The organism is Levilactobacillus huananensis, from assembly GCF_003946145.1.
In the GTDB taxonomy this organism is placed as follows: Bacteria; Bacillota; Bacilli; order Lactobacillales; family Lactobacillaceae; genus Levilactobacillus; species Levilactobacillus huananensis.
Map to the genome: position 1 here is coordinate 1 of NZ_RHOC01000003.1, position 115,343 is coordinate 115,343.

Below are 115,343 nucleotides of genomic sequence, written 5' to 3' on the forward strand. Positions count from 1 at the left end.
ATTGAGTACTATATTTGGTCATAAGAAAAGCCCCACAATCGTTAGATTTATCTGTCTAACAATTGTAGGGCACTTCATTGGCACACCTCTTTTTTGGTCTATCGCTATTTACATTTGAAAATGGTCTTAACACTTGTAAATTACGGGTGAACGCGTACGTCGTTTATTTCAAATCAAGCCGAATGGGTGACCAAAAATTCTCAGAAAAGAGTTATTAAGAACATGCGTCAGAACAGATATGAGTCATAAAACTAGTTGGTCAAGCCAGTTCATGAGGCCAGTCAAAGTGGATCCTAGCATGAGAAGGGCAAGGATGGAGACGCCTAAGGGGTTAAAGCGTCTCCCTAGAAAGTGAAGCCATGGCTGCCAGAGCAACAAAAAAGGAGTCCACAAGAGGGCTCCAAACGAATTAGTTCGTGTATTTATAAGGCAATTGGTGATGGAAGCTCGCAAAGCCATCGAAAATGCCATCGATCGAATTGGCGTTAATGAACAGATCCAAATTCTCTTTCGGGGCAAAGCCGGCGTCACAACATTTGACCATCATCGCCACGAGTTCATCGTAATAGTGGTTGATGTTAAAGAGAGCAATCGGTTTTTGGTGGACGTTGATTTGGCTCCAGGAGAGCATGGTGGTGAACTCTTCAAAGGTGCCAAAGCCCCCGGGCAAGACGATAAATGCGTCGGACTGCCGAAGCATTTCATCTTTGCGTTCGTCCATCGTAGCGGTTTCTAGCAGGGTGGTAATATGCGTTTCGGCCAACCCCATTTCACTCAAAAAAGTTGGAATAATGCCAATAACTTCGCCACCAGCATCCATGGTGGATTTGGCAATGGCACCCATTAAGCCTTCTTTACCGCCACCATAGACCACGGGATGGTCATGGCTGGCTAAGTATTGTCCTAGGGCATTGGTCTGTTCCAGGAAGGCTGGGTCATAGCCGTGATTTGATCCACAAAAAACACAAATATTTTTAATTTTTGGCATAATCTGATCCCCTCATCTATTGGTAGTCGCCATCATTATAAAACAATCGTGTGGCTACTTCAGGGTTGTGCACCGCGATTGTTAATCAACCCAATTTAGGGTCTGTTTAGTCGATAGTACGCCAATCAAGTTGGGGTGACAAGAGATAATTTAGTTCTGGGGCGTGCGACTGGCGTGACGGACTTCAGGCAAGAGGGGCTGTGTAATCAGGCGTTGGTGACTAACCTTAGCCTTGTAAGCCGAGGGGGTAATTGCCAGGTATTTCTTGAAGAGGCGGAAGAGAGAAGAGTTATTTTTGTACCCAATGATGTCGCAGATCTCGGCGGCACTACAGCTCGTTCGAATCATCAGGTTCTGTGCGGCGGCTAGACGGCGACGATCGATGAGCTCCTTGAAACTTTTACCGGTCATTTCACGGATCTTGTCACCGAGATAGTTGGTATTGTAGCCAAAACGGGTGGCAAGCTCACTGAGTGACACGGTCTGGTATTCTGCACTGATGGCTCTTAGGATTGGGAGAAATTCATCGTTGGCGGGGTTGGTATAACTGACACTACGGCGGCGAATTGTCCCTGGTAGCTCCAACATGAGGGCCGCAAAAATGAGCCTCAGGAGTTCGTTACGGTTGGCCGTGTCCTCGAGCCCCTTGATAGCGAGGCTCTCCAAGAGTTTGGTGGCGACTTCGTTCTTACTGAGATCGAAGAGAATGAAGTTGTTATGGGGCGAGTCACGTTTGGCAGCATTGTATAGGAATTGAGAGACGGTGTCCGCGGAGTTCTTCAAGTAACCGGCGGATTCGGCGAAGTCATCGGTATCTCGGAGGAGAATGTTAATAATGATATCCTTCTGGCCAGCGTAGTCGATACGCTGGACGACATCTCGGTCCATGACTAGAAGCTGATGCTGACGGAGTTTAATAGGTTCGTCGTTGATGTACTGGACACAGGAACCGGAATACATGTAGTTAAATTCAATGAAATCATGCGTGTGGGCGGGGGTGTAGGAGAAGCGATTGTTCTTGGTAATCGCAATATTGGACTCTTGAAAAAACTCGAATTGTGGCATTCTAGGAATTGGGTGATGAATGAAATCTAAGTTATCGTAATTGAAATTTTGCCCGGTTTTCTTTTGGTAACGTTCCACACGATTTAGGCGAAAGAGAAGCTGACTTAAGACACGTGATGCCATAGCATAATCTCCTTTAGGTAAACCAATTTATTAAATTATACAATTTTTACCTGTGATTTTGCAATCAAGGAGCTGGGCTAAAGATATTGTTGCCAGCTATTTAAGCGCTTACAATGAAGTCATAAACAAAGGGAGGTTTATCAATATGAATAATGGTGAAGTTCAAAAATCCGAATTCAGTAAATATAGACCACTTGCAATTGCAGCTGGGATCGGATCTATTTTAGGTTCAGGAATTATTGTTGGTTTGTCAGCCACGATTACCGTTTGGCAAACTGGATTGAATCTGACCAATGCTCAGGTCGGGTTTATCTCTGGGGCGTTAACGTTTGCAATTGCCTTTGGTTCACTATTAGCCGGGCAGATAACGAAGGCCTTCGGATTGATTCGATCATTTAATTCACTTAACTTGTTCTATGCTTTAGGGGCATTGATTTGTGTGGCCGCCACGGGTTTTCCAATGTTACTTATTGGGGTTATCGTGACCGGGTTCGCTTCTGGGGCCGACTTACCAATTAGTTTAACCGTTATTTCGCATGATTCGCCAAATGAAAAGACGTCAAATGAATTAGTGTCATCGACGCAAATCTTCTGGCAAATTGGGGTCTTTAGTTCCTATGTTGGGGCTTTCGTGGTTTCACGAATGGCCGGTGCTACCGGTGCACGCCTTGTCTTTTCATTATTAGCAGCATTTGCTCTCATTACTTGGGCATGGCGGACCTTCTCTAGCAAATTCAAAACGTTCCACAAACAAGGGGAACAACGACGGATCGAACATGAAAAAGAAGCCAACGTTACTGAAAAAGTTTCCATCAAGTCGGTCTTTGCTGGATCGAATCGTGGCAAGTATATGGGCTTATTCTTTGGAATCTTCATCTTCTACATTTGCTGGAATTTATTAGCGAACACCTTTGGGCAATTCCAAACATTTACGTTGGTTCAAGCCCATGCTAGTCAGAGTTTTGCCACTGGTGCCGGGGTTATCTTAAACTTTATTTCCTTATTTTCTACCATGGCTTTCGCTTCCGTTTCAGGGGGCAAGTACCGGAACAAGTTCTTTATCGTTGGGGCCATTGTTCAATTCGCCGCAATGCTTGGGTTAGCTCTGAGTAGTCATGCCTTATGGCCAATTGTTATCGCGATTGGGTTGTACAACATTGGGAACAGTATTGCCGGTGAAGCAATGTACAAGGTTTGGACGCAAGAATCCTTCCCAGTCGAAGTTCGTGCTGGTGTTCAAGGGTTTATCAATGGGTTCTCACGGATGTTATGTGGGCTGTTTGCCATTGTGACGCCAGCCTTAGTGGTTCCTAGCATGATCAAGTACACCATGTTTGGGTTCGCCGGAATTATCTTAATCAGTTTCATTTCTGGGTTAACCATGATGCGTCTCCAGAGAAAGCACAATATTCACGACTTCTAAAATGGGCCGTCTAGAAAGAGAGTGATAAAATGGCTTTTACATTTCAAGTTAATGATGAAGTTAAATTTAAACACGACGAGGCTTTGTTAGCTAAGTCGCAAGGGTTCAAGCCAACCCTCAAGCACCACGTCGTTACGCCGACGGCTCTCGTCGCGTTGGACCACCAGCCTAAATTATTAGGTGGATATGGCGTGAAGAAGGTTGCAGATGTTTCGGATCTGGTTAATCAGCCATTGAAACGTGACGGCCGAATTATCCTCGACTTTGGTGAACACTGTGTCGGCAAGTTCAGTATTAACGCTACCGCCACGGGATCACCCATGGACGCGCCACTATTTTGTCGAATTCGGTTTGCCGAAATGCCAGTGGAATTGAGCTATAACAGCGCCGATTATGATGGTTGGCTTAGTAAGTCTTGGATTCAAGAGGAAACCATCCACTTGGACCAGTTACCAGCCACGATCGATTTACCACGGCGTTACAGTTTTCGTTACGTTGAAATCACCGTTCTCGATACCTCACCAAAGTGGCAAGTCATCTTCGACCAGCCGCAAGTCATCACGCAGTCCTCAGTGGATGCGCGTCAGGTGACGGTTCCTGAACTGGCCGATCCGATGTTAAAGCGGATCTACCAGGTTGGTTTAAAGACTCTAGAAGACTGTATGCAAGAAGTCTTCGAAGATGGTCCTAAGCGGGATCGTCGATTGTGGATTGGCGATTTGCGGTTACAGGCCCTAGCGGACTATGCCACATTCGGCAATACCGATATTATCAAGCGCTGTCTGTATCTGTTCGGGGCCATGCCAGCCGAGGATGGCCGCGTGGTGGCTAACGTCTTCACACAGCCTAAGGATGTGCCAGATGACACGTTCCTCTTTGATTACAGTCTGTTCTTCATTTCAATTCTCAGTGATTATGAGAATTATGATGAGGACGATCAGTTATTAACGGATCTGTACCCCGTGGCGAAGAAGCAAATGGACGTTGCCTTAGCCAAAGTTGACGATCAAGGACAACTCCAATTGTCCGATGACTATCCAGTCTTCGTCGACTGGTCCAATGATTTCGACAAGACGACTGCTGGGCAGGCTGTGATGATCTATGCTTTACGGCAATTCATCCAGTTGGCTCATCAAGCTCAAGATGACCAGATTGACCGTTATCAAGCAGCGTTAGATCAGTTACTTAACTTCGCTCAGACCCAGTTGTTTGACGCCAACCAAGGCCTCTTTGTTTCGGGACCTCAGCGTGAGGTTAACATTGCCAGTCAAGCCTGGATGGTCTTGGCCCACGTCATGGATGATGCCACGAATAAAGCCATTATGCAAAAGACGGTGACTCAGCTCTTCCCAGTCACGGGGATTGCGACGCCATACATGTATCATCACATCACGGAAGCTCTGTTCGAAGCTGGTTTAACCGATGAGGCCATTGCCCTTATGAAGCATTACTGGGGTGGCATGATCACGTTGGGGGCCGACACCTACTGGGAAGCCTATGATCCTAACCAGCAAGATTACTCACCGTATGGCAGTCCACTGCTCAACAGTTACTGTCATGCTTGGAGTTGTACGCCGGTCTACTTGATTCAGAAGTATCTTATTAAGGGAGGCCTGAAGCATGCCAAACGAGAAAGTGACGCTCAGTAAAGATAGTAAGCTTCTGATTTTTATCGCGGGGATTGCGTCGTACCTGGATGCTGCCTTACTGGTCAGCCTCGGGGTAGCCCTACCCATCTGGGCCAAGTATCTGGGTCTAAACAGTTGGACGATCGGCTTTTTGAGTACGATGCTGACGGTAGCGGTGGCCATTGGATCCTTCGCCGGTGGGTGGTTATCCGATAAATTCGGTCGAGTCACGGTCTTCAACGTTGACATTTTCTTCGTCTTCGTGGGATCAGCAATCGTCGCGTTGGCTGGCAACTTACCCTTATTAGTTGTCGGTGTCTTCATCGCGGGATTGGCCTCCGGGGCCGACCTGCCAACGTCATTGGCCGTGGTTTCTGAACGGATGAACAAACAAACGTACGGGCGGGCTATTTCTGCCACACAAATCTTTTGGACGGTCGGCATTCTCCTATCTCAGTTTATCGGATTTATTACCGCAAATTCGGGGATGGGGAGCATTATGGCCCTGTTCGGTTGGATTGCCTTAGTGGCGCTGTTAAATTGGTCCGTGCGAGTCTTTTCCGGTAAGTTCAAGAATATTGAAGCTAACCTGGCTTCGTCTGTTCAGTCGGATGAGGGCGATGACACACCGGAAAAGAAGATCAAATTAGGGACCTTTTTGAAGACGAGTGGGGCACTGGTTCCATTCATCCTACTCACGGTGTTCTATCTGTTTTGGAACCTGCCAGCCAACACCTGGGGGTCATTCGTGAACTACTTCTTGGTGACGGTCGATGGCCGGAGCCAGATGTTCTCCACGGGGGCTGCACTGGTGGCTAACCTGTTCTGCTTATTGATCAATGTGATTTATCTAAAAATTTCTGACTCGAAATACCGTTATCCTGCGATGTACTTGGGAATTGCAGTGGCTCTGGTATCCTTTGTGGTCGCCGGTCTCTTCAGTAGCCAGTGGCAAGTCTTCACGGTGGTTTACATCTTCTACTCCGGAAGTACGGTGCTCTGTGGGGAAGCCCTCTATAAGATTTGGAGTCAAACCCTGTATCCCGTCAACATGCGGGCGACGATGACCGGATTTTCGTATGGTCTCGTGCGGGTAGTCACGGCGATCTTTGCCTTGGCAACCCCAACTCTAATGGGTGTTTCCGCTAGTCTGTTGTTATGGATTATGGTGGGCTGTACGGTGGTCTTTGGGGTCAGTGCAATTACCGTTGTGCGGTACATCAAGCGCCACAACATCACGGATACGACGCTGGAAGCCAATCAGAAACAAGTTACGGAATAAGCTATTCGAAGAAGAGAGGTTGTGCCGCTGGCATGACCTCTTTTTTGTTAAATTCGGATAAAAAAACAGGCGGTCACTGAAGTCAACTGCTGAGTTGGCTTCGATGACTGCCTGTTTACGGAGCTTTTCGCTAAGCGTTAGTTACGAGGATCCTCTGGATCATTGGGTTCACCAATGTTGTAGTCGCTGTCGTTCATAGCTTCTACATTACCTAACAGATAACCGTTCCCCACTTGGGAGAAGAAGTCATGGTTAGCGGTAGAGGTGGAAATCCCATTCATGACGATTGGGTTCACATCTTCGGCCGTGTCAGGAAAGAGGGGATCTTGGCCCAAGTTCATCAGGGCCTTGTTGGCATTATAGCGAATGAAGGTGAGGACTTGTTCCGTCCAACCGACTTGATCGTACATCAGATGGGTGTATTTTTCCTCGTTGGCGTACAGCTTGTAAAGGAAGTCGTACATCCAATCCTTCATTTGTTGTTGCTCGTTGTCGGTGAGTTCTTTCATGCCCAGCTGGAACTTATAACCGATGTAAGTTCCGTGAACGGATTCGTCCCGCAGGATCAGCTTGATGATTTCCGCCACATTAGGCAACTTGTTGTGACCTAAGTAGTAGAGTGGGGTAAAGAACCCAGAGTAGAACAAGAATGTTTCCAGAAAGACACTGGAGATCTTCTTTTTCAGGGGATGCTCGTCGTCATGGTACAGGTCATAGATTCGCTTGGTCTTGTTCTGTAGGAACTCTTCGGAATCACTCCACTGGAAGATTTCGTCGATTTCGTCTGGTGTGTTCAACGTGGAGAAAATCGTGGAGTAACTCTTAGCGTGAACGGATTCCATGAATTGAATATTGTTTAAGACGGCGGTCTCGTGAGGTGTCCGGACGTCTCTTCTCAGGGCGGCCATCCCATCTTGGGACTGCAGGGTATCTAACAGTGTCAGCCCCCCGAAAACGTGACCTACGACCCATTGATGGTCGGTATCTAGTGTCCGCCAGTCATCTAAGTCATTGGAGACCGGAATCCGGGTGTCTAACCAAAATTGTTCCGTGAGTTTTTCCCAGGTTGCCTTGTCGATTTCGTCAGAAACCGCGTTCCAGTTAATTGCGTTATAGTTTTCAATTCTTGCCATTATGTGACCACTCCTTTTCCGTGTGTCAGAGTCGGTATCTGTGGCCATCTTACCATAGATCCGCAGTCAAAAAGTCCCCATTTTAGAGGACTTTAAGTTTAAGCCTAGATAACACAGCTTTCACATTGGTTAGCCCCGACTTCACTATTGTCATCGGTGAAGGTCCGCACGTAGTAGATCGACTTGATCCCCTTACGGTGGGCATAGTTCCGTAAGATACTCAGATCCCGGGTGGTCATCTTGTCCGTCCGCCCATTTTTCCATTCGTAGAGGCCTTCAGGTAGGGTGGAGCGCATGAAGAGGGTTAAACTCATCCCTTGGTCCACGTGTTTTTGGGCCGCGGCGTAAACGTCGATGACTCGGCGCATGTCGGTGTCATAAGCTGACTTGTAGTAAGGCATGGTGTCGTTGCTGAGGTATGGTGCTGGATAATAGATTTTCCCAATCTTCTTTTCTTGGCGTTCTTCAATCCGGTTGATAATAGGATGGAGACTAGCAGTGGTGTCGTTGATGTAGGAAATGGATCCGTTAGGCGCAACCGCCATCCGGTTTTGATGGTAGAGGCCGTCTTGCATGACGGCGGTCTTCAGTTCGGCCCAGTCTTCAGGTGAAGGCAACCAAACGTCGGCGAAGAGGTCCTGGACCTTGGCCGATGATGGCCGCCAGTCCTTTTCGGTGTAACGATCGAAGTAAGTCCCATCGGCGTAAGTGCTCTTGTCGAAATTGTGGAACGTTTCGTGACGTTCCTTAGCGATTTCGTTTGATGCCTTCAACGTCCAGTAGTTTAGTAGCATAAAGTACACACTGGTAAAGGCAATACTGTCCTTGGATCCGTACATCATTTGGTTCTTGGCAAAGTAGCTGTGCAGCCCCATGGCACCTAATCCGATGGTGTGGCCGAGTCGGTTCCCTTTTTGAATGGAAGGAACGACGTCGATGTCGGAATGGTCGGTCACGAAGGTAAGGGCCCGGACCATGGTTTCGACGGAATGGCCGAAGTCGGGAGAGGTCATCAGGTTGACAATATTGGTGGAGCCGAGGTTACAAGAAATATCGGTTCCCAGCACGTCATAGTCTTGCTTGTTGTTGACGCGTGAAGGCGTCTGAACCTGCATGATTTCGGAACAGAGGTTACTCATAACGATCCGGCCGTCAATGGGACTTTCCCGGTTGGCCGTGTCAATGTTAACAATATAAGGGTAGCCGGACTCCTGTTGGAGCTTGCCAATTTCGGTTTCTAGCTCGCGGGCCTTTAGTTTCTTCTTACGGATATCAGGGTTAGCTACCATATTGTCGTATTCAGTGGTGATGTCGACGTAGGCAAATGGCTTGCCGTAGATTCGTTCGACATCGTAAGGACTGAAGAGATACATGTCGGCATCCTGTTCACAGAGTTCATAGAACTTATCGGGAACGGTGATCCCGAGTGAAAGAGTCTTCAGACGAATCTTTTCGTCGGCATTTTCCTTTTTAGCACTCAGGAAGGCCACGATGTCTGGATGGAAAACACTTAGGTAAACCACACCGGCACCTTGACGTTGGCCTAATTGATTGGAGTAAGAGAAGCTGTCTTCGAGTAACTTCATGACGGGAACAACGCCGGAAGCGGCGCCGTCGATGTGCTTGATCGGATCGCCCGCGCCCCGCAAGTTGGATAGGCTAATCCCAACGCCACCACCGATACGTGAAAGTTGGAGAGCAGAGTTAATCGTCCGACCAATCGTGTTCATGTCATCGGTCGATTGGATTAAGAAACAAGAGACGAGCTCGCCACGACGAGACCGGCCGGCGCTTAGGAAGCTTGGCGTAGCGGGTTGGTAACGTTGGTGGATAATTTCATCGGCTAAGTCGTGAGCTAACTGTTGGTCACCCGCGGCAAAGTCCAGTGCGTTCATGGCCACACGGTCAATGAAGTTTTCTAGATAGTAGTCGTTGTCATCGGTCTTCAAGGCATATTGTGCGTAAAACTTGTAAGCGGCCATGAAGGACTTGAAATGAAAGTCTTGGTTTTTGAGGTAAGTGTAGAGGTCTTCGACAAATTCGAAGGGGTACTGGTTAATAACCTTGGCTTCGATGTAGTTATTGTCGATTAAGAAGTCGAACCGGTCACGCAGAGAATCAAAGTGCTTAGTGTTGGGGCCGACATTTTCTTTTAGGAAGGCATGGAGGGCTTCCTGATCCTTATTAAGCGGGATCTGTCCGTCGACGGGGATGTTAATTTCATTGTTTAAATCATAGTAAGTCACGTTGCCTAAATCTTTTAAGCTCATCCTGATCATCTCTTCCTTCGTTGTAAAATTGGAACATCTAAAACCAAATAAAAATGGCGCCACCGTGAACAAACACGACGTCGCCGAGACGGGTTTGTGTCTAACTTAAATTAGCCCGCAATCTTCGTCAATTGGTCTGGCCGGAAGCCATAAAAGGCTGGTACGCCAGGTGCTTCCACTACTGGGACTGCTTGGAAACCGTGGTCCTTCAGGTAGGAAACGTATTCTGGATTCTGAGAGATGTTGTGTTCCTCAAATTCCACGTTGTGTTCGCTGAGGAAACGCTTTGTCATCTTGCATTGCATGCAGTCGTTCTTGGAGTAAACTGTTACTTTCATTGTTGCCACATCCCTTAAATTTAAATATCAATGAGTTAAGTGTACACCAGAAATTGAAAAATTCAATCAAAAAAAGCACCATATTTAGTAGTTGGATCATACAATAACCACTAAATATGGTGCTCTTGGACTTATTTTTTATTTTTCTTGGTTTCCACCAAACATGTAAGGTAAAATAGGCACTGAAGGTGGTGGAGAGTTTTGACTAATCATTATTATACACAAAATCCAGACGTTTTACACGAAGAACATCACTGGCCCTACACGTTGCTAGGCAACGAATTGTTGTTTACCACCGACAACGGTGTCTTTTCAAAGAACCGGGTGGACTATGGTTCACGCGTGCTCTTAGAAGCTTTCAATGCCGAGAAGACACCAGCTGGTGCGTGGTTGGACCTAGGGACGGGTTACGGTCCGATCGGTTTAGCCTTGGCAAAAAAGTGGCCAGATCGTGAAATTACGATGGTTGACGTTAATGAGCTGGCCTTACAATTGGCTCGGCAGAATGCCACGGCTAATCAGATTAAAAATGTGACGATTAAGACGTCAGATATTTATAGTGACATCACGGAACAATACGCGGCAATCGTAACAAATCCCCCGGTACGTGCTGGCAAGGACGTTGTAACGGCGATGTTAACTCAGGCTAAGGATCATCTCTTACCCGGGGGCACGTTGACTGTTGTCCTACAGAAGAAGCAAGGGGCACCGTCCGCTGAGAAAAATATGGCGGCGACGTTTGGCAATTGTGACATCATTAAAAAAGATAAAGGGTATTACATCTTAGAAAGTACGTTGCGCTAATCGATTGCTGTCGAAAGGAGGGATTGGATGCGCGAAACGTCCTATTCACCTCATCAGCGCTTATATATGGAAGAAGCCTTGTTTGAAGCAGACCAGGCGGGGTTGATTGGCGAGGTACCGATCGGGGCTGTGATTGTTCATGACGGCCAGATTGTCGGTCGGGGACATAACCTACGAGAACATGGCAATGATGCCACGCTACACGCCGAGGTGCGTGCGATCGAGGAAGCTTGTGCGACACTCAAGAGTTGGCGACTCAACGATTGCCAACTCTACGTGACGATTGAACCGTGTCTGATGTGTAGCGGGGCAATCGTCAATGCCCGGATTCCGGAAGTCTTCTACGGGGCTCGTGATCCCAAGGCCGGCGCCGTCGATAGTCTTTACCAAACACTCACCGATGATCGGTTAAATCATGTCGTTACAGTTCACGAAGGCCTACTGGCTAAGGCGGCCGGAGAACGTATGGTGACGTTCTTTAGAGCAGCTCGTAAACGTCAGAAGGCGGCCAAGAAGGCGCGACGTGCCGGTCAGACGGCACAAACTTAACAAGTGGCTAGACAGGGTCAACGGTTCATGGTACACTGAGTATTGCCGTAAAGGCCTTGGAGCAAGGGTGACCTTACGAACTGTGTCAGGTCCGGAAGGAAGCAGCACTAAGTTTGCGCCGCTTTGTGCTTCAAGTTTATGAGCTAATTCCAACTCCTAGTCGATGACTGGGAGTTTTTTCGTGGACAAAAATTATGTTCAAGAGGACCGTTATCGGTGGGATCGACGGCGATCAGAGATTAATTTACCCTAAATCTAGGCCAACATCCCGTGACAGCGAGCGGGTAAAAAGGCTATAATTATGAACAGCGAATTTAACGGATTTTCCTGAAGAAAGGGACGGATTGCATGGCTTATCAAGCACTTTATCGGGTCTGGCGCCCGCAACGGTTCGACGACATGATTGGGCAAGAGGTCATTACCCGCACGCTTAAGAATGCCATCACAACCAACCAAATTAGCCACGCTTATCTCTTTGCGGGACCCCGGGGAACCGGGAAGACCTCGGCGGCGAAAATTTTTGCCAAGGCCATCAACTGCCATCATCAAGTGGACGGCGAGCCCTGCAACGCGTGTGAGACCTGTAAGGCTATCACGGACGGCACATTGAATGACGTGATCGAGATCGATGCGGCCTCTAACAATGGGGTTGAAGAGATTCGGGATATCCGTGATAAGGTGAAGTATGCGCCAACGGTGGCCGACTATAAGGTCTACATCATTGATGAAGTTCATATGCTATCTACTGGGGCCTTTAACGCGTTACTGAAAACCCTGGAGGAACCACCGGCCAATGTCATCTTCATCCTGGCCACGACGGAACCTCACAAGATTCCAGCAACGATTATCTCACGGACGCAACGATTTGATTTCAAACGCATCGCGGCCAATGATAGTTACCAACGGATGATTTATATTTTAAAGCAAAAGGACGTTTCCTATGACGACCAGGCGATCAAGGTGATTGCCAAGGCCGCCGAGGGGGGGATGCGGGATGCACTGAGCATTCTGGATCAAGCGTTATCCTTCGGGGATAATGAGATTACCCTGGACAATGCTTTACTGGTGACCGGAAGCGTGACACATGAGCTGCTGGCGACCTATGTCCAGCAAGTTATTGCTGGTGACACCAAAGCCGGCCTGGCGAGCTTACAATCGGTCCTAGAGGCCGGGAAAGATGCCGAGCGGTTTACCGAAGATATTATCGGCTATACACGGGATCTCCTGTTGTACCAGCAAGCGCCTAAGATGGTCGAAGAGGCCGAGATGGGGAGTGTCAGCGAAGCCTTTCAGCAATTAGCTGCGGCGACGTCGGCGCAGACCATGTATGCCATGATTAATGAATTAAATTCAATTCAACAGCAGATGCGATTTACGACGCATCCAGACGTTTATCTCGAAATTTTGACGATTAAACTAGCTGAGATCGGTAACCAGCAGGGACAGATCCCGCCAGCCGCGCAGCCAGTCGCCGCGCCGGAAAACGCTGATCAATCCGGTGTGGCCGACCTACAACGCGAGGTTCAGCAGTTGCGTTCGGCGGTTAAACATCTAGAGGAAGCTAATGCGGGTCAACCTGCCAAGGCCTCTTCGGGGACACCACGGGTGAAGGCTGCTGTCAAACAGGAGGTTAACCTGGCGAAGATTAACCCCGTGCTGGGGACCGCGACTCGGGAGAAGCTCAATCAGCTCCAAGAGGTTTGGCCAGATATTTTGAATAGCTTGAACGTGGCACAACGTGCGGTTATGAAAGCCTCACAGCCGGTTGCGGCGGCGGACTCAGGGGTTATCGTGGCCTTCGATTTCTCCTTCTTCTTCCAGCGGGCAACTCTGGATCGGGAGCTCACGGATGCCTTGGAGAATGGGCTAGATCGCATGATTGGAACGGCGTTACCCGTCGTTTTTGTGCCCAAGGATCAATGGCCACGAATTCGTAAGAGCTATCTAGCAGCGCACAAGGCTCAGCTCCAGGCAAACTCACCCGAAGATCAACAGCCAGAACAGCCCGCTGAGAATCCAGTGGTGACGAAGGCTGAAGAACTCTTCGGTAAATCAATTGTGGATATTAAGCAAGATTAAATCTCGAAAGGATGATTAAGATGCGGAACATGGGTAATATGGGAAACATGATGAAGCAGATGCGGCAAATGCAAAAGAAGATGGCGGAGGACCAAGCGAATTTGAATGCCCAATCCTTCACTGGAACGTCACCTGACGATTTGGTACAGGCAACTTTTACAGGTGACCGAAAGATGACTGACTTGACGATTAAGCCGGAAGCCATCGATCCCGATGATCCTGATATGCTAGCTGACCTGGTTTTGGCTGCCGTTAATGAGGCCATTGCTAAGGTTGATGAAAGCACCCAACAAACGATGGGTAAATACACCCAAGGGCTAAACATTCCCGGGATGTAATCCAGAAAGGACGTTGTGACTATGCAGTACCCAGAACCCATTGCGCAGTTGATCGACAGTTACATGAAGCTTCCCGGAATTGGCCAGAAGTCGGCAACCCGGTTAGCCTTTTTCACGATTGATATGGCAGAGGACGATGTCACGGCGTTTTCAAAGGCGCTTGTTGCGGCTAAACGCGACCTTCACTTTTGCTCGATCTGTGGCAATATCACTGAGAGTGATCCTTGTGTCATCTGTACAGATAAGACGCGAGACCAAAGCCATGTGTTGGTGGTCGAACAGGCCAAGGACATCATGGTGATGGAAAAAATGAAGGAATATCATGGCTTATACCACGTTCTTCAAGGTGTTATGTCACCCATCGAAGGCAAGGGACCAGAAGATCTGAACATTGCCAGTCTGATTAATCGTTTACAAAAGAATCCTTCTATTAAAGAAGTTATTATTGCCACTAACGCCACCCCCGAGGGGGAAGCAACAGCGATGTACCTGTCTCGACTGATTAAACCAGCTGGGATTAAGGTGACGCGTCTTGCCCACGGCTTGTCGGTGGGGAGTGACATCGAATATGCTGACGAAATGACCCTGTTTAAGGCTGTTGAGGGCCGGACAGAGATGTAGGAGGTCTTGCAGATGTTTGGAAGAAAGAAACGCCAGTTACCCCGATTAAAAGCCGCGTATGATGATCAGTTGTTAGTGACCATCGACGACGCCAAGGATCGGTGGGATCATGCGAAACAGACGGAAGAGGCCATTGCCGATGCAGATAACGAGATGACAGCGAACACCGCACTCGCTCGGCAGACCTACCTGTTCTTGTACCGCGAAGCCCGTCGACGTCAGGTTAAAGGTAAACAAATTTCTGCCGCAGTCTTTCGAGATTAGGGGCAGCAGAAGAGACGGGCAGGCGGCTGAATGCAGCATAATGGCCCGTTTTTTTGTGGTCTAGCCACTAGTGTTTGATTTGATCGGTCACCCTGAGAAGGTATCGTTGCAAATAGACATCAATTCTGAATTCAAGTACAATGTAACTATCAATAAAAAATGGGGTCGAGCATCTTGTCAGGAACTTTTATCAGCTTTGAAGGCCCGGATGGTGCTGGGAAAACCAGTGCCTTACGAGCCATTACCGCCCAGATTATGGACGGATTGGGTGACCAATTGGTGATCACCAGAGAACCAGGTGGCAATCCAATTTCCGAAAGTATTCGATCCATTATTTTAGACCGAGCGAATACCGCTATGGATTATCGCACCGAGGCCCTGCTGTATGCGGCAGCACGGCGCCAACACTTAGCTCAGACGATTCTACCGGCACTTGAAGCCGACCAGCTGGTGCTCTGTGACCGTTACGTGGATAGTTCTATTGCATACCAAGGGGCAGGACGTCAGATTGGCGAAGACGCCGTGGCAGAAATGAATCAGTTTGCCACGGATGGGTTACTTCCCGATCTGACAATCTACTTTGACGTGCCGGCTGAGGTCGGTCTGCGGCGAATTCAAGCCCACCGACGAGCCGATCAGGTTGACCGGCTCGATGTCGAGAAGACGGCTTTTCACGATCGTGTGCGTGCAGCCTATCTTAGACTCCAAGCAGCCGATCCCGACCGCATTAAACGCATCGACGCCACTCAGGAACCCGCTAAGGTGGTTGACCAGGCGTTGACCTTGATTAAGCAAACTGCACCGCGCTACTTCTAACCGGTGGTTAAGGGAGGATTTATCACTATGAAATTACTGATTGCTATTGTTCAAGATAAGGACGCAAACCGTTTAAGCAATGAATTTATCGATCACGATATCCGGGCTACCCGACTCTCCACCACCGGTGGTTTTCTGAAGTCCGGTAATACTACCTTCATGATTGGGGTGGAAGATGACCGGGTCGATTCGGTTTTGGCGATGATCAAAGCCGCCAGTCACACGCGTCAACAATTCATGACGCCACCGGTTAATCTCGATGCTCAGCTCGACAGTACGTCGTCTTACCCCGTTGAAGTTCAGGTCGGCGGAGCCACGGTTTTCGTCATGCCAGTTGACCAATTCCATCAATTTTAGGAGGGCTGCATGACCGAAGATAGTCTAGTGGCGCGGGTTCAGCGCCTGCAACCACAGCTTTTAACGCATTTTATGACATTGATTCGGGAGAACCGACTGGCACATGCCTACCTCTTCAATGGAGTCGATGGCACGGGCAGACAGGCCTTGGCTCGATTGATTGCCATGCGTTTCTTTTGCCAGAACGTGACGCCAGAAGGCTTGCCATGTGAGACTTGTTCCGAATGCCGTCGCATCATGGCTGGGGACCATCCTGACGTTGTGACGGTGGTGCCGGATGGTCAGCGTATCAAGGTGGATCAGGTTCGTTATCTCAAGTCCGAATTCAGTAAGAGTGCGGTTGAGGGTAATCAGAAGATCTTCATCGTCGATCAGGTTGACCGTATGACGACGGGGGCTGCTAACAGCCTCTTAAAATTCATTGAAGAACCCGTGGGTAATACGGTGGCCTTGCTCCTGACGGCCAATAAAAATCTGATTTTGCCAACGATTCTGTCGCGGACCCAGATTGTTGATCTGTTGCGGGTTGCGCCGACAGCGCTGACCGATGAGCTGGCTAAGGTGGGAGTCGTTCCCAGCCAGCGCTACCTCTTGTCAACGTTGACTGAGAGCGTGGCTACCGCCCAGGAACTCATCGAAAATGACTGGCTTAAGACGGCCCAACAGAGTGTGGGACAGTGGCTTCAGGCCTGTGCCACAGGGGATGAACGGGCCTTTGTGCGAGTTCAGACCGAACTGGTACCCTTGGTCAGCAACCGCGACCAACAAGGCCTCGTACTCGACATGGTGGTTCAAGCCTGGCATGATGTGTTGCGGCAGCAGACACAAGTCGTGGCGGACTCAGAGTTAGCCTTTCCACAGGTTGCCAAAGTAACCCATGAGTTGGCACGACGCTTGTCAGTTGACCAACTTGTGGCAATTCTCACCTTAACGTTGGCCACACGTGGTCAGCTGGCTGGTAACCTTAATTTTCAAGGTATTCTTGAGGCATTAACGTTAAAAATATTGGGGCAAATTCCCCGATAAATTTGTCAGAATTGGAGGGGTCGCAACTTGGAAAAACAAGAAATTTACGATCAATTTAAGAGCTTAGAAGATCAGTTGCAGGAGATGCTCGTCCAATTCACCGACCTGCAAACGGAGATGACCAAGGTCTTCGAACAGAACGCGGAATTAGGGATTGAAAATCAGCATCTCCGTGACCTGGTTCGTGAATTACAGCGGACGTTACCACAGGATCCCGAAACCCAGCAGGGATTATCGAAATCGCGTCAGATTCTTGAAAAATTGTATGAGGAAGGCTTTCACGTCTGCCGGGAGTTCTACGGAACTCGCCGGAAGCAGGATGAGGAATGTGCCTTTTGTCTAGAAGTTATTTATCGTGACCAGTAGGAGGTTCGCACCGTATGGAACGTCAACGAAGTTTTAAGACCGCACCTAGCGGCCGTTTGTACCTGGTGCCAACGCCAATTGGAAATCTGGACGACATGACCTTTCGCGCCGTCAAGACGTTGAAAGACGTTGATCTCATTGCGGCCGAGGACACGCGTAATACTCAGAAACTCTTAAATCATTTTGAAATTACGACCAAACAAATTAGTTTCCATGAGCACAACACGCAGGAACGGATTCCGCAGCTGGTTGCCAAACTCCAAGCAGGAATGCAGATCGCGCAAGTCAGTGATGCGGGGATGCCGTCAATCTCGGATCCCGGTCATGAACTGGTGAACGCCTGTATTGAGGCACATATTCCGGTTGCACCGCTTCCCGGTGCTAATGCTGGATTGACGGCATTGATTGCGTCTGGCTTAGCGCCACAGCCCTTTTATTTCTATGGCTTTTTGGATCGAAAGCCTAAGGATCAACGCGCTGAGATCGCTGGATTGGCGCAACGCGAGGAAACACTGATCTTTTATGAAGCCCCCCATCGCCTGAAGAAAACCTTACAAAATTTGGCGGATGGTATGGGTGCCGATAGACCAGCCGTTTTGTGTCGCGAGCTGACGAAACGTTATGAAGAATTTTTGCGAGGAACGCTACAGGAACTGGCCGACTGGGCTGCCACGGATACCGTTCGTGGGGAATTTGTCGTGCTAGTGGGTGGTAATCCTGCGCCAACAGTGACGGCAACGGCTGCTGTTGATCTGAGTGAACCCGTAGAAGTCCAAGTCGACCGGTTAATTGCTGCCGGTGACAAGCCCAACGCCGCCATCAAGGAAGTTGCGAACCTCCGTGGCTTAAAGAAACAAGAGGTCTACCGGACCTACCATCATTTAGATAAGGAGTGACCTGCGTGGCCGCACAACAATTTAGCGAAGAACACCGTGTCGTCTACTATGAAGGAGATGACACGGGTCACCTGACCGTGGCCATGTTAATTAACCTCTTTGTCCTGGTATCCGAGGATCAGAGTGATGCCTTGGGTTGGACGAGTGACCGGGTTCACGGACTCGGTGTGGGGTGGGTCGTGACCCAGTACCACATTCAGATTGACCGCTTACCAGAGGTCAATGAGACCGTGACCGTGAAAACCAGAGCGACGGCTTACAACCGTTACTTTGCTTATCGTGAATATTGGTTGGTTGATCAAGAGGGTCACCAAATTGCTTATGGCGAGGGTATCTGGGTCACCATGAGCTATGCTACTCGGAAGATTGCCACGATCCCAACGGAACTTATGGTTCCTTACGAGAGTGAATTGGTTAGCCGGATTCCACGGTTACCGCGGCCTAGTCGCCTAGACCACAGTCTGTCTGCCCAATTGAAACCTTACACGGTCCGTTACTTTGATATCGATGGGAATGGGCACGTCAACAACGCCCACTACTTCGATTGGATGCTGGATACTTTACCAGCAGATTGGTTACGTCAACACCAGGCGACTGATATTCGAATTCGTTTTGAAAATGAAGTCCAATATGGCCATCAAGTCCTGAGTACGGTCGTGACGCCTAACGATCACGCCACAGCCCATGAGGTCAAAGTTGGTGAGACGGTGGCAGTTCAAGCCACCATCGACTGGCAAGACCGATAAAGGGGTAACGATCAAGCGGCGAAGGTGCCCTCAGCGGATCTTTGTGGTAGTATAGTTAACTGATATGAACAGTCATTTAGAAACCGTAACTGGGTAGCCAAGATGAAGCGGTGGCCGTTAACCAGCCGCCGTTTTTGCCGTCTCATTCCATGAGTGCGGGTACCGGCATAACCAAACACATCAAAGGGGACCCTAAATAAACATGAAGATTTTAGCAATTGATACGTCTAACCGACCACTGAGTGTGGCCGTGTTGGATGACGCGAACGTGCTGGCTGCCATCACGGTGACCGTTCACCAGAAGCACGCCGAGTATTTATTACCAGAAATTGAACGGCTCCTCGCTATGGCCGAACTGAAGCCAACCGATCTTGACCGGGTCGTCGTGGCTGCTGGTCCAGGTTCCTACACGGGAATTCGAATCGCCGTGACGACAGCAAAGACGCTCGCCGCAACATGCAACATCGAATTAGTGGCCGTATCCAGTCTGGCAACCTTGGCGGCTAATGTGCCAGTTGAGGGTGCTTTGGTGGCACCTTTATTCGATGCACGGAATCAAAATGTTTTTGCTGGACTGTACCGAATCAAGGGTGGCGTACCTGTTCCTGAGATCGCGGATGCGCACACGAACGTCACGACTTATTTAGAAGCCATTAATGAGTATGGAGAGCCTGTCTGGTTCTTAGGTGATGCAAGTCACTTCACGGAGCTAATTGACACGACCATTTCGGCCGCAACGCCGAACGTGAATGCTTGGATGAATTTACCGCAGGCAGCCACGATTGGTCTGTTGGGACGTCACGAGACGCCCGTAAAAGACGTAGATCAATTCGTACCAAACTATCTACGATTGACGCAAGCCGAAGCCGAATGGCGTGCTAAGAACCCAGAAGAGGATACCGGATCATATGTTGAAAAAATTTAAAAGTTGGTATAAAAATATATTTGGAAGTCGGCGAGAACTCGTCCGTGAGGAAGCCATGGATGTGAAGAATCATCGCGTGGAAATTCGTGATGAAACGTATTTCGTGGCCAAGGCTTTATTCACTGACATCCCCGAGATGATTGAAATCGAGCGTGCCGTCTATTCTGGACAAGCGCCTTGGGATTCGACGGCCTTCGCCAATGAATTACGTCGTGAAAAGGATCGGCTTTACCTCGTAATTCGAAAGAACGATCGGTTGCTGGCCTTTATCGGCAGTACATTTTACGAGCATGAGCAGGATGCCCATATCACAAACATTGCTGTGCTGCCTGAATTTCAGGCCCATGGTCTGGGGCGGTTTCTCCTGAGCGTCATGATTAAGAAGGCAAAGAAATTGAACTACCGGACGGTGAGTCTGGAAGTTCGGATATCCAATAAAGGTGCCCAACGTTTGTATCGGGATCTGAATTTTGAGCAGACTGGTATTAAGCGTGGTTACTACTTTGGCGATCACGAAGACGCTGCAGATATGGTGTTATATTTACCAAAGGCTGAAGAAGAGTCACGTGAGGCGTAACGGGATGGCGCACAGCCACCCGTTTTTTATGGTTTCGGGCATGAAGAGGGAGTGAGTCCAACGGAAAAGCGAACTTTAATTTTAGCGTTTGAATCGAGTTGTGACGAGACGAGTGTGGCCGTCATTGAGGACGGTCACAAGATTCTGTCGAACGTCGTCGCAACCCAAATTAAGAGTCATCAACGGTTTGGTGGCGTAGTTCCTGAAGTGGCGAGTCGACACCACATTGAAGAAATCACAATTTGTATCAAAGATGCCTTGCAGGAGGCCCAGGTCGGCTATGATGATCTGGATGCCGTGGCCGTGACCTATGGCCCCGGCCTGGTTGGCGCATTATTGATCGGAGTTACAGCAGCTAAGACAGTGGCATTTGCTCACAGTCTGCCTCTGATTCCCGTGAACCACATGGCCGGACACATCTATGCTGCGCGTTACGTGGAACCCATTGAATTTCCTGCGATGGCTTTATTGGTCTCCGGTGGTCATACGGAATTGGTTTACATGCCAGCCGAGAATCAATTCGAGATCATCGGTGAAACACGGGATGATGCTGCCGGCGAAGCTTACGACAAGGTTGGCCGCGTCATGGGCGTGAACTACCCAGCCGGGAAGACCGTTGATCAGTGGGCTCATGAGGGACATGACACGTTTAAATTCCCACGGGCGATGGAAAAGGATGACAACTTCGACTTTAGCTTTAGTGGGTTGAAGAGTGCCTTCATCAATACAACTCACCACGCTGATCAGATCGGCGAGACCTTGAGCAAGCAGGATCTATCCGCTAGTTTTCAGCAGGCGGTAGTGGACGTATTGGCCGAAAAGACGCAACATGCCCTGGCCGACTATCCCGTGAAGCAACTGATCTTGGCCGGTGGTGTGGCTGCCAACCAAGGTCTTCGCGAACGATTAGAACAGGATTTGGCGCACAACCCAACGACACATCTAGTTAAGGCTCCCCTGAAGTTATGTGGGGACAATGCGGCGATGATTGGTGCTTTTGCCTACGTGGCCTACCAACATGGTGTCTTTGCCGATGCAACGTTGAATGCCGATCCTAGTCTTGAATTTGACTGGGCGGCCGATTCTGCTAAATAAATCAATTTAATCGAGGAGGACGTCTCTTGAATCGAGCCGAATTGTTTGCCTGCTGTCTGTTTTGACAGAGAAGGTCACAACGCACGCCGACTTGGAGACGGCCTTTTTTTGTGTACTGTAGGGGAGTTTAGGCGCAGAACCAATGTGCTGTGGAACGCAATGTGGCCTTACCGGGCTTGACGGTTACTCGAATAACTTTAGGATAACCGAAAAGGACGCGACAGCGGCTCACCGAATAGTGAGATCGTTGTCGCGTCCTTTTGGGTTTTGCGGTTAGTCGGCGAATTCTTCCAATTCCAGACTTTTTTCGGTCCAGGAATCTTCAGTCTCGCTGAGTTGCGTGGTAATAGTGGTGAGCTGAGCTTGAAGATCGCCCAATTTACCGGCATCATTGAAGTTTTCTTCTTGGCTCATCTCGGTTTCAATGGCCGTCTTTTGTTGTTCGAGTTCGGCCATTTGGTCTTCCAGCGCAGTAACCTGCCGACTTAACTTTCGTTTGGCCTTGGCCTGGTCCTTTTGCGCTTGGTAGTCTACCTGGGTCTGCTTGGGGGCCGTTACGGTTGGATGGGCGGCCTCAGCCTCTTGAGCTTCCTTAGCGGCATAGGCGTCTTGCTCGGCCTTCTTGGCCACGTAATAGTCATAGTTCCCGAGGTAGCGTGTTGTACCTTCAGGACTCAATTCCACGACTTGAGTGGCAACTTGATTGATGAAGTACCGATCATGAGAAACGAACAGGATGGTGCCGTCGAACTCATTTAAGGCGGTTTCTAAGACCTCACGACTGTCGATGTCCAAATGGTTGGTGGGCTCATCTAGCATTAGAAAGTTATCGTGACGTAGGGCGAGCTTGGTTAATAGTAATCGAGCTCGCTCACCACCACTCAGACTATGGACGCTCTTGTCGACATCGGTCCCGGTGAAGAGAAAGCTGCCCAGGATCGAGCGAATATCACCCTCGGGGGTCGTGGGATGGTCATCCCATAATTCGTGGAGAACGGACTTCTTGTCGTGTAAGGTGGCTTGGTCTTGGTCGTAGTACCCGGTATCCACACCAGTACCAAAGATAATTTGGCCTTGAATAGCGGGGATGCGACCCAGAATTGTTTTAAGCAGAGTGGACTTTCCAATTCCGTTAGGGCCGACGATAGCGACTGACTGGTGTTTCTTGATATCTAAAGTAATGGGGGCAGCCAGAATATGATCGTCATAGCCCACGGCACCATTAACAACGTCAAGGACGACATTACCGCTTTGACGACGAGGATTAAAGCTGAAGCGTGCGGCCTTCTCGTCTCCCTCGGGTCGGTCAAGTTTATCCATCTTTTCCAATTGTTTTCTCCGAGCCTGAGCCCGCTTGGTGGTCGAAGCACGAACAATATTTTTATTCACAAAGTCCTCGAGCTTACTGATCTCGGCCTGCTGCTTGTCGTATTCCTTCCAGGATAGCCGAAGGCGTTCAGCTTTAGCCGCGATGTAGTGGGAATAGTTACCAGGATAGTGATCAAGTCCGCCATGAGCCATATCATAGACGTCATTGACCACGTGATCGAGGAAGTAGCGATCATGGGAAACAACCAAAATGGCGCCAGGATAGCCTTGTAGATAGCCTTCTAACCAAGTTAAGGTTTCAACATCCAAATGGTTAGTGGGTTCGTCTAAGATGAGCAAGTCAGGACGTTCTAGCAATAGCTTGGCAAGAGCTAATTGTGTTCGTTGTCCGCCAGATAGTTCATTGATGGGTTTGTCATAGTAGTCTTCATCGAATTCGAAACCGTGAAGAACGCCGCGAATTTCGGCTTGATAGCCGTAACCGTTCTGATCGCTGAAGTCTTGTTGAAGTTGATCGTAGCTACTGGAGACTTGGGCGAATTGCTCCTGATCGGCAGTAACCGTGGGATCACTCATCTGGGATTCGAGCTCGTGCATGCGTTTTTCCATGGCAATTAGCTTGGCAAAGACACTGAGCATCTCATTCCACACCGTCTTCGTGGATGCTAGTCCGGCATTTTGAGCCTGGTAACCCATGGTTAGGCCCCGTTTCGTGGTAATTTGCCCCACGTCTGGTGTTGTTTCGCCGGCAATCATTTTCAATAGGGTGGATTTCCCCGCACCGTTACGGCCAACTAAGGCCACACGACCGTGTTCGGGAACGTCCATGCTCACGTTTTCGAAGAGCACACTAGCCCCGAAGCGCCGGGTGACTTGTTGAACTTGTAAGAGTATCACGGTGAACCAACCTCCTTTTTCATTTCACTGAGTTAATACCCACTATTTTAGCATATTCTGGGGTCAGACCGAAATCAGGCCTAACTTGTGAATACTTTTTGCAAATTCTTTCACAAGAAGAGTGGTTATGCTATAATTTGTAAGAAAGTTATTTTCACAATCCAGACAAATAGGCCGTAAAATACTAGTGCTTGTGAACACTGGTAAGAGATTTTGATTAGGAGGTTTCAAGCTTTGACTGAACATAAGATTCCCCGGGCGACAGCAAAACGCTTGCCCATTTATTACCGTTATTTGAACATCTTACTGGATGCGGATAAGACCCGGGTCTCATCGACTGAATTATCAGATGCCGTAAAAGTAGATTCAGCCACTATTCGCCGGGACTTTTCGTACTTTGGTGCACTCGGTAAACGAGGGTACGGGTATGACGTTGAAAGTTTAATTAAATTCTTTAAGAAAATTCTGAACCAAGATCGGCTAACTAGTGTGGCCTTAATTGGGGTAGGTAACTTGGGTCACGCGCTGTTAAACTTCAACTTCCATCAAGATGGTAACGTTCGGATTAGTGCCGCCTTTGATGTGAAGGACTCGATGGCCAACACCGTTCAGAGTGGGGTGCCCATCTATCCTATGACGGATCTGCGAAAGCAGTTGGAAGAACAACAGATTGAAGTCGCAATCTTAACGGTGCCTGCCGACGTTGCCCAACAAGTGACTGACGAAACGGTCGCCGGGGGTGTGAAGGGAATTCTAAACTTTACGCCGTTGCGAATTACGGTGCCTAAGGGTGTCCGGGTTCAAAACGTTGATTTAACCAACGAATTACAGACGTTGATCTACTTCTTGGAACACTACAATAATTTAGGTTAGATGACCGGAGCGTCTGGGAGAAATTCCCGGCGCTTTTTTTGTTATATGGGTGACTAAAAATGAAACATGTGCCGTAAGTCAGTTGTCTGTAGGCCCCGGGTGTGTCCTAGGAAAATTCGTCTACCAAATTCCTTGATTTTTAAAACGAAAAACCATATATTAGATATTGTGATTAGCACTTATGTTAGTCAAGTGCTAACAGTGCTAAAAAGTAAGTTCATTGGAGGGATTTAAGTGTTAAAACCATTAGGAGACCGTGTCATTTTAGATCAACCAGAAGAAGAAGAAACGACGGTTGGCGGCATCGTGCTCGCAAGTAACGCCCAAGAGAAGCCCCAAACGGCGAACGTTGTTGCTGTTAGCGATGGCCGGGTATTAGACAATGGCGATAAGGTGGCCCCAACTGTTAAGGTTGGCGACCGAGTATTGTTTGATAAGTACGCTGGTACGGAAGTTAAGTACCAAGGCAACACTTACCTTGTTTTACACGAAAAGGACTTAGTCGCTGTTATTGACTAGAACTTTCCCACTGATACCAAATCGACAATAAAAACTAATATGAGGTGAATTGGAATAATGGCTAAAGAATTGAAATTTTCTGAAGATGCACGTAGCAAGATGCTTGCTGGTGTAGATAAGTTAGCTGATACTGTTAAGACCACCTTGGGACCTAAGGGACGTAACGTTGTTTTGGAACAAAGTTACGGTAACCCAACTATCACCAATGATGGGGTCACGATTGCCAAGGCAATTGAACTCGAAGATCACTTTGAAAACATGGGTGCCAAGTTAGTTTCCGAAGTTGCTTCCAAGACCAATGACATCGCTGGTGATGGGACGACGACCGCAACGGTTCTGACGCAAGCCATCGTTAACGAAGGGATGAAGAACGTCACTGCCGGTGCTAATCCTGTCGGTATTCGTCGTGGGATCGAAAAGGCAACGAATGCGGCTGTGGAAGCCTTGCACAAGATGTCAATCGATGTTAAGACGAAGGAAGACATTGCCCAAATCGCATCAATTTCATCAGCTAGCCAAGAAACGGGTAAGTTGATCGCTGATGCAATGGAAAAGGTTGGTAATGACGGGGTTATTACGATTGAAGAATCTCGTGGGGTTGATACCAGTTTGGACGTTGTCGAAGGGATGCAATTCGACCGTGGGTACATGTCTCAATACATGGTTACCGACAACGACAAGATGGAAGCCAACTTGGACAATCCTTATATCTTAATTACGGATAAGAAGATTGCCAACATTCAAGATATCTTACCATTATTACAATCCGTCGTTGAACAAAGTCGTTCCCTGTTAATCATTGCTGATGATATTACGGGTGAAGCTTTGCCAACGTTGGTCTTGAACAAGATGCGTGGGACCTTTAACGTCGTTGCTGTCAAGGCTCCTGGCTTTGGTGACCGTCGTAAGGCGCAATTGCAAGACTTAGCTATCCTCACGGGTGGGACGGTCATTACTGACGACTTGGGTCTCAACTTGAAGGACACCACGATTGACCAATTAGGTCAAGCTCAAAAGGTTAACGTCACCAAGGACAACACGACTGTTGTTGAAGGTGCTGGTGCCAAGGATCAAATCGCTGAACGAGTGGCTGAAATCAAGGGCCAAATCGCTGACACAACCTCTGACTTCGACCGTGACAAGCTGAAGGAACGTTTGGCTAAGTTAGCCGGCGGTGTTGCTGTGGTTCGGGTCGGTGCTGCTACCGAAACTGAATTGAAGGAACGCAAGTACCGGATTGAAGATGCCTTAAATGCAACGCGTGCCGCTGTTGAAGAAGGCTTCGTTGCTGGTGGTGGGACTGCCTTAATTAACGTCATTGGTGACGTGGCTAAGGTTGAAGCCGAAGGTGACGAATTGACCGGGGTTAACATTGTCCGTCGTGCTTTGGAAGAACCCGTTCGTCAAATCGCTGAAAACGCCGGTGTTGAAGGCTCAGTTGTTGTTGAACACTTGAAGGGTGAAAAGCCTGGTATTGGGTACAACGCTGCTGACAACAAGTATGAAGACATGGTTAAGGCCGGGATCACTGACCCAACCAAGGTTACCCGTTCTGCTCTGCAGAATGCGGCTTCCGTTTCCGCATTATTGCTGACGACCGAAGCTGTCGTCGCTGAAAAGCCTAGCGATAACCCAGCCCCAGCTGCACCAGCAGCCGGTCCTGGAATGGGCGGTATGATGTAAAAAAGTAAGTCGCTAGTTTGCTAGCGATGAATTTAAAGAAGCCAACCGATTAAGTTCGGTTGGCTTCTTTGAGTTTAGTATAGAATAAATCATTCGCAAGGTGATGAATAAGCAATCGACTTTGTAAACGGTTTAATAATCATCAGACATAACAATTGACGAGAAATAGGGTGTACGAGTTGATCTCAGTTTATCAAGTGACACGGCAATGTAACCGATACCAAGAACACCTCCGAACACCAGCAACAGAATCAGCTAAAAATCAAGGCTTTATTTCCCTAAGTGGATGCTGGATAATGGGGAAGTTCGGCGGTCATTATTTTGCAGTTGCTAACTACGGTAATTGTGGTAATGTTTAGACAGTTGTAGTAGAATTACGTCTGCACTTGAACTTCAATAAATCAAGCAACGTTAAACGGGTTTTGGCCCGTTTTCATTATTTATGGAGATAAGGAGTAACTAGTCATGTGGCATTATTTAAAGCGGGTTTTAATTGGAAAACCTCTAAAAACCATGGACGAGGGCGGTCAAGCGTTGACCAAGTTTAAGGCATTAGCCTTACTGTCATCCGACGCCCTATCCTCTGTGGCATATGGTACTGAGCAAATCACCACAGTTCTTATCACCTTATCTGCCGCGGCCATGATGTATCAATTATATGTTGCGGCATTGGTCTTAGTTCTGTTATTTGCGATTACGCTTTCTTACCAGCAAATTATTCATGCTTATCCTTCCGGTGGTGGGGCCTATGTGGTTGCCAGCACTAATTGGGGTGAAGGCGCGGGGTTAGTCGCGGGTGGATCATTACTGGTCGATTACATGCTAACAGTGGCCGTTTCTACGACCTCTGGAACTGAAGCGATTACGTCGGCTATTCCTGTTTTGTCGAAGTATTCCGTATTGGTCTCGGTATTAATCGTTGTTGGGATTATGTTAATGAACCTTCGGGGAATGCGTGAATCGGCGGCGTTCTTAACGTTACCGGTGTACTTCTTCATTGCAATGATTTTCATCATGATTGGTGTCGGCTTCTACAACATCGTCAGTGGAAACATTACCTACCACGCTGCAGCACCGGTAGGGGGAAGCGTTTCTGGGATGACGTTGCTTCTGTTCTTCCGGGCATTCTCCTCTGGGTCATCATCACTGACCGGGGTTGAAGCCATCAGTAACGCGGTTCCAAACTTTAAGAAACCCAAGAGTCACAATGCGGCCGCTACGTTGGCCATTATGGCAACTATCTTGGCGATCTTCTTCGGTGGGATTACTTTCCTGAGTTACTACATGGGTATCCGGCCACAGGCCAGCCAAACGGTTCTGTCTCAAATCGGGACCAACGTTTTCGGTCATGGCGTCATTTATTATCTTTTCCAATTATCGACGGCCTTAATTTTAGCTGTCGCCGCCAATACCGGGTTCTCAGCATTTCCAATCTTGGCCTATAACTTGGCTAAAGATAAGTTTCTCCCACACGCCTACTTGGACCGAGGAGACCGGTTGGGGTATTCCAACGGGATTATCTCATTGGCGCTGGGTGCCGTTGCTCTGATTTTCATCTTCCATGGGCAAACGACACTATTGATTCCACTGTATGCAATTGGGGTATTCGTGCCATTTACGTTATCTCAATCAGGGATGATTATTCATTGGTTCAGAACTCGTGAAGGCTTCTGGCAAGGGAAGGCACTCATCAATTTGATCGGGGCTTTAATTTCCGTGGTTTTAGTGACATTCCTCTTGATCACGCGTTTCGGCAATATTTGGCCATACCTGATCATCATGCCATTGATTCTACGGTTGTTCTACCGTATACACGAGCACTATGGTAAGGTTGCCAAGCAATTACGGGTGGCTGCCAAAGCTAAGGCTGAGATTCACGAGTATGATGGAGCAACAGTAATTGTCTTGGTCAGCAACATCACCCGGGTGACGACTGGTGCCATTAATTACGCCCGGTCTATCGGGGATTACGTCATTGCGATGCACGTTTCCTTTGATGAAAATCCGCAGAAGGAACACAAGACCGCTCAGGAATTTAAGGAAGAATTCCCTGACATTCGGTTTGTGGATATTCACTCCTCCTATCGGTCAATCGCGACACCAACGTTGCGGTTCTGTGATGTGATTGCCAAGCGGGCGGCCGAACGAAACTTCACGACCACCGTGTTGGTGCCACAATTTGTGCCACGGCATCCTTGGCAAAACGTGTTGCATAACCAGACGGCCTTGCGGCTGCGGGCAACCCTGAATTCACGTGAAAATATTATTGTATCAACTTATAACTATCACTTAAAAGAGTAGTTGCGGTGCCGAGGAGCTTCCTCGGTGGTGCCAATACTCGGCGGTGGGCCTTCTGTTAGGAGGGCTCACCGCTTTTTGAATTCGGTTCTAAGGAATTTGTTTAGCAGGTTGAGGGCTATTAATCATGACGACTGAACCGCTTTTTCACAAGGTTAATGAGTGGAATCGCCGGGTGATCGCTTCGAGATGACGTGGCGTTAAGGATCCCGAGGACACCAAGATTGATTGGAAGAATGAGGCTAAATATGGCACAAATGATTATTAAATTTATGAAACTGATTTCATAAGTTTGTGAATATTAGCACCGCTTAAATCTTCCATAAGGTTCGTTAGCGATCCTAAAAGGCGGTTGTGTTTGATTTGTGAGATTTGTATAATTAGCAAAAGAACCGATAGAAAAGAAAGAGGACACTTTATGAAATTTGAGATTATTGTTAGCTTATTCGCTACCATGATTATCTCCGCAGTCCTAACGCCGTTTGTACGCCGCCTTGCGTTTCAAATTGGTGCGGTGGATAAGCCAAATCAGCGACGCGTCAACAAGGTGCCCATGCCCACGTTGGGTGGCTTGGCAATTTTCATTGCCTTCACCTTCTCGACCATGTTTCTACTTCGCGATCAGATGCCAACTCAGCAACTTTGGGGGTTGTTCGGTGGGGAATGTATTATTGTTGCCGGCGGGATGATCGATGACGTCTTTGAATTGCGGCCGCGGCAAAAGGTGATGTTTCAAACCTTAGCGGCCTTGGAAGTTTACTTCGTTGCTGGTGTGCGGATGCGTTACCTGACGCTACCCTTCGTCGGGGTTTGGCATTTTGGATGGTTAGCCTTACCAATTACGTTGATCTGGATTATTGCGATTATCAACGCCATTAACCTAATCGATGGTCTCGACGGGTTGGCGACGGGAGTTTCTATCATTGCATTAACCACGACGGGGATCACGGGACTTTTCTTCCTCAACGTGGCTAACACTTGGGTGGCTATCATGATTTTCGCCTTAGTCGCAGCTATGGTTGGTTTTTTGCCTTACAACTTCTTCCCAGCACGAATTTATCTGGGAGACACTGGAGCCCAGTTCATCGGGTTCATGATCGCTTGTTTCTCCCTATATGGGTTGAAGAACGTCACCTTCATCTCAGTAATTATTCCAGTGATTATTCTGGGAGTTCCGATTACCGATACGGTTTATGCTATGATTCGCCGGATCTTGAACAAGCAGCCGATCTCACACGCCGATAAACATCATTTACATCACCGGTTGATGCAGTTAGGCTTGACCCACCGACAAACGGTGTTGGTCATCTACGGAATTGCCCTAATTTTTTCCTTTATTTCCTTACTTTATCCGCTGTCCACGATCTGGGGGTCGATCTTACTGACCATTGCCATCCTAATCGGGTTGGAGCTCTTCGTGGAGGCTATCGGGTTGGTTGGGTCTGATCGACAGCCGTTGTTACACTGGATCAATCATATTGTTAAAAAGCTCACGTCAAAGAATTCCGATTAAGGATTCTGACGGTAGACGAAAGGGACTCGAATCGTTCAGATTCGAGTCCCTTTTTTGATGAATGAAACGGCTAGCGATTGCTGGCATGAATTTCAATGGGAACCTCGTGATAGGCCACGGGGCCTTCCTTAACAGTGAATTGGTTACTGAGCAGATCGGTAATGGCATCACGTGTTGTGTCTACGGCCTCGAGGTCAATGGCAATGGTGACGGCCACGGCATCAGTATAGGCCGTGTCTAGTACACTAATGGCCTTCTCAGTCAGGTAGTGAGCCAAACGATCATAGAGTGGATAAGATACGGTGAGAGTGAGCTCACGTTGCCTGACAAGTTTAACTACCCCAGTGGCTTCGATGCCCGTGGAGGTGGCATTACTGTAAGCTCGGATGAGACCGCCAGCTCCGAGCTTGATACCACCAAAGTAACGGGTGACGACCGTGATGGCGTTGTGGAGGTCGTTTCGTTTGAGAACGGTTAGAATGGGCACGCCCGCGGTTCCAGAGGGCTCACCATTGTCGCTTTCCCGTTGAATCTCGTCGTGTTCTCCCAAGACATAGGCCCAGCAGTGATGGGTTGCCTTGGGTTCTCGAGCGATAACACTGGCAATAAAGGCTTGGGCTTCATCTTCAGTGGTTACGCGGCTAACGTCGGCGATGAAACGAGACTTTTTGATTTCTAGTTCGTGTTGGCCAACTTCTTTGATGGTGAGATAATCAGTTTCCATAAAATAACCATCCTTTACAAATTTTACGCTGTCGATTACGGAGTTATCCCTGAACGCGTGAGGAGGGATGACAAATGACAGATTATTCAGAATTGTTTGGTCGACGCTCACCGGTAACCTTGCCGGGAGCACCAGATGTGATGACTAGCCCTGCAATTGCGGCGGTGGGGCAGCGTTGGCAGTGTCAACGCTGTGGTCAGTTGGTTGCGGCAACCGATCGTTTGCCGAACGGGGATTGGTATTGTCGCACTTGCCTTCAACTGGGTCGACTGACCTCTCGAGATCGATTATACACTATTCCGGAACCGAACTGCTTTGCGCGTTTGATGGCTGGCGGCTTGACCTGGAACGGCCAGCTTAGTTCTATTCAAAGGCAGGCAGCTAGAGCCGTCCAAAAACATGCTTTAGCCGGCGAACGACAGCTCTTGTGGGCTGTGACGGGGGCAGGCAAGACTGAGATTGTTTATCCGGCCTTGGCCGAGGCGTTGGCTCGAGGGTGGCGGGTCGCGTGGGTTTCGCCTCGCGTCGATGTTTGTTTGGAGCTTGCGCCGCGTTTACGTCGTGATTTTGCCGGAGTCGACCAGTGCGTGCTTTACGGTGGTCAACCGGTCCCATATCGGTATTGTCAGCTGACGATCTGTACCACGCATCAATTGTTACGATTCAATCGCGCCTTCGACTGGATTATCGTTGATGAGGTCGATGCCTTTCCATTGGCCACCAGTCCGATGCTACAGGTAGCCATTGACCGCGCACAGAAGACACAGGGCAGTTGTCTGTATCTGACGGCGACACCGGGAGAACGCCTGCAACGGGAGATTAAGCGAGGAAAATTGGCGGTCACATACTTGCCGTTGCGTTATCATGGCTATTTGCTACCACCGATTCAACTCAAAATCAGTTGGCGTTGGCGACAACAATTGCAGCGGGGGCGGCTCCCAGCTGGACTTCAGCGGCAATTCCATCTTTGGTGGACTGCTCGGCGGCCATTTTTGATTTTTGTGCCCCATGTGGCCGATCTGCCAGTGATTATGACGGTTCTCATGAAGATGGGCCTGAGTGATGGTGCTACGGTTCATGCCGCCGATCCCAAGCGACAAGAAAAGGTTCAGGGTTTTCGGGATGGGGAGTACCGTTTTCTTTTAACGACGACAATTTTGGAGCGAGGCGTCACGTTTCCTAGGGTGGCAGTGGCAATATTGGGTGCGGACGATCCAGTATTTTCGACAGCAGCCTTGGTCCAGATTGCCGGGCGAGTTGGTCGACTGGCCAGTGATCCTGGCGGCCAGGTTTTGGCGTACTGCCATAGCAACGCGCGTCATGTTCATCGGGCACGCGCCATGATTGCTCGCCTGAATCGTCAGGGGCGGCGTCGCGGAGGACGACCATGTTAACTTGTGTGTGGTGTGGCCGGTCATTTAACTTGACCGTGACGGTGACTATGATTTGGCAATGGCGGCCATTGCCACAACCGGCACTGTGCGCCGTATGTTGTGCTCGGTTGACACCGATTAATTCCCAACATTGTCCGCAGTGTGGCCGACAACAGGCGTCTAATACTTGCTGTCGAGATTGTCTACGCTGGCATGACAGCCTTCGTAATCGCGCTTTGTATTGTTATGATGAAGGGATGAAAGCTTATATGCAACAGTATAAGTTTCAGGGGGACTATCGGTTACGGTTGGGGTTGCAAGCATCACTGAGGACGGCGTTGGACCGGGAAGACTATGATATTTTGGTTCCCATTCCAATTGATGCGCAAACTTGGCAGACACGTGGCTTCAATCAGGTGACGGGATGGTTGACAGGGCAACCGTTTCAGCAGGTTCTGACCGTCACGGCAACCCACAAGGATCGTCCACAGTCGGCTAAGACACGGCAGGAACGCCTTCTAACGCCACAACCCTTTGAACTGGTTTCTGGGGCCAGTGAAATAGTAAGTAATCAGCGCGTGTTACTAATAGACGATGTGTATACGACGGGTCGAACGCTACGCCATGCAGCTCGGCAAATTTATTTGGGTGGCGCGAAAGCGGTTACTAGCCTGACTTTAGCGCGTTAGACGTCGATAAAAATGACAAGATTAATTGTTTATGAGAAGGCTTTCTATTATAATAAATGTAAGCAAAGCATATTAGAAGAGTGGTCCTTCTAGTGCTGAGCAAGCCAAGCAATCTCTTGGCTGAAGGGAGAGAAGTTTTATGCTCACATTTAATATTCGTGGTGAAAACATCGAAGTTACTGACGCAATACGGGATTACGTTGAAAAGCGTATCAGCAAGTTGGAGAAATATTTCGACAACAAAGTTGAGGCAATTGCGCATGTCAACCTGAAGGTCTACCAGAACAAGACAGCGAAGGTTGAAGTAACAATCCCACTCCCATACTTGACATTACGGGCGGAGGAAACCTCTCCGGACTTATATGCAAGTGTTGACCTGGTTACTGACAAGCTGGAACGTCAAATTCGCAAGTACAAGACCAAAGTTAACCGTAAGTCTCGAGAAAAAGGCTACAAGCATCTTGATTTCGCTTCAGAGGCTGCGGAAGAACCAGCTGAAAGTAACGAACTCGAGGTTGTCCGGACTAAACGCGTTTCGTTAAAGCCAATGGATAATGAAGAAGCTGTTCTGCAAATGGACATGTTAGGCCACGACTTCTTTATCTACGAGGATGCTGAAACCAATGGGATCAGCATTGTCTATCGCCGCAACGACGGCCGTTATGGTCTGATTGAAGCCGACGACCAATAATGTTGACTAACTAACGAAGTACCGCCTAGGCGGTGCTTTTTTAGTCTCAGCACGCAAAGAATCCGCTTTCATCATTCGGTAGATGGGTAGAAAAGTTTCATCTTGCCCGGGTTAGTGTTAAAATGTAGGTTGATTTATTACCAAGAAATAGGTAACTTTAAATAGACTTATAAAAGTACTGAAGGGAATTCTCACATGCCAAATATTTTGAAACGATGGGTCGAAAGTGATCGACGGACTTTACGACGCCTAAGTAAATTAGCGGATGAAGTTGGCGCTTACGCTGACGATTACGCAAAGCTGTCAGATGAAGATCTGAAAGCTAAAACGCCAGAATTTAAACAGCGCTATCAAGACGGCGAAACCTTGGATGATTTATTGCCAGAGGCCTTCGCTGCCATTCGTGAAGGTGCGAAGCGGGTCCTCGGCCTCTATCCATTCCACGTCCAAATCATGGGGGGGATTGTCCTTCACGAAGGTAACATTGCTGAAATGAAGACCGGTGAAGGGAAAACCTTGACCGCAACGATGCCAGTTTACCTGAATGCCTTAGCCGGCAAAGGGGTTCACGTTGTGACGGTTAATGAATACCTGTCTGCACGTGATGCCACTGAAATGGGAGAACTGTACAACTGGATGGGCTTGACGGTTGGACTGAACTCTGCCGAAAAGTCTTCTGAGGAGAAGCGTGAGGCGTACCTGGCTGACATTACGTATTCCACCAACGGGGAAATCGGGTTCGATTACCTGCGGGATAACATGGTCGTCTACAAAGAAGATATGGTTCAACGTCCGTTGAACTTCGCCATTGTCGACGAAGTGGACTCCATTTTAATCGATGAGGCCCGGACGCCACTGATCATTTCTGGTCAATCCGAAGGTACGAGTGCCTTGTATCAACGTGTTGATCGGTTTGCCAAGACCCTGCATGAAGAAGACGACTTTAAGATTGATTTGGAATCTAAGACGGTTGCCTTGACCGATACAGGAATTGAAAAGGCTGAAAAATACTTCAACCTGAAGAACCTTTACGACACCGACAACACGGCTTTGACGCACCACATGGACCAAGCCTTACGGGCTAACTACATCATGTTGCGTGATAAAGATTACGTGGTTCAAGATGGGGAAGTCCTCATCGTTGACTCGTTTACTGGACGAGTTATGGATGGTCGGCGTTACTCCGATGGCTTGCACCAAGCGATTGAAGCCAAGGAAGGCGTTGAGATTCAAGAAGAAACCAAGACGATGGCCAACATCACCTACCAAAACTTATTCCGGATGTACAAGAAACTTTCTGGAATGACGGGTACGGCGAAGACCGAAGCCGAAGAATTCCGGGAAATTTACAATATGGAAGTTGTTTCCGTGCCAACCAACAAACCGGTTGTCCGGGTTGACCAACCTGACCTGTTGTACCCAACCCTGGAATCTAAGTTCGATGCTGTTGTGACAGAAATCAAGACGTTACACGCCAAGGGGCAACCGATGTTAATCGGGACCGTTGCCGTTGAAACGTCCGAATACCTGTCCGAACGGCTCGATCAAGAGCAGATTCCACACGTGGTCTTGAACGCTAAGAATCATGCGAAGGAAGCCGATATCATTCAGAATGCCGGTCAACGTGGTGCCGTTACCATCGCCACCAACATGGCTGGACGGGGGACCGATATTAAATTGGGACCCGGCGTGGTTGAAATCGGTGGGTTAGCTGTTATCGGGACTGAACGTCATGAGTCTCGGCGGATTGATAACCAACTTCGTGGACGTTCCGGTCGTCAAGGGGATCCTGGTATGACACAGTTCTACCTGTCTCTGGAAGATGACTTGATGCGTCGATTCGGTTCTGACCGGGTTAAGGGCTTCTTGGAGCGGATGAACGTTGAAGGTGAAGACGCCGTTATTCGGAGTCGTATGATCACTAAGCAGGTTGAATCTGCTCAGAAACGAGTTGAAGGGAATAACTATGACTCGCGGAAGAATGTGCTGCAATACGATGACGTTATGCGTCAACAACGTGACGTGATCTATGGTGAACGTAACGAAGTCATCAATCAAAGCGACTCACTGAAGTGGGTTCTGATGCCAATGATCAAGCGGACCGTTGACCGGGTGGTTAATTTACACACGCAAGGCGACAAGTCTGACTGGGATTTGGATACGTTGCTTGATTTCGGAATCTCAGCCATGGTTTCGCCCGAAAAGATCAGCCTCGCTGACCTGAAGGACAAGTCAGCCGATGAGATTAAGGCTTACTTCATGGGCTTAGCTGAAGCCGTTTACGCTGAAAAGCAAAAACAACTCTATGATCCGGCTCAAATGCTGGAATTCGAAAAGGTTGTGCTGCTACGGGTTGTTGATTCCCACTGGACCGACCACATTGATGCAATGGATCAATTACGGCAATCAATCGGGTTACGGGGTTACGGTCAATTGAACCCACTGGTTGAATACCAACAAGATGGTTTCCGGATGTTTGAAGAAATGATTTCAGATATCGATTATGATGCCACCCGGTTGTTCATGAAGTCAGAAATTAGACAAAACATTACCCGATAATTGGGAATTGGCGAGGCGGGAAGAAATTCCGGCCTCGCTTTTTTTGAAAAAGAGTGTGTGCATGGGGAAAGTCTGCGATGTTTAGCGGAGTCGACCGCCTGTGAGCGCACGTTTTAACAAGGGCAATGTCACCAACAAAATTTATTTAACAAAGGAGCCAAACAAAAATGGAATTAAGCGATGCAAAACGGAACATTGCGGCCATGCAGGAACAACTCGACGGCTTTAGGGGGTCACTTTGACTTTGATGCCCTCAACGAGAGCATCAGCGTTAACGAAGCGCAAATGGCCCAACCTGGGTTTTGGGATGACGCGAACGCTGCACAGAAACTGATTGACGAAACCAATGAAATGAAGGGAAAGGTCAGTGAGTTCGAAGCGTTGCGCGACCAGATTGCCGATCTGGAAGTAGCGGTTGAGTTGCTTCAAGAGGAGCCGGATGCCGACATGCAGGCGGAGTTTGAACAAAACTATGCCAAGGCTGAGGATGCCTTACGTCAATATCGGTTGAATCTGTTATTGAATCAACGCTATGACCGGAATAATGCTATCCTTGAAATTCACCCGGGTGCCGGGGGAACGGAATCACAAGACTGGGGATCCATGTTGATGCGAATGTACACTCGCTGGGCAGAGCAGCACCATTTTCAGGTGACCATCTTGGATTATCAAGCCGGGGATGTTGCGGGACTCGGAAGTGCCACACTCCTGATCGCTGGGCGGAATGCCTATGGCTACTTGCGCTCTGAGAAGGGCGTTCACCGGTTGGTTCGGATTTCGCCATTTGATTCAGCTGGTCGGCGACACACATCGTTTGCGTCAGTCGATGTCTTGCCAGAACTGGATGATACGGTTGATGTTGAGATTAATCCGGCAGACTTGAAGGTTGATGTTTATCGGGCTTCCGGCGCCGGAGGCCAACACGTCAATAAGACCTCTTCAGCGGTACGGATTACCCACCTGCCAACAGGGATTGTGACGCAGAGCCAGGCTCAACGATCACAATTGCAAAACCGGCAAACGGCCTTGGCAATGTTACGGGCTAAGCTGTATGAGCGGGAAGAAGAGAAGAAGGCCCAGGAAAAAGCTGCTATCGAAGGTGAGCAATTGGATATTGGTTGGGGCTCACAGATTCGTTCTTACGTCTTCCACCCGTATACCATGGTGAAAGATCATCGGACCAATTACGAAACGGGAAATGGTCAGGCCGTCATGGATGGCGATCTCGATCCGTTCATCGATGCCTATTTACAATGGCAGTTGAGCCAGAAGAATCCACAATAATTATATTTATGAGCGGGAACATGATGGTGGTCGGTTGCGTCTTGCCGGTTGCCAGATATGGGGTTGGACACAAACGCGAGTCGTTAAGATTGGTTCTCACCTAAGCCAGACAGAGGGGACTGATTAAGGAAAACGACGCGCCTAGACCCATATGCGGTGATTTCACGGCCTAAATAGTGGGATCGTGAGAACGAGTCACTGATGATACCAGACAAGTCAGCGGCGCATGTTTCACAGCCTCAAAAAAGCAAAATTAGGGTAGCCATCACTCAGTGGATAAGCAGTGATGGTTATTTTTTTGAATTGTTAGAACGCTGTGTTTTCGTAATGGAAGCAAAACAGTAGTTAATGGATGTCACAGAGGGCTATCTTAGCAGGGAGAAGTTAGGGATGGTACCAGGCATTTGGGTGCATCCTGTCATAACTGATAATTATTCTAAACGAAGAACCTTTGGGCGGGTAACACGAATGTCGTGTTGCCTGTTTTTGTTTCATGCTATACTGGTGACAGTTATTTTTTCAGGAAAGGTGTCGATGACATGCGAACGTTGATAGCATGTGGCAGTTATCTTTTACAGCCATTAGTTTGGCTGGCAGTCTTGCGGTTATGGCTGGTGAGTCGTGCACGCATCAAGCAGGAACGCAAGGATTTTGGGAGTGCTGTCTATAGTGATCACTTTGAGTTACGCCATATGCTCACACAAGGGCTTTTGTTGGGGGCAGGTCTTTCGCTGGTCAATATTCTGGTTGGATTCAGTCTACCGGTCGTTTGGATTTTGGTTTATGAGGCGTTGGCGTTGGTCACGCTGGTCGTATTGCCAACGACGATTCTCCCTCTGACCTTGATTGTGGTAGCCACGGCTGTCACAGTTTGGAGTGGATCATACATAACAGATTCATTCAGTCTGGATTCAGTCGGGCTGACTTGGCAAGGTGTCGGGACTCAGAATTATCTCTGGCTAGGTGTTCTGTTCTTTCTATTGATGGGCCATTGGGTTGCCCATTACGGTGGACGTTTTGTGAGCCCACGAATCTATGCGAAACAACGAGGAAAACGCATTGCTGGTTATCCTTGGCGGGAATTCTTGATTTTACCTATGGTGACCTTGGTTCCTGGTGACTGGTTCACCAGCCAATGGGCTTTCTGGCCAGTGATTCATTTACACGGTCAGAGCTTTGCCATTTTGGTTCTGCCACTAGTCTTGGGACTACGGTTTACGGTGTTCCGTCAGGCACCACGCGCTGTCTATCAACGGTTGGCGAAGAAATTGGTCTGGTTAGGTGTCGCGGCGGCTATTTTTCTTGGAGCCAGTTTCTTATGGCCGACAATGACGCCGATTCTATTAATTTTACTGTTGGTTGGTTATGCACTCGTTCTATGGCAAGCTAAACATTATGATGAGCATCAACAATTCTGGTATTCTCAGGTTGATGATGGGGTGCGTGTCCTGGCAATTCGGCCGGGAACGCCTGCGGTCAAGCTAGACCTTGTAGCGGGAGACATTATCCTAGAATGTAACCATCGTCCGATTAACAGTGAAACGAGTTTTTATGAAGCCTTATTGGCTAACTCCGCCTATTGTCACCTGCGGGTGCGTGATATGAACGGCGAACTCAAAATGACCGAAACGGCCATTTATTCAGGTGCGCCCCATGAAATTGGTATTGTACTCTTTCGAGATCTGGAGGGATAACCCATGAGCAGAGTCCTAGTCGTAGATGATGAACCAGCGATTGTTACCTTACTACAATACAACCTTGAACAGGCGGGGTATCAAGTGGTGACCGCAATTGACGGTGAACAGGCCTTGAATTTGGCCCTTCACGAACGGTTCGACGTGATCCTCTTGGATCTGATGTTACCCAAGCTAGATGGGGTTGAAGTGACGAAAAAGTTACGTCAGGAAAAGGTTAGCACGCCGATTATTATGATTACTGCGAAGACCAGTGAATTTGATACGGTCTTTGGCCTGGAGCTAGGAGCGGACGATTATATCACGAAGCCCTTCAGTCCCCGCGAGGTTATTGCTCGAATGAAGGCTGTGATGCGACGGTATCATGATGACAATGATCAGCCACAGAGGGGATCCCGGCCGACCGGGAACCTCTTACAGGTGGGTGATCTCACAATCGACCAGGATAAGTTCCAAGTTAAACGAGACGATCGTTTGATTGATTTGACCCCAAAGGAATTCGAATTGTTACTGTTCTTTGCGAAACGACCTGGCAAGGTCTGGAGTCGTGAACAGTTGCTGGAAGGCGTCTGGGGATTTGATTATAGTGGGCAAACACGAATGGTGGATATTCATGTCTCCCATCTACGGGAAAAGATTGAACGCGATCCCAAACATCCGACACTCCTGCGAACGGTTCGTGGGTTTGGGTATACGTTTGAGGCGCAACCATGAGACGGTTTATTAGTGTGTGGGTGATTTGCGGTCTAGCCAACAGTGTTTTGGTGGCGTTGGTCCAACCTGCTAGTCTGACTGGCGCGTGGATTGTGGCCTGGTTGGTCGGAATCCTTGAAGCCATTGGCGTCACCATTGGTCTTCACTGGGCAGACCAGCGTATTGGAATCCTTACCAAGAAAGTGGAGGGAATTCGTCACGAGGAGGAACCGGCCCACGTGCTCCTCTCGCCTCATGACCCCTTTCAGCAATTGGCCTTGCAGATTAATTATCTTCAGACGCATCAACGTAAGATTCAACGACAAATGGCGGGGCAGAACCAAGAATTCGCTACGCTATTGGATTATCTGCCAATCGGGGTCATGGTGATTGACCGTTACCGTAAAGTGGAATTAGCCAATCCTGCGATGGAACAGTTTTTACAGCACAAGATTTCACCACGGCGGCATCCATTCGCCCAAGATGTTCAGCAGTTTGAGCTAGCCAGTCTGATCAATTCTGCCTTGACGGAACGTCAGACGCAGCAGCGTGTGCTGAAGGTTAACGACCGCATGGTTGATGCTCGGGCTATCTATACGGCAACCTCCCAGGACTATTTTCAAGTTCTGGTGTTGCTTTACGATGTGACTGAAGTCTACGCTGTGGAACAGATGCAAATGGATTTTGTCTCCAATGCCTCACACGAATTGAAGACGCCGGTGACCGCGATCTCCGGCTTTGCGAAGACACTCTTAGCTGGTGCCCAGAACGATCCCGAGAAACGCTCGGAGTTTCTGCATATCATCGATCAACAGAGTGAACGCTTGGTAGAGCTAATCAATGATGTCTTGACGATTTCCCATCTCGAATCGGGGAATGCAGTCGAGGTCAGCATGGTGCCGGTGGGCCAACAGATTGCCACGCAGGTTACGTTGCTCGATCCCTTGGCTCAGGTCAATCAAGTGACACTCGTTAATCAGGTTAATCCAGACTTTATGGCGGTGACCGATCAACGCAAGTTCGATCAAATTTTAAAAAATATCATGAGTAATGCCATTAAATACAATCGTCCGGGCGGAACTGTCACACTGACCCTAGCGGAAACCGCACAGAATTGGACGCTGACGATTGCGGATACGGGTATTGGTATTGGCCCTCAGGATCAGCTCAGGGTTTTTGAACGCTTCTACCGGGCCGACGTTTCACATTCCAATCAGTTGGTCAGTGGGAGTGGCCTAGGCTTGGCAATTGTCCGTGAGCTGGTTCAATCGCTCAATGGTAAAATCAATCTGCAAAGTCAATTAGGTGTGGGCACCACGGTGATCCTGACATTTCCAGTGACGACGGATCCAGTGGTAGATACCCCAAACACAGATAAAGACTAAATGAGACCTGACCGCCAGTCAGGCCTTTTTTGATCGCCTTAATGGACCACCGGGCGGGCTGATTTGACCCACAATTTTTCAACATCGGGTTACATTTACACAACCTTTACAATACGGCTACGGGACATTTACATTGGTTCGGTATACTGACTTTTGTAAGGTCGAGCCGTGACGTTCGGCTAGTAGGAGGTTAGTGAAATGTCGAAAAAACGCTGGTGGCAAGCCATCGGAGCCGTTATCATTGTGGCTTTAGGGATCTTTGCCTACCAAACGCGACAGGTCAGTCATGCCGGTGAATCCATCACCGCAGTCGGGTCAACGGCACTGCAACCCTTGGTGGAAGCGGCTGGAGAACAATATACGGGCGAACACTTAGGGACGTTTATCAACGTCCAAGGTGGAGGAACCGGGACCGGTCTCAGCCAGATTCAAGAGGGAGCTGTTCAGATTGGAAATTCCGACCTCTTTGCCGGCGAACAGAAGGGGATCAAATCAGCCGCTTTGATCGATCACCGAGTCGCCGTTGTGGGCATTACGCCCATCATTAACCCTAAAATTGGACTAAAAAATTTAACCACCCAACAACTCATTCAGGTTTTTACCGGCCAGGTAACCAATTGGCGGGAACTCGGTGGGGCCAACGTGCCAGTAGTGTTGATTAATCGGGCGCAGGGGAGTGGAACGCGGGCAACCTTCGAACAGTTTGGGTTGACTAACCATCGTTCTAAGACCGCTCAGGAACAGGATTCTTCGGGGATGGTTCGCCAGATCGTGGCGACAACCCCGGGGGCTATTAGCTACGTGGCTTTTTCTTATGTGAATTCAACTGTCCGATCCCTCAGTCTAAATGGTGTCCGGCCAACTGAGGATAATGTGAAAACCAATCGTTGGCGTATCTGGTCTTACGAACACCTCTATACCAAGGGGCAACCGCGCGGTTTAACTCAGCGGTTCATTCAGTACGTCCAGTCACCAGCGATTCAAAAGACGTTGGTGCGCCAATTGGGTTACCTGTCACCGGATCAAATGAAGGTTGAACGGGACGTCCACGGCAACGTCACACGACTGGAAGGTGGCAAGTCATGAAAACAACCCAACAATTAGAGAAACAACTCAAGCGACATTCGAAGGCGGCCAAACTAGAAATTTGGGGCAAGGTTGTGAGTTTCTCGGCGTTACTCCTGATCGTCGCAGTGGTTGTGGGGATTATCGGTTTCGTTGCATCCAAGGGGATTGCGACCTTTACCAGTAATCACGTCAATCTTTGGGATTTCTTGACGGACAAAAAATGGAATCCAGGCATCACAGATGCGAATGGAAAACCCGAAGTTGGGGCGCTACCAATGATTGTCGGGTCATTTCTGATCACGATTCTTTCGGCAATTGTGGCCACGCCGTTTGCGATTGGAACGGCGGTCTTCATGAACGAGATTTCACCTAATAAGGGGGCTAAGATTCTCCAACCCGTGACAGAATTATTAGTCGGGATCCCCTCCGTGGTTTACGGGTTCATTGGCCTCTCAGTGGTCGTACCAGCCACCCGAGCAATCTTTAGTGGGAGTGGGTTTGGGATTCTCTCCGGAACCTGTGTACTCTTCGTAATGATTCTGCCAACCGTGACCTCGATGAGTGTAGATGCCTTGCGATCGGTTCCACGGTACTATCGGGAGGCCTCATTGGCTCTCGGGGCGACGCAGTGGCAGACCATCTACAAGGTGGTTCTGCGGGCTGCCACACCGGGCCTGATGACTGCCGTTGTCTTTGGGATGGCGCGGGCTTTCGGTGAAGCACTTGCCGTCCAAATGGTCATTGGGAATGCTGCACTCATGCCAGGGAGCTTAGTCGATCCGGCGGCAACACTGACTTCTGTGTTAACCACGGGAATCGGAAACACCGTCATGGGCTCACTCCAAAACAATGCCCTGTGGTCACTGGCTCTAGTATTGTTGCTGATGTCATTGGTCTTTAATCTCATCATTCGTTTGATTGGCCGAAAGGGGCGTCTTCAATAGTGAATTCAAAAACACAAAATAAAATTGCCATTGGGACGTTGTATGGCGTTGCCGGGTTGGTTGTCTTGATTCTCCTAGCGTTGCTCGGCTATATTCTGGTTAGTGGGCTTCCTCAGTTGAGCTGGCACTTTCTGACAGCTCCCGCCAAGGCGTTTCTCAAGGGTGGTGGCGTTGGTGTTCAACTTTATAATTCCTTCTATCTATTGATTTTGGCGATGCTAATTTCCTTTCCCATTGCCTTGGGAGCGGCAATCTACCTCTACGAATACGCCCGTGATAATTGGGTTACAACCACGATTCGAACAGCCATCGAGATTCTCAGTTCATTGCCCTCGGTAGTGGTCGGTCTGTTCGGCTTTCTGTTCTTTGTGGTGAAGCTCCGCCTGGGATTTTCCATTCTCTCGGGAGCTTTTGCGCTGACCTTCTTCAACTTGCCGCTTCTGACCAGAAGTATCGAGGATTCTTTGCGAACCATCGACCTCTCCCAGCGTGAGGGGGGACTGGCACTTGGCCTATCTCGTTGGGAGACTATCACGCGGGTGATCTTACCCGCAGCGGTACCGAGTATTCTTACCGGGGTTATCCTGAGTGCAGGACGAGTCTTCGGGGAAGCAGCGGCCTTGATTTATACCGCAGGTCAGAGTGCCCCCGCCCTCGACTTTACGGATTGGAATCCGTTTAACATCTCTAGTCCATTGAATCCGATGCGGCCGGCCGAAACGTTGGCTGTTCACATCTGGAAGATTAATTCTGAAGGGATCATGCCAGATGCGAAGGCAATCTCATCCGGGTCGTCGGCAGTCTTGGTTCTTGCCATCTTGCTCTTTAACTTTGCTGCTCGCTACCTGGGGAAGCGGCTTTACAAGCGACTCACGTCAGCCTAAAGGAGGGGTGTCATGTTTGTCAGTAACGATGTTTCAACAACAGGGACTATGCAGAAACGGCACATCGTGCAACCACGAGACGCCCAACACCCAATTGTCCTGTCAACCGAGGAACTCCACGTGTTTTATGGAAAAAAAGAGGCCATTTATGAAGGCGATCTCCAGTTTGCCCGTAACCAAATTACGGCGCTCATTGGGCCCTCTGGTTCGGGTAAATCCACCTATCTCCGATCATTGAACCGGATGAATGATCGGATTGCCACGGTAACGGGACGCATCATGTATCGGGGCGTCGATATCAATCAATCCGATATTGATGTTTATGAGATGCGGCGACGTGTGGGGATGGTCTTCCAACGCCCTAATCCGTTTGCTAAGTCAATCTATGACAATATTGCCTTTGCCCTGCGGTTGCGGGGAACGACCGATCAGCATGAGTTGGATGAGATTGTCGAAACATCACTTAAGCAGGCTGCGCTGTGGAATCAGGTCAAAGATGATCTCAACAAGAGTGCACTAGCCCTGTCGGGGGGGCAGGCACAACGGTTGTGTATTGCCAGAGCGATCGCGGTTAAACCAGATATCCTGTTGCTGGATGAACCAGCGAGTGCCTTGGACCCGGTATCCACGAGCCAACTCGAGGATACCTTGTTGGAATTAAAAAAGCAGTACACAATTATTATTGTGACGCATAACATGCAACAGGCTGGTCGGATCAGTGAATATACGGCATTTTTCAATCAGGGACGGGTGTTGGAGTATGACACCACGAGCCATATCTTCACAAATCCACAGGTTCAAATTACCAGCGACTATGTTTCGGGGAACTTCGGCTAAGAGGAGGAGACAACACCATGAGTGAGGAAATTTTAACAACACAAGATTTACATCTGTATTACGGGGAAAAGGAAGCACTAAAGGGGATTAACCTGAACTTCACAGACAAGGGCATTACGGCATTGATTGGTCCGTCCGGTTGTGGGAAATCCACCTACCTAAGGACCTTGAATCGTATGAATGACTTGATTCCCAATGTGACGATTACGGGAACGATCAAATTTAAGGGACAGAATCTCTACGCACCTAGTGCTGACACGGTTCAGATTCGTAAGGAAATCGGAATGGTCTTTCAACAACCTAACCCCTTCCCATTCTCAATTTACGACAACGTGATCTACGGTTTACGGATTGCCGGTGAGAAGGACAAGGAGAAGCTAGATGCCGTGGTTGAGAAGTCGCTGCGGCAGGCAGCCGTGTGGGATGAGGTTAAAGACCATTTGCATGAGAGTGCGCTGGCACTCTCCGGGGGGCAACAACAGCGGGTCTGTATTGCCCGGGTCTTGGCTGTTTCTCCAGAGATTATTCTGTTAGATGAACCGACTAGTGCGTTGGATCCCGTGTCTAGTAGCCAAATTGAAGCAACTCTCTTGAATTTACGGCACGATTATACGATTATTATAGTAACCCACAACCTTCAGCAGGCCTCGCGGATCGCGGACCGGACAGCGTTTTTCATGAATGGTGAGTTGATTGAAGTGGACCAGACAAAGAATATCTTTATGAATCCCGCACAAAAGCAGACGGAAGACTATATTAGCGGTCGATTCGGGTAGGAGGCCAGTAATGCGTAGATTATTTGATGATGAGTTAGCCGAATTAGATGCTGACTTTACAGAAATGGGAATGTTGGTGAGTGAGGTTATCCAGCAGTCGGTGGATGCGTTCATGAATCGTGACGCCGTTGCCGCGCAGAAGCTCATTGACCAGGATCACCAGATTAACGAACGTGAAATTGCATTGGAACAAAAAACCTTTGAAATGATTGCGTTATACCAGCCAGTGACAACCGATCTTCGTGAGATTGTGACGATTCTAAAGGCCGTCTCCGAATTGGAACGAGCTGGGGACCACGCCAGAAACGTGGCGCACTCTGCCATTAAGTTCGGGACAAAACAGAAGATTCCCGTGTTGGAACAGTTAATTGCCGAGATGGGTCGCCTGACGACACAGATGATGAAGGATGTTCTCACGGCATATGTGAACAAGGATGAGCATGAGGCCCGTGAGTTGGCGGATATTGATCGCAAGCTGGATCGGCTGAATCATCAGGTACGTGCGGATAGTTACGAACAAATGCGACAGGACCCTTCATTTGAGACTGGCGCGTCGATTTACCTCAACGTTTCACAAGATCTCAGCCGTATTGGGGATTATGTGACGAACGTCTGTGAATGGATTATCTATCTTAAGTCTGGCCAGATTATCGAATTGAATTCGGCCAGTTCCGGCACTGAGGGGTAAAAAACCTTAATCTAAATTGAAGATTCGCCCAGACGGCCACTGATAACTTGATTTCAGTGGCCGCTTTCGTTATTCTTGGCCTAATAGCTTGACGCGTGCTGACTCCGTGTGGCCGGGTCGCACTTAAAAATCCAAAAGGAGTGATCTTAAATGACAGAAAAGAAGCGTTTTGAACGATCCCGGACCAACCGCCTTGTTGGTGGGGTTCTGGGTGGTATTGCGGAATATTTCGGTTGGAATGCGAATCTCTTACGGATCATTTATGTATTGGTTTCGATAGCCATTCCATTTGGTCACGTCATTTTAGGTCTCTTGGTATACGTGATCTTGATGACTTTTATGCCCCAAGCACCCATCCAGTCTGGTGGGGGTAATCTCAGTGATCTTTTCCGCGGCGCAACACAACCGAAACCTAACGATGGCCGCAAAGTGATTCATGACGTGACCGAACATGATGTTTCCGATTCACATAAGGATGGTGAGTAGTGTGCGGTTTTGGCCTCGAATTTTTGTTAACGCTCTCATCTTTCTTGCGCTAGCCGGGTTCTTTCAGAGCTCGCTGGCCGGACACTATCAGAATGCCTTTTACGTTTCTGGCGTCGCAGTAGCGTTGATTGCGAGCTTCGTGTTGGCCTTGCTCAATGCAATTGTGAAGCCGATTCTGTTCGTTCTGTCGCTACCAGTGACCATCTTGACACTGGGATTGTTTGGGTTCGTCTTGAACGCAATTATGCTGGAATTAACCTCGTGGGTGATGGGGAGTGGGTTCACCTTTTCATCGTTTGGCGTCACGTTGATTGTGGCTATTGTGATGGCTCTCTTTAATGCTATCATCAGCGATCATTTCGCCCGGAATTAAGTTGACCTCTCCGAACGAATTTGGTGGGAGTCACCCCGTGAAAGTGCTAAAATTAGAGTAGTTTACTATGCAATGAGGAGGAACTCCTATGCCTGAAAGTGTCACAGTGGCCGACCTGGTGAAGGTTACCCGTCTGGAGGTTTATTCCGGTGAAGAAGACTTGGACCGTGAAATCACAACGAGTGATATCTCTCGGCCCGGGTTGGAATTAACCGGATACTTTAATTATTATCCTGCTAAACGAATTCAATTATTGGGAATTACTGAAACGTCCTTCGCGAAGGGCATGTCGCATGAGAAGCTGTTAGATGTCATGCAGAAGATGTGTCAACCGGAGACGCCGGCTTTTGTGGTGTCGACACAACTGGATCCTCCTGAGGAGCTCAAGCAAGCCACAAAGGAAGCTCACATCCCCTTACTGGAGACAAAGCTAACGACGTCGCGGATCTTGAGTAACATGACCAATTTTCTGGATGGCAAATTAGCCGAACGGCAGTCAGTTCATGGGGTCCTCGTCGATATCTATGGTGTTGGGGTCATGATTACTGGTGATTCTGGTGTTGGTAAGAGTGAAACGGCGTTGGAATTAGTCAAACGTGGTCACCGGCTGATTGCCGATGATCGAGTGGAAGTCTACCAACAAGATGAACAGACGTTGGTCGGGACGGCGCCGGCTATCCTGAGTCACCTGCTCGAAATTCGGGGGATTGGGATCATCGATGTCATGAACCTATTCGGGGCTGGTGCCGTGCGTTCCGAAACGGACATCGATCTCATTGTTCACTTGGAATTGTGGCATGATGACAATCATTTCGACCGGTTAGGGAATAACACGGAATCGCAACGTTTCTTCGATGTTGAGGTGCCAAAGATTACCATCCCTGTTAAGACTGGACGTAACTTAGCCATCATTATTGAAGCCGCGGCCATGAACTTCCGGGCCCGTTCCATGGGATATGATGCCACGCAGGTCTTTGATGATAATCTGAATCGTTTAATCAAACAGAACTCGGATAAAAACAACAAATAAGGGAGATGGGCGATATCTTTTCACCAATTATGGCGGCGCTTAATCCTATCGCCATGCGTCTAGGGCCGATCTCCGTTCACTGGTATGGGGTGATTATCGCCACTGGGGTGGTTATTGCTGTCATGCTGGCTGTCCGTGAGGGGCAACGTCGAGGGATCAAGCCCGACGATATCTACGACATGATTCTGTGGGCCTTGCCAGCGGCGCTGATTGCCGCACGGACCTATTATGTGGTTTTTGAATGGCCCTATTATGCCAAGCATCCTGGTGAAATCATTGCCATTTGGGATGGTGGCATTGCCATTTACGGATCGCTCATTGGGGCAGGTTTGGTCGTCTTTTTCTTCTGTCGGTCACGTTTTATTCCAGTGTGGTTGATGTTAGATATCGCGGCACCAACCGTGATTCTGGGCCAAGCCATTGGCCGGTGGGGGAACTTCATGAACCAGGAAGCCTTTGGCCGAATTACCAGCCTTGCCTTTCTACAGGGGTTACACTTGCCAAATTGGATCATTAATCAAATGTTGATTAATGGGGCCTACCGACAGCCGACCTTCCTGTATGAGTCGACGTGGGATCTATTGGGGTTCATCGTGCTCATGAGTCTGCGGCACGTTCCGGGACTTTTCAAGCAAGGTGAAGTCTTCTTGGGATACGTGATGTGGTATTCATTGGGTCGGTTCTTTATCGAAGGGATGCGGACGGATAGTCTATGGTTGTTCCACGTTCTTCGAATTTCTCAAGCGTTATCTGTCGTACTTTTCGTAGGGGCACTGATTATCTGGATTTATCGTCGTCATCAGTCCACGCCTCTCGATTACTTGGCGGGCAACCCATTTCAAGAAAAAGCAAAACTTACTAAATAAGGAGAATCCATTACTATGTCAGAGAAAATTGCAGTACTCGGTGCCGGTTCCTGGGGATCAATTCTAGCGAGCGTCCTCGATGAAAATGGTAACGACGTGCGTTTATGGTCCTACAATCCCAAGCAAGTTGAGGAGTTAAATACCGAGCATACGAATTCGCATTATATTAAAGACTTCAAGTTTTCTCCATCGTTAGTCGCTTATTCTGATCTGGAAAGTGCGTTGAAGGATGTACAAACTATTCTCTTCGTCGTCCCAACCAAGGCGATTCGTTCGGTTGCAGGTGAAGTTGCGGCGATCTTAAAGAAGACCGGGATCCAACCACAGTTGATTCACGCTAGCAAAGGTATTGAACAAAATACTTATAAGCGATTATCACAGGTCTTAGCTGAAGAGATTCCAGCTGAGAACCGGCAGGCCATCACGGTGTTGTCTGGTCCGAGTCATGCCGAGGATGTTGCCCGTCATGATCTAACCTTGATTACCGCAGCCAGTGCCAATTTGGACGCCGCAAAACATGTTCAGAAACTCTTCATGACGCCGTACTTCCGGGTTTACACCAATCCTGACGTGATTGGTGTTGAGATTGGGGCGGCATTAAAGAATATTATTGCGTTGGGTGCTGGAGCCTTACATGGGTTGGGCTACGGTGACAATGCTAAAGCAGCGCTGATGACCCGAGGCTTGGCTGAAATTTCTCGGTTGGGTACGTCATTTGGCGCCGATCCAATGACCTTTATTGGGTTATCTGGGGTTGGGGACATCATTGTAACCGCAACGAGTTCCAATTCACGGAACTGGCGAGCCGGTGATGAACTTGGCCGTGGTGAGGCACTTGATGATGTTGTGAGCCACATGGGCATGGTGATCGAAGGGGTTGCCACGACCAAGGCCGCATATGAGTTATCAAAGGAACGTGGCGTTTCAATGCCAATTACGGAAGCCATTTACCAAGTCTTATACGAAGGTAAAGACATCAAGCAGGCCATTTCAGAGTTGATGCAACGTGAAGGCCGTTCCGAATTTTAAATTTTTTGTAGGGAACCAGGGAGGATATTTTAAAGATGAGAAAAGTTAGAAAAGCAGTCATTCCAGCAGCGGGTTTGGGTACTCGCTTCTTACCAGCAACAAAGGCCTTGGCCAAGGAAATGTTACCCATTGTGGACAAGCCAACGATTCAATTCATCGTTGAAGAAGCCCGTAAATCGGGAATCGAAGATATCGTGATCGTTGATGGCAAGTCAAAACGTTCCATCGAAGACCATTTTGACTCTAACCCAGAATTGGAAGCCAACCTTGCTGCTAAGCACAAGGATGAGATGTTACGCCAGGTTCAAGAAACCACAGGCATGAATCTTTACTTCATTCGGCAACCTTATCCTCGTGGGTTAGGGGACGCTGTGTTGACTGCCAAGGCCTTTATCGGTGATGAACCCTTTGTGGTTATGCTAGGTGACGATATGACGTCTAGCGAAGTGCCTTTGACCAAGCAACTGATCGATCGCTACGAAGAGACGGGAGCCTCAACGTTAGCTGTGATGCGCGTTCCTCACGAAGAGACCGCTAAGTATGGGGTCATCAATCCTTCCGAAGAAACGGAACCAGGTTTGTATAATGTCACGAACTTTGTGGAGAAGCCCGAACCAGCCGATGCACCTAGTGACTTGGCCATCATCGGTCGGTACCTCTTCACCCCAGAAATTTTCGAAGCCTTGGAGAACACGCCAGTTGGTTTGGGGAATGAACTTCAATTGACTGATGCAATCGACAACCTTAACAAGAATCAGCGCGTGTTCGCTCACGAATACAAGGGCAAACGCTATGATGTCGGTAATAAGTTTGGTTGGATTCAGACCAACATTGAATACGGTTTGAAGCATCCCGAAACCAAGGATCCATTGCGTCAATACATTAAAGACCTCGGCCAGAAGTTGGCCAAGGAAGATGAGAAACCTTCCAAGTCGAAATAGGTGACAAACTTCCTTTTTACTAGTAAAGTATCCTAAAGGCTAAGAGCAGAAAGGAGCGTTAACTTTGAAGAACTATGATGTAATTGTGATTGGAGCGGGTCCCGGCGGTATGACCGGTGCGTTATATGCCTCCCGTGCTAACCTCTCGGTATTGATGTTAGACCGCGGAATTTATGGTGGCCAAATGAACAATACCGCCGCTATTGAGAATTATCCGGGGTTCAAGTCGGTTCTCGGACCAGACTTATCCAAGGATATGTATGAGGGTTCCACCCAATTTGGTGCCGAATTTGCATACGGTAGCGTGGAAGACATTGAAGACCATGGTGATTACAAGATCGTCAAGACTGACGATGGTGATTACAAAGCAGGCGCCGTAATTATTGCGACCGGATCTGAATATAAGAAGCTGGGAGTTCCCGGCGAAGATAAATTTGGTGGGCGTGGTGTTTCATATTGCGCGGTCTGCGATGGTGCGTTCTTTAAGAACCGTGAAGTCGTGGTGATCGGTGGCGGTGATTCAGCCATCGAAGAAGGCCTATACCTCGCGGGGTTAGCCTCCAAGGTTACCATTATTCACCGGCGTGACCAACTGCGGGCCCAAAAGATTTTACAGGACAGAGCGTTCGCTAACGACAAAATCGAATTTGTCTGGAACACAAATGTTACTGAAATCTTGGGTGACGATATGAAGGTTACTGGTGTCGCAACTAAGAACAACCTAACCGGTGAAACTGGTGAGATTGCGGCTAGTGGGGTCTTCATTTACGTGGGGACTTTACCAATGACTTCTTCCTTCACCACCATGGGAATTACCGATGATGCTGGCTGGATTAAGACCGACAACGACATGGCAACCGCCGTACCTGGTGTGTTTGCGATTGGCGACGTTCGGCAAAAGACCCTTCGACAGATTACGACTGCCGTTGGAGATGGTGGGATTGCCGGCCAAGAAGCTTTCAGTTATCTGGAAACTTTGAAGGACAAAACGGCTTCCGCCCAATAAAGGTTAAAGTTAGCGGAAACAACCCTTGAGGTCGTTTCCGCTTTTTTGCGAAATTAAAATTAAAAGGAGTGTCGCAAACATGGGGATGAATCAATTTTTACAGAGTCTGAGTGATTTGGAAACGATTGACCGGGCACCGGGGTACTTTAAATTTGAACAACATTCGGTGGCGGCCCATTCATTTAAGGTGGCCGAGGTTGCACAGTTTCTGGGAGACGTCGAGGAAAATGCCGGGAACCAGGTTAACTGGCGGCTGCTCTACGAAAAGTCATTGAATCACGACTATACGGAGCGCTTCATCGGGGATATTAAGACTCCCGTGAAGTATGCGACTCCCGAATTACGCCAGATGCTGGCCGATGTTGAGGATTCCCTGACCGCTAACTTCATTGAAAATGAAATTCCAAAACAATTCCAGGCAGCCTATACGCGGCGGTTGGGTGAAGGTAAGGACGCAACATTAGAGGGGCAGATCCTCTCCGTTGCCGATAAGGTGGACCTGTTGTACGAATCATTCGGTGAAATTCAAAAGGGAAATCCTGAACCCGTCTTCACTGAGATCTACCGGGAGAGCCTGAGTACGGTCTTGAAATTCAAACAGCTGGCCTGTGTGCAGTACTTCTTGGCTGAAGTCCTGCCAGAAATGCTGGCAGCGGACTTCAGTGATCGGCAGAAACTAGCAACGTTAACCAATGAGTTATTGAAGCAGGAGGACTAACATGGCATTAGCAACAGTGTGGAATCAACGATTGAGTGGGGGAGTTACAGCCCGAGAGTTAACACATGACGATGATGATTTAATTTACGCCTTTCAGGCGGCCCATCCGACTTACTTTGGTCACTTCCAAGATCATCCGGTCACCCGGCAAGAGGCCATTCAAGATGTCACGGATATGCCACTTAATGCCGTGCCGGAGCAGAAAGCCTATCTGGGTCTGTTTCAAGATGGTGAATTGAAGGTATTGGTGGATCTCATCGTAGATTACCCGCTACCTAGCTTGGCTTGGTTGGGGATGTGGATGATAGCTAAGGACGTCAGCACTGACCAGTCGGCGGAATGGTACCGGAGTCTGACGGCCACACTTCAGGAAGCAGGAGCGGTACAACTGCAGCTCAGTGTCTTCATGGGCGATCGCGTCATGAAACCATTCTGGGAGGATCTGGGCCTGACGGCCGTTCAGACCACGACGGTCATTAAAGGTGACCGGAACGCTAATGTCACGATTTATCAGGATAAGTTTTAGCAGCGAAGCGGGCTACTGGCGAAAGTATGTTCGGTATGGTAGAATATTTGAGCGTGATGGGAAGCGGATCGTTTCCCATCTTTTCTGATGAAAAAATAATTTGGTAGGGAGGTTATGCCATGATCGATCGGCAAACGGATCGTAAGTTTGACCTGGTGTCTAAATATCAGCCAACGGGGGACCAACCCGAGGCGATAGCCCAGCTGACAAAGGGCATTCAGGAACACGAGAAAGCACAGATTCTGTTAGGGGCCACGGGGACTGGGAAGACGTTTACGATTTCAAACGTTATCCAACAAGTGAACAAGCCGACTCTGGTGCTTTCCCACAATAAGACGTTGGCGGGACAATTATACGGTGAATTTAAGCAATTCTTCCCGAACAACGCGGTGGAGTACTTTGTTAGTTACTATGATTATTATCAACCGGAAGCCTATGTGCCCTCGAGCGATACTTATATCGAAAAAGATTCATCGATTAATGATGAAATCGACAAGCTCCGACATTCCGCGACAAGTTCTTTGCTGGAACGAAACGATGTGATCGTGGTGGCCTCCGTCTCCTCAATCTTCGGGTTAGGGGATCCAACCGAATATAAGAATCATGTGGTTTCACTACGGGTGGGGCAAGAGATTGAACGAGATGCCCTGCTACGCAAGCTCGTTAATATTCAATTTGAACGAAATGACTACGATTTTCAGCGAGGTCGGTTCCGGGTTCACGGTGACGTGGTCGAAATCTTCCCAGCATCACGGGATGACCGGGCCTTGCGGGTTGAATTTTTCGGAGATGAGATTGACCGAATTCGTGAAGTGGATTCGCTGACGGGCGAAATTGTTGGCGACCGCGAACACGTAGCAATCTTTCCAGCGACACACTTTATGACCAACGATGATGTTATGACGAAGGCCACGGCAGGCATCGAAGGTGAACTCAAGGACCGCGTTGATGAATTGGAAGGAGCTGGCAAGTTGCTGGAGGCCCAACGCCTTAAGCAACGGACCACTTACGATTTAGAAATGATGCGTGAAATGGGTTACACCAGCGGGATTGAAAACTACTCACGTTGGATGGATGGGCGTAAGCCCGGAGAACCCCCATACACATTGTTAGACTTCTTCCCGAAGGACTTCTTGATGGTGGTCGACGAATCTCACGTCACTATGCCACAAGTTCGGGGAATGTATAATGGTGACCGTGCACGGAAGCAACAATTGGTGGACTATGGTTTCCGGTTGCCAAGTGCCCTGGATAACCGACCGCTCAAGTTAAATGAAGTTGAACAACATATTAATCAAGTCATTTACATGTCAGCGACGCCTGGTCCCTATGAACACGAGCAAACCGATCACGTGGTTCAGCAGATTATCCGGCCAACCGGTCTATTAGATCCGACAATCGAGGTTCGACCAATTATGGGGCAAATGGATGACCTGGTTGGTGAGATTAACGCGCGGGTTGACGCTAATGAACGGACGTTTGTCACCACGTTAACCAAGAAGATGTCGGAAGATTTGACCGATTATCTGAAGGATTTGGGAATCAAGGTGGCATACTTGCACTCCGACATTAAGACGTTGGAGCGGACCGAAATCATGCGTGATCTGCGACTGGGTAAATACGATGTCCTGGTCGGGATCAACCTGTTACGAGAAGGAATCGATATTCCAGAAGTCTCGTTGGTTGCGATTCTTGATGCCGATAAAGAGGGGTTCCTGCGTAACGAACGGTCATTGATTCAGACGATCGGTCGGGCTGCTCGAAACTCTCATGGGGCTGTGATCATGTATGCGGATTCCGTGACGGATTCGATGCAGGCTGCCATGGATGAAACGGCGCGTCGTCGTGAAGTTCAGATTGCCTACAACAAGAAGCATGGCATCACACCAACCACGATTATCAAACCAATTCGTGATCTGATTGCGGTCACGAAGACCAATGATCATGAAGGCGAAAAGGATGACTTCGTGGCGAGTGACTTTGAAGACATGTCCAAGGAAGATCAGGAGAAGTTGATCTCGCGTCTTGAAGATGAGATGCGGGCGGCAGCCAAGAAACTTGATTTTGAACAGGCGGCTTCCTTGCGGGATACTGTGATGGATATGAAGACCGAGATCGGGGACTAGTGAGGAGAATGTTATTTGGCAAACGATAAAATTATCATCCATGGGGCACGTGCCCATAACTTAAAGGATGTCGATGTGACAATCCCTAAGAATAAGTTGGTGGTTATCAGTGGTCTTTCTGGTTCAGGGAAGAGTTCTCTGGCCTTTGACACGCTGTATGCCGAAGGCCAACGTCGGTACGTGGAAAGTCTGTCTTCCTATGCCCGTCAATTCTTAGGCCAGATGGATAAACCAGATGTCGATTCCATCGATGGGTTGAGTCCGGCTATTTCTATTGACCAAAAGACGACGTCTAAGAACCCCCGGTCAACGGTGGGAACAGTCACGGAAATTAATGATTACTTGCGTCTCTTGTGGGCACGAGTCGGGACGCCCATCTGTCCGAATGATGGGACCAAGATCACCAGTCAAAGTGTGGAACAGATGGTTGATCAAGTCTTGGCGTTGCCCGAACGAACTAAACTCCAAGTGTTGTCACCGATTGTGCGGGCCAAAAAGGGCCAGCACAAGAAGATCTTTGAAAAAATTCGACGTGAAGGATTCGTCCGCGTCAGAGTCGACGGTGATATCTTAGATATCGACGATGTTCCAGAATTAAACAAGAACCAGAGTCATGACATTGCGATCGTTATCGACCGGATTGTCGTCAAATCAGGGATTCGTTCTCGACTTTTCGATTCTTTTGAAGCAGCATTACGGTTAAGTGGCGGTTATGCCATTGCTGACGTGATTGGCGGGGAGGCATTGGTCTTCTCCGAACACTACGCCTGCCCAGTCTGTGGGTTTACGGTGGGTGAGCTGGAACCACGGCTCTTCTCCTTTAACGCGCCATTCGGGGCTTGTCCCGATTGTGACGGTCTTGGGGTTAAGCTAGAGGTCGATCTGGACCTCGTCGTTCCTGACAAGTCAAAGACACTTCGTGAGGGCGCCTTAGCACCCTGGAACCCAATCAGTTCGCAATACTACCCGGCTCTGCTGGAACAGGCCTGTGCGGCATTTAACGTCGACTTAGACACGCCATTTGAGAATCTGACACAGGACGAACAGGACCTGGTTTTATATGGGTCTCACGACAAGACCTTCCATTTCCATTATGAAAATGATTTTGGTGGCGTCCGTGATGTGGATGTGGCCTTCGAAGGGGTTGTACCAAACGTTGATCGTCGCTATAAAGAAACTAATAGCGAATTTACCCGCGATGTGATGCGGAAGTACATGGCCGAATTGACCTGTCAAACCTGTCACGGTTACCGGCTAAACCGCAAGGCACTCAGTGTTCAGATCAATCATCAACACATTGGTGCGGTATCTGACTTACCTGTTGATAAGGAACTGAGTTTCTTTAAGGATCTTAGCTTTGGCGAACAGGACCAGGTTATTGCGCAACCAATCTTAAAGGAAATTCGCGACCGGTTAACGTTCTTACGTAACGTAGGCCTGGATTACCTGACACTGAGTCGTTCTGCACGGACCCTGTCCGGTGGGGAAGCGCAACGGATTCGTTTGGCCACACAGATTGGGTCGAATCTCTCTGGGGTACTCTATATTTTAGATGAACCATCAATTGGGTTGCATCAACGGGATAATGATCGCTTGATCGCGTCGCTGAAACAGATGCGTGATCTGGGAAATACCCTGATTGTTGTTGAGCATGACGAGGATACCATGCGGGCTGCGGACTACATTGTAGACGTGGGTCCTGGTGCCGGGGAGAACGGAGGCCGCATCATGGCTGCCGGAACCCCGAAGCAGGTCATGCGTACACGGAAGTCTCTGACCGGGCAGTATCTGGCCGGGAAACGTTATATTCCAGTTCCTTTGAAGCGTCGTCCGGGGAATGGCAAGATGATTCAAGTCACGGGAGCTGCCGAAAACAACCTCAAGAACATCACGGTCGACTTCCCATTGGGAGAGTTTGTCGTGGTGACCGGGGTTTCCGGTTCCGGTAAGTCAACGCTGGTCAATACCATCTTGAAGCGGGCATTGGCACAAAAGTTAAATCGTAATTCGGAGAAACCGGGGAAGTACAAGTCTATCTCTGGTATTCAAAACATCGAACGACTGGTTGATATCGACCAAAGTCCAATTGGACGGACGCCACGGAGTAACCCGGCGACCTACACGGGTGTCTTTGACGACGTGCGTACTCTGTTCGCGCAAACCAATGACGCCAAGTTGCGGGGTTATCAAAAGGGGCGGTTCAGTTTTAACACCAAGGGAGGCCGTTGTGAGGCTTGTCATGGTGATGGGATTTTGAAGATTGAAATGAACTTTTTACCTGACGTCTACGTGCCTTGTGAGGTTTGCCATGGAACGCGGTACAATTCTGAAACCTTGGAAGTTGAATACAAGGGGAAGAATATCGCTGACGTGCTCGACATGACGGTTAGTGAGGCCTTGAAGTTCTTTGAAGCCATTCCTAAGATTACCCGAAAGTTGCAGACCATTCAGGATGTTGGCTTAGGGTACGTCAAGCTTGGACAACCCGCAACGACACTCTCCGGTGGGGAAGCACAACGGATGAAGTTGGCCGCCGAGCTGCATAAGCAACAGAACGGGAAGAACTTCTATATCCTAGATGAACCAACGACTGGGTTGCATACCGACGATATTAAGCGTTTGTTGGCGGTACTGCACCGACTGGTAGACAAGGGCAATACGGTCTTGGTTATCGAGCATAACTTGGATGTCATCAAGACGGCGGATCATCTGATTGACCTTGGTCCAGAGGGTGGAGAAGCCGGCGGTAACGTGGTCGCTACTGGGACTCCCGAGGAACTTGCTGAAGTGAAGTCGAGTTACACGGGTCAGTATCTGAAGCCGGTTCTGGAACGGGATACAGCCCGCACAGAAGCCGACGAGAAAACCCCGTCATCGAAACGTTAACAAATTGTCATTAGCAACGGCCGGCCTGGTCTTTCACGGGTTGGCCGTTTTTTTAGAACCAGCGTACCTTGTGAGAATCCCGGAAAACCAGTACAATAGGTAAAAACCGGTCGCCACTTGACCGGAACTGTGAGGAGATGCAGTCAATGTTTAATATGAATCGGACGCGCTGGGGGTTTGACTGGGGAGAGTTCATTCTGGGTATTTTATTCCTAGTGGCCGCTTTTGGCCTGTTACGGTCGCCTAAGATTGGTTTAACGGGATTAGCCATTATTTTTGCTTTTATGGCCTTGTTGAGTGGATTGACTACGATTGCGGGTTACCGTAAGTTGCATGAAGTGACCGGGATGCGTGCCAACTTTGCGTTAGTTCTCGGTGTCTTGGATATTCTGATTGCGGTCGTGTTCTTCTTTGACATGAACAGTGCCATTGTGACCTTGGGTTATCTGTTTGCTCTTTGGTTTATTCTGGACTCAATCGAACGTCTGATCGTGGCGAGTCACCTGCGTTCCTTCGGTGGGGGCTTCTTCTGGTTCTCCATCATCTTGGACGTCTTGAGCTTAGTTGTGGGGATTCTTCTGTTCGTGCACCCAGTGGTCGCGGCCTTATCTATCAACGTGTTGGTAGCTTCGTTCTTTGCAGTCTTTGGGGTTAACGCGATCTGGATTGCTTTTGCACGTAGTCGTCAGTAAGTTTACTTAATCATTAAAGTAAGGTCTCTGGAATTCTCTGGAGGCCTTTTTCAATGGCAACAGGGGCACAAAAGACCGATATTTCGGGCGATTATGGAATAAATTAGGAAAGACACGCCCGGTGTGTTATACTGCTTAAAGACGTTTTTTCAGGAAGCTGGAGGAGAACCATGACAGATGAGATTCATTTCGTCATTATTACGGGAATGAGTGGTGCCGGAAAGACCGTGGCCATGCAGAGTTTTGAAGACTTAGGCTATTTCTGTGTCGATAATCTGCCACCCACATTGTTGCCAAAATTTTGGGACCTGATCCGTGAATCTGGTAAGATCTCTAAAGTCGCGCTGGTCATTGACCTCCGCTCACGAGCTTTCTATGACGAGATCGTGCGGATGTTAAATGACGTCGCGGTTCACGGCAGTATGAACGCCCAGGTTCTCTTCTTGGACGCTTCCGATGAGGAATTGGTCTCCCGATACAAGGAAACCAGACGCTCCCATCCACTGGCCCGCAATGGCCGCGTGATGGAGGGTATTCAGCGAGAACGGACCTTGCTCGCGTCCATTCGTCAGGCAGCTCAGCTAGTGATCGACACTACGAATCTGAGTCCTCGAAAATTACGTGAAGAAATTTTCCATAACTATGAAACGGAATCAGCCCAAGTTTTCCACATCGAAGTGATGTCGTTTGGGTTTAAGTATGGGTTACCCATCGACGCTGATATCGTGATGGACGTCCGATTCCTGCCAAATCCTTACTATGTTCCAGAACTAAGACCCCAGACCGGGTTGGACCAACCTGTCTACGATTACGTCATGAGTCAACCGCAGACGGAGGAGTTCTATGGCCAATTTTTGAAGTTACTCACGACGATTGTGCCCGGCTATAAAAAAGAAGGCAAGGCTAATCTGACCATCGCGATCGGTTGTACGGGCGGTCAACACCGTTCTGTCGCCTTAGCGACGCGAATTGGGCAGGCACTAGGGAGTACTTATCCCGTGCATGTCACCCATCGTGACATTAACAGGCGAAAGGAGTCCACCAACCGCTCATGAGAGATCCGTTACGTACCCGCCGCCCCAAGATCGTGGTGATCGGCGGTGGGACGGGATTACCGGTTATTTTAAGAAACCTACGAGATCAAGACGTCGATATCACGGCCGTGGTTACGGTCGCCGATGACGGGGGATCTTCAGGTATTATTCGCCACTATGTCAACGTGGTGCCGCCTGGAGATATTCGAAATGTTATGGTTGCTTTAGCCGAAGTTCCCACCATTTATAAAGATTTATTTCAGTACCGGTTTGAAACAACAGACGACTTTTTTGCGGGCCATGCCATTGGTAACCTCATCATTGCCGCCTTATCCGAAATGCGGGGCGGTATTTTTGATGCCGTTCAAGAACTCTCGCAGTTAATGCGGGTCAATGGTCACGTCTATCCGGCATCTAACGAGACCTTAGAGCTTCATGCGCAGTTTGCCGATGGGTCCACCCTGAGTGGGGAATCCGAGATTACGGCCGCCCACAAGCTGATTAAGCGGGTCTGGGTCGAGACCAGTGATCATCATGAGCAACCAACGGCAGTGCAACCCGTGATTGATGCGATTATGAATGCTGATCAGATCGTCTTGGGACCTGGGAGCCTATTTACCAGTATTCTGCCGAACCTGATGATTGATAGCGTCGGGCAGGCCGTTCGTGAGAGTCCAGCTGAGGTTGTCTATATTTGCAACATCATGACCCAGAAGGGTGAAACGCAGAACTTCACCGATGCTGACCATGTCCGTGTTTTGAATCAACATTTACACACGAATTTCATCGATACCGTTCTGGTTAATACTCGGAAGGTACCGGATAAATACATTGATTATCAGCGCTGGGACGAAATGTCTCAGCCGGTTCGTCATGACTTCCAAGGCCTGCGTGATCAAGGCTGCCGGGTGATTTCGACGGACTTTCTTGAACTAAGGGATAACGGGGCGTTTCATAATGGGCAGGAGGTCGTACACGAACTCCTAAACCTGATTGGCCAACCGCGTTACCGGATGAAACGGAGGCCATAACACATGTCGTATGCCAGCGAAGTAAAAAAAGAACTGACGACGCTCGAAGTACACCGGGAGAATGCCAAGGCGGAATTAGTCGCTTTGATCCGGATGAATGGGGCGCTGGGGTTGGCAAACCACCATTTTGTCTTGAACGTTCAAACTGAAAATCCCGCCATTGCGCGACGGATGTACCAGCTTTTGAAGCAGTTCTATGATTTGGAAAGTGAACTGTTAGTTCGACGTAAGATGAAGCTTAAGAAGAATAATCTGTACATCGTGCGGGTTAAGACTGGTGTGACGGAAGTTCTGTCAGACCTAGGGATCTTTGATGGGATGCAGCTCTTAGAGTCTGTTCCCGATGATATTCTGAGTTCCGATATGTCGGTGCGTTCGTACCTGCGAGGGGCCTTTTTGGCCGGTGGATCTGTGAACAACCCAGAAACCAGTCGCTATCATTTGGAGATCTACTCACTATATGAGGAACATAACCAGATGATTGCCGAGATGATGAATCGCTATGATTTGAACGCTCGGACTATTGTTCGGCGTAGTGGGTATATCACGTATCTGAAGAGTGCTGAGGAAATTGCCGATTTTCTGTCCCTGATCGGGGCCACGACGTCGATGCTAAAGTTCGAAGATATTCGAATCATGCGTGACATGCGAAACTCCGTGAACCGATTGGTCAACTGCGAGAATGCTAACTTAGACAAGGTGGCCAATGCGTCGACTCGGCAGATTGATAACATTCAATTCATAGACGCCACGGTTGGCTTGAGTCAGCTGCCGGTTAAGCTACGTGAAGTAGCCGAAACACGGTTGGCACATCAAGAGGTCAGTCTGAAGGAATTAGGAGATCTGGTTCCTGGCGGTCCTATCTCCAAGTCGGGGATCAATCACCGTTTACGTAAAATTAATGATTATGCTAAACAATTACGTGGAGAGGCTTCTGCGTAGTTGAATGAAAAAGGCGCCGTAATCTCCATTTAGAGGTTACGGCGCCTTTTGTCGATCAAAAAAACACACCATGGCAAGCCATGATGTGATCTTCAGTGAATTACTTTTTTTGTTCGCTACTGTTGGTCATGATGTGGTCAATTAAGCCATAATCGACAGCTTCTTGAGCACTCAGGTAGTTATCTCGTTCAGTGTCTTGGTTCAGACGTTCAACGGGTTGACCAGAATTATCAGCCAAGATTTGGTTGATTAATTGCCGAGTCTTCAAGATCTCACGAGCGGCAATCTCAATTTCAGTTTGTTGTCCTTGAGCACCACCGGATGGTTGGTGAATCATCACTTGGGCATGTGGTAAGGCGAAACGTTTACCCTTAGTCCCAGATGAAGCCAAGACACTGGCCATGGAAGCCGCCATACCTAACGTGATAGTTTGCACGTCGGATTGGATAAAGTTCATGGTATCGTAGATTGCCAAGCCGGAAGAAACAACCCCACCTGGTGAGTTGATGTAAAGCGAAATGTCCTTAGTGGAGTCTTGGGCGTCCAAGAAGAGCAATTGCGCAATGATGGCGTTTGCCATGTCATCTTCGATTGGGCCGGACAACATGATGATCCGGTCTTTTAAAAGTCGTGAATAGATATCATATGCCCGTTCGCCACGGGATGATTGTTCAATAACTGTTGGTACTAAATTCATGACAAGATAGCCTCCCTTATTAACGTTTGAATGGCTAGCGTTTCGCTAACATATTGTTAGTGTACCGCTATGGTCAAAACAGGTCAAACGATTAGACTCTGTTAATTCCCACAACCATTTGACTAGAACTATCATACCAGAGTTTGACCAAACGTCACGTATTATGTCACGGTATTTATGTTGGGGGAAGTACGAGCGACGACCATCGACTGACCGGTTACGCAGTAAACATGACCGGTTACGGTGAACCTATTTTATTTCCACGCATGGTATGGTTTACTAGGATTAACGAAAGGGGGTGTGCACTTGAAGATTCGTGTTGTGATTGATGATCGACTGAAAGAACCAGAAATTACCATTCGAACACCCGAAGACGTGGATGTTGACCAACTTGTGGCATCCATTCAAGGGGTTGAAGCCACCGCGGCTCGTATGACCTTCAGTCAGCGTGGCGAGAACTATCAGGTCACCTTGCATGACGTGCTCTTCTTTGAAGCTGCGGATCACCAAGTCATGGTTCACACGGCAACCGAGGTTTTCTCAACGCGTCAACGATTATATGAGCTGGAGGAGAACTTACCTGCCAGTTTCCAACGGGTCTCCAAGTCTGCCATCCTAAACTGTGCTCAGATCTTCTCACTTACGAAGTCCGTCACGGGTAATCTCGTTAAATTTCAAAAATCACACAAGCAGCTCTATGTCTCACGGCGCTTTTACAAGAGGCTCAAGGAAACATTGGAGCGAAAGGGGTAAGTAAGATGCATAGAAATTGGTTTTGGGGAACGTTCTTTGTCTTGGCTGCGGGGATCCTTATCGCAAGTCAACTCGGCGTCCTAAGCTATCATATTGGATTTTGGACATTGTTGGTCGCCATGTTCCTAGTGGCAACGTTCGTTGGTAGTTTGATTCAAGTTAGTGTAACCGGGATGATCTTCTCACTAGCCTTTCTGGCGATTATCTTCGCAAAGCCATTGGGGATTGTGACCTTGGCTCCCTGGACGATTCTAGGCGCGGCGCTGTTGTTGTCGATTGGGTTATCAATGATTATCAAACCTCGATGGCGGTGGCATCGTAACGTGACCTTTTGGGAAGGTCATCATGATCATGGCTGGGATAAGAACTTCCACCATAGCTATGACGACATTAAAACGGTCAATGAGTCTGAAACGATCGTTGACGTGAACATGAGTAGTAGTATTCGCTACCTGCAGTCAACGGATTTTAAGCAAGCAATGATTAAGGTTTCCATGGGAAATGCAAAAGTTTATTTTGATAACGTGGTCTTGGACGAAGACGGTGCAATCATTGTCGTTGATGGATCCTTAGGTGGGATTGAATTGTATCTGCCACGGACCTGGAATGTGACATCAAATGTCAATACCAGCCTAGGTGTCGTCACAGAGAAGGGCATTCAGGAGTCTGTTGAAGAAGGTCCACAGGTGACAATCCAAGGAGATATTTCACTGGGAAACTTAACTATTAGCTACATTTAGACCCGGGAGAACACGAGCGATCGTGTTCTTTTTTTGCAAAAGAAAAAGTCCTAGGCAACTGCCTAGGACCAACCATTGGTGATGTTTATGCGCCCGGAGGGAATCGAACCCCCATTTCAAGAACCGGAATCTTACGTGCGATCCATTACACTACGGGCGCAAATAATGCGAAACAATACCTTAACTACTATAACTGATTATGGATAAAAATACAAGGCGCGATCGGGTTTTATTCGGAAGAAACATGCTATAATAACGGCACTAACTTTTTTGTGGAGGTTCATAGGATGACGCGAGAGAAGACTTTTCGCCTGGTGGTTGATGCCTTATTGATGGCGATCGTGTTACTTCAAAACATTGTACCGTTTTTGGGCTATGTGCCCTTAGGCCCTTTTAGTATGACCTTAATCGGGTTGACCGTGATTGTTGCCGGGATGGCCTTAGACGTTCGAGATGGGGCTCTGATTGGGGGCTTCTGGGGATTGATTACCTTTGTGCGGGCCTTTGCTTGGCCTTCCAGTCCCGTGGCACCCTTGATTTTTACGAACCCACTGATTTCAATTGTGCCCCGACTCTTGATGGGCGTGGCTGCCGGTCTAGTCTTTCGTTGGGCTCGGCAACGTTGGTCCATGCGTGGCGCCATGCGGTTAGCGGCGGCTACCGGTGCGGTGATTAATAGCGGTTTGGTGTTGGGTTTGGTGTATGTTTTTTACCAAACTCCAGCCGTAGCGACAGCCTTTGGGGCCCATGGTAGCCAGACACTGGGATATGTTCTTCTGATCTCAGTTGCCACAAACGCGGTACCGGAGCTGATTTTAGATGTGCTTGTTGCGCCGCTTTTGGCAGAACCTTTGCGTCGACGGTGGGATCGCGTAGCCGTGTCGAAATAGGGCACAAAAAGGTCCTAGGCAACTGCCTAGGACCAACCATTGGTGATGTTTATGCGCCCGGAGGGAATCGAACCCCCATTTCAAGAACCGGAATCTTACGTGCGATCCATTACACTACGGGCGCATTACGCTTGCTCTTCTGAGCACCTAACTACTATACCCGAAGCTGAATATAAATTCAAGGGGCCAGCGGGATTTTTCTGAAAAGCCCATCAAATGCTATGGACAATCACGGGGAGACCTGGCTTGCATTGTCCATTGTGAGGGCTTATACTATCAAAGGTAGGTTGGCAATTAGTTGACCTCAATTTTTTTGACCAGGGTGGGTCTTGATTAGCCCTAGCTGGTCGATCATCGTCCCACTAGGAGGTAAGCAGGATGCGTGAAGACTGGCAGTGGGTCAATGCAATTGTACCCAAGATGGTTACCAAGCTGACCAGCCGTTTCCGTGTCCTCCAGGCCATTGCGAGTCTGCAACCCGTTGGGCGGCGAACGTTGGCCACTAGCTTGGATTATTCCGAACGCGCTGTGCGAACGACCACGGACGCCTTAGCAGAACTAGGTTTTATTCAAATGTCGACGAAGGGGATGCAGATGACCCGGGCTGGCCAACAGCTCTTGCATGGTTTGGGACCTGTTATGGAAGAACTCTTGGGACGTCAGCAACAGGAGGCGGCCTTAGCGAAGAAGTTAGGGATTGCTCACTGTACGATTGTGGCCGGTGATAGCACCGCACCAACCGGATCATTGATGGGTCTTGCCCGGGCGGCACGACAGGTTTTAGCGGATCAGCTGCCACTAGGTGGGAGCACCATCGCAGTGATGGGTGGTCATACATTGGCGACTGTTGCCTCGGTGCTGACCCCATCACTGGCAGTGAACCGACATCTGTTGTTTGTTCCTGCTCGTGGGGGTGTTGGCGAGTCACCGGCTATTCAGGCCAACGCCGTTAGTGCCCAAATGGCGCAGCGAACGAATAGTGATTTTCGATCATTGTTTATTCCCGAGCAACTCAACACGGCCACCTACAAACCATTGTTTGCGGAACCGGCCATCCATGAGGTCTTGGAACTCATCGCGCATAGTAACGTGGTGATTCACGGGATTGGACAGGCATTAGTCATGGCGAAGCGGCGAAACATAGCCCCGCACGTGATTGATGATTTGACTGCGGCCCATGCGGTTGGGGAAGCCTTCGGGTACTTCTTCGATGCTGAAGGGCACGTGGTTAGTAAGTTTCCACGGATTGGCGTGGAGATTGAAGATTTAGCCGCTAAACAGCTCGTTATTGCCGTTGCGGGTGGTGCCGAAAAGGGCGCTGCAATCGCGGCATATATGCATTTAGCGCCAGCTTCGACTTGGCTCATTACCGACGAAGGAGCTGCTGACTTTGTTTTAAAAAAGTGATACACTTAACATGTACTGCTTTTTAAAAAATTATTCTTTATTTGCTTCCTGAAGGAGGAAATCACAGTATGACTGTAAAGATTGGTATTAATGGTTTCGGACGTATCGGCCGTTTGGCTTTCAAGCGGATTCACGAACTCCACTCAAGTGACATCGAAGTAGTTGCTATCAACGATTTAACAACACCTTCAATGTTAGCTTACTTGTTGAAGTATGATTCAACTCATGGTCGTTTCCCTGGCGAAGTTTCAGCTACGGACAATGGTATCGTGGTTGATGGCAAGGAATACCCTGTATACGCTGAACCTAAGGCACAAAACATTCCTTGGGTTAAGAACGATGGTGTTGACTTCGTTCTTGAATGTACCGGTTTCTACACTTCCGAAGAAAAATCACAAGCTCATATCGATGCTGGTGTTAAGCGGGTCTTAGTATCTGCTCCAGCCGGTGCCGTTACGACCGTTGTTCCAGGTGTTAACTTGGACGTCCTGAGCAAGGATGACGTGATCGTTTCTGCTGGTTCTTGCACGACCAACTGCTTGGCCCCAATGGCATACTTCTTGAACAAAGAATTTGGCATTAAGGCCGGTACTATGACGACTATCCACGCCTTCACTTCAACTCAAATGATCTTGGATGGACCTCGTGGTAAGAAGATGCGGAACAACCGTACCGCAAGTATCAACACGATTCCTCACTCAACTGGTGCCGCTAAGGCTATCGGTTTGGTAATCCCTGACTTAAAGGGTAAGTTACAAGGCCATGCACAACGTGTTGGTGTTGTTGACGGTTCCTTAACTGAATTGGTTACTGTTCTGGACAAGAACGTTACGGCTGATGAAGTTAACGAAGCTATCAAGAAGCACACTGAAGGTAACGATGCCTTTGGTTACAACGGTGACGAAATCGTTTCAACTGATATCATCGATGACGACCATGGTTCCGTATTTGACCCAACTCAAACGGAAGTTACGACTGCCGGTGACACCCAATTAGTTAAGACTGTTGCTTGGTACGACAACGAATGGGGCTTCACTTGTAACATGGTTCGGACGTTATTGCACTTCGCTACCCTTTAATAGAGAGTTAGCGGCGTAACGCCAATAAAATTGATTAACAAAGACGCGGCGGAGGAGGGAATTCTCCGACGCGTTTTTCATTGACACAAAGGACAGAAGTTCTTTGAAATTCCCGTGGATTTACGGTATATTGTGACCGTAATCTGATAAATTATTCGAGCATTCAAGGAGGTTTTTCTAAATTGGCTAAATTAACAGTTTCTGATTTAGACGTTAAGGGCAAAAAAGTTCTGATGCGTGTGGACTTCAACGTCCCAATTAAAGACGGTGTGATTGGTAACGACAACCGGATCGTGGCAGCATTGCCAACGATCAAGTACGTTATCGACAATGGTGGTAAGGCAATTCTGTTGTCTCACTTAGGCCGGGTTAAGAAGGAAGAAGACAAGCCAGGTCTGTCCATGCGCCCAGTTGCAGAACGACTTTCTAACTTGTTGAACAAGCCGGTTACCTTTGTTCCAACGACTGAAGGCAAGCAGCTTGAAGATGCTATTGATGGCTTAAGCGACGGTGATGTTTTGGTTATGGAAAACACCCGTTACGAAGACGTTAAAGATGGCGAATACGTTAAGCGTGAATCCGGTAACGACCCTGAATTGGGCAAGTACTGGGCTTCATTGGGTGACGTCTTCGTTAATGATGCGTTCGGTACGGCTCACCGTTCCCACGCTTCCAACGTTGGGATCGCTTCTAACATGGCGCAAACCGCTGCTGGTTTCTTAATGGAAAAGGAAATCACCTTCATCGGTGGTGCCGTGGACAACCCTGAACACCCATTCGTTGCTATCTTGGGTGGTGCTAAGGTTTCCGACAAGATCGGTGTTATCGATAACTTATTAGCTAAGGCTGACAAGATCCTTATCGGTGGTGGGATGACCTACACCTTCTACGCTGCCAAGGGTATGAAGATCGGAAATTCTTTAGTTGAATCTGACAAGATTGACCTCGCCAAGGAAATCTTGGACAAGGCCGGTGACAAGCTGGTATTGCCTGTTGACTCAATTGTTGCTGAAAAGTTCGACAATGATGTTGCTCACAAGACGGTTGAAGGCGATATTCCTGACGGCTACATGGCCTTGGATATCGGACCTAAGTCCGTTGCTGAATTCGAAGATGTTCTGAAAGACGCTAAGACTGTCGTTTGGAACGGACCAATGGGTGTCTTCGAAATGAGTAATTATGCAGAAGGAACGTTGGAAATTGGTAAGTTCTTAGGTACCTTGAAGGATGCTAAGACGATCGTTGGTGGTGGGGACTCCACTGCTGCCGTTCAACAACTCGGTGTTGCTGACCAACTTTCCCACATTTCAACTGGTGGTGGGGCTTCCCTCGAATACCTCGAAGGTAAGACTTTACCAGGAATCGCTGCAATTTCTGATAAATAACTTTATAAAGAGCTGTGGTGCCTGTCATCGCGGCTCTTTGTTCTGAGCACGATTACCGTTGGAGCGTCTTCGCTGGCTTATCTGCCCCCAATTCGGTAAGATGATGATTGTAGTCAATTTATTTTTAGAGAGGGTGGAGTAGGTTGCGAATACCACTCATTGCAGGAAACTGGAAAATGAATAAGACGGTGGCGGAGGCTCAAAGTTTCATTACTGCCATCCAAGGTAAACTACCGGCAGCCGATACTGTGGAAACGGCTATCGCTGCCCCAGCATTATTTTTACAAACCATGTTGGATGCTAATCGGGAAGATGTCCTCCGTATTGCGGCTGAAAGCTGTTATTACGAGGATGAAGGGGCTTATACGGGCGAAACCAGTCCCAAGGCACTTCACGCGATGGGGATTCCCTATACGATCGTGGGTCATTCCGAACGACGTCGGTACTTTAACGAAACGGATGATGTGATTAATCGCAAGGTTCAGGCCGTCTTTCGCAACGGTATGACCCCGATTATCTGTTGTGATGAAACGATGGGTCGTCGTGAATCTGGTGAAAAAATTCACTGGGTCGTCAACCAAGTTTCGGCTGCGTTGAAAGGTGTCAGTGCTGAAGATGCTGCAAAGATTGTCGTCGCCTATGAACCAAGTTGGGCGATTGGCAGTGGCACCACAGCCTCATCTGATCAAGCTGAAGAAGGTTGTTATTTAATCCGGCAGACGTTAGCTGACATCTATTCAGACGATTTGGCCAACGGCGTCCGGGTGCTCTATGGTGGGAGTGTCAAACCAGATAACATTGCTGGTTTAATGAAAAATGCGAACGTCGATGGGGTACTGGCCGGGGGTTCTAGCCTCGATGAACAGTCCTTTGTCGAATTAGCAAACTACCAAAATATGTAAATAGGTAAAATTGTGATTGAAAGTTCAAAGTTAAACTTATAAAATAAAGCATGGGATGGTTGTCTTGTTCCCGTGAAGCCAAACTTTCATAAGGAGAGAATACAAAAAATGTCTATTATTTCTGATATTTACGCACGCGAAGTCCTAGATTCTCGTGGTAACCCAACTGTTGAAGTTGAACTCTACACCGAAGCCGGTGCAATGGGCCGGGGGATCGTTCCTTCTGGTGCCTCTACTGGTGAACACGAAGCCGTTGAACTTCGTGATGGCGACAAGAGTCGTTTCATGGGTAAGGGTGTTACTAAGGCCGTTGACAACGTTAACAACTTAATTGCCAAGGAAATCATTGGCTACGATGTTACCGACCAACGTGCCATTGACCAAGCTATGATCGACTTGGATGGTACGCCAAACAAGGGTAAGTTAGGCGCCAACGCCATTTTAGGTGTTTCCTTAGCTGCTGCTCGTGCTGCTGCTGATGAATTGGGCCAACCATTGTACAACTACCTTGGTGGGTTTAATGGTCACGTATTGCCAACGCCAATGATGAACGTTATCAACGGTGGGAAGCATGCCAACAACAAGGTTGATTTCCAAGAATTCATGATTATGCCTGTTGGTGCTAAGTCCGTTAAGGAAGCCGTTCGGATGGGTTCAGAAACGTTCCACAACCTGAAGGCTTTGCTCAACGAAAAGGGCTACTCAACTGCCGTTGGTGACGAAGGTGGTTTCGCTCCTGACTTGAAGAACAATGAAGAACCATTCGAAATCTTAGTTGACGCTATCAAGCGTGCCGGTTACGTTCCTGGTAAGGACGTTTCTATCGCCTTTGACTGTGCCGCTTCCGAATTCTACAATGCTGACACCAAGAAGTACGAACTTAAGGGTGACGGCAAGGATTACACGGCTGACGAATTCGTTGGTTTGTTGGAAGAAATCGTTGACAAGTACCCAATCGTTTCCATCGAAGATCCTTTGGACGAAAACGAATGGGCTGACTGGCAGATGGCCACTGAACGCCTTGGCAAGAAGGTCCAAATCGTTGGTGACGACTTATTCGTTACGAACACGGACTACCTGGCAAAGGGGATCAAGATGGGTGTTGCCAACTCTATCTTAATCAAGCTGAACCAAATCGGAACTTTGACTGAAACTGTTGAAGCCGTTGAAATGGCTAAGCAAGCTGGTTACACGGCCGTTATCTCTCACCGTTCTGGTGAAACTGAAGACACGACGATTGCTGACTTGGTTGTGGCCTTAAACGCTGGTCAAATCAAGACTGGTTCAATGAGTCGTGGCGAACGGATCGCTAAGTACAACCAATTAATGCGGATCGAAGACCAATTAGGTAAGACTTCCGAATACAAGGGGATTCACTCCTTCTACAACTTGGATGAAGATGCCCGTTTGGCCATCATCAACAAGTAATTCAAATTAAGTTTTCAAAATCGGTTGACCTTTAGGGGTTGGCCGATTTTTTTGATCTCTTGTTAAATTTTTCCAATTGTTTTCCGGAGTTAACTTTAACGAAGGGGGAATTGGATGATTAATTTACGGGTACAGCTGGCTCTGGGAGTCGTGGTGATGGGGAGCCTTGTCGGTAGTGTTGTGACGGGGCATGCTGCGGATGGAGAGACAGTTACAGTGAAAGTTCGGCACATGGTTGATGCAACCGATGATGATGGTAACTTTACGGATTGGATCTATCAGCAAGAATCACAGACCGGAAAGATTGGTGAAGCGTTACATCCAAGTGCTAAGTTGTCGACGTTCATGCAGTATTCACCACGTTCTTTTGGAAAGGATTCAGAGGTCGACTGGCACTATCGTAGCAGCGTACCGGCTCATGTATTAGTAACTTATAGTTCTGATGGACGGACAGTTGGTCAATATAAGTCGACACCTAAATTAACAAAAGGTGGTCGGGTGAAGTTGGTCGCGCCGGCCGGCTATACATTGATGCCTGGTAAAGCAGTGTTACAGATGGCGACAAAGAAAGATGATAGGTGGATAGTTCCAGTTGTGGCAATTGGAGGTGTAGCTGGGGGCAATGAGTCAGTCGTTGATGAGAAGCCCGAGAAGCCCGAGAAGCCCGAGAAGCCCGAGAAGCCCGAGAAGCCCGAGAAGCCCGAGAAGCCCGAGAAGCCCGAGAAGCCCGAGAAGCCCGAGAAGCCCGAGAAGCCCACGATTGAACAACCACCGGTCTTAGTACCACCAGTAAATCCAGGTTTACCACCAATGACCAATGTTCAGAAACCACAACCAATTCCTGAAGAAGTTCCAGATAAGAAACCAATACCGCCAGTTCATCCACTACCAGACTGGGCTGAATCAATCGGGCATGAGGTAGCACCGGTTACTGCTGTGGATGCAGACCGTCCGGAAAGTGAGGAGGGAGAGTCAGACCAACCAGAAAGAACGAGTCATAAGGAACGTCAATCTAAGCCGGCTAACAGGCGCTCTCATCAGTTCCACTCAGTTAAGGAGCAACTCCCCCAAACTAGTGAGAAACGTGGTCTATGGGGCTGGTGGGGGCTTATCATGACGGCTATTCTGGGTAGCCTGGTTGGACTTCACCGGCTTTTTCATTAAATTCTCAAAAACTGTGATAAACTAATTAGTAGACAAAAATCACAGTGGAGGGATTGGCTAATGAAGCAGAAGCGACAGACACCGCATGACCTAACACGGTTGAATGCTATTTTATTTGGCGCCCTGGTGGGACTTCTTGCTGGTGCGGTAGTCAGCATTTTTCGCTTAATCATTGAACACATGTTAACTGGTGTTCAGGTAATTTATGGTTGGCTTGGCCAACATCTCCTGTGGCTCATTCCATGGGCATTATTAATGGTATCGATAGCCGTTCTTATTGGTCATTGGATCAAGACGACACCCATGATTAAGGGATCAGGGATTCCTCAAGTTGAGGGACAATTGGCCGGCGAATTAGATTACGCCTGGTGGCCGGTCCTTTGGAAGAAGTTTGTTGGGGGAATTTTAGGGATCGGTTCAGGACTCTTCCTCGGACGTGAAGGACCTTCGATTCAGTTAGGAGGAACAGTCGCTCAAGGACTGGCAGACCGGTTGAGTTTTACTGGGACTCGGCGGCGGTTAATTATTGCCGGTGGTGCTGCCGCAGGGCTTTCTGCCGCCTTTAATGCGCCGATTGCGGCAACACTGTTCATTTTGGAAGAGGTGTACCATAATTTTTCAACACTGGTGTGGCTGACGTCACTAACCAGTGCCGTCATGGCCAACTTTGTTTCAAACGAAGTCTTTGGTCTCACACCCGTGTTACATATTCTGTATGAACAAGCCTTACCACTGAAATACTATGGTTTGTTATTACTCTTAGGCGTACTGCTTGGCGTCTTGGGATTTGGTTACCAGTGGATTACTTTGCATGCCAGCGCGTGGTACGCCAAGCTGACCTGGTTACCGGACCACCTAAATGGTATTATTCCCTTCTTATTGGTGATTCCTATTGGTCTTCTTTGGCCAATTACGCTAGGTGGCGGTAATCAGATGATCGTGACCTTTGCTAAGCAAACGCCACTGATTTGGCCATTGATTGGATTCTTCGTTCTACGGTTCGTTTTTTCCATTATTAGCTATAATTCCGGGCTTCCCGGTGGGATCTTCTTACCGATTCTCACGTTGGGGGCGTTGCTCGGTGCCATTGGTGCCCAGGAATTTGTACATCTCGGCTGGTTACCACCGATGTTTGTGGCGAACTTTATTATTTACGCTATGGCAGGTTACTTCGCTGGAATTTCCAAGGCACCCTTTACGGCGATTCTCTTAATTACCGAGATGGTGGGGACCTTGCATCACTTGATGCCATTGGCTGTGGTGGCCATTGTCGCTTACATTACGGTGGATGTCTTGGGCGGTGCTCCAATCTATGAGGCCATGCTACAGCAGCTCGTTACGCCAGCTAAACCCAACGCTGAGGGCATTACCGATCGCGTTGAATATTCGATTGGCGAGAATTCTGGCTTTGTGGATAAACAGGTCCGGGATCTCTCCTGGCCAACTGGGTCACTGTTAGTTGCCGTACGTCGTGGGGAACGGGAAGTCATTCCCCATGGAGACACGCTTTTGCGGGCAGGGGATACCCTAATTGTTTTGACCTACCATCGTAATCGGGCCTATGTCCGGCAACGATTAGGTAGATTGAATGATTTGCCCGATTGATCGTGAGATTAGGCCGGAGACTGGTAAAAACCCGGCGACTATGATAAATTAGACAGAGTATAGTTAGACCTATTAGACCTATTCGATAGGTAGGAGGCAAATTTGTGTATAATTTTTTAATGACCTGTATCTTAATTGTCAGTGTGTTGATCATCATCGCTGTTATGATGCAACCCGCTAAGACCAATGATGCGTTATCCGCATTATCTGGTGGTGCCGATGATTTATTTGCCAAGCAAAAGCCCCGTGGTTTTGAAGCATTTATGCAAAAAGTAACGGTAATTTTGGGAGCCATCTTCTTCGGATTGGCATTGGCTTTAGTATATCTATCTTCACACTAGAAGAGATTAAGCCTCCTGTTTGTTCGTTACAGGGGGCTTTTTTACAGACTATCTCAACATCGTGGAAAGTGGTGGTTTGACATGATTCGAAAACCAGTCCCACTCTTCTTTGAAGGGGGACCACAAGCAGTGATTCTGCTCCACGCCTATTCGGGTAGTTCTAACGATATGCGCCTATTGGCGCGTTATCTTCAAGGCCAGAACTACACGGTTCTGGCACCGATCTTTACCGGTCATGCGACGGGGGATCCCGCAGATATCTTACGCGAGGGCTCCCCACAACGATGGTGGCAAGATACACAGGACGCGATCGCCTTTTTGCGACAGCGAGGTTATCAGCGTATCGCGATCTTTGGGTTATCGCTTGGCGGATTGTTTGCGACTCGAGCTTTACGTGAGGACCCCACATTGGTGGGGGGCGGGACGTTTGCTTCTCCAGTGATCTTTCGGGGAACGACTCACGTACCGGCCGCATTTGTTCGAATGGCACAGACAGTCTATCGGCGAGAGAACCTCACTGATGAGGAGCTCAAGGCCAAGATGGCTTGGATTCAAGATCATCTTCCGGCACAACTCATGGCAATCCAAGCGTTTGCAGATACGACCGCAACGCATTTAAACCGGATTAAGCAGCCCATCTTCATCGCCCAAGGAACGGCTGATGAGATGATTGACCCTCGATCGGGCCAATGGTTGGCGGCAGCTTTTCCGGCCACTCAGATTGATTTTCACGAATATGTGGGTGCGAGTCACGTGCTAACCGTGAATAGCGCACACCATGCTTTGGAAACAGACTTACAGACTTTTTTACACACAATCTTTTAAAATAACGAGGAATCGATAGTGCAAGATAATTTAAAGAATGATTTAACCGCGTTCTTCCGGGCACACTCGGACGAGAACTACACAGTAGAAGATATTTCTGACGCACTCCATTACCATGGATCGGCGGCTTTTAAGCTGATCGTACAGGAGCTGGCACAGTTAGAACGAGACGGCTTGGTTCAGGTTACTGAACACGGCCATTTTCAACTTGATCCAAGCCAACGGACGTTGACTGGAATTTTCCATGGGAACGACAAGGGATTTGGTTTCGTCGCTTATGACGAGGACAAGATTGAACCAGATGCCTACATCGCGCCTAACAATACGTTACGCGCTTTAAACGGTGATACCGTCAAGATTGAAATCGTTCGTGCTGGTGACCCTCGTACGGGCAAAGGTCCCGAAGGTAAGGTTACAGAAATCGTGGAACACCACTACGAACAAGTCGTGGGTGAGTTCATGCAGACCGATGACGATGCTGGCTATTTGGGCCAAGTGCGTCTAACCGACAAGAAGATCATGAAGTACAAGTTCTACGTGACTAACGTGGGCTTGAACCCCACACCAGGCGAAGTGGTTACCGCTGAAATTACGGAATTTCCGAATGAAGCGCACCCAGATGCCATGGTTGGGATTGCTAAGCAAGTGATCGGGAGTGTTGACGATCCTGGGATTGATATCCTACAGATTGTCTACCAACACAACATTCCATCAGAATTCCCAGAAGAGGTTATGCAGGCCGCCGATGAGATTCCGGACCACGTCTTACCCGAAGAATTAAAGGGCCGTGAAGACGTCACTAAGCAAAATCTAGTGACGATCGATGGGGAATCCTCTAAAGACTTGGATGACGCTGTGACGGTGTGGAAGTTACCCAATGGAAACTACCATTTGGGAGTCCACATTGCCGACGTTTCCCATTATGTTCAGGAAGATTCGATCATTGACAAGGAAGCCTACAAGCGTGGCACCAGTGTCTACTTGACCGATCGAGTTATTCCAATGTTGCCACGGCGCTTGTCCAACGGGATCTGTTCTCTTAACGAGGGCGAATTGCGGCTGTGCATGAGCTGTGACATGGAAATTGACCAAGAAGGTCATGTGGTTAAGCACCGGATTCACCCGTCATTCATGCGTTCTAAGGCACGGATGACGTATACGGCTGTTAACCAGATCTTGGAAGCTCACGATCCCGTTACCATGAAGCGTTACGATGAACTTGTGCCAATGTTTGAAGACATGGGTGAACTTCATCGTATCTTGGTTAAGCAACGGAAGCGTCGCGGAGCCATTGATTTTGATGACCGCGAAGCAGAAATCATCGTGGATGATCAGGGGCACGCCATTGACGTGAAGTTACGGACACGGGGGATGGCTGAACGGATGATTGAATCCTTCATGCTAGCTGCTAATGAAACGGTTGCGGAACATTACTATCGTGCTAAGGCACCCTTCCTATATCGGGTTCACGAAACGCCAGATGGCGATCGTGTCAAAAGTTTCTTCGAATTCTTAACGGCCTTTGGAATTAACGTTAAGGGTGATCCTAACCACTTGCGTCCTAAGATGTTGCAAGGTGTCTTAAAGCAAGTTGCCGGACAACCTGAAGAAACCATGGTTTCTGTGATGATGTTACGTAGCTTGAAACAAGCCCGGTATGCTGATCAGTCATTGGGTCACTTTGGTTTGGGTGCGGAGTTCTACACCCACTTCACGTCTCCAATTCGTCGGTACCCAGATACCATGGTTCACCGGATGATTCATTATTACGAAGACCATGGGATTAATGATGCCAGCAAAGAAAAATTTGCACCAATTTTGGAAGAAATTGGGGTTCACACTTCTGAAGCCGAACGTCGGGCAATTGATGCCGAACGTGACACTAACGACATGAAGATGGCTGAATACATGGCCGATCATGTTGGAGAAGAGTTCGACGCCGTTGTGGCTTCAGTCTTGAAGTTTGGGATGTTTGTTGAGTTACCAAACACCATCGAAGGGCTGATTCACATCAGTCGAATGAAGGATGACTATTATGAATACGTCGAAAAGTACATGGCCTTAGTCGGCCGGAACACGCGGCGGACATACCGAATCGGCCAAGAGATTCGCGTTAAGTTAATCCATGTCGACAAAGAACAAAGTGAAATTGATTTTGAATTACTCAATCCGGAAGCTGCACCGGTCAGTGATCTGTTACCACACCGTGAACACCGTTCACGTGGTGGCAACTACCATGGCCGTTCCAACAACCGTGGGGGTAATAACCACAGTAATAACCAAAACGGCGGTAACCGCAATGGTAACCACCGGAATGGGAATCAACGATCAACTAATCAGCGAGGCAACAACGGAAGCCACCGCCAAAGCAACGGTGGCCAACACCGCAACAACTCGCAAGGTGGTCGGCACTAAACGAGGTGACAAGACTTGGCTAAAACAAAATCCAAGAAAACACCAGATAATCTTTTGGCGCAAAATCGTAAAGCCCGGCATGACTATCGCGTCACGGAAACGGTGGAGGCTGGCCTGGTTTTAACTGGGACCGAAATCAAATCGGTACGTGAGCGACGGATTAATTTGCAAGATGGATTCGCCCAGATTCGAAATGGGGAAGCTTGGTTAATGAACATTCACATTAGTGAATACGTTCAGGGTAACCGGTTCAACCATGATCCGCTGCGTAACCGGAAGTTGCTTCTGCATAAGAAACAGATTCATCGGTTGGGATTAGCCACGCAGAACAAAGGGGTCACGTTGATCCCGTTGAAGGTGTATCTCAAGCATGGATTTGCGAAGGTTCTCCTCGGTGTTGCCGAAGGAAAACGGGAATTTGACAAGCGTGAGACCATCAAGCGACGGGAACAAGACCGCCAGATTGCACGGGTGATGAAACGCTATTAGACAAGAGGCGTGTTCGATCGACTGATCGAACACGTTTTTTGATCGTTTTTGAGTTGCAAACTGCTAGTAGATTCGGTACACTAGTAAACAATTCAGCTAAAAAAACTGAATGCAAGGAGATGATCGACGATGATGGCATCGTTATTTGTACGGAAGAGTGCTGGCTGTTAGCGACACTTTTCTGTATCACCTTTCAGAGAAGTGTCTGGTTTAAATCTGAAAGGAACTTTATTCATGGAAACAAAAATAACTGCATACAACTATAGTGATATCACCCAGAAGGTCAACACGCTCGTCAGTACCTATCTCTCAGTCAATGATAGCCACATGCGGCGAGTCATTCGAGACAGTACGATTGCCGAGATTCAGGCCATTTTGCCAGCCGACAATCCGATTACAGAGATGTTCGTAGAACGACTGAAGCCGGATCGACTGACACGAAAGGCTGCGGCGGCGTTGTTGCCAACCTTAGAACCATTGGTTGAACCTTTCCCAGACCTGACACCGAAGCAATTGAGTAAGTTGTTCCGTAAGGTTAAGAAGCTGAAACAGCCTGAATGGGCGTCTGTTAACCGACATCAGCTCACGTATCTGGGCTGGAATGATGGGGGAAACCAGAAAAAGTATCTGGTGGCTCCCTATCAAGACAAGCTGATCGGTATTCAGGGTGATATGGGACCCAAGACCGTTAAGAATTTATGTGCTATTTGCCATACGATCGGGAATGTCTCGCTCTTTGTCTCCACGACGAAGTCCGGGTTGGAAACCTATACGCGTAACGGTAATTATATCTGCCGAGATAGTGATCAGTGTAATCGACAATTGACTGATCCACAGGCCTTAGCAGCGTTCATCGAAACCGTTCGTTCAAAACGGTAAAACTAAATAAACGTAAATAAAAAAGCTATTTCTCGGTCTTTGAGAAACAGCTTTTTTTGTTCTGTCGAATTTGTCGAAATTATGAGTTGAAATTGATGAATACTATTCGAAAATGAAATTTTAAATTTATATTCCAGGGAGGCCTGATACATCGAAGCGAAAGGCAACGTGACTTTGTGAAATCTAGATCTAATGGACCAAATATCGAAACAAGTGGAACGCTTTTTGCCGACCATTCTCTGGAAGAGTGGCCAAAGGTAAACGGACGATGGTATTATCATTTTCAAGATATGAAGATTGAAACTTCACATGATATAAAAAAGAAAGCTGAGGAAACAACATGAAAAAAATGCACGCGACTCTTTTATTCACCAGTCTTATTCTTGAAATTATCCAGCCTATTGCGGGATTAGTGGATCCGCAATCGCAAGTTGCCGTGAATGCTCAGGCGGTAACTAATCAGTCCAAAAAGATGGGTTCTGAGACCATGAGGACAGATATTGTTGCCGAAGGAGACTACGGTATTCACTGGTATCTGACAGCTACCGGTGAATTGCATTTGGGCACGGGGACTTTAAAGGATACGCCGATTCCACCAGTGTCCGGCGCAAATTCGAACGACGGACAATTATCGACCCAGATTGCGAAGGAACAGGGAATGACCAATCCAACACAGGCCGACCTACAAAAGGTGGGAGAAAAGGTCACCAAGGTCGTTTTGGATGGGCCGGTGGTAACTTCTAGTAACGCGGCCAATCTCTTTGCCCAGTTCGGCTGTGTGAGTGAGTATGTCAATCTTGATCAGTTAGATACTTCAGCTGCTACTACGATGAAGGGAATGTTCTTTTCGGATCAGGCTTATGTGGATTCAGAAGATGACAAAACCAAGTATGGTAACAATGTTCTAAAGTCATTGGACGTCTCTAAGTTCAATACCAGCAACGTGACAGATATGACGAACATGTTCTATCAGTTACGACAGGTCGCTAGTTATGACTTATCGAGTTTCAACACCGATAAAGTGACGAATGCTGGTTCGATGTTTTTCGGTAACTCGTCGTTGAAATCACTTGATATGTCGCACTTAACTTTCGCCAATTTGAGGATCAGTTACTTCATGTTTAGTGGAAGTGCTATACAGAAGCTACGTTTGGATGCCTTTGCGCCACCAGCCAACTTCACCGGTTGGGAAATGTTTGGTGGAAATTCAGCGCTACGGCAACTAACATTGGGACCTAAAGCTACCTTATCCGATTCGGCGTCCCTGACCGATGCTAATAAGATCGAGGACGAGACTTATCTCAATAATTGGCAGGCTGTGGGTAATGGGAAAGTCCAGAACCCATTAGGTGATCGGTATGAGACAGGGAACGCCGTGATGCACCTGTATGCTGGCGAGGACAAGCCAAGTTCAGTCGAAACTTATGTTTGGGAGCCGGCTAAACGAGAAGTTGAACCTGCGCCAATAGAAGAGGGGCAACCGGTGACGGTGAAACATTTGGACGCTAAGGGGAAGCGGCTGGCGCCGGACCAGGTATTGACAGGAAATGTCGGTGAAGCCTATAAGGCAGAATGTCTCGCCCTCAATGGTTACAAAATGCATAAGGTTGCTGGGAAGGCCAATGGGGCCTTTACCACGAACCCAACCACGGTCACTTTCCACTATGTACCACGCCAAACAATCGGTGGTGAATTGGATGAGTCAGTGCCAGTGAATGGGATGGTTTACGCCAAGAGAACCATCAACCTGCACAGCAACAAGAATTTTACGGACAAAACCCCTAAGGCCAATTACCACAAGCAGAAGCGAGCTAACCGACCAATATTTTCAGTGACGGGTTATGCGACGAGTAAGCAGGGTTACAAGCGTTACCAGGTACGTGACGTGAACAAAAAATCTAAGACAGCCGGTAAGACGGGTTACATCACGGCGAAATACGACTATGTTTCCTCGGCGTATTACCGTTTGAACCAGAACAAAGTGAAGGTTCTGGGAGCCAGGGGGATTAATGGTTACAAGCAAAAGAACCTGAAGGATAAGATTCGACACTACAAGAAGGGACAAACGCTTAAGATTAAACGGATTATTAGCAACAACAAGATTACTCGTTTCCAATTAACCAATGGCCAATATGTCACTGGAAATAAGAAGTTAGTTATCGCTGAATAGTTCCCACTAGCATCGCGAGCCATGGCGCTCACGATGCTTTTTACATATGAGGTCTGTCAATAATGGGACGTTGGCTTGTGACCATTGCTGATTTCGTTTACTCTGTTGCACAAGTTCAGAGACAGCCTTTTAGAATTTGAAATTAAGACGTCTCATTGCCACGAATCCCGCAATTTAAGGTTAAATCAGGTGATAGCAATCAAGTAATCTCAAGATGCGTGAGACAATAAAAATGTCAAAATGGAAACTTTTTTAAAAATGTGTGCAAGAAAATGCTGGTGAAAAATCATTGGCAGTGTTATTATATTTAGCATAAAAGTAAGCGATTCCAAAGCGCTTAAATTTTTTGAAAGTTGAGGAAATCACTATGAAGAGATGGCAAGCAACAATTTTACTCACGGCGCTCACCTTAGGGGTGACACAGCCATTAGCCACGTTGGCTGCGCCAAGCTTGCGGACAACTGTGGCGGCACAGGCAGCCACGACATCTGATACGACTAAGGCAGATATTGCCGTGGAAGGGGACTATGGGGTTCATTGGTATCTGACGACATCTGGCGAGCTTCATTTGGAAGCCGGAACATTGGCGGAACCGTCAAGCTCTGAAATCGCAGGTAATAATGGACAATTGGTCACACAGATTGCGATTAAAGAAGGAAATGCGAATCCGAGCGCGACAGACTTGAACAAGGTTGGCGAGCAAGTAACCAAGGTTGTCTTAGATGGACCGGTAGCCACTTCGTCAAATGCAACTAACCTTTTTTCCCAACTTGGCTTTGTCAGCGAGTATGTCAATCTTGATCGGTTAGATACGTCGGCGGCGACAACCATGAAAGGCATGTTTTATTCGGAGCAATCTTACGTCGGTGCAACAGGTGGTCAGACAGGAAACAACGTCTTGCAGTCACTGGATATCTCTCATTTTGACACGAGCCAGGTGACCGACATGAGGTTCATGTTCTATCAGCTCAGAAAAGTTTCTAATCTAGACTTCTCACACTTTAATACGGATAGTGTCACCGACACCACTTCGATGTTTTTTAATGATGCTTCGTTACAGGAATTAGATATGTCTAAACTCACTTTTGCTAGTCTTAAGAATGCTTCATATATGTTTAATGGCAGTGGGTTACAAATTCTGCGACTTGATTCATTCGCGCCACCAACTACATTTAGCGGTTGGGCGATGTTTGCTGGGAAATCAACTATTTGGCAGTTGACCCTAGGACCCAAGACGATTTTCACTGGCGACGCATCGCTTAACAATCCGAACACCATGAATGATGATAATTTCCTTCAAAACTGGGAGGCTGTTGGTAAGGGGACGGTTCAGAACCCATTGGGTGAACGCTATGCCAAGGGAACTGATGTTACGGCTCTTTACAAGGGAGCCCACAATCCGACAGCCGTGGAAACTTACGTCTGGGAACCTAAAGAGCGCATCATTGAACCGGTGACACCACCGGTAAATCCGCCGGTCACGCAAGGACAACCGGTCACTGTGAAATATGTGGATGCTAAAGGTAAGAAACTTGCTGATGACCAGGTCTTAACCGGAATCATTGGAGCGACCTACACGGCTAAACGACTAGCAATCACCGGCTACAAGTTGAGTACGGTGACTGGGGATGAGAATGGCACCTTTGGAAGCTCACCAACAACGGTCATTTTCCACTACGGCGCCGATCTTTCAACTGGTGGATCCGGGGCAACCGCTGTGCCGAACAATGGGATGATCTACGCTAAGAAGACTCTCAATCTTTATAGCAACAAGAACTTCTCCAAGAAAGCCAAGAAGGTCACTTACCGTAAACAGAAACGGGCCAATCGGCCAGTATTTGTGGTGACTGGGAACGCAAAATCCAAGCAGGGTTATCGTCGCTACAAGGTTCGCGATGTCAATCACCATTCTAAGACAGCTGGTAAGACGGGGTACATCACAGCCAAGAGTGCCTACGTTTCGTCAGTCTACTATGCCAAGAAGCAGAATAAAGTGAAGGTCCTGAATGCCAAAGGGGTTAATGCATATAAGCAGAAATCTTTAAAGAACAAGGGTCGTCATTACAAGAAAGGGCAGACACTGAAGGTTAAGAAGATCGTTAGTTACAAGAAAATGACGCGATTCCAATTGACCAACGGCAAGTACGTCACAGCCAATAAAAAATTCGTGATCGCTCAGAATTAATCATCTTAGGTCAGCAAGCTGACAAACGTCTTCAGAATTGTAGGGTTAACAATTCTGAAGGCGTTTTTGCTGTTACGGGTTGAATGTAGAGACGGTCGAACGATTCTAGATACAATAGTGTGACACATACCAAGGAGTTAAGTAATTAACAACTGAAAGTGAGACAAGTAAAAGGGATTGCAAATTTACACGATTTTGCAATCCCTAGTTAAGTTATTTTTTTCGAGACAACGTGAAAGGGACAACGCCTGATTGTAGGCGTTTGGGTCCCCAAGTCTTCTTAGGAAAAAGAGCACCTTGTTGGTGTTTGGCCCACCGATCAAGGATAGCTGCCAGGCAGATGATAAGAGGTTCATTATCTGTCTGGTCGACGACAAGTGCCACGGTTTCTCCACCAGAACTGGCCACTGTCGTAATCGTGGCGATACGATCGCGACCATGGAAAATGCGAAAGTGACCGCTGTTGAGATTACCCATAATGACCCAGTTGAGGCCACGAACGAAGAGGACTTCACGGATCACGCCGAAAGTTTTGCTGACCCGGCCAACCGTTTGCCGGTGATAGATCAGACGAAACTTTGGCAACAGGCCGAGTGATTCTTGCTTAACCTCGGCCTCCAGGGCCCCTGCAATCGTGTAGACGGACAGGACATCGGCGCGCAGTCCCCATTTACCGACTAACAGGTAACAAGACTGGTTCTGATCGTCACGAATGACTGATGTGGCCTTAGCCGACAACGCCGCCTCATTTAGATAGAGTGTTCGCAAAGAGACCCCTCCTTTCTCCAGATTTCCTAGCCCCATTCTACCATGTTTTGTGGTTCTGGTTGGACAATATCATTTGTGAGGGTCTTATGCTAAAATAAACCTTGAGGTGTTGGGAATGAAACCGTTTATTCATAATGATTGGTGGCCGGTGCTGGAACCCGAATTTGAGCAGGCGTATTATCAGCAATTGCGTCAGTTTTTAGTCGAAGAATACCAGCATCATGAGATCTATCCGGACATGTATCATATCTTTACTGCGTTTGAGTGGACGCCATTTAGTCAGGTCAAGGTGGTTATCCTGGGACAAGATCCTTACCATAACCCAGGCCAGGCGCATGGCTGTAGCTTCTCGGTTCTGCCAGGCACGCCGATTCCACCGTCGCTCAAAAATATTTATAAAGAACTTCAGAGTGATCTCGGGATTGCCCCAGTCAATCATGGCTATTTGGAGAAATGGGCGAAGCAAGGGGTTCTGTTATTGAATTCTGTGCTGACTGTTCGTTATGGCCAAGCCTTTTCACACAAGGGTCATGGCTGGGAACGCCTGACAGACGTCGCAATTGCCAAGTTGTCGGCGCGTAAGGAACCCGTGGTCTTTATTTTATGGGGCAATGCGGCACGGTCCAAGATTAAGCTGATTGATACCAAGACCAACATCGTCTTACAATCACCACACCCGAGTCCCTTATCGGCCAACCGGGGGTTCTTCGGTTCCAAACCGTTCTCAAAAACCAACATCGCTTTACAGTCCTTGGGGGAGGCTCCCATTGATTGGCAATTACCTGCAGAGGTAGTGGTTGAGGACCCTAAGGGGTCAACCAACCAGACGTCGCAACAGAACTGAATCGTGGGATTATTTTATGGAGGTCTTCAACTATGGAACTTTTTGATAGTCTTAAGCAAAAGATTAATGGACAAAATAAAACGATTGTTTTTCCCGAGGGTGCCGATGTACGGGTTCTTGGAGCAGCTAGTCGTCTCGCAGCAGATGGCTTGATTACGGCAATTGTACTTGGGGATAAGATTGATATTCAGGCGACAGCTACGAATCACGCGATCGATTTAACCCCGTTGACGATTCTCGACCCTGCTGACATGTCGACAGCTGATTATGAGGCCATGCTTGACGCCTTGGTCGAACGTCGTAAGGGCAAGAACACTGTGGAACAAGCAGAAAAGATGTTGACCGATCCCAATTACATTGGAACCATGATGGTCTACATGGGGCAAGCTGACGGGATGGTTTCTGGCGCAGTACATCCAACTGGGGACACTGTTCGGCCAGCCTTACAGATCATTAAGACCAAGCCAGGTGTCCGTCGTATCAGTGGCGCCTTTATCATGCAAAAGGGTAACGAGCGCTACGTGTTTGCCGACTGTGCCATTAATATTGAATTAGACGCTGCCGGAATGGCTGAAGTGGCTGTCGAAAGTGCTCACACTGCCAAGGTCTTCGATATCGATCCTAAGGTTGCTTTGTTGAGCTTCTCAACTAAGGGTTCTGCCAAGGGTGACATGGTTACTAAAGTCCAGGAAGCCACAGAGCTGGCTCACGAAGCCGCGCCAGATTTAGCTGTCGATGGCGAGTTACAGTTCGATGCTGCCTTTATCGCGAGTGTCGCTGCTCAAAAAGCCCCAGACTCCAAGGTTGCCGGGCACGCCAATGTCTTTGTTTTCCCTGAATTACAGTCTGGGAATATTGGCTATAAGATTGCGCAGCGTTTCGGCGGTTTCGAAGCTATTGGGCCTATCCTGCAAGGCTTGAACAAGCCGGTTTCAGACCTTTCACGGGGCTGTAACGAAGAGGACGTTTACAAGGTCGCCATTATTACGGCCGCTCAGTCCTTAGCATAAAAGTCTAAAATTGAAATCGAACAAAGAGTGCCCGGATTGCTATTTATTAGCAGTCCGGGTATTATTTATAGCGATGAGTTTTAGTGATCAGCGACTGTTATGGCAGTTGCTGATGAGATTTTTTAGATAAAGGGGAACGAACAATGTTTACTGTCACGGTTAAGAGTCCCGAAGCCACAATGGCACTAGGAAAGCAGTTAGCGCCAGAACTTCGGCCGCGGGACGTGATTTTATTAGATGGCGATCTCGGTGCCGGTAAAACGACCTTTACCAAGGGATTAGCTGCCGGGTTGGGGATTACACGTAACGTGAAGAGCCCAACGTTTACCATTATCCGTGAATATCAGGGTGGGCGAATTCCGCTCTATCACATGGACGTCTATCGCCTAGAGGATGGCAGTGGGGATGAGTTGGGCCTCGACGAATACTTCAATGGTGATGGTGTCAACGTGGTGGAATGGTCTAAATTCATTGCCGATGAGTTGCCAGAAAATTACCTGCGAATCGTCTTCAAGCGAGACGATGACGCCGGTGAGAACCAACGAACACTGAGTTTCGATCCGCGAGGAGAGCACTTTACTCAGTTGGTCGAACAATTGGCAGGTGCTGACCATGAGTGAGGATGTTCTGATTCGCATGCCCAATGCTGAGGATGCGGCTAATCTGTTGGTGTTATTAGGCCGGTTGCAGCAAGAGAGTGACACGTTTAGCCTGGCTGATGCCGACGATCCAATCAGTGCCGCTCAGGAGGCAGACCAACTGGAACAGATCAAGAACAGTCCCCGACACCTGCTGCTGGTTGCCAGTCTTGGTGACCAACTGTTGGGCGTCCTGTCGGTTTCACCGACACCCCAAGGTAATGTGGGTGAACTGGGGATTGCTGTTGAGAAGGCTTATTGGCACCTCGGTATTGGTACAGCATTGGTTGATGAGGCCTTATATTGGGCAGAGACCGCAAGTGCTTTACAAGGCATTGGACTTATCGTTCAGACGCGTAATGTGCCGGCTATGAAGCTTTACGAGAAAATGGGTTTCACCAAGACGGCAACGCCCCCCACGACGGTTACCGATGATGATGGTGAATGTGTTGAAGCCATTGAAATGGTGTATCGTTTAGGGATGGCCTCGGAGAACAAAGCGGAATGACTGAAATGAAAAATCGGTAAGCTCCACTTGGCACATGCTAAGTGAAACTTACCGATTTTTATTGTCGTTGATTATTAAATTGTTGTAAAATACGACTTCCGCAAGCGTAGTCTTCGACAGCCACAGGTAGTCATCTCACAGCAGACTAAGCATTCACGGTTACAAACCTCTTCAAAGGTTGCGTGCCGAAGTGATTGGCTTCGTACAACAGAATGTTCGCACAGGCCAGACTATCATCGAGCGCATTGTGATGGTGGTGCAAGTCGATATCCAGTTCATCACAAACTGTGTTTAATTTGTGATTAGGGAACTCGGGGAAGAACTGACGACTGGTTTTGACGGTATCCAGGGTCAGGTATCGTGCTGTTGGCAGATTGTAGTGTTCCAATGTGCTCCGCAACACCCCATTATCGAATGGCGCGTTGTGGGCAATGACTAAGCGGTCCCGTTGGAACAGGGGCGAGATGTGTTCCCAAACTTCTGGAAATGCCGGGGCATTCGCCACGTCGCGTTCATGAATCCCATGAATCTGGACGTTGCGCCAGAAGAAATCCGTGTCGGGTTTGATCAAGGTATAAAATTCATCGACAACCTGACTGTTACGGACGATAGTCAGGGCGAGAGAACAGGCACTATAGCGTTTACCGCTGGCGGTTTCGAAATCCATTGCGACAAAGTTCAAGTGGACATCTTCCTTTCTTAGACGGTTAAACCGTCCACATTGAGTTCCACCGGACAATGGTCGGAACCCATGACTTGGTCTAATATTTTAGCGCCTTTCAAATGATCCTGCAAGCGATTGCTGGTGATGAAGTAGTCAATCCGCCAGCCGGCATTGTTGTCGCGGGCATGGAACCGGTAGCTCCACCAGGAGTAACGACCGGTAGCTTCCGGATTGAAATAACGGAAGGTATCCGTGTAGCCAGCGCCGAGGAGCCTCGTCATCTTTTCCCGTTCGTCGTCGGTAAAACCGGCATTGTGGTGATTTGACTTGGGGTTCTTGAGGTCAATCTCGGTGTGGGCAACATTTAAATCGCCACAGAAGATGATTGGTTTCTTGGCATCTAGGCTTTGAATAAAGGCTAAGAATGCTTCTTCCCACCCCATCCGAAAGTCTAGGCGTTTGAGGCCACTACCAGAGTTCGGAGTATAGCAGGTGAGGACGTAGAAGTCTGGATACTCCAGGGTGATGGTTCGGCCCTCGTGATCGAAGTCAGGAGCATTAATCCCATAGATGACATTGAGTGGCTTGTGTTTGGTAAATAACGCGGTTCCGGAGTACCCCTTCCGTTCGGCATAGTTCCAATACTGGTAATAGCCGGGAAGGTCCAAGTCAATTTGACCGGCCTGAAGCTTGGTTTCCTGAATGCCAAAGAAATCAGCATCTAGTTCGTTAAATGTCTCAACAAATCCTTTTTTCACGATGGCCCGGAGACCATTGACGTTCCAAGAAATAAATTTCATGACGGCACCTCCAAAAGACTGATTCTAGTATACCAGAAAAATAAGTTTTGACTGTGAATGGCGCGTCCCCGTGTCGTTTACGACCATTTCATGCTAAAATAATCTCATGACTGTTGTTTTCGCTGCCAACCGCGACGGAACAACATAAATTTTGTGAAACGAAGGGAATAATCATGATGGAAGACATCGTAACGGTATTTCCAGCAGTCACTATTCTGCGGAACGAGCCCTTGGCTCACTATACCTATACTAAGACGGGAGGGCCAGCGGACTTCTTAGCTTTCCCAACTAACATTCAGGAAACCAAGTCCTTATTAGCCTACGCCAATCAGGAGAAGTTACCGGTAACAGTTGTCGGGAATGCCAGTAACCTCATCGTACGCGATGGCGGTATTCGCGGCCTCGTGATGATCTTAACGAAAATGAACCATATTACCACAGACGGCCAAACCGTGACCGCGGAATCTGGTGCGGCATTGATTGAAGCAACGAAGGTGGCCCAGGCTCACAGCTTGACTGGTTTCGAATTTGCTGCCGGGATTCCCGGCAGTGTCGGCGGTGCCATCTTCATGAACGCAGGAGCTTATGGTGGTGAAATCAGCGAGATCGCCGTTTCTGTCGAGGTTCTGACGCCTGAAGGAGAGATTCGGACACTGAATCAACAGGAACTCGATTTTGGTTATCGTCATAGTTCCGTTCAGGATTACCACGACATTGTCCTCACAGCAACCTTTGCGTTGACTCCTGGGGATGGTGAAGCCATCCAAGCAAAAATGGATGACCTGAATGCTAGACGGGCAGCCAAACAGCCATTAGAACTTCCGTCCTGTGGAAGCGTCTTTAAGCGTCCTGAGGGGCATTACACTGGTCGTTTGATTCAGGAAGCCGGGTTACAGGGCTTGAAGTGGGGCGGCGCACAAGTTTCAACGAAACACGCCGGATTCATTGTAAACATCGACCATGCGACGGCCACAGATTATCTGGAGTTGATTCACCACATTCAGGAAGTTATTTTTAAGGAAGATAATGTTCACCTCGAGACCGAAGTTCGCATTATTGGAGAAGAACCTACCGCCAAATAAAGAAGGGGGAACCCTATGTGCCTATAATTGAAGCAGTGATTCTGTTAATCGTCTTGGTTCTTTTGTCCAATATTATCAGTCACTACCTCACGTTCATTCCAGTCAGTCTGATTCAAATTGTTCTAGGGCTAATCGTGGCCTTGGTCTGGAAATTTGAAGTCCCACTCGAGACCGACTGGTTCCTGCTCCTGTTTATCGCGCCGTTACTGTATAACGATGGGCGGCGCTTCCCTCGCCGAGAACTCTGGCGACTACGGGGGCCAATCTTTGCCAATGCCATCTGGTTGGTCTTTTTGACCACGTTACTGGGTGGTTACCTGATCTACGCGCTGATTCCAAAGATGCCGTTGACCGTGGCTTTTGCCCTGGCTGCAATTCTGTCGCCCACCGATCCGGTGGCCGTGCAGTCGATTGCCAAACAGGTTAAGCTCCCGGCTAGTCTGATGCACTTAGTTAGTGGGGAAAGTCTGATCAATGATGCCAGTGGTCTGATTGCGTTTAAATACGCGGTTGCGGCCACGGTGACCGGGGCCTTTTCGATTGGGACGGCGACCGGTGACTTTATCTATATTAGTATTGTGGGTTTCATTTCCGGGTTAATCTTCATGACCGCCATTCAACTCCTGATGGATATTCTCCGTCGCCAGGGGATTGACGACGTGATCTTTAACACCGTGTTGCAGATTGCGACACCGTTCGTGATCTATCTGGTAACTGAAGAAATCACGCATGCTTCTGGGGTGATTGCGGTCGTGACGGCCGGGGTCCTGTATCACGCCAGAGAGAACCGGATCGTGGAAGACACACCAGAACTCAAGCTTGTGACGGAAAAGGTGTGGGACATCATCATCTACTCCTTGAATGGGATTGTTTTCGTGATTCTAGGAATTGAACTACCAGTCGCCACGTCACAGGTCATCAAGGGTGGTCAGTTTAACACTGGCCAAGCTGTTTTCTTTGCCTTTATGGCCTGGGTCATTCTGGTGGCTATCCGGACGTTCTGGACGTATGGGTACATCCTTTTCCAACGACTGACGAAGAGTCGGTCCCAAGAAAAACCGAGTTTCCGGATGGCAATTCTATCTGGGCTTTCCGGGGTTCGTGGTGCCGTAACGATGGCCGGGGTCCTGTCGGTACCTGCGACCATTGCAAGTGGAGCCAGCTTTCCGACTCGAGCCTTGATGCTCTTCGTGGCTTCCGGGGTGATTATTATTAGTCTGGTCGCTGCAACAATTATGTTGCCGCTAATCTCAACTGATAAACAACCCTTACAGACACGGGCTAGTGTCAGTGACGAGATTGTCAATGACATTGATTTGGATGATGAAGCTGAGGAAGAATTCCCTGAGGAGCCCGTTCGGCAGGTCAGCGAAGAGGAAGCCAGAGCCTATATCATGCGTCTGGCAATTTCGAAGATTGAGGAACTTAGACGACCCAATAATCAACGGGCAGCCTATGATTTAATTCTGGACTACCAGTTCATCATTCGACGTTTGGAAATGAGTTATCGCGCCGATACGGCGATGCAGAAGGTCTTAGACGACGAAATCAAGTTGCGTGGGGTAGCCATTACCGGTGAACGCGAGTCTTTGGCATCGTTACTGGAGGGTGAGAAAATCACTCAGACCAGTTATGTCGGGGCCCTACGGCGAATCGAAAAATTAGAGACTCGTTTGACCCAGGTCTCCGGGCGGACCATGCCGGGGGTCATGCACTACTGGGTACTCTTCTTCCGACACATGTGGCGAAATACCCGCTACTGGTTACATTCTGAAGATACCGACCGGTTGCATGCTGAGAACAACCTGATTGAGCGTGAGACGGCGAAGAATGCTATCAAAGCTTTGTCAGAATACTTGGCGCGGACTGACGTCGATGAGACCCAGTTCGACAACCAGGCGGTTTACCATCTGCTTGTGCATTATCGTAACCGAATCGAACGGGCCAAGGCAGCCACAGCGCCTAGCCATGAGGATGATTATCAACATCAACTTAACAAGCTCAGAGTTCGTGCTTTAGGTGCCGAGAGAAGTGGGATTCAAACGTTGGTGGAAGCTGGGAATATCAGTTGGACTCAGGCCACCCATCTGCGCCAGTACGTCAACTATGCGGAAAACGTGTTGGTTATGTCCCTCAATAGTGAGGAAGGCGAGTAGTCCTTCACTAAGAGTTTATAGACGTTTAAAAACAGTAAGTATTATTTAGCAGAGGCTAGACGATACTTACTGTTTTTTAGTATTCAAAATAGTTAACTAGCCTCGAGTATGAGTTGGCGGCAGTTGGGGTGGCGCCGCAGACGATTATGTTCAATTGCATTTAAAAGGGCCCTAACGACAAAGTCGTCAGGACCCTACAACACAAGATTTAGTTAGAACTGGAAGGCATAGCCGAGTTGCTCATGATGAGGTAGAGAATCCAATAGCTGAATAGTTGCAGAAAGGTCATCAAAATCACAAATATCCACATGTTTGGCGTCCACATCGAGAGAATCGGATTGATGAACTGCTCCGGATTAATAAAGAGGTAGATAGTATGAATTCGGAGAAAACGACCAATATATAGGCCAACGGAGGATAGAAATGTCAGGAGCACGACAATTGTGAGCCGAGCCCAACGATTACCCTTGGCAATTCGGGTACTAATAGTCTGACTGACATAGTTGAGGCTCCAGAAGCCCAAAAATGAACAGCTAACGGCACTGACCATCATATAGGTAAAGTAGATCCAGAGGTGCGGTGTAACTCTTAGAAGGCCACTCAGCGCATATGGCTGGAGGAGTGACAAATGAAAGAGGTCAGTTAGTAGGTAGGGGGCATTCGGGTAGAATAGCAACCATAGCACTACAATGGGCCAGAATAGCCAGCCACTGCGAGGGGTGACCTTGCCCAGATGAAAACTAATCTCAATGGGGAGATAGCCAAGGAAGGTGTTTAGTACCAGAAAGGAGAAGGGATCCTTAGCCCGGAAGTAGAGAAAAACTAGCCAGGCAGCAAAGAATATTCGGATTTCCCAACGCGCTCGCCGATTCATCGCAAGCCCTCCTTTCACATTAAAATAGTGTTGTTTGTTTGTCTTTATTTTGTTAAAAAGTGAAGGCCAGAACCCACCTTTATTTTACCGCCCATTTATCAAAAACGAACAGAATATGACTTCTAGTTTACCAGAATGAACCCATGAAGGTAGTCGCTGACATGGAGCTTAACAATTCTGTAAGTTTTATGATATGACGAACTGGAATTGACCGGATAATCGGTAATCGGGGCGCAATGTTGGCGGGGCCGTGCTATAATAAAATCTGAATTCGATTTGGAGGGAAAGTCATGAACCTGGATTGGGGCAATCTCCTTACATTGGGGAATTTAGTCAACTTACTGGACATTTTGGTGGTCTGGTTTGTCATTTATGAATTAATCGTGATGCTCCGAGGAACGAAGGCTATCCAGCTCTTCCGGGGGGTTATTTTGATTCTACTGGTGAAGTTCGTGAGCGCCTATATCGGACTGAACACGGTATCTTGGTTGGTGGACCAAGTCATCAACTGGGGGGTTATCGCGATCATCATTATCTTCCAGCCGGAAATCCGGCGGGGACTAGAGCACTTGGGTCGGGGCTCGCTCTTTGTGCGGATCCGTCACGAAAATGAAGCGGCAAACCACATGATTGAGGGCCTGGACAAGGCCATTCAGTACATGTCCAAGCGCCGAATCGGCGCTTTGATGACGATTCAACGGGATACTGGACTGGAAGACTATATCGAAACGGGGATTGACTTGGATGCCGAGTTGACCGGTGAGCTCCTGATCAACATCTTTATCCCCAATACGCCACTGCATGATGGGGCGGTCATTATTCGTAATAACCGTATTGCCGTCGCCGCAGCCTACCTTCCCTTGTCGGAAAGTAATCTGATTCCGAAAGAGTTGGGGACTCGTCACCGGGCAGCCGTGGGAATTTCCGAAGTTACCGATGCGCTTACCATTGTCATTTCCGAAGAAACCGGTGACGTCTCGATTACCAAGAATAATGAACTTATTCGTGGATTGACGCAGGCCGATTATCTGAAGTTTCTCCGAAATGAATTGGTGAATGAAGAAGCCGCCGATAATAACAATGTGTTGGTTAAGACCCTCGATTGGTTTGATCAACGCTTTAGAGGAGGGCGCCGTAAATGAAAAATCAACGCTATACGACTTGGCTTTACCGTATTTTGGCGCTCATCTTGGCGATCTTACTTTTCTTCTATGTGAACAGCACGAAATCGGCTACGAACTCGCAGTCGAGTAGTTCAACTGGGGCGACGTCACTTACGGCAACCAAGACGGTTACGGTGTCCGTCCCCTTGCAGCTAAATGTAAATAGCAACAAATACTTTGTGACCGGCTATCCCCAGAAGGTGAAAGTTAAACTTCAGGGCCCCTTAGCGCTGGTGACGACGACCGCAAATACACAAAATTTTAAAGTCTACGCCGCACTGAGCGACCTGGGTGTGGGCAAGCACAAGGTGACTCTGCATCAAGAGGGATTGAATCACGAGATTGAATCCACAATTTCACCCGCCAAGATTACGGTAGATATCGAACCACGACGGACGGTGTCCTTCCCAGTGAAGGTCCAATATAACAAGCAAAACATTGCACCAGGCTACTCGGCAGGGAAGGCAACTTCCGATGTGACGAGTGTTAAGGCAACGGGGGCGGCCAACGAGATTTCTCGGATTACCAGTGTCGTGGCCCAGTTAACCTTGGCACAGAATGTGAAGAAAACGGTGAATAGTCAGGCGGTCATTGAAGCCCTGGATAAAAACGGCAAGACGGTGAACGTGATCTTGACGCCATCGACGACTACGGTTAACTTGCCTATCACATCTGATGGGGAGAGTAAGAAGGTCAGTGTCAACCTGAATGCGAAGAATGGCTCGTCCGGAACGACGTATAAACTAAGCAGCAACGTTTCTAAAGTGACTGCTTATGGCAGTGCCGCGCAATTGAAGGCACTCCAAAGTGTTGCCGTGGACGTTGATGTGAGTGATGTGAAGAACCAGGCCACCAAGACGGTGACGCTGGATACCAGTGATAATGACGTGACGGCATTTGATCCCACTACAATTAAGGTGACGGTCAAGGCCAGCGCGGATTAACGAAATTTGTCTTAGAAATGAGGAGTTTGACGATGAAGTATTTTGGTACTGATGGTGTTCGGGGAGTTGCTAATCAAGAACTAACGCCCGAATTAGCTTTTAAAGTTGGTCGGTTTGGCGGCTATGTTTTAACGCAACACGCTGATAGTGAGAACGCTCACCCGCAAGTCTTAGTGGCGCGGGATACCCGGATTTCCGGTCAATTACTGGAAAATGCCTTGGTTGCTGGACTTTTGTCTGTCGGCATCGAAGTGCTCCGGTTAGGCGTGATTACGACGCCAGCCGTGGCTTACTTGGTTCGGACACAGGGGGCTGCCGCTGGGGTCATGATTACGGCTTCACACAACCCAGCTGAATATAATGGCATTAAGTACTTTGGTAACGATGGGTACAAGCTTTCTGACGAAATGGAAGAGGAAATTGAAACGTTGTTGGATGCGTCAGATGACAACCTACCACGGCCAACGACCGATGGGCTGGGTACCGTTGAGGATTATTCCGAAGGTAGCCAGAAGTACATTCAGTTCCTCGAACAGACGATTGCGGACGATCTCGACGGCTTACATATTGCGGTCGACGCCGCTAATGGATCGACGAGTGGCCTGGTTTCTCGGCTGTATGCTGATTTGAACGTCGACTTTGACACGATTGCAACGACGCCTAATGGGCTAAACATTAACGATCAAGTTGGGTCGACGCATCCCGAACAATTACAGAAGTTTGTCGTTGACCAGGGTGCCGAAATTGGATTGGCCTTTGACGGTGATGGTGACCGGTGTATCGCGGTTGATGAGACTGGTAAACTGGTTGATGGTGACAAGATTATGTACATTTGTGGGAAGTATCTGGCTGAACATGGTCGCCTAAAGAAGGATACAATTGTGACCACGGTGATGAGTAACCTGGGGATGTACAAGGCCATGGAAGCCCACGACTTGAAGTCTGTTAAGACTAAGGTTGGGGACCGCTACGTCGTTGAAGAAATGCGAAAATCCGGGTACAACTTGGGTGGCGAACAGTCTGGACATATTGTGTTCTTAGACTTTAACACCACTGGTGACGGCTTGTTAACTAGTCTGCAGTTGCTTCATATCTTAAAGGCAACGGGGAAGAAGCTGTCTGAATTAGCAGCCGATGTTCAAACTTACCCGCAAAAGTTAGTTAACGTGAAGGTAGCTGATAAGCAAGCCGCCCTTGAAAATCCTCAAGTTCAAGCCGTAATTGCCACCGTGGAAAAAGAAATGAATGGTGACGGTCGCGTGCTCGTTCGGCCTTCCGGGACTGAACCTTTGCTTCGGGTCATGGCGGAGGCGCCAACGGAAGAAATCGTTGCGGGCTACGTCGACCGGATCGCAGATGTGGTTCGGGCCGAAGTTGGTGTGAAGTAAGTTAAATCGATAATTTAGTGGAGTTCTGGGATGACCGGGGCTCCTTTTTTTGACGGCTTATCAGTTGGTATGCGGTGCTTCTGACAGTTGCATGCCATGACGATAAAGGATGATTATTTTCATGAAAACAAAGTCGTAATGGGGTGATAGACCAGTTGTGATTTTTATAGTTGACAACCCTTAAGGAAGGCTGTAAAGTATAGTCATCCGGAAACGTTATGAAAGACGTTTCAGTCTATACCAATTTATAAGAAAGCTGATACATTTCTAAAAAAACAACCGACCCTCCCGACTAACGGGGGCGGCGTCGAGAAAAGGAAGACTAGTTATGTGTGGAATTGTTGGGGTTACTGGAAATGACAATGCCGTTAAGATCCTGTTGAACGGCCTAGAGAAGTTGGAATACCGGGGGTACGATTCAGCCGGTATTTATGTCAACGACCAAAAGGGTCAGGATTACTTAGTTAAGACTAAAGGTCGGATCTCTGAATTACGGTCTAAAGTGACGCCTGACGTCCACGGGTCAACTGGGATCGGTCATACGCGTTGGGCAACTCATGGGGTGGTTAGTGTGGCTAACGCACATCCACATTTCTCCAATGACGACCGGTTCTACCTGGTTCACAACGGGGTTATCGATAACTTCCAAGAATTGAAGGCCAAGTACCTAAGTGACGTGCCTTTCAGAAGTCAAACCGATACTGAAGTTGTTGTTCAACTGATCGATAAATTTGCCATTGAAGACAACTTGGATGCCAAGGCTGCTTTCTTGAAGACGTTAAGCCTTTTAAAGGGTTCCTCATATGCCTTCTTGATGATGGATCGTGAACAACCTGACACATTATTTGTTGCGAAAAACAAGAGCCCCTTATTGATTGGGGTCGGTGATGGTTTCAATGTTGTTTGTTCCGATGCCTTAGCTATGCTCAAGGAAACGCACAATTTCTTAGAATTGATGGATGGTGAAGTCGTTACCATCACTCCCGACAAGGTTGCTATTCAAGACGCTGACGGCAATGCTGTTGAACGTAAGCCGTTCCATGTTGACATGAACGCTGACGAAACCGACAAGGGAACCTACCCCTTCTACATGTTGAAGGAAGTCGACGAACAGCCTAACGTGATGCGCAAGCTGGCTCAAACCTACTTGTCAGAACACGGCGAACCTCAAATTGATGATAAGCTGATCGCAGCCATGGAAGCTGCCGATCGTTTGTATATCGTGGGTGCCGGGACCAGTTATCATGCCGGTTTAGTTGGGAAGCGGCTATTTGAAAACTTGGCTCATATCCCAACGGAAGTTCACGTCTCGTCGGAATTTGCCTACGAACAACCCATGCTGTCAAAGAAGCCTTTCTTCATCTTCTTGACGCAATCTGGTGAAACAGCTGATAGCCGTGAGGTATTGGTCAACGTGAATGATGCTGGCTATCCAAGCTTGACGATTACTAACGTGCAGAACTCAACGTTGTCCCGTGAGGCAACCTACACGTTGTTACTCCATGCCGGTCCAGAAATTGCCGTGGCCTCCACCAAGGCTTACACGGCTCAGATCGCTTTAGAAGCTATCTTGGCGAAGGCATTGGGTGAGGCAACTGGCCAAATTGTGGCTCAGAACTTCAATATTCGTCAACAGCTTGGTTTAGTTGCCACAGGGATGCAAGCTATCGTCGACGAAAAGGATACATTGGAACAGTTATCTAACGACTATCTGATGAAGTCCAACAAGGCCTTCTATATTGGTCGTGGGATTGACCACGCAGTTTCTCTGGAAGCAGCTCTGAAGTTGAAGGAGATCTCCTATGTTCAAGCCGAAGGATTCGCCTCTGGTGAACTTAAGCACGGGACGATTGCTTTAATTGAGAAGGGGACCCCTGTAATTGGCTTTATCACACAGGCCAAGACCGCTGGTTTAACACGGAGTAACTTGCAAGAAACGATGGCTCGTGGGGCCAAGACTCTGACAATTGTCCGTGAAAGTTTGGCGATTGAAGGGGACAACTTGATCTTGCCAGACGTTGACGAGATGTTGATGCCACTGTTGAGCGTTGTGCCTGCACAATTATTGGCCTACTACACCAGTCTAAACAAGGGCTTGGATGTTGATAAGCCACGGAACTTAGCCAAGAGTGTCACGGTTGAATAATTAAAATGAGTTTTGGAAGCGTTCGGAAATGTCCGAACGCTTTTTTGGTACCGACGTCCGGAATGGGACAACACGTCTAACTTGCGAAATACCGGGTTTCGTTGTATAGTACACTTACGAAAAGTTATGAAAACGTGAGGTGAAAACGATGAAATATACGAAACGGGTGGATTCCCACAAGAACCAAAAGCAACGTGACGCAACGTTTGAAAAATTTCGGAAACAACAGAATGAATTAAGTGCTAACCGGCGAGGTATTCGTCGGAAATAGGGCGATCACTGCTTAGACAGTGGCCGTCCTTTTTTGTTGAATTGTGGGAAGACTTTTTGAGCAAAATGCTTGCAAGATTGGTCTAGATCTTTTATCATCGGACTATACCATTAGAGAGGGAGATTTTTGGTGATGACACAACTTACAAACAACATGAACATTCAAATCGTGAAAGATCAGGCTGCGGGAGGCCGTGCCGGGTTTCAAATTTTCCAACAAGCCTTACAACAAGGGGCTAAGGTTCTGGGACTGGCGACAGGGAGTACACCAGTGACAATTTATGATGAATTGGTTGCCAGTGACTTAGATTTCAGCCACATGACGTCGGTAAACTTGGATGAATACGTCGGTTTAGGGGCCGATCATCCAGAGAGTTACCATTACTTTATGCAGCAACACTTATTCAGTCACAAACCATTTGCCCAGTCATTTGTTCCAGACGGGATGAACGCAGACGCTGCGGCTGAAACCAAGCGCTATGATGACGTGATTGCGCAACACCCGGTTGACTTACAATTGTTGGGCCTGGGAAAGAATGGACACATTGGGTTCAACGAACCGGGGACAGATTCTGCGTCGACCACCCACAAGGTCGCCTTGACTGCGTCAACTATCGAAGCAAATGCTCGATTTTTTGACAATGCTAACGATGTGCCACGATACGCTTACTCTATGGGAATTGGCTCGATTTTACAGGCCAAGGAGATCCTGATCGTGGCTTACGGGGCAGCCAAGGCAGATGCCGTAGCTGCCATGATTCAAGGGCCTGTGACCCCTGACGTTCCGGCCAGTTATCTCCAAACCCATCAAAATGTGCAAGTCATTCTTGATGAAGCTGCTGCTAGTCAGCTGGCCTAACGAACCTTGAATTAGCGCGAGTTATCCCCATTTTTACTTCCAGTTAAGAGTCAAGTTATGTTATTCTTGACGTGAAAGCGATTTTAAGGGGGAAACCGAGAATGATGCGAAGTAAACGATGGCTACTGGCCGTACTCCTGTTGGGGAGTGCGTTGGGTAGCGTCAGTGGGACTGCCCATGCGGCAACGACGAATCCCCAAGGATTTATCAGCGATTTGAAGAGTCCCGTCACGTCGGTTGCGAATCAGTATAAACTGTATCCATCCGTGATGATGTCTCAGGCTGCGTTAGAGAGTGCTTGGGGGACGAGTCTCCTAACAACCCAGGCCAACAATTACTTTGGTGTGAAGGGGAGTTATAAGGGACAATCCATCGCGATGCCAACAACCGAATATGATGCTAACGGTCAGCTCTATCACACAACAGCTAACTTTAGAAAGTATCCGAACGCTAAGGCTTCGATGACTGACAATGCAACCCTGCTTCGCGGGGGGACCAGTTATAACCCTAGTATTTACAGTGGAACCTGGCGTGAGAATGCTAAGACTTATGCGAGTGCGGCCAATGCGTTGACCGGTGTCTATGCGACGGCACCGAACTATGGCAGCTCGCTTATCAGTATTATTAAAACCTACAATTTAGATACTTTACTCGACGGTTCGGCGCCTGATGTGGCGACGCCAGCACCTAAGCCAAAAGTCTATTCAAAGGCGAAATACTATGGGACGTCGGGCAACCAAACGGCGGCGCTCAGCAAGGATTACGCCTCCGTGCGATTGTATAATCACGTAAAAGATACACGAGCGGGTATCACCAAGACGGCTTGGAGCAAGGTCAAGGCTGTCAAGGGGAAGAAGGTCTATCTGGACCTGCGTGCTGTGAGGACGGCGGCTAAGACTGGAAACAAGACCACTTGGTATCGAATTCGTTTTGCCCAGAGTAAGTCTTCGCAACGCTACTGGGTCTACAGTAGTGCTATTAGTTTTCCTAAGGTGACTTACTTGGATGGAAAGGCAACAATGAAGGTGAATACCAAGGCTGGTGGGAGTACCTACAACCACGTCTACAATTCGCCATACCTGGCTCAGGAACAGGAGTCAGTGAAAAAGCTAACGGCCAAGTCGTATACGGCAGATAATGAGGCCGTGAAGACGCAAGATGGTCTTAAGACTACCTGGTATCGCATTAAGGTTGGCAAAAAGAAGACTTGGATTGCCGGGACAATAGCGCAACCGCAGTACGCCCAAGTTTTCTATACCGCCGCAAGCGGTAAGAAGACCCTGAGCAGTAAATTTAGTAAGTACAATGTCTATAATCACGTCACCACGACGCACTTCAATCAACAGACCTTGAAGTGGCCAAAGGGCAGTAAGAAGGGAACCAAGGTGACCGTCACGCTTTGTGGTTTCAAGGCGTCCAACAAGTCGACCTGGTATCGGATTCGATTTAGTGGCAGTAAAACCAATTACTGGGTAGATGCCCGTGCCTTATCTTAAGCGTTTTGACAATTGGTTATAAGAAAAGCGTAAAGCTACCGGAATTTTTACCAATTCGGTAGCTTTTTTGGTATAATACAACAGATTAGGCCGGGGAACCTCGGTGCGTTAGACAGCGTTAATATTTGAGTTAGGAAGTTTAATTCATGGATAATTCATATAAAATTAAGGTTCAAAACGTTACAAAAGAGTATGACCTGTACAAGACCCAATCTGAAAAATTGCGGTCATTCTTTTCCCTGAGCAATAATAAGGTGCCACATTTCTGGTCCTTGATGGGGATCTCACTTGAGGTTAAGTCCGGTGAAACCTTGGGCTTGATTGGGGTCAACGGTTCCGGTAAGTCGACATTGTCCAATATCATTTCTGGAATTATTCCACAAACGACGGGGACAGTGGATGTGAGGGGAGATACCTCGATCATCGCCATCGGTGCTGGGTTGCGGGGCAACCTGACCGGGGTCGAAAATATTCGACTCAAGGCATTGATGCAGGGACTGACTAATCCTCAGATTGATGCCTTAATGGATGACATCGTGGCCTTTGCGGATATTGGTGATTTCTTATACCAACCCGTTAAGAGCTATTCCTCAGGGATGAAGTCACGGTTGGGATTTGCCATTGCCGTGCACGTTAACCCAGACATTCTGATTATTGATGAAGCGTTATCCGTTGGGGATGACACCTTCTACCAGAAGTGTGTGGACAAGATTTCTGAATTCAAGGATTTAGGGAAGACCATCGTCTTCGTCAGTCACTCCTTGAAGCAAGTTGAAATCTTGTGTGACCGTGTGGCCTGGATTCATTATGGGACACTGAAGGCCATCGGACCCACCGAAGAGATTGTCCAAGATTACCGTAACTTTACCAAGTGGTTTAAGAAGCAGACTAAGAAGGAAAAGAGACATTTCCAACGGACGATGAAGGAAGGCCAAAAGTCCTTCGATATCGATGCTTATCAAGCCCAGGTTACCAAAGAACGCCAGGCGGCAGCACCTGACGATCCACATGTTGCCGATCAAGTGAAGAAGGATTTCTATGGGTCGGTTATCAGTGAAAAGATGAACTGGCGCAACCGGATTTTGACGGGTGTGGCTGTCGTAGCCTTGCTTTTCGCTTGTGTGGTCAACATTTCGGGGCATTCAGTTAGCGACGTGCTCTCAAACCCAGCACATCTTGTGCATCCAGAAACGGTGTTACATGATCCAAATGCGACGAGTAGTGTTAAATAAAAATTAGAAAACAATGATAAAAGGGATAGATTTTTATCATTTAGCGTGGTATCTTTAAGTTACCATTTATTTACCCCTTCATCTGATTTCCCAATGAATCGGATAAAGGATCTATCTCTCATTTGGTGAAGACTAAATGGCGGGGCCGGGAGTGCATGCTTCCCGGTCTCTTTTTTTGTGATTTTTAGCTATGATTAGTTACTCACCAGCTTCATTTAGAATAATAATGGTCAAAAGTCATAATTATTTCCATGAAAGCATTGACAGCGCTTACAAATACCGGTATATTATTAGTCGTAAGGTATTTAATAATTACCTTCTAATCAATTCTCTTTCTCTCTTATGCCGACCACTACCATTCCCTGGTAGTGGTTTTGTTTTGCCCTAAAAGCTAGTATAATTGGGAAGATGGCGTTAGGGGACTATCACCCTAACGTTGACTGAGGAGGCATCTGGGATGAAGAGTCATGAAACATTTACCTTGATTGAAGAAATTACCCGGCTGGACGGGAGTAAGTACATGGAAATTAGCAACATGGTCCAGAATGGTCGGGCCGAGCTAGCGGTCGAACGCGGGCTCATCAAACAGGTTCGGATTCTCCAGTTAAACATCGCTCATACGCCGCACGTTCAAGCCTATGAGGACTACGTGAACGAGCATTATGCGATGCCAGAGGAGAATTTTACCACCTTTGATGAATGGAAAAAACCGGAGGACGTGCAGCAGGAAGTTAATGCCATTCTTCATGAAAATCATATTGGTTAAGAGCAGAAATGCCTAGTAGATGAGAGATTATCTGTTAGGCGTTTTTTTTGAGCATTCGCTGTTCACTCGATAAACGAATGGCCGATCAATCTATTTTGATGGTTAAGTATTAATCGTGGAATGAATTTTGAAACAGTGCTACGATGAAAGCGTATTCATAAACAGTATCCTTAAACTTTTTGGGAGGAATTAATGATGAAGAAAACAGTGACAGTGTGGGTCGCGGCCCTCATGTTAGCAGGCGTTGGAACCGGAATCCCCTTAGTCAAGGTTACGGTGCCGGCTGTGGCACAAGCGGCAACGTTGAACGCTGCTAAGTTGCCAAATGGAAAGTATAGTGTTCCCGTACATATCTACAAAACTGGGACAACGACGGCCTCCGAAGCGGCACAGTACTTTAATTCGAGTGCTAAAGTTTCGGTCAAGAGTAAGCGGGCTACGGTTTCTTTGACGACAACCAAAGCTGGGAACCAGTTTATCAAGGCCATGACGTTGGATGGTCATACGGCAAAAGTTACCGCGCACAGCACCGGAAATACCTATACATTTAGTAAAGTGAACTTAAAGACCGGTCATGCCTTAGGGTTTACCCTCGTCGTGCCTATGAATGGTCAAGAGATGACCATGACGCAATCAGCCAAATTAACGTTTAAGACCAGTGCACTTAAGGCAACTACGAAGGTCGTCCTGACGACGTCAAAAGTGAAGGCCAAGGCTAAGAAGGTTACCGGAAAGACCACTAAAGGCGCCAAGGTGACTGTTAAACATGGTCAGACGACATTGGGTAAAGTAACGAGCAAGAAGGCAGCTTACAAGGTGAAGTTAAAACGAGCCGTGAAGAAGAATTGGAAGCTGAAAGTTACGGCATCCAAGGCTGGTTACAAGGCCGTTACCCAGACGATTAAAGTGAAGTAGACATGAACGGCTACCGTGAAACGGTGGCCGTTTAGCTACCAAGAGCTAACTAACAAAGAATGGAGTGAGTCGACATGAAAAAAAGTTGGCGAACACTGCTCCTGAGTCTACTGACGGTGAGTTGTGTCTGGCTATTGACCGGTATCGTTGCCAAGGCGGCCACGATTAAGGATGGTCTCTACCAAGTTCCAGTCAAGATTTTAAAGGCAAAGGAAGAGACGACCTCGACGGCTAATCAATTCTTCGGATCCCAGGCCGTGGCTCGAGTCACGGGGGCGCACACGACGTTGCTTCTGACTAGTGATGGTGCCCAGTTTATCTCGGCTATGACGGTTGCTCAGCAACCAGCTGTGGTTGTGAAGACGGTTGGCAAACAGGCCCTCTATCAAGTTACCGTCACAGGGCAAAAGAGTCCACTTGCGGCAAGCTTTAAGTTAACGACTCCGGTTGGGAAGATGACTGAGACTGCCAGAGTTGCGTTGGATTGGGATCAGGCAAAGCCGCTCAACGACAGTACTACTACTACGGCTCTGTTGGCCGCGGGAACGACAATTGCCCAACAGGCAGCTAAGAAGGCCCCTGTTACCCCGACGACTCCGGCAATAGCTTCGACAAAGACAGTGACCGCAACACCATCAGTGAAGCAGTACTGGCGTTATCGCGTCCTGCAGGGAGATAAGATGCGGGCATCACAGGCTAACCAGTATTACACCAACGTGGCCACGGTGACATCAAGCGGAACCGGCTATCGGGTCACACTTAAGGTTCAATACGCGACCTCTCTCAAATTAGGTGCTCACGCGGTGGTACCTGAGAGTATCAACGGTCAACCGGTTCCTGCCAGTCACGTGACTTATGGCAAATCCGGACAAAATGAAACAATGACTTACTGGTTTGAGATAAGTAAATTGAGTCAGTTGACGGCTAAATTAATTCCAGGTCAGATTCACGTCACAGTCCCCGCTTTAAATATGAGTCAGGTTTTCCCGGTTCGGTTCCAATTTGCGGCTAGTGGTGCCGCCGATCAGGCACAGGCAGTTCAGGTAGCGGCTTTGCCAGATAAGACCACGCGAGCAACCCCAACGGCTAACACTAACGCTACAAGCGATCAAACCACACAGAAGTTACCGGCCACTGGTGATCAGTCACCCCAGATAGAAGTGCTGATTGGTCTGATCTTACTCAGCCTAAGTCTTATCTGGAGGGGAGGTTGGGATCGTGAACAACGTTAAACGTTGGTTTTTAATCGGCATGTTGATCGTAGCTAGTCTGGGATGCCCAGTGATTGGTCACGCCCAGTCGCTAGACTATACGGCACTGAAGTATGGGACGTCACAAACCTCAATGGCGGGAAAGTACTTCGTGCATCCTGCCAAGGTCAAGGTCGCCCAGAATGCCTATCAGGTTACAATGGAAATCAAGACGGCCAAGCATCTGAATAAATGGCCGGTCCGGGTCCTCAAGATAGCTGGTCAGACGCCACAGAACGTCCAAAAATCACGAGACAGTGCGGGAAACTATCTGTTGTTTTATACATTTACCACGGCACACCTGAATCGCGATGTCACCGCCAAACTGGCGATAAATGTTCTCGGGGTTTACAAGGCCACACATAAGCTAACGTTGGCCTTCCAGACAGTTAACATGCCGGCATTGTCGCAGGCTAAAGCGTCCACAAGGAGACAAACACCAACAACCCCGACCACGGCAGCTAAGCAGACACAGTCGTCCACGATAAAGGCATCGTCACAGAAGCCAACGTCAAAGAAACAGGCGGCATCAGCTTCAGCTACCACGGCGTCACCGGCGTCATCTAGCAATTCGCGTTCTGCGATGTCTTCATCCGTAGCCTCTCAGGAAGCAGATACGGCTGATCAAGTTCCTAAGCAGAGGACCAATTGGATGAGCTTACTGGGTGGTAGTTTAGCCATTGTTATCGTGGTTATCGGCGGTTCCTGGTGGTATTTTGGTCGACATTAAAGCCACATGATATTTTTTGATTATCGGCGTAGCCAGCACAGGTTTGTCTTACAAGTGTCGGGTAATTGGGGGTTCCCATAGATGATTGCCTTTGAAGGGGCGGATGAAGAGGCACTTGCTATGCGCTGCTTCTTGCTAGAATGGGTGCTAGAAGGGCCCTAACTATATCCGCCAAGAGTTGAAAGTAAATGAAAACCGACGATGATTAATTTTAGGCCCTTGATTATTGTGACAGCTCATCTGCATGCTATTATCTCTGGTGTGTTAGAAATGAAAGAGTGGTCCTAGAAATCAGCACATGATTTCTAGGACCACTCTTTCATTGCCATAAATTAGAAACTTTTGAATTCAGCCCGTTTGCGCTGAACTCATAGTTTGCCGTTTAGATCAATTTTTAGCGTCATTCTTGATTTCGTTGATTCGGTTAAAGAGAATGCCATCACGCAGTCCAGCATTGGAGAAAGTAATCTGTCGCGAGTCAAGCAACCGCATCAGCAGGGTCACAGGGATGAGACCACCCACGATGATGTCGGCCCGATCCTTGGATAATCCAGGGACTTTCTTGCGTCCAGCAAGGTCTAAGCCAAGCAATTGAGTCAAGGTGGCATAAACATCATCAGCAGTGAGCTTGTAGCCATGAACGTCCTCAAAATTCAGGAAATTCTTGCGCCGACGGTTAATCTTAGCCAGGGTTCGATTAGCGCCACCCAAGCCGATGACGGGGAGATTCGTCGCCTCACGTAACCACCAGACGTCATTGAAAACATTGTTGACGAAGGTCATAGCGGAAAAGAGCGAATTAGCCTTGACCACATCACTTTCCAGGTAAGCTTGCGACAAAGTCACCGACCCCAGAGGGATGGAAACGACGTGCTTCATTTGTCGATTCTGAACTAGAATCAATTCGGATGAGGCACCGCCTGTGTCGACCAACAAGCCATTTACGACGGGAAGGGTATTGATGACCCCCAGGTAGTCGTAACGGGCTTCCTGGGCCCCAGAAATGACCGTAAATGACAGGTCAAACTGATCCTTAACCAATTTGAGAAACTGTTTCTGATTGCTGGCCTGGCGAACGGCCGCCGTGGCGACCGCCTGGATGTCGGGATTCTTGAGCTTACTGTAAATGGCCTTGAATTCACCGAGGGCGGCTAGAGTTCGTTCGATGGCGGCGGGTTGGAGCAGACGCTCTTCACCCATGTTTTCTGATAAACGAACATAACGTTTGACTTGTTCGATGGTTTTATGGTTACCATCACCATCGATTTCGCTGATGGTCATGCGAACCGAATTCGAACCCAAGTCAATGACGACTAAGTTTTCCATTACTGAGGACTCCGATCAATGGGGGATTTTGGTTGATTCTTCGGGCTGAGCATCGGTTTGAACTGCCGCGGGGCGTTCTTCGCCTGAGCTGGTCGTGCCGTTGCCGCCTGATTCCGAACGGTTGCCTGTTCCATGAAGTCCGCCTGAGCGTTGAGCGGCTCTAAGCCGCGCCGGTCAACCCGGGCGAATGTCCGGTCCGGCAACAACACTCTAGTCTTGACGTTATCATGCCAGAGCGTTGCAAAAATGTCAAAGACCCGTTGCTTCAGATTTTCCTGCAGAATAGGGAAGAGGAGTTCGACTCGGCGGTTGAGGTTCCGCGTCATGAGGTCGGCACTAGACAGGTAGACTTGGGGGTCACCCGCGTTAGCAAAGCCATAGATTCGGCTGTGTTCCAGGTAACGACCGACGATCGAGTGAACCTCGATGTTGTCGCTGATGTCTGGAATCCCCACGTTGAGACAACAGATCCCCCGTACGATGAGTTTGACGTGAACTCCCGCGTGGGAGGCTTCGTAAAGTTTGGCGACCATGTCGGAGTCTGACAAAGAGTTCATCTTCATTTCGATCCAAGCAGGCTGTCCGGCCTTGGCATTCGTGATCTCTTGGTCAATCTTCGTGACGATGAAGTCACGGATACCATCAGGAGACATGTGAAGTTGATGGAAATATGGGGGTTCGGAGTAGCCGGACAACATGTTGAAAATGTTAGAGGCATCGATTCCCATATCCGTATTGGTTGTCATCAACCCGAGGTCGGTGTAGAAGTGGGCAGTGACGTCGTTGTAGTTTCCAGTTCCCATGTGCATGTAGCGCCGAATGCCATCGGGTTCACGACGGACAATCAGTGTGAGCTTACAGTGGGTCTTAAGCCCGATGAGGCCATAGATAACGTGACAACCCATTTTTTCCAGCTGCTGGGCCCAATGGACGTTGTTTTCTTCGTCGAAACGCGCTTTAACTTCCACCAGGACAGTCACCTGTTTGCCGTTCTGAGCCGCAGATCCCAGGTACTTTATGATGGGCGAGTTGGCCGACACCCGGTAGAGGGTCATCTTGATGGCCAAGACCTCATCGTCATAGGCAGCTTGGCGAATCAATTCGGTAACCGCAGAGAAACTATCGTAAGGGTGGTGAACTAAGACATCGTGTTGGCGAATCGTTTTGAAGATATCATCGTCGGCGGTGACGCCAGCCGTCTTAGCAGAACTGAAGGCCGGATAGTTGAGATCGGCCGGTCCCTTGATCTGTTTGGTCCACTTGCTCAGGAAGGTCAGGTCAATGGGACCACTGATGTTGTAAACCGCATAGTCCTCAATCTTAATTAGGCTGGCCAGTCGTTGTTGTAGGGCGTTAGTGATGCCCGCTTCAACCTCCAATCGCACGGCACTCCCATGTTCTCGGCGTTTCAGTTGTTGCTTAACTTCCTTTAAAAGGTCCGAGGTATCTTCTTCGGCGACGTCTAAGTCCATGTCACGGATGACGCGATAGGTCGCAGATTCTTTGACTTCATAGCCCACGAAGAGATTGCCAATATAAGTTTTAATGATGTCTTCAAGGAGAATGAAGTCGTTGTCGGCACCGGGTAACCGCACGGTCCGTGGGAAAATACCAGGTACTTGGACAGTCGCAAAACGCTTGTCCTTCTTATTGCCATTCTTATAGAGTCGTAATGCCAAGTTCAGCGTGTTGTTCCCAATGAATGGAAAGGGACGCGAACTGTCGACAGCCATGGGCGTGAGAGCGGGGGACAGTTCATCATTGAAGTACTTTTCGATGAAGCGGGTCTGCTGCATCGTGAGGTCGCTGGGTTCCTTCAAATGGATGTCGAGGTTTGCTAGCAGGGGCAGTAGCATGCGATTGAGCGTAGAGTACTGCTTGACCACTTGGTCATGGGCCTTCTGGTTGACCGCGATCAGTTGGTCCTTAACTGTTAGACCAGAGGCATCGGGCTTGGCATAATTGACCGCGGCTAGCTTGGAGAGAGAGGCCACCCGAACCATGAAGAATTCATCGACGTTACTTTGGGTAATGCCGAGGAAACGAACGCGCTCTAAAAGAGGGTTCGCCTTGTCTCGTGCTTCTTCTAATACTCGGTCATTGAAATCCAACCAGCTTAGTTCTCGGTTGGTGTAATACTTCGGTTTGTCAAAATTAACCGTCATTTGTGAGACCTCCTCTGCTTAAGCACGGGCTTTAATCCGAAAACGTCCGTAAAAAATTGCGCTTTGTAGTTGAATGCCCAGTGAATCAATGATAGCTCATCGTCACTAAAGGCCGTGATGATGACCTTGCTTGGTCGAACGGAAACGGAGATGCGGCTGATGGTTTGCTGGTGGGCGTCGTCTAAGGCGTCTGCCAAGCGCAAGATAGCGGCCAGCTTGGCCACAATCACTCGTTTTTCGGGCGTGAGTTGCTGGAAGTGTGCCAAGTCTTCAGCGGGGGTTCGTGTGCTGTGATAGCGTGATACAGCCGCAATGATCTGGGTTTCTTCCGCCGAAAGTCCTAAAATTTCTGATTGTTTGAGAACATAGTCGGAGTGTAAATAGTGTTCGTGGGTGTCAATGAAACCGCCAATATCGTGAACGATAGCTGCAACTTGGAGTAACAAGCGGTCACGGTTGGTCAGATGGTGCAGCGACTTCAGTTGGTCGAACAGGTGAAGTGAGAAGTGAGTGACCAATGCCATGTGATGTGGTTCGACTCGGTAACGATGTGCCAGGTCGGTGGCTGCGGCAATGATTTGTTCTTCGAAATGTTCGTTAGGGTGGTAGCCTGCGGCAATCTGTTCGTTGGTGGTGAGGCCATCGAGCACGTTGAGGTTGACCAGATGTAAGGCATCCGCGTGAACGACCGTCAGAAGTTTTTGAATTAACAGCACTTCTGGGAGAACGAGTTCCACGTTTTCTTCGGTCAGGTGGAGTTCTTCCATCAAGAATTGATTAGACGCATCCATGACCTGATGGGTAAAGGTCGCAAATTGTTTCCGGGTCAGAGTCCGACTAGTTTCACCGGTTGGGATGAAATAGTTATTGAGGGGAGCCGCGCCAACCAAGATGACCTGATTGGTCGTGGTCCGTAAGGCTTTGGGAAGAAAACGGTAGAAATCGTCGACCTTACTATTGATGTAGTCATCGAGGACGTCGACTGGATTCGGGGCCGTGGCCCGGAGATTCTGGAGCACCTCTTTGATTCGGATGGGGCCGAGCTTCATGTTATGCGACGCGATCAGCTGGCTATTCGCGAAGAAGGAGAAGGTCGTGCTCCCAGAGTTGAGCCCAATAATGGCAGCACTCTTGGTCACAAGCTGTGGGTAAGGCTTGAACTTGAGGGCGATCGCTTCATTGCGGACGAACGACTCTTGAGCCAGTGATAGCCATTTGATGCTGAGACCTGTGCGACTGAGGATTTGGTCGCGAATGAACTCAGCGTTGGGTGCTGCGGAGAGGGCCTGTGATCCCCAGAGTTGATAGTTGGTGATCCCATAATCCTTGATGATCTGCAGAAATCCGCGGAGGGCTTCCGTAGCCTCGGCGACGTTCTCAAAATTGATTGCTTCATGGTTATAAATATTTTCCCCAATGGCGACGGTGGAGCGGACGCGTTCGGTCTGCGTCCCCGTCTTTAAGTTAACAATTGATAGCTCGATACTGGAGACGTTCACCAGCATGGCACCAAAATAGTTATCAGCCATAAACCATCACCCTTTTCTAATTTAGTCGGTAAAGACTTGGTTATCCATGATCACTTTTTCCAGATGTTTTTCCGTCCGCTGATTGGCTGGCGGTAAGGTCATATAGTCCCCATACATACGTGTCAAAATGCTAGCATAATTTGCCGGAACCTGAACAGTCAACTGCTCAAAGGGAAGGGGGGTTAAGTCGGTTAGTTCCGCAACAGTAAAGGTTTCCTTAGCGTAGGCGTACTGCGAGGCCAGATTCTTAACCCGTGGTAACGTGGTGTTAGATTCATACTGGGTCATAACGGCTTGACGTTCGGCCTTCAGGGACCGGGCATCCGCCAACTGGTCGGAATTGAGCCCCGATTGGAACTTCCGCAACGGGGTATCCACTAGGTGGTAACGAAGCTGAAACAGCAGTCGCGTATTTAACAGTTGGAATTTAGCCATTTGTTCGCGTTGTTGGTTGGGATCATCTGAAATACGGTCTAAGGGAAAGATGTCAATGAAGATGCCCTTGCGCGCACTGTTCACATTATTCTTTTCTTCAATGTAAGTGTTTCGGTCTAACAGCTTGGCATAGCTGAGACCGTAGTTTTCGTCGCTAGCAGGCGTTTGAAGAAAATAATGGGTATCTGCTAGGAGAGCCGGTGCGGCAGCCAGGAGGCGGTCGTAGTCGGCTCTGAGCATGCCGACGTCAACGTCGTCGTCCCAAGGAATGAAACCTTGGTGGCGAACGGTTCCCAAGAGCGATCCCCCCATCATGAAGTAGGGAAGGTCTAGCTGCTCACACAGATGAATGAACTGGGAAAGATTACCCAGCTCGATTTGATGAATACGTTCAATAAGTTCGGTCATAGTTGGATCCTTTCGACATCAGATTTTAAGACATGGGGTAGCGACTCTGATGAACGGTGTGGCCGTTGCTATCCTTGAAGGCTACGGTAATGGAATCTTGATTCTTAGGCTCAAAAGTTGCCAGCCCCGTGACGGACTTTCCCGAATCCAACGGCATTACAGTACGATTTAAGCGGTTATTATCCTGGGTTTGATCAGTCGTGAAAGCCAGATTACCGGTTGATAGTGAACGACCATCTTGGGTGGCACTGACCGCAGATTCCCAGAGATCGCTGGGCACAATCGACTTACCTTGCTGGTTGGTTACGGTATAATAGAAAACGAACAACTGGCGATTAGCTGTCGAACTGGCCGTAACCTGTTGACCAGTGATCTTGAAGGTCACGTGTTGCGTGGTAAAAGCTTGATTCTTGAAGGTTGCCGTAATCGGCTTGCTAGATGAGGTCGAAGCTTGTTTAGCACGAGTGGCAACTTTTTTGCTGCTCTGAGTTTGACTGGATTTTTGGTGAGTGGTGTTGGTTGTTTGTCCGCAACCAACTAGGAGCGTTAAGGTCCCTAGAGCCAGAACACATGTCATAAAATGTTTCATATTATAGCTCCCCCTTTGTGTTCAACTCTAGTTTAGCATAGGTTGGCCCTAGCCAAGGCCGTAACGGGCGGAAAAAGCTGGTATTTGTCAGTCGTAAATGCTAATATAAAAATCGTATTTTGAGAATTGTAGGTGGGTAATCATGGCTGAACAGGAAGAGTCCTTGTTGGACGCCTTCATTGATGTTTACATGAATTCAATCAAGTACTTAGGTGAGTTCGTATCTGAGCCCGCAAAGGAGTTTCACTTGTCCTTTGAACAGTACCTCATTTTGCGTGACATCACGCAAAACACCAACGTCACGTTAATGGATATTGCGAGCAAACGGCAAGTAACGCGTAGCGCGATTTCTCGGCAGATTAAGGTGTTGTTAAAGCAGGGGTACTTGCAACAACGACCGGACGAGAATGATCGACGACGTCTGTACCTTTTGGCGACCCCAGCTGGCACCCGTGCCGAACGGGTGATTCGCCAGCGGATCAACAGCCGGTTTCAAGGCTGGATCGATCTGTATGGGGACGATCGAGTCCACGAGGTACTGGATTTCATTCGTGAATTCAGTCAGGTTACCCGCATGAAAAAGTAGCGGTAAGACGGCTATAGAGAACCAGTGGACTAGCACTGGGTAAGAAGGAGATTGAAGTCAATGAGCAAAAAGCGCATGAGTGATGAAGAGGCAAAGCGCTGGCGCAAGATTGTCTTCATGGACGATGGCCACGATGACAAGCGGTCGGCACGGCAGAATCGGTCGTTTGTCTACAGCGAACCGAACGCCCGTAACTCGTGGTGGAACCGCGTCAAACAACGCTTTTCACGGCACTAGGTTAAGGACAAATGGACCACACAAACTGACGGATTGTCAGGGCGTGTGGTCCATTTTTAGGTTGAACCATGGCGGTGTTAAACCGTGGATGTCGTGAAGTCGATGTGATCGACCAATACAATTTGAACGTTGGCATTTCCAGACAGTAACTTGGCGACAGGGCAGCGGCGCTCGGCGAGGTCTACCATTTGTTGTGCAGTCGATACTTCAACGCCGGGGATGATGACTTGTGCCGTTACGTAGAACTGAAAGCCACGATAATCACGGGCAAATTCGACACGAGTGTGAACCTGTGAGGTGTGAGGCAAGCCATCACGTTTTTCGATGGCCGCCAGAGTGGCGTTTAGACACGTACTGAGTGCCAAACCTAGAAGTTGTTCGGGATTGGTCCCGGGTTGGTCGTTGAGGGGATCACTGGTTAAGACATCTAAGCCACCGTCAGCAATGTAGGCGTGGCCCTCTAAGCCATCATCATTAGCTGCAATAGTCTGGTAGAGAGATGGGAACTTTTGACGTCCAGTTGACATGCGTGCAACCTCCTTTGAATTTACCCTAAGGTTACCCTGTTTAGCGGGGAAAGACAATCGATATGCAGCATCGTTCGGCGACCTAAACCACTGACCGTTGATAGATTAAATCATTGCGGCAATCCGTGACTTGCCCGGTTGTCAAACGGTTGCACGTATTACCTAGACCAATTACAAATTTTCTTATTATTTGGCCTGATTGCCGTCAACTCGTAACGCCCCTAAAACGTCTAGGTAACAGCGCAAGAGGCTGAAAAAAACGATTGTAAATTTTTTGTATCGAATTTAAAATAAGCCTAGACCGCTTCGGATCAAATGTATATAATGTATTTAACGGTAACAGAACACTGGCGAATTCTTTTGGGGGGAGCCATATGTTAACGGAAGACTTATTGACTGAACGTAAGAAGTTTCAAATGGTGTCGCGCCGGGCTCAAGAGCATGGTGCACAGGTCATTGAACGTGACCTAATGCGTCAGTTTACGGCGACAATTGCACAACAAGAGGCAATTGTGGCAGCGGCTCGTCGGCGGGAAGCCTCGCCGGTTGGTTAGGTCACTTAGATTAGTCACTGAGTTTCGGGTAAAACTCGTTATTGAGCGTCATGCTCCATGTTAGGCTATGCTTAACTTAAGGGGGCTAAGCTATGAAACATCCAGTGGTGTATTATCTTTATTACGCAGGTGGCACACTTTTTGTGGGGGCAATGGGTGTTGTCATTTATCACATGTTGAAATTATGGTTTGCTATGAGTCATATGTAAGTTAGCTAAAAAACGGTCGGGATGTTACCCTGACCGTTTTTTAGTTGTTGACATAAAAAAAGCTAGTTACGAATGAACGCAACCAGCAGAATAGAAGTATGTGTACGGCTTAAACGGTGTTAATA

At 48.4% G+C, this 115,343-nt stretch carries 108 protein-coding genes, 2 tRNA genes and 1 other RNA gene; 91 read left to right on the forward strand and 20 right to left on the reverse strand.

All coding sequences use genetic code 11. The annotated features are described in order from the left end of the window. Positions 1-409: 409 nt before the first annotated feature. Together EKM71_RS03260 and EKM71_RS03265 are read right to left on the reverse strand one after the other, a co-directional pair. A complete protein-coding gene (locus EKM71_RS03260; RefSeq protein ID WP_125573250.1) occupies positions 410-988 on the reverse strand; it encodes an LOG family protein in 579 nt (192 codons plus the stop codon). Between the two features lie 150 nt (positions 989-1,138). After that, complete coding sequence (locus EKM71_RS03265; RefSeq protein ID WP_125573251.1) at positions 1,139-2,176, reverse strand: AraC family transcriptional regulator; 1,038 nt, start codon at positions 2,174-2,176, stop codon at positions 1,139-1,141. A 145-nt stretch (positions 2,177-2,321) separates the two neighbouring features. Here EKM71_RS03265 and EKM71_RS03270 point away from each other — a divergent pair, with 145 nt between their 5' ends. Genes EKM71_RS03270 through EKM71_RS03280 form a run of 3 tightly spaced genes read left to right on the forward strand, consistent with a single transcriptional unit; the run spans position 2,322 to position 6,509 of the window. Further along, the gene (locus EKM71_RS03270) at positions 2,322-3,599 is read left to right on the forward strand and encodes an MFS transporter (RefSeq protein WP_125573252.1); all 1,278 of its coding nucleotides are present in this window, start codon (positions 2,322-2,324) and stop codon (positions 3,597-3,599) included. 29 nt (positions 3,600-3,628) lie between these two features. Beyond that, on the forward strand, positions 3,629-5,248 hold the full coding sequence (locus EKM71_RS03275; RefSeq protein WP_125573253.1) for an alpha-L-rhamnosidase-related protein: 1,620 nt from the start codon (positions 3,629-3,631) through the stop codon (positions 5,246-5,248). After that, positions 5,220-6,509, forward strand: a complete 1,290-nt coding sequence (locus EKM71_RS03280) for an MFS transporter (protein WP_125573254.1) — start codon at positions 5,220-5,222, stop codon at positions 6,507-6,509. Before EKM71_RS03275 ends, EKM71_RS03280 begins: the two co-directional genes overlap by 29 nt. Positions 6,510-6,646: 137 nt before the next feature. On the opposite strand, the gene nrdF is transcribed toward EKM71_RS03280, so the two are convergent. The 3 genes from nrdF to nrdH all read right to left on the reverse strand — a co-directional run bounded on the left by nrdF (position 6,647) and on the right by nrdH (position 10,250). After that, the gene (nrdF, locus tag EKM71_RS03285) at positions 6,647-7,642 is read right to left on the reverse strand and encodes a class 1b ribonucleoside-diphosphate reductase subunit beta (RefSeq protein ID WP_125573255.1); all 996 of its coding nucleotides are present in this window, start codon (positions 7,640-7,642) and stop codon (positions 6,647-6,649) included. Positions 7,643-7,746: 104 nt separating this feature from the next. Then, positions 7,747-9,912, reverse strand: a complete 2,166-nt coding sequence (gene nrdE / locus EKM71_RS03290) for a class 1b ribonucleoside-diphosphate reductase subunit alpha (protein WP_125573256.1) — start codon at positions 9,910-9,912, stop codon at positions 7,747-7,749. Positions 9,913-10,022: 110 nt separating this feature from the next. Further along, complete coding sequence (gene nrdH, locus EKM71_RS03295) at positions 10,023-10,250, reverse strand: glutaredoxin-like protein NrdH (RefSeq protein ID WP_057877834.1); 228 nt, start codon at positions 10,248-10,250, stop codon at positions 10,023-10,025. Positions 10,251-10,451: 201 nt separating this feature from the next. Between nrdH and EKM71_RS03300 the strand changes: the two genes are divergently transcribed. The 16 genes from EKM71_RS03300 to tsaD all read left to right on the forward strand — a co-directional run bounded on the left by EKM71_RS03300 (position 10,452) and on the right by tsaD (position 21,709). Continuing rightward, positions 10,452-11,054, forward strand: coding sequence for a class I SAM-dependent methyltransferase (locus tag EKM71_RS03300; protein WP_125573257.1), 603 nt, complete (start codon positions 10,452-10,454; stop codon positions 11,052-11,054). 27 nt (positions 11,055-11,081) lie between these two features. Beyond that, positions 11,082-11,603: a tRNA adenosine(34) deaminase TadA gene (gene tadA, locus EKM71_RS03305; RefSeq protein WP_125573258.1), complete on the forward strand. Its 522-nt coding sequence runs from the start codon at positions 11,082-11,084 to the stop codon at positions 11,601-11,603. Between the two features lie 53 nt (positions 11,604-11,656). Then, an RNA gene (ffs, locus tag EKM71_RS03310) (signal recognition particle sRNA small type) lies at positions 11,657-11,743 on the forward strand. Between the two features lie 208 nt (positions 11,744-11,951). Then, positions 11,952-13,682, forward strand: coding sequence for a DNA polymerase III subunit gamma/tau (gene dnaX, locus EKM71_RS03315; protein WP_125573259.1), 1,731 nt, complete (start codon positions 11,952-11,954; stop codon positions 13,680-13,682). 20 nt (positions 13,683-13,702) lie between these two features. Further along, on the forward strand, positions 13,703-14,020 hold the full coding sequence (locus EKM71_RS03320) for a YbaB/EbfC family nucleoid-associated protein (RefSeq protein WP_057877831.1): 318 nt from the start codon (positions 13,703-13,705) through the stop codon (positions 14,018-14,020). A 21-nt stretch (positions 14,021-14,041) separates the two neighbouring features. Next, complete coding sequence (recR, locus tag EKM71_RS03325; RefSeq protein ID WP_057877830.1) at positions 14,042-14,641, forward strand: recombination mediator RecR; 600 nt, start codon at positions 14,042-14,044, stop codon at positions 14,639-14,641. A 12-nt stretch (positions 14,642-14,653) separates the two neighbouring features. Then, a complete protein-coding gene (locus tag EKM71_RS03330) occupies positions 14,654-14,905 on the forward strand; it encodes a YaaL family protein (protein ID WP_057877829.1) in 252 nt (83 codons plus the stop codon). 171 nt (positions 14,906-15,076) lie between these two features. Beyond that, positions 15,077-15,721 (forward strand): dTMP kinase, encoded by a 645-nt coding sequence (gene tmk, locus EKM71_RS03335; protein ID WP_404819395.1) that lies wholly within the window; start codon positions 15,077-15,079, stop codon positions 15,719-15,721. A gap of 27 nt (positions 15,722-15,748) precedes the next feature. Beyond that, entirely contained in the window at positions 15,749-16,078 is a 330-nt protein-coding gene (locus EKM71_RS03340) for a cyclic-di-AMP receptor (RefSeq protein WP_125573261.1), read from the forward strand. A 9-nt stretch (positions 16,079-16,087) separates the two neighbouring features. Then, positions 16,088-17,104: a DNA polymerase III subunit delta' gene (gene holB, locus EKM71_RS03345; RefSeq protein ID WP_125573262.1), complete on the forward strand. Its 1,017-nt coding sequence runs from the start codon at positions 16,088-16,090 to the stop codon at positions 17,102-17,104. A gap of 27 nt (positions 17,105-17,131) precedes the next feature. Beyond that, positions 17,132-17,470 (forward strand): DNA replication initiation control protein YabA, encoded by a 339-nt coding sequence (locus EKM71_RS03350; RefSeq protein WP_057877825.1) that lies wholly within the window; start codon positions 17,132-17,134, stop codon positions 17,468-17,470. A gap of 14 nt (positions 17,471-17,484) precedes the next feature. Beyond that, complete coding sequence (rsmI, locus tag EKM71_RS03355; RefSeq protein ID WP_125573263.1) at positions 17,485-18,366, forward strand: 16S rRNA (cytidine(1402)-2'-O)-methyltransferase; 882 nt, start codon at positions 17,485-17,487, stop codon at positions 18,364-18,366. Between the two features lie 5 nt (positions 18,367-18,371). Further along, positions 18,372-19,112, forward strand: a complete 741-nt coding sequence (locus EKM71_RS03360) for an acyl-[acyl-carrier-protein] thioesterase (RefSeq protein WP_125573264.1) — start codon at positions 18,372-18,374, stop codon at positions 19,110-19,112. Positions 19,113-19,314: 202 nt separating this feature from the next. After that, positions 19,315-20,037, forward strand: coding sequence for a tRNA (adenosine(37)-N6)-threonylcarbamoyltransferase complex dimerization subunit type 1 TsaB (gene tsaB / locus EKM71_RS03365; protein WP_125573265.1), 723 nt, complete (start codon positions 19,315-19,317; stop codon positions 20,035-20,037). After that, positions 20,021-20,614 carry a ribosomal protein S18-alanine N-acetyltransferase gene (gene rimI, locus EKM71_RS03370; protein WP_125573266.1) on the forward strand — a complete coding sequence of 198 codons (594 nt, stop codon included), beginning with the start codon at positions 20,021-20,023 and terminating at the stop codon, positions 20,612-20,614. Before tsaB ends, rimI begins: the two co-directional genes overlap by 17 nt. Positions 20,615-20,665: 51 nt before the next feature. Then, positions 20,666-21,709, forward strand: coding sequence for a tRNA (adenosine(37)-N6)-threonylcarbamoyltransferase complex transferase subunit TsaD (gene tsaD / locus EKM71_RS03375; RefSeq protein ID WP_125573267.1), 1,044 nt, complete (start codon positions 20,666-20,668; stop codon positions 21,707-21,709). Between the two features lie 273 nt (positions 21,710-21,982). Here the strand turns inward: tsaD and EKM71_RS03380 are convergent, their stop codons facing one another. Further along, positions 21,983-23,935 carry an ABC-F family ATP-binding cassette domain-containing protein gene (locus EKM71_RS03380; RefSeq protein WP_125573268.1) on the reverse strand — a complete coding sequence of 651 codons (1,953 nt, stop codon included), beginning with the start codon at positions 23,933-23,935 and terminating at the stop codon, positions 21,983-21,985. A 234-nt stretch (positions 23,936-24,169) separates the two neighbouring features. Here EKM71_RS03380 and EKM71_RS03385 point away from each other — a divergent pair, with 234 nt between their 5' ends. From EKM71_RS03385 to EKM71_RS03405, 5 genes are all read left to right on the forward strand, one after another. Beyond that, positions 24,170-24,808 carry a redox-sensing transcriptional repressor Rex gene (locus EKM71_RS03385; RefSeq protein WP_057878743.1) on the forward strand — a complete coding sequence of 213 codons (639 nt, stop codon included), beginning with the start codon at positions 24,170-24,172 and terminating at the stop codon, positions 24,806-24,808. 234 nt (positions 24,809-25,042) lie between these two features. Continuing rightward, complete coding sequence (gene groES / locus EKM71_RS03390) at positions 25,043-25,327, forward strand: co-chaperone GroES (protein WP_057878742.1); 285 nt, start codon at positions 25,043-25,045, stop codon at positions 25,325-25,327. Positions 25,328-25,384: 57 nt separating this feature from the next. Further along, positions 25,385-27,010, forward strand: coding sequence for a chaperonin GroEL (gene groL, locus EKM71_RS03395; RefSeq protein WP_125573269.1), 1,626 nt, complete (start codon positions 25,385-25,387; stop codon positions 27,008-27,010). 465 nt (positions 27,011-27,475) lie between these two features. Beyond that, positions 27,476-29,311, forward strand: coding sequence for an APC family permease (locus EKM71_RS03400; RefSeq protein ID WP_125573270.1), 1,836 nt, complete (start codon positions 27,476-27,478; stop codon positions 29,309-29,311). Positions 29,312-29,726: 415 nt separating this feature from the next. Continuing rightward, positions 29,727-30,821 carry a glycosyltransferase family 4 protein gene (locus EKM71_RS03405; protein WP_125573271.1) on the forward strand — a complete coding sequence of 365 codons (1,095 nt, stop codon included), beginning with the start codon at positions 29,727-29,729 and terminating at the stop codon, positions 30,819-30,821. Positions 30,822-30,891: 70 nt separating this feature from the next. Here EKM71_RS03405 and EKM71_RS03410 read toward each other — a convergent pair whose 3' ends face one another. Continuing rightward, a complete protein-coding gene (locus EKM71_RS03410; RefSeq protein ID WP_125573272.1) occupies positions 30,892-31,545 on the reverse strand; it encodes a YigZ family protein in 654 nt (217 codons plus the stop codon). 74 nt (positions 31,546-31,619) lie between these two features. Here EKM71_RS03410 and EKM71_RS03415 point away from each other — a divergent pair, with 74 nt between their 5' ends. The 29 genes from EKM71_RS03415 (at position 31,620) to whiA (ending at position 62,796) form a co-directional block, all read left to right on the forward strand. Continuing rightward, the gene (locus EKM71_RS03415) at positions 31,620-32,939 is read left to right on the forward strand and encodes a DEAD/DEAH box helicase (protein ID WP_125573273.1); all 1,320 of its coding nucleotides are present in this window, start codon (positions 31,620-31,622) and stop codon (positions 32,937-32,939) included. Between the two features lie 248 nt (positions 32,940-33,187). Further along, a complete protein-coding gene (locus EKM71_RS11155; protein ID WP_225417983.1) occupies positions 33,188-33,607 on the forward strand; it encodes a ComF family protein in 420 nt (139 codons plus the stop codon). A gap of 139 nt (positions 33,608-33,746) precedes the next feature. Then, positions 33,747-34,298 carry a ribosome hibernation-promoting factor, HPF/YfiA family gene (gene hpf, locus EKM71_RS03425; RefSeq protein WP_057878733.1) on the forward strand — a complete coding sequence of 184 codons (552 nt, stop codon included), beginning with the start codon at positions 33,747-33,749 and terminating at the stop codon, positions 34,296-34,298. 195 nt (positions 34,299-34,493) lie between these two features. Continuing rightward, positions 34,494-36,857, forward strand: coding sequence for a preprotein translocase subunit SecA (secA, locus tag EKM71_RS03430; RefSeq protein ID WP_125573275.1), 2,364 nt, complete (start codon positions 34,494-34,496; stop codon positions 36,855-36,857). 167 nt (positions 36,858-37,024) lie between these two features. After that, positions 37,025-38,141 (forward strand): peptide chain release factor 2 gene (gene prfB, locus EKM71_RS03435; RefSeq protein WP_125573276.1). Its coding sequence is split into 2 segments (ribosomal slippage): positions 37,025-37,096 and positions 37,098-38,141, totalling 1,116 coding nucleotides; the frame shifts between segments, so codons are not numbered across the junction. Positions 38,142-38,680: 539 nt separating this feature from the next. After that, positions 38,681-39,835 carry a PDZ domain-containing protein gene (locus tag EKM71_RS03440; RefSeq protein ID WP_125573277.1) on the forward strand — a complete coding sequence of 385 codons (1,155 nt, stop codon included), beginning with the start codon at positions 38,681-38,683 and terminating at the stop codon, positions 39,833-39,835. 3 nt (positions 39,836-39,838) lie between these two features. Next, positions 39,839-40,549 carry a response regulator transcription factor gene (locus EKM71_RS03445; protein WP_125573278.1) on the forward strand — a complete coding sequence of 237 codons (711 nt, stop codon included), beginning with the start codon at positions 39,839-39,841 and terminating at the stop codon, positions 40,547-40,549. Further along, complete coding sequence (locus tag EKM71_RS03450) at positions 40,546-41,913, forward strand: sensor histidine kinase (RefSeq protein ID WP_125573279.1); 1,368 nt, start codon at positions 40,546-40,548, stop codon at positions 41,911-41,913. The genes EKM71_RS03445 and EKM71_RS03450 overlap by 4 nt, the downstream gene beginning before the upstream one ends. A 198-nt stretch (positions 41,914-42,111) precedes the next feature. Next, positions 42,112-42,999: a phosphate ABC transporter substrate-binding protein PstS family protein gene (locus EKM71_RS03455; RefSeq protein WP_125573280.1), complete on the forward strand. Its 888-nt coding sequence runs from the start codon at positions 42,112-42,114 to the stop codon at positions 42,997-42,999. Further along, a complete protein-coding gene (pstC, locus tag EKM71_RS03460; protein ID WP_125573281.1) occupies positions 42,996-43,925 on the forward strand; it encodes a phosphate ABC transporter permease subunit PstC in 930 nt (309 codons plus the stop codon). Before EKM71_RS03455 ends, pstC begins: the two co-directional genes overlap by 4 nt. Next, complete coding sequence (pstA, locus tag EKM71_RS03465; RefSeq protein ID WP_125573282.1) at positions 43,925-44,809, forward strand: phosphate ABC transporter permease PstA; 885 nt, start codon at positions 43,925-43,927, stop codon at positions 44,807-44,809. The genes pstC and pstA overlap by 1 nt, the downstream gene beginning before the upstream one ends. A gap of 48 nt (positions 44,810-44,857) precedes the next feature. Continuing rightward, complete coding sequence (pstB, locus tag EKM71_RS03470) at positions 44,858-45,646, forward strand: phosphate ABC transporter ATP-binding protein PstB (protein WP_404819397.1); 789 nt, start codon at positions 44,858-44,860, stop codon at positions 45,644-45,646. A 17-nt stretch (positions 45,647-45,663) separates the two neighbouring features. Next, the gene (gene pstB, locus EKM71_RS03475) at positions 45,664-46,422 is read left to right on the forward strand and encodes a phosphate ABC transporter ATP-binding protein PstB (protein WP_125573284.1); all 759 of its coding nucleotides are present in this window, start codon (positions 45,664-45,666) and stop codon (positions 46,420-46,422) included. 10 nt (positions 46,423-46,432) lie between these two features. Continuing rightward, positions 46,433-47,110, forward strand: a complete 678-nt coding sequence (phoU, locus tag EKM71_RS03480) for a phosphate signaling complex protein PhoU (protein WP_125544459.1) — start codon at positions 46,433-46,435, stop codon at positions 47,108-47,110. A 150-nt stretch (positions 47,111-47,260) separates the two neighbouring features. Continuing rightward, positions 47,261-47,596, forward strand: coding sequence for a PspC domain-containing protein (locus EKM71_RS03485; RefSeq protein ID WP_125573285.1), 336 nt, complete (start codon positions 47,261-47,263; stop codon positions 47,594-47,596). Position 47,597: 1 nt separating this feature from the next. Beyond that, a complete protein-coding gene (locus tag EKM71_RS03490) occupies positions 47,598-47,969 on the forward strand; it encodes a phage holin family protein (protein ID WP_057878720.1) in 372 nt (123 codons plus the stop codon). Positions 47,970-48,057: 88 nt separating this feature from the next. Continuing rightward, positions 48,058-48,999: an HPr(Ser) kinase/phosphatase gene (hprK, locus tag EKM71_RS03495; protein ID WP_125573286.1), complete on the forward strand. Its 942-nt coding sequence runs from the start codon at positions 48,058-48,060 to the stop codon at positions 48,997-48,999. Positions 49,000-49,004: 5 nt separating this feature from the next. Beyond that, a complete protein-coding gene (lgt, locus tag EKM71_RS03500; protein ID WP_125573287.1) occupies positions 49,005-49,865 on the forward strand; it encodes a prolipoprotein diacylglyceryl transferase in 861 nt (286 codons plus the stop codon). 15 nt (positions 49,866-49,880) lie between these two features. Continuing rightward, positions 49,881-50,894, forward strand: a complete 1,014-nt coding sequence (locus tag EKM71_RS03505) for an NAD(P)H-dependent glycerol-3-phosphate dehydrogenase (protein ID WP_125573288.1) — start codon at positions 49,881-49,883, stop codon at positions 50,892-50,894. 35 nt (positions 50,895-50,929) lie between these two features. Further along, complete coding sequence (galU, locus tag EKM71_RS03510; RefSeq protein WP_125573289.1) at positions 50,930-51,835, forward strand: UTP--glucose-1-phosphate uridylyltransferase GalU; 906 nt, start codon at positions 50,930-50,932, stop codon at positions 51,833-51,835. 64 nt (positions 51,836-51,899) lie between these two features. Further along, entirely contained in the window at positions 51,900-52,841 is a 942-nt protein-coding gene (gene trxB, locus EKM71_RS03515; RefSeq protein WP_125573290.1) for a thioredoxin-disulfide reductase, read from the forward strand. 79 nt (positions 52,842-52,920) lie between these two features. Beyond that, a complete protein-coding gene (locus tag EKM71_RS03520) occupies positions 52,921-53,559 on the forward strand; it encodes a YfbR-like 5'-deoxynucleotidase (protein WP_125573291.1) in 639 nt (212 codons plus the stop codon). 1 nt (position 53,560) lies between these two features. Beyond that, positions 53,561-54,085 carry an acetyltransferase gene (locus EKM71_RS03525; protein WP_125573292.1) on the forward strand — a complete coding sequence of 175 codons (525 nt, stop codon included), beginning with the start codon at positions 53,561-53,563 and terminating at the stop codon, positions 54,083-54,085. A 119-nt stretch (positions 54,086-54,204) separates the two neighbouring features. Then, a complete protein-coding gene (uvrB, locus tag EKM71_RS03530; RefSeq protein WP_125573293.1) occupies positions 54,205-56,211 on the forward strand; it encodes an excinuclease ABC subunit UvrB in 2,007 nt (668 codons plus the stop codon). A gap of 15 nt (positions 56,212-56,226) precedes the next feature. After that, on the forward strand, positions 56,227-59,097 hold the full coding sequence (gene uvrA / locus EKM71_RS03535; RefSeq protein ID WP_125573294.1) for an excinuclease ABC subunit UvrA: 2,871 nt from the start codon (positions 56,227-56,229) through the stop codon (positions 59,095-59,097). A gap of 146 nt (positions 59,098-59,243) precedes the next feature. Then, positions 59,244-59,789: an HdeD family acid-resistance protein gene (locus tag EKM71_RS03540; RefSeq protein ID WP_125573295.1), complete on the forward strand. Its 546-nt coding sequence runs from the start codon at positions 59,244-59,246 to the stop codon at positions 59,787-59,789. A 170-nt stretch (positions 59,790-59,959) separates the two neighbouring features. Continuing rightward, on the forward strand, positions 59,960-60,844 hold the full coding sequence (gene rapZ / locus EKM71_RS03545; protein WP_125573296.1) for an RNase adapter RapZ: 885 nt from the start codon (positions 59,960-59,962) through the stop codon (positions 60,842-60,844). Then, positions 60,841-61,854, forward strand: a complete 1,014-nt coding sequence (locus tag EKM71_RS03550; protein ID WP_125573297.1) for a gluconeogenesis factor YvcK family protein — start codon at positions 60,841-60,843, stop codon at positions 61,852-61,854. Before rapZ ends, EKM71_RS03550 begins: the two co-directional genes overlap by 4 nt. A gap of 3 nt (positions 61,855-61,857) precedes the next feature. Beyond that, complete coding sequence (gene whiA, locus EKM71_RS03555; protein ID WP_125573298.1) at positions 61,858-62,796, forward strand: DNA-binding protein WhiA; 939 nt, start codon at positions 61,858-61,860, stop codon at positions 62,794-62,796. Positions 62,797-62,896: 100 nt separating this feature from the next. Here whiA and clpP read toward each other — a convergent pair whose 3' ends face one another. After that, a complete protein-coding gene (gene clpP / locus EKM71_RS03560; RefSeq protein WP_048732353.1) occupies positions 62,897-63,493 on the reverse strand; it encodes an ATP-dependent Clp endopeptidase proteolytic subunit ClpP in 597 nt (198 codons plus the stop codon). Positions 63,494-63,793: 300 nt separating this feature from the next. Between clpP and EKM71_RS03565 the strand changes: the two genes are divergently transcribed. Both EKM71_RS03565 and EKM71_RS03570 read left to right on the forward strand, forming a co-directional pair. Further along, positions 63,794-64,246: a LytTR family DNA-binding domain-containing protein gene (locus tag EKM71_RS03565; RefSeq protein ID WP_225417984.1), complete on the forward strand. Its 453-nt coding sequence runs from the start codon at positions 63,794-63,796 to the stop codon at positions 64,244-64,246. Between the two features lie 5 nt (positions 64,247-64,251). Then, positions 64,252-64,986 (forward strand): LiaF transmembrane domain-containing protein, encoded by a 735-nt coding sequence (locus EKM71_RS03570; protein WP_125573300.1) that lies wholly within the window; start codon positions 64,252-64,254, stop codon positions 64,984-64,986. Positions 64,987-65,074: 88 nt separating this feature from the next. Here EKM71_RS03570 and EKM71_RS03575 read toward each other — a convergent pair. Beyond that, positions 65,075-65,146 (reverse strand) — tRNA-Arg (locus tag EKM71_RS03575). Positions 65,147-65,273: 127 nt separating this feature from the next. Between EKM71_RS03575 and EKM71_RS03580 the strand changes: the two genes are divergently transcribed. Then, complete coding sequence (locus EKM71_RS03580; RefSeq protein ID WP_125573301.1) at positions 65,274-65,876, forward strand: ECF transporter S component; 603 nt, start codon at positions 65,274-65,276, stop codon at positions 65,874-65,876. Between the two features lie 52 nt (positions 65,877-65,928). Here EKM71_RS03580 and EKM71_RS03585 read toward each other — a convergent pair. Beyond that, positions 65,929-66,000: transfer RNA gene (locus tag EKM71_RS03585), tRNA-Arg, on the reverse strand. Positions 66,001-66,254: 254 nt separating this feature from the next. On the opposite strand from EKM71_RS03585, the gene EKM71_RS03590 reads away from it, so the two are divergent. The 14 genes from EKM71_RS03590 (at position 66,255) to EKM71_RS03660 (ending at position 84,150) form a co-directional block, all read left to right on the forward strand. Then, entirely contained in the window at positions 66,255-67,283 is a 1,029-nt protein-coding gene (locus EKM71_RS03590; RefSeq protein ID WP_125573302.1) for a sugar-binding transcriptional regulator, read from the forward strand. Positions 67,284-67,351: 68 nt separating this feature from the next. Beyond that, on the forward strand, positions 67,352-68,362 hold the full coding sequence (gene gap / locus EKM71_RS03595; protein ID WP_125573303.1) for a type I glyceraldehyde-3-phosphate dehydrogenase: 1,011 nt from the start codon (positions 67,352-67,354) through the stop codon (positions 68,360-68,362). A 182-nt stretch (positions 68,363-68,544) separates the two neighbouring features. Next, positions 68,545-69,747, forward strand: a complete 1,203-nt coding sequence (locus EKM71_RS03600; RefSeq protein ID WP_125573304.1) for a phosphoglycerate kinase — start codon at positions 68,545-68,547, stop codon at positions 69,745-69,747. Positions 69,748-69,890: 143 nt separating this feature from the next. Next, positions 69,891-70,649 (forward strand): triose-phosphate isomerase, encoded by a 759-nt coding sequence (tpiA, locus tag EKM71_RS03605; RefSeq protein WP_125573305.1) that lies wholly within the window; start codon positions 69,891-69,893, stop codon positions 70,647-70,649. 108 nt (positions 70,650-70,757) lie between these two features. After that, positions 70,758-72,077: a phosphopyruvate hydratase gene (eno, locus tag EKM71_RS03610; protein ID WP_125573306.1), complete on the forward strand. Its 1,320-nt coding sequence runs from the start codon at positions 70,758-70,760 to the stop codon at positions 72,075-72,077. A gap of 114 nt (positions 72,078-72,191) precedes the next feature. Then, positions 72,192-73,241, forward strand: coding sequence for a hypothetical protein (locus tag EKM71_RS11035; RefSeq protein WP_164504712.1), 1,050 nt, complete (start codon positions 72,192-72,194; stop codon positions 73,239-73,241). A 60-nt stretch (positions 73,242-73,301) separates the two neighbouring features. After that, complete coding sequence (locus EKM71_RS03625; RefSeq protein WP_125573308.1) at positions 73,302-74,846, forward strand: ClC family H(+)/Cl(-) exchange transporter; 1,545 nt, start codon at positions 73,302-73,304, stop codon at positions 74,844-74,846. A 104-nt stretch (positions 74,847-74,950) separates the two neighbouring features. Then, positions 74,951-75,187, forward strand: a complete 237-nt coding sequence (gene secG / locus EKM71_RS03630; RefSeq protein ID WP_057878697.1) for a preprotein translocase subunit SecG — start codon at positions 74,951-74,953, stop codon at positions 75,185-75,187. Positions 75,188-75,268: 81 nt separating this feature from the next. Beyond that, complete coding sequence (locus EKM71_RS03635) at positions 75,269-76,012, forward strand: alpha/beta hydrolase (RefSeq protein WP_125573309.1); 744 nt, start codon at positions 75,269-75,271, stop codon at positions 76,010-76,012. A gap of 18 nt (positions 76,013-76,030) precedes the next feature. Continuing rightward, positions 76,031-78,427 (forward strand): ribonuclease R, encoded by a 2,397-nt coding sequence (gene rnr, locus EKM71_RS03640; RefSeq protein WP_125573310.1) that lies wholly within the window; start codon positions 76,031-76,033, stop codon positions 78,425-78,427. A gap of 15 nt (positions 78,428-78,442) precedes the next feature. After that, on the forward strand, positions 78,443-78,916 hold the full coding sequence (smpB, locus tag EKM71_RS03645) for an SsrA-binding protein SmpB (RefSeq protein ID WP_125573311.1): 474 nt from the start codon (positions 78,443-78,445) through the stop codon (positions 78,914-78,916). Positions 78,917-79,150: 234 nt separating this feature from the next. Continuing rightward, positions 79,151-79,795: a FusB/FusC family EF-G-binding protein gene (locus EKM71_RS03650; protein WP_125573312.1), complete on the forward strand. Its 645-nt coding sequence runs from the start codon at positions 79,151-79,153 to the stop codon at positions 79,793-79,795. Between the two features lie 340 nt (positions 79,796-80,135). Then, a complete protein-coding gene (locus EKM71_RS03655; protein ID WP_125573313.1) occupies positions 80,136-81,965 on the forward strand; it encodes a DUF5776 domain-containing protein in 1,830 nt (609 codons plus the stop codon). Positions 81,966-82,332: 367 nt separating this feature from the next. Next, the gene (locus tag EKM71_RS03660; RefSeq protein WP_125573314.1) at positions 82,333-84,150 is read left to right on the forward strand and encodes a DUF5776 domain-containing protein; all 1,818 of its coding nucleotides are present in this window, start codon (positions 82,333-82,335) and stop codon (positions 84,148-84,150) included. Between the two features lie 213 nt (positions 84,151-84,363). On the opposite strand, the gene EKM71_RS03665 is transcribed toward EKM71_RS03660, so the two are convergent. After that, positions 84,364-84,918: an LURP-one-related/scramblase family protein gene (locus EKM71_RS03665; RefSeq protein WP_125573315.1), complete on the reverse strand. Its 555-nt coding sequence runs from the start codon at positions 84,916-84,918 to the stop codon at positions 84,364-84,366. Positions 84,919-85,033: 115 nt separating this feature from the next. On the opposite strand from EKM71_RS03665, the gene EKM71_RS03670 reads away from it, so the two are divergent. The 4 genes from EKM71_RS03670 to EKM71_RS03685 all read left to right on the forward strand — a co-directional run bounded on the left by EKM71_RS03670 (position 85,034) and on the right by EKM71_RS03685 (position 87,918). Continuing rightward, positions 85,034-85,762, forward strand: coding sequence for a uracil-DNA glycosylase (locus EKM71_RS03670; protein WP_125573316.1), 729 nt, complete (start codon positions 85,034-85,036; stop codon positions 85,760-85,762). 32 nt (positions 85,763-85,794) lie between these two features. After that, positions 85,795-86,772: a phosphate acetyltransferase gene (gene pta / locus EKM71_RS03675; RefSeq protein ID WP_125573317.1), complete on the forward strand. Its 978-nt coding sequence runs from the start codon at positions 85,795-85,797 to the stop codon at positions 86,770-86,772. A gap of 143 nt (positions 86,773-86,915) precedes the next feature. After that, positions 86,916-87,392, forward strand: a complete 477-nt coding sequence (gene tsaE / locus EKM71_RS03680) for a tRNA (adenosine(37)-N6)-threonylcarbamoyltransferase complex ATPase subunit type 1 TsaE (protein ID WP_125573318.1) — start codon at positions 86,916-86,918, stop codon at positions 87,390-87,392. Further along, positions 87,385-87,918 (forward strand): GNAT family N-acetyltransferase, encoded by a 534-nt coding sequence (locus EKM71_RS03685; protein WP_125573319.1) that lies wholly within the window; start codon positions 87,385-87,387, stop codon positions 87,916-87,918. The genes tsaE and EKM71_RS03685 overlap by 8 nt, the downstream gene beginning before the upstream one ends. Positions 87,919-88,063: 145 nt before the next feature. On the opposite strand, the gene EKM71_RS03690 is transcribed toward EKM71_RS03685, so the two are convergent. Continuing rightward, positions 88,064-88,600 (reverse strand): 3'-5' exonuclease, encoded by a 537-nt coding sequence (locus tag EKM71_RS03690; protein WP_125573320.1) that lies wholly within the window; start codon positions 88,598-88,600, stop codon positions 88,064-88,066. 17 nt (positions 88,601-88,617) lie between these two features. Continuing rightward, positions 88,618-89,382, reverse strand: a complete 765-nt coding sequence (locus EKM71_RS03695) for an exodeoxyribonuclease III (protein ID WP_125573321.1) — start codon at positions 89,380-89,382, stop codon at positions 88,618-88,620. A 170-nt stretch (positions 89,383-89,552) separates the two neighbouring features. On the opposite strand from EKM71_RS03695, the gene murB reads away from it, so the two are divergent. Then, complete coding sequence (gene murB, locus EKM71_RS03700) at positions 89,553-90,464, forward strand: UDP-N-acetylmuramate dehydrogenase (RefSeq protein WP_125573454.1); 912 nt, start codon at positions 89,553-89,555, stop codon at positions 90,462-90,464. A 17-nt stretch (positions 90,465-90,481) separates the two neighbouring features. Continuing rightward, on the forward strand, positions 90,482-92,620 hold the full coding sequence (locus tag EKM71_RS03705) for a cation:proton antiporter (RefSeq protein WP_125573322.1): 2,139 nt from the start codon (positions 90,482-90,484) through the stop codon (positions 92,618-92,620). A 208-nt stretch (positions 92,621-92,828) separates the two neighbouring features. Here the strand turns inward: EKM71_RS03705 and EKM71_RS03710 are convergent, their stop codons facing one another. After that, complete coding sequence (locus tag EKM71_RS03710) at positions 92,829-93,494, reverse strand: DUF1361 domain-containing protein (protein ID WP_125573323.1); 666 nt, start codon at positions 93,492-93,494, stop codon at positions 92,829-92,831. Between the two features lie 290 nt (positions 93,495-93,784). Here EKM71_RS03710 and cdaA point away from each other — a divergent pair, with 290 nt between their 5' ends. The 12 genes from cdaA to EKM71_RS03770 all read left to right on the forward strand — a co-directional run bounded on the left by cdaA (position 93,785) and on the right by EKM71_RS03770 (position 106,653). Further along, positions 93,785-94,636, forward strand: coding sequence for a diadenylate cyclase CdaA (gene cdaA / locus EKM71_RS03715; RefSeq protein ID WP_125573324.1), 852 nt, complete (start codon positions 93,785-93,787; stop codon positions 94,634-94,636). After that, entirely contained in the window at positions 94,633-95,601 is a 969-nt protein-coding gene (locus EKM71_RS03720) for a CdaR family protein (protein ID WP_125573325.1), read from the forward strand. Before cdaA ends, EKM71_RS03720 begins: the two co-directional genes overlap by 4 nt. Positions 95,602-95,633: 32 nt before the next feature. Beyond that, positions 95,634-96,989, forward strand: coding sequence for a phosphoglucosamine mutase (glmM, locus tag EKM71_RS03725; RefSeq protein WP_125573326.1), 1,356 nt, complete (start codon positions 95,634-95,636; stop codon positions 96,987-96,989). A gap of 328 nt (positions 96,990-97,317) precedes the next feature. After that, positions 97,318-99,135: a glutamine--fructose-6-phosphate transaminase (isomerizing) gene (gene glmS, locus EKM71_RS03730; protein WP_125573327.1), complete on the forward strand. Its 1,818-nt coding sequence runs from the start codon at positions 97,318-97,320 to the stop codon at positions 99,133-99,135. Between the two features lie 148 nt (positions 99,136-99,283). Continuing rightward, positions 99,284-99,406, forward strand: coding sequence for a hypothetical protein (locus EKM71_RS11215; protein ID WP_125544371.1), 123 nt, complete (start codon positions 99,284-99,286; stop codon positions 99,404-99,406). Between the two features lie 153 nt (positions 99,407-99,559). Beyond that, positions 99,560-100,264: a glucosamine-6-phosphate deaminase gene (gene nagB, locus EKM71_RS03740; protein ID WP_164504719.1), complete on the forward strand. Its 705-nt coding sequence runs from the start codon at positions 99,560-99,562 to the stop codon at positions 100,262-100,264. 101 nt (positions 100,265-100,365) lie between these two features. Continuing rightward, positions 100,366-101,760: a glycoside hydrolase family 73 protein gene (locus EKM71_RS03745; RefSeq protein ID WP_125573329.1), complete on the forward strand. Its 1,395-nt coding sequence runs from the start codon at positions 100,366-100,368 to the stop codon at positions 101,758-101,760. Positions 101,761-101,906: 146 nt separating this feature from the next. Continuing rightward, on the forward strand, positions 101,907-102,992 hold the full coding sequence (locus EKM71_RS03750) for an ABC transporter ATP-binding protein (RefSeq protein ID WP_125573330.1): 1,086 nt from the start codon (positions 101,907-101,909) through the stop codon (positions 102,990-102,992). Between the two features lie 457 nt (positions 102,993-103,449). Next, a complete protein-coding gene (locus EKM71_RS03755; protein WP_125573331.1) occupies positions 103,450-103,758 on the forward strand; it encodes a hypothetical protein in 309 nt (102 codons plus the stop codon). A gap of 195 nt (positions 103,759-103,953) precedes the next feature. Beyond that, a complete protein-coding gene (locus tag EKM71_RS03760) occupies positions 103,954-104,673 on the forward strand; it encodes an NEAT domain-containing protein (RefSeq protein WP_125573332.1) in 720 nt (239 codons plus the stop codon). Positions 104,674-104,747: 74 nt separating this feature from the next. Next, the gene (locus EKM71_RS03765) at positions 104,748-105,905 is read left to right on the forward strand and encodes an NEAT domain-containing protein (protein WP_125573333.1); all 1,158 of its coding nucleotides are present in this window, start codon (positions 104,748-104,750) and stop codon (positions 105,903-105,905) included. Then, positions 105,892-106,653: an NEAT domain-containing protein gene (locus EKM71_RS03770; RefSeq protein ID WP_125573334.1), complete on the forward strand. Its 762-nt coding sequence runs from the start codon at positions 105,892-105,894 to the stop codon at positions 106,651-106,653. The genes EKM71_RS03765 and EKM71_RS03770 overlap by 14 nt, the downstream gene beginning before the upstream one ends. Before the next feature lie 387 nt (positions 106,654-107,040). On the opposite strand, the gene EKM71_RS03775 is transcribed toward EKM71_RS03770, so the two are convergent. From EKM71_RS03775 to EKM71_RS03795, 5 genes are read right to left on the reverse strand one after another with little or no spacing between them, the layout of a single operon-like run. Next, the gene (locus EKM71_RS03775) at positions 107,041-107,979 is read right to left on the reverse strand and encodes a Ppx/GppA family phosphatase (RefSeq protein ID WP_125573335.1); all 939 of its coding nucleotides are present in this window, start codon (positions 107,977-107,979) and stop codon (positions 107,041-107,043) included. Continuing rightward, positions 107,979-110,144, reverse strand: coding sequence for an RNA degradosome polyphosphate kinase (locus EKM71_RS03780; protein WP_125573336.1), 2,166 nt, complete (start codon positions 110,142-110,144; stop codon positions 107,979-107,981). Before EKM71_RS03780 ends, EKM71_RS03775 begins: the two co-directional genes overlap by 1 nt. Next, positions 110,141-111,673, reverse strand: coding sequence for a Ppx/GppA phosphatase family protein (locus EKM71_RS03785; RefSeq protein WP_125573337.1), 1,533 nt, complete (start codon positions 111,671-111,673; stop codon positions 110,141-110,143). Before EKM71_RS03785 ends, EKM71_RS03780 begins: the two co-directional genes overlap by 4 nt. Before the next feature lie 21 nt (positions 111,674-111,694). Next, on the reverse strand, positions 111,695-112,516 hold the full coding sequence (locus tag EKM71_RS03790) for a LicD family protein (protein WP_125573338.1): 822 nt from the start codon (positions 112,514-112,516) through the stop codon (positions 111,695-111,697). A 25-nt stretch (positions 112,517-112,541) separates the two neighbouring features. Beyond that, a complete protein-coding gene (locus tag EKM71_RS03795; RefSeq protein ID WP_225417985.1) occupies positions 112,542-113,105 on the reverse strand; it encodes a DUF5067 domain-containing protein in 564 nt (187 codons plus the stop codon). Positions 113,106-113,247: 142 nt separating this feature from the next. Here EKM71_RS03795 and EKM71_RS03800 point away from each other — a divergent pair, with 142 nt between their 5' ends. Next, positions 113,248-113,691, forward strand: a complete 444-nt coding sequence (locus EKM71_RS03800) for a MarR family winged helix-turn-helix transcriptional regulator (protein ID WP_057878666.1) — start codon at positions 113,248-113,250, stop codon at positions 113,689-113,691. A gap of 60 nt (positions 113,692-113,751) precedes the next feature. Further along, positions 113,752-113,928: a hypothetical protein gene (locus EKM71_RS11040; RefSeq protein ID WP_164504714.1), complete on the forward strand. Its 177-nt coding sequence runs from the start codon at positions 113,752-113,754 to the stop codon at positions 113,926-113,928. Positions 113,929-114,005: 77 nt separating this feature from the next. On the opposite strand, the gene EKM71_RS03805 is transcribed toward EKM71_RS11040, so the two are convergent. After that, entirely contained in the window at positions 114,006-114,455 is a 450-nt protein-coding gene (locus tag EKM71_RS03805) for an OsmC family protein (protein WP_125573339.1), read from the reverse strand. Between the two features lie 374 nt (positions 114,456-114,829). Between EKM71_RS03805 and EKM71_RS03810 the strand changes: the two genes are divergently transcribed. Next, positions 114,830-115,009 carry a hypothetical protein gene (locus EKM71_RS03810; protein WP_057878664.1) on the forward strand — a complete coding sequence of 60 codons (180 nt, stop codon included), beginning with the start codon at positions 114,830-114,832 and terminating at the stop codon, positions 115,007-115,009. The last annotated feature ends 334 nt before the right edge of the window (positions 115,010-115,343 follow it).

What these genes read in the sequence shown, in the direction of transcription:
- EKM71_RS03260 (WP_125573250.1), bottom strand. Translation starts at nt 988, where the DNA reads ATGCCAAAAATTAAAAATATTTGTGTTTTTTGTGGATCAAATCACGGC.
- EKM71_RS03265 (WP_125573251.1), bottom strand. Translation starts at nt 2,176, where the DNA reads ATGGCATCACGTGTCTTAAGTCAGCTTCTCTTTCGCCTAAATCGTGTG.
- EKM71_RS03270 (WP_125573252.1), top strand. Translation starts at nt 2,322, where the DNA reads ATGAATAATGGTGAAGTTCAAAAATCCGAATTCAGTAAATATAGACCA.
- EKM71_RS03275 (WP_125573253.1), top strand. Translation starts at nt 3,629, where the DNA reads ATGGCTTTTACATTTCAAGTTAATGATGAAGTTAAATTTAAACACGAC.
- EKM71_RS03280 (WP_125573254.1), top strand. Translation starts at nt 5,220, where the DNA reads ATGCCAAACGAGAAAGTGACGCTCAGTAAAGATAGTAAGCTTCTGATT.
- nrdF (WP_125573255.1), bottom strand. Translation starts at nt 7,642, where the DNA reads ATGGCAAGAATTGAAAACTATAACGCAATTAACTGGAACGCGGTTTCT.
- nrdE (WP_125573256.1), bottom strand. Translation starts at nt 9,912, where the DNA reads ATGAGCTTAAAAGATTTAGGCAACGTGACTTACTATGATTTAAACAAT.
- nrdH (WP_057877834.1), bottom strand. Translation starts at nt 10,250, where the DNA reads ATGAAAGTAACAGTTTACTCCAAGAACGACTGCATGCAATGCAAGATG.
- tadA (WP_125573258.1), top strand. Translation starts at nt 11,082, where the DNA reads ATGCGCGAAACGTCCTATTCACCTCATCAGCGCTTATATATGGAAGAA.
- dnaX (WP_125573259.1), top strand. Translation starts at nt 11,952, where the DNA reads ATGGCTTATCAAGCACTTTATCGGGTCTGGCGCCCGCAACGGTTCGAC.
- EKM71_RS03320 (WP_057877831.1), top strand. Translation starts at nt 13,703, where the DNA reads ATGCGGAACATGGGTAATATGGGAAACATGATGAAGCAGATGCGGCAA.
- recR (WP_057877830.1), top strand. Translation starts at nt 14,042, where the DNA reads ATGCAGTACCCAGAACCCATTGCGCAGTTGATCGACAGTTACATGAAG.
- EKM71_RS03330 (WP_057877829.1), top strand. Translation starts at nt 14,654, where the DNA reads ATGTTTGGAAGAAAGAAACGCCAGTTACCCCGATTAAAAGCCGCGTAT.
- EKM71_RS03340 (WP_125573261.1), top strand. Translation starts at nt 15,749, where the DNA reads ATGAAATTACTGATTGCTATTGTTCAAGATAAGGACGCAAACCGTTTA.
- holB (WP_125573262.1), top strand. Translation starts at nt 16,088, where the DNA reads ATGACCGAAGATAGTCTAGTGGCGCGGGTTCAGCGCCTGCAACCACAG.
- rsmI (WP_125573263.1), top strand. Translation starts at nt 17,485, where the DNA reads ATGGAACGTCAACGAAGTTTTAAGACCGCACCTAGCGGCCGTTTGTAC.
- tsaB (WP_125573265.1), top strand. Translation starts at nt 19,315, where the DNA reads ATGAAGATTTTAGCAATTGATACGTCTAACCGACCACTGAGTGTGGCC.
- rimI (WP_125573266.1), top strand. Translation starts at nt 20,021, where the DNA reads ATGTTGAAAAAATTTAAAAGTTGGTATAAAAATATATTTGGAAGTCGG.
- groL (WP_125573269.1), top strand. Translation starts at nt 25,385, where the DNA reads ATGGCTAAAGAATTGAAATTTTCTGAAGATGCACGTAGCAAGATGCTT.
- EKM71_RS03400 (WP_125573270.1), top strand. Translation starts at nt 27,476, where the DNA reads ATGTGGCATTATTTAAAGCGGGTTTTAATTGGAAAACCTCTAAAAACC.
- EKM71_RS03405 (WP_125573271.1), top strand. Translation starts at nt 29,727, where the DNA reads ATGAAATTTGAGATTATTGTTAGCTTATTCGCTACCATGATTATCTCC.
- EKM71_RS03410 (WP_125573272.1), bottom strand. Translation starts at nt 31,545, where the DNA reads ATGGAAACTGATTATCTCACCATCAAAGAAGTTGGCCAACACGAACTA.
- EKM71_RS03415 (WP_125573273.1), top strand. Translation starts at nt 31,620, where the DNA reads ATGACAGATTATTCAGAATTGTTTGGTCGACGCTCACCGGTAACCTTG.
- EKM71_RS11155 (WP_225417983.1), top strand. Translation starts at nt 33,188, where the DNA reads ATGCAACAGTATAAGTTTCAGGGGGACTATCGGTTACGGTTGGGGTTG.
- hpf (WP_057878733.1), top strand. Translation starts at nt 33,747, where the DNA reads ATGCTCACATTTAATATTCGTGGTGAAAACATCGAAGTTACTGACGCA.
- secA (WP_125573275.1), top strand. Translation starts at nt 34,494, where the DNA reads ATGCCAAATATTTTGAAACGATGGGTCGAAAGTGATCGACGGACTTTA.
- EKM71_RS03440 (WP_125573277.1), top strand. Translation starts at nt 38,681, where the DNA reads ATGCGAACGTTGATAGCATGTGGCAGTTATCTTTTACAGCCATTAGTT.
- EKM71_RS03445 (WP_125573278.1), top strand. Translation starts at nt 39,839, where the DNA reads ATGAGCAGAGTCCTAGTCGTAGATGATGAACCAGCGATTGTTACCTTA.
- EKM71_RS03450 (WP_125573279.1), top strand. Translation starts at nt 40,546, where the DNA reads ATGAGACGGTTTATTAGTGTGTGGGTGATTTGCGGTCTAGCCAACAGT.
- EKM71_RS03455 (WP_125573280.1), top strand. Translation starts at nt 42,112, where the DNA reads ATGTCGAAAAAACGCTGGTGGCAAGCCATCGGAGCCGTTATCATTGTG.
- pstC (WP_125573281.1), top strand. Translation starts at nt 42,996, where the DNA reads ATGAAAACAACCCAACAATTAGAGAAACAACTCAAGCGACATTCGAAG.
- pstB (WP_404819397.1), top strand. Translation starts at nt 44,858, where the DNA reads ATGCAGAAACGGCACATCGTGCAACCACGAGACGCCCAACACCCAATT.
- pstB (WP_125573284.1), top strand. Translation starts at nt 45,664, where the DNA reads ATGAGTGAGGAAATTTTAACAACACAAGATTTACATCTGTATTACGGG.
- phoU (WP_125544459.1), top strand. Translation starts at nt 46,433, where the DNA reads ATGCGTAGATTATTTGATGATGAGTTAGCCGAATTAGATGCTGACTTT.
- EKM71_RS03485 (WP_125573285.1), top strand. Translation starts at nt 47,261, where the DNA reads ATGACAGAAAAGAAGCGTTTTGAACGATCCCGGACCAACCGCCTTGTT.
- hprK (WP_125573286.1), top strand. Translation starts at nt 48,058, where the DNA reads ATGCCTGAAAGTGTCACAGTGGCCGACCTGGTGAAGGTTACCCGTCTG.
- lgt (WP_125573287.1), top strand. Translation starts at nt 49,005, where the DNA reads ATGGGCGATATCTTTTCACCAATTATGGCGGCGCTTAATCCTATCGCC.
- EKM71_RS03505 (WP_125573288.1), top strand. Translation starts at nt 49,881, where the DNA reads ATGTCAGAGAAAATTGCAGTACTCGGTGCCGGTTCCTGGGGATCAATT.
- galU (WP_125573289.1), top strand. Translation starts at nt 50,930, where the DNA reads ATGAGAAAAGTTAGAAAAGCAGTCATTCCAGCAGCGGGTTTGGGTACT.
- EKM71_RS03520 (WP_125573291.1), top strand. Translation starts at nt 52,921, where the DNA reads ATGGGGATGAATCAATTTTTACAGAGTCTGAGTGATTTGGAAACGATT.
- EKM71_RS03525 (WP_125573292.1), top strand. Translation starts at nt 53,561, where the DNA reads ATGGCATTAGCAACAGTGTGGAATCAACGATTGAGTGGGGGAGTTACA.
- uvrB (WP_125573293.1), top strand. Translation starts at nt 54,205, where the DNA reads ATGATCGATCGGCAAACGGATCGTAAGTTTGACCTGGTGTCTAAATAT.
- EKM71_RS03540 (WP_125573295.1), top strand. Translation starts at nt 59,244, where the DNA reads ATGTTTAATATGAATCGGACGCGCTGGGGGTTTGACTGGGGAGAGTTC.
- rapZ (WP_125573296.1), top strand. Translation starts at nt 59,960, where the DNA reads ATGACAGATGAGATTCATTTCGTCATTATTACGGGAATGAGTGGTGCC.
- EKM71_RS03550 (WP_125573297.1), top strand. Translation starts at nt 60,841, where the DNA reads ATGAGAGATCCGTTACGTACCCGCCGCCCCAAGATCGTGGTGATCGGC.
- whiA (WP_125573298.1), top strand. Translation starts at nt 61,858, where the DNA reads ATGTCGTATGCCAGCGAAGTAAAAAAAGAACTGACGACGCTCGAAGTA.
- clpP (WP_048732353.1), bottom strand. Translation starts at nt 63,493, where the DNA reads ATGAATTTAGTACCAACAGTTATTGAACAATCATCCCGTGGCGAACGG.
- EKM71_RS03570 (WP_125573300.1), top strand. Translation starts at nt 64,252, where the DNA reads ATGCATAGAAATTGGTTTTGGGGAACGTTCTTTGTCTTGGCTGCGGGG.
- EKM71_RS03580 (WP_125573301.1), top strand. Translation starts at nt 65,274, where the DNA reads ATGACGCGAGAGAAGACTTTTCGCCTGGTGGTTGATGCCTTATTGATG.
- EKM71_RS03590 (WP_125573302.1), top strand. Translation starts at nt 66,255, where the DNA reads ATGCGTGAAGACTGGCAGTGGGTCAATGCAATTGTACCCAAGATGGTT.
- gap (WP_125573303.1), top strand. Translation starts at nt 67,352, where the DNA reads ATGACTGTAAAGATTGGTATTAATGGTTTCGGACGTATCGGCCGTTTG.
- eno (WP_125573306.1), top strand. Translation starts at nt 70,758, where the DNA reads ATGTCTATTATTTCTGATATTTACGCACGCGAAGTCCTAGATTCTCGT.
- EKM71_RS11035 (WP_164504712.1), top strand. Translation starts at nt 72,192, where the DNA reads ATGATTAATTTACGGGTACAGCTGGCTCTGGGAGTCGTGGTGATGGGG.
- EKM71_RS03625 (WP_125573308.1), top strand. Translation starts at nt 73,302, where the DNA reads ATGAAGCAGAAGCGACAGACACCGCATGACCTAACACGGTTGAATGCT.
- EKM71_RS03635 (WP_125573309.1), top strand. Translation starts at nt 75,269, where the DNA reads ATGATTCGAAAACCAGTCCCACTCTTCTTTGAAGGGGGACCACAAGCA.
- EKM71_RS03650 (WP_125573312.1), top strand. Translation starts at nt 79,151, where the DNA reads ATGGAAACAAAAATAACTGCATACAACTATAGTGATATCACCCAGAAG.
- EKM71_RS03655 (WP_125573313.1), top strand. Translation starts at nt 80,136, where the DNA reads ATGAAAAAAATGCACGCGACTCTTTTATTCACCAGTCTTATTCTTGAA.
- EKM71_RS03660 (WP_125573314.1), top strand. Translation starts at nt 82,333, where the DNA reads ATGAAGAGATGGCAAGCAACAATTTTACTCACGGCGCTCACCTTAGGG.
- EKM71_RS03670 (WP_125573316.1), top strand. Translation starts at nt 85,034, where the DNA reads ATGAAACCGTTTATTCATAATGATTGGTGGCCGGTGCTGGAACCCGAA.
- pta (WP_125573317.1), top strand. Translation starts at nt 85,795, where the DNA reads ATGGAACTTTTTGATAGTCTTAAGCAAAAGATTAATGGACAAAATAAA.
- tsaE (WP_125573318.1), top strand. Translation starts at nt 86,916, where the DNA reads ATGTTTACTGTCACGGTTAAGAGTCCCGAAGCCACAATGGCACTAGGA.
- EKM71_RS03685 (WP_125573319.1), top strand. Translation starts at nt 87,385, where the DNA reads ATGAGTGAGGATGTTCTGATTCGCATGCCCAATGCTGAGGATGCGGCT.
- EKM71_RS03695 (WP_125573321.1), bottom strand. Translation starts at nt 89,382, where the DNA reads ATGAAATTTATTTCTTGGAACGTCAATGGTCTCCGGGCCATCGTGAAA.
- EKM71_RS03710 (WP_125573323.1), bottom strand. Translation starts at nt 93,494, where the DNA reads ATGAATCGGCGAGCGCGTTGGGAAATCCGAATATTCTTTGCTGCCTGG.
- cdaA (WP_125573324.1), top strand. Translation starts at nt 93,785, where the DNA reads ATGAACCTGGATTGGGGCAATCTCCTTACATTGGGGAATTTAGTCAAC.
- EKM71_RS03720 (WP_125573325.1), top strand. Translation starts at nt 94,633, where the DNA reads ATGAAAAATCAACGCTATACGACTTGGCTTTACCGTATTTTGGCGCTC.
- glmM (WP_125573326.1), top strand. Translation starts at nt 95,634, where the DNA reads ATGAAGTATTTTGGTACTGATGGTGTTCGGGGAGTTGCTAATCAAGAA.
- glmS (WP_125573327.1), top strand. Translation starts at nt 97,318, where the DNA reads ATGTGTGGAATTGTTGGGGTTACTGGAAATGACAATGCCGTTAAGATC.
- EKM71_RS11215 (WP_125544371.1), top strand. Translation starts at nt 99,284, where the DNA reads ATGAAATATACGAAACGGGTGGATTCCCACAAGAACCAAAAGCAACGT.
- nagB (WP_164504719.1), top strand. Translation starts at nt 99,560, where the DNA reads ATGAACATTCAAATCGTGAAAGATCAGGCTGCGGGAGGCCGTGCCGGG.
- EKM71_RS03745 (WP_125573329.1), top strand. Translation starts at nt 100,366, where the DNA reads ATGATGCGAAGTAAACGATGGCTACTGGCCGTACTCCTGTTGGGGAGT.
- EKM71_RS03750 (WP_125573330.1), top strand. Translation starts at nt 101,907, where the DNA reads ATGGATAATTCATATAAAATTAAGGTTCAAAACGTTACAAAAGAGTAT.
- EKM71_RS03755 (WP_125573331.1), top strand. Translation starts at nt 103,450, where the DNA reads ATGAAGAGTCATGAAACATTTACCTTGATTGAAGAAATTACCCGGCTG.
- EKM71_RS03760 (WP_125573332.1), top strand. Translation starts at nt 103,954, where the DNA reads ATGAAGAAAACAGTGACAGTGTGGGTCGCGGCCCTCATGTTAGCAGGC.
- EKM71_RS03765 (WP_125573333.1), top strand. Translation starts at nt 104,748, where the DNA reads ATGAAAAAAAGTTGGCGAACACTGCTCCTGAGTCTACTGACGGTGAGT.
- EKM71_RS03775 (WP_125573335.1), bottom strand. Translation starts at nt 107,979, where the DNA reads ATGGAAAACTTAGTCGTCATTGACTTGGGTTCGAATTCGGTTCGCATG.
- EKM71_RS03780 (WP_125573336.1), bottom strand. Translation starts at nt 110,144, where the DNA reads ATGACGGTTAATTTTGACAAACCGAAGTATTACACCAACCGAGAACTA.
- EKM71_RS03785 (WP_125573337.1), bottom strand. Translation starts at nt 111,673, where the DNA reads ATGGCTGATAACTATTTTGGTGCCATGCTGGTGAACGTCTCCAGTATC.
- EKM71_RS03790 (WP_125573338.1), bottom strand. Translation starts at nt 112,516, where the DNA reads ATGACCGAACTTATTGAACGTATTCATCAAATCGAGCTGGGTAATCTT.
- EKM71_RS03795 (WP_225417985.1), bottom strand. Translation starts at nt 113,105, where the DNA reads ATGAAACATTTTATGACATGTGTTCTGGCTCTAGGGACCTTAACGCTC.
- EKM71_RS03800 (WP_057878666.1), top strand. Translation starts at nt 113,248, where the DNA reads ATGGCTGAACAGGAAGAGTCCTTGTTGGACGCCTTCATTGATGTTTAC.
- EKM71_RS11040 (WP_164504714.1), top strand. Translation starts at nt 113,752, where the DNA reads ATGAGCAAAAAGCGCATGAGTGATGAAGAGGCAAAGCGCTGGCGCAAG.
- EKM71_RS03805 (WP_125573339.1), bottom strand. Translation starts at nt 114,455, where the DNA reads ATGTCAACTGGACGTCAAAAGTTCCCATCTCTCTACCAGACTATTGCA.
- EKM71_RS03810 (WP_057878664.1), top strand. Translation starts at nt 114,830, where the DNA reads ATGTTAACGGAAGACTTATTGACTGAACGTAAGAAGTTTCAAATGGTG.